This window comes from Chryseotalea sp., from assembly GCF_057350905.1.
This window is the reverse complement of the sequence record NZ_JBMRCF010000023.1, coordinates 57,672-140,183: the sequence shown is the minus strand read 5'-3', so window position 1 is coordinate 140,183 and position 82,512 is coordinate 57,672. Positions and strand designations below refer to the sequence as shown.

71 protein-coding genes and 3 tRNA genes (1 of these 74 cut by a window edge) are annotated in these 82,512 nt (G+C 40.2%); 32 read left to right on the top strand and 42 right to left on the bottom strand.

Annotated elements, in window-relative coordinates; all coding sequences use genetic code 11:
• Positions 1-67 precede the first annotated feature (67 nt).
• The 4 genes from ACO1XM_RS21065 (at position 68) to ACO1XM_RS21050 (ending at position 2,319) form a co-directional block, all read left to right on the top strand.
• Positions 68-140: transfer RNA gene (locus ACO1XM_RS21065), tRNA-Lys, on the top strand.
• Between the two features lie 368 nt (positions 141-508).
• Entirely contained in the window at positions 509-916 is a 408-nt protein-coding gene (locus tag ACO1XM_RS21060) for a hypothetical protein (protein ID WP_486232757.1), read from the top strand.
• Positions 917-1,016: 100 nt separating this feature from the next.
• Positions 1,017-1,598, top strand: coding sequence for a hypothetical protein (locus ACO1XM_RS21055; RefSeq protein ID WP_486232755.1), 582 nt, complete (start codon positions 1,017-1,019; stop codon positions 1,596-1,598).
• Complete coding sequence (locus ACO1XM_RS21050; RefSeq protein ID WP_486232753.1) at positions 1,570-2,319, top strand: hypothetical protein; 750 nt, start codon at positions 1,570-1,572, stop codon at positions 2,317-2,319. Before ACO1XM_RS21055 ends, ACO1XM_RS21050 begins: the two co-directional genes overlap by 29 nt.
• A gap of 1,097 nt (positions 2,320-3,416) precedes the next feature.
• Here the strand turns inward: ACO1XM_RS21050 and ACO1XM_RS21045 are convergent.
• On the bottom strand, positions 3,417-5,141 hold the full coding sequence (locus ACO1XM_RS21045) for a WYL domain-containing protein (protein ID WP_486232751.1): 1,725 nt from the start codon (positions 5,139-5,141) through the stop codon (positions 3,417-3,419).
• A gap of 98 nt (positions 5,142-5,239) precedes the next feature.
• Between ACO1XM_RS21045 and ACO1XM_RS21040 the strand changes: the two genes are divergently transcribed.
• The 8 genes from ACO1XM_RS21040 (at position 5,240) to ACO1XM_RS21005 (ending at position 12,015) form a co-directional block, all read left to right on the top strand.
• Entirely contained in the window at positions 5,240-6,766 is a 1,527-nt protein-coding gene (locus ACO1XM_RS21040) for a TROVE domain-containing protein (protein ID WP_486232749.1), read from the top strand.
• An 899-nt stretch (positions 6,767-7,665) separates the two neighbouring features.
• Positions 7,666-7,738: transfer RNA gene (locus ACO1XM_RS21035), tRNA-Pro, on the top strand.
• Positions 7,739-7,747: 9 nt separating this feature from the next.
• Positions 7,748-7,820: transfer RNA gene (locus ACO1XM_RS21030), tRNA-Arg, on the top strand.
• Between the two features lie 103 nt (positions 7,821-7,923).
• On the top strand, positions 7,924-8,277 hold the full coding sequence (locus tag ACO1XM_RS21025) for a hypothetical protein (protein ID WP_486232747.1): 354 nt from the start codon (positions 7,924-7,926) through the stop codon (positions 8,275-8,277).
• 24 nt (positions 8,278-8,301) lie between these two features.
• Positions 8,302-8,706, top strand: a complete 405-nt coding sequence (locus ACO1XM_RS21020) for a hypothetical protein (RefSeq protein ID WP_486232745.1) — start codon at positions 8,302-8,304, stop codon at positions 8,704-8,706.
• Between the two features lie 59 nt (positions 8,707-8,765).
• A complete protein-coding gene (locus ACO1XM_RS21015; protein WP_486232743.1) occupies positions 8,766-10,190 on the top strand; it encodes an RtcB family protein in 1,425 nt (474 codons plus the stop codon).
• A 20-nt stretch (positions 10,191-10,210) separates the two neighbouring features.
• Entirely contained in the window at positions 10,211-10,957 is a 747-nt protein-coding gene (locus ACO1XM_RS21010) for a nucleotidyltransferase domain-containing protein (RefSeq protein WP_486232741.1), read from the top strand.
• Positions 10,954-12,015, top strand: a complete 1,062-nt coding sequence (locus tag ACO1XM_RS21005; protein WP_486232739.1) for a DNA polymerase beta superfamily protein — start codon at positions 10,954-10,956, stop codon at positions 12,013-12,015. Before ACO1XM_RS21010 ends, ACO1XM_RS21005 begins: the two co-directional genes overlap by 4 nt.
• A 180-nt stretch (positions 12,016-12,195) precedes the next feature.
• Here the strand turns inward: ACO1XM_RS21005 and ACO1XM_RS21000 are convergent, their stop codons facing one another.
• The 4 genes from ACO1XM_RS21000 to ACO1XM_RS20985 form a co-directional block, all read right to left on the bottom strand.
• Entirely contained in the window at positions 12,196-12,639 is a 444-nt protein-coding gene (locus tag ACO1XM_RS21000; protein WP_486232737.1) for a DMT family transporter, read from the bottom strand.
• A 47-nt stretch (positions 12,640-12,686) separates the two neighbouring features.
• Complete coding sequence (locus tag ACO1XM_RS20995) at positions 12,687-13,568, bottom strand: radical SAM/SPASM domain-containing protein (protein ID WP_486232735.1); 882 nt, start codon at positions 13,566-13,568, stop codon at positions 12,687-12,689.
• 253 nt (positions 13,569-13,821) lie between these two features.
• Positions 13,822-14,064, bottom strand: coding sequence for a DUF1059 domain-containing protein (locus ACO1XM_RS20990; RefSeq protein WP_486232733.1), 243 nt, complete (start codon positions 14,062-14,064; stop codon positions 13,822-13,824).
• A gap of 79 nt (positions 14,065-14,143) precedes the next feature.
• On the bottom strand, positions 14,144-14,611 hold the full coding sequence (locus tag ACO1XM_RS20985) for a hypothetical protein (RefSeq protein WP_486232731.1): 468 nt from the start codon (positions 14,609-14,611) through the stop codon (positions 14,144-14,146).
• Between the two features lie 282 nt (positions 14,612-14,893).
• Between ACO1XM_RS20985 and ACO1XM_RS20980 the strand changes: the two genes are divergently transcribed.
• A complete protein-coding gene (locus tag ACO1XM_RS20980; RefSeq protein WP_486232729.1) occupies positions 14,894-15,091 on the top strand; it encodes a hypothetical protein in 198 nt (65 codons plus the stop codon).
• Positions 15,092-15,330: 239 nt separating this feature from the next.
• Here ACO1XM_RS20980 and ACO1XM_RS20975 read toward each other — a convergent pair whose 3' ends face one another.
• The 3 genes from ACO1XM_RS20975 to ACO1XM_RS20965 all read right to left on the bottom strand — a co-directional run bounded on the left by ACO1XM_RS20975 (position 15,331) and on the right by ACO1XM_RS20965 (position 17,493).
• Positions 15,331-16,281: an SMP-30/gluconolactonase/LRE family protein gene (locus ACO1XM_RS20975; RefSeq protein WP_486232727.1), complete on the bottom strand. Its 951-nt coding sequence runs from the start codon at positions 16,279-16,281 to the stop codon at positions 15,331-15,333.
• A gap of 292 nt (positions 16,282-16,573) precedes the next feature.
• Positions 16,574-17,053 carry a transcription elongation factor GreB gene (gene greB, locus ACO1XM_RS20970; RefSeq protein ID WP_486232725.1) on the bottom strand — a complete coding sequence of 160 codons (480 nt, stop codon included), beginning with the start codon at positions 17,051-17,053 and terminating at the stop codon, positions 16,574-16,576.
• A 98-nt stretch (positions 17,054-17,151) separates the two neighbouring features.
• Complete coding sequence (locus tag ACO1XM_RS20965) at positions 17,152-17,493, bottom strand: HopJ type III effector protein (RefSeq protein ID WP_486232723.1); 342 nt, start codon at positions 17,491-17,493, stop codon at positions 17,152-17,154.
• A 413-nt stretch (positions 17,494-17,906) separates the two neighbouring features.
• Here ACO1XM_RS20965 and ACO1XM_RS20960 point away from each other — a divergent pair, with 413 nt between their 5' ends.
• On the top strand, positions 17,907-18,119 hold the full coding sequence (locus tag ACO1XM_RS20960) for an RNA-binding S4 domain-containing protein (protein WP_486232721.1): 213 nt from the start codon (positions 17,907-17,909) through the stop codon (positions 18,117-18,119).
• 357 nt (positions 18,120-18,476) lie between these two features.
• Here ACO1XM_RS20960 and ACO1XM_RS20955 read toward each other — a convergent pair whose 3' ends face one another.
• Positions 18,477-19,742 (bottom strand): hypothetical protein, encoded by a 1,266-nt coding sequence (locus ACO1XM_RS20955; protein WP_486232719.1) that lies wholly within the window; start codon positions 19,740-19,742, stop codon positions 18,477-18,479.
• A gap of 473 nt (positions 19,743-20,215) precedes the next feature.
• Here ACO1XM_RS20955 and ACO1XM_RS20950 point away from each other — a divergent pair, with 473 nt between their 5' ends.
• Positions 20,216-21,052, top strand: coding sequence for a protein NO VEIN domain-containing protein (locus tag ACO1XM_RS20950; RefSeq protein ID WP_486232717.1), 837 nt, complete (start codon positions 20,216-20,218; stop codon positions 21,050-21,052).
• A 22-nt stretch (positions 21,053-21,074) separates the two neighbouring features.
• Here the strand turns inward: ACO1XM_RS20950 and ACO1XM_RS20945 are convergent, their stop codons facing one another.
• From ACO1XM_RS20945 to ACO1XM_RS20915, 7 genes are all read right to left on the bottom strand, one after another.
• On the bottom strand, positions 21,075-21,509 hold the full coding sequence (locus ACO1XM_RS20945) for a hypothetical protein (protein WP_486232715.1): 435 nt from the start codon (positions 21,507-21,509) through the stop codon (positions 21,075-21,077).
• 165 nt (positions 21,510-21,674) lie between these two features.
• The gene (locus ACO1XM_RS20940) at positions 21,675-22,757 is read right to left on the bottom strand and encodes a competence protein CoiA (RefSeq protein ID WP_486232713.1); all 1,083 of its coding nucleotides are present in this window, start codon (positions 22,755-22,757) and stop codon (positions 21,675-21,677) included.
• Between the two features lie 483 nt (positions 22,758-23,240).
• Complete coding sequence (locus tag ACO1XM_RS20935) at positions 23,241-23,825, bottom strand: hypothetical protein (RefSeq protein ID WP_486232711.1); 585 nt, start codon at positions 23,823-23,825, stop codon at positions 23,241-23,243.
• Between the two features lie 548 nt (positions 23,826-24,373).
• Positions 24,374-24,751 carry a barstar family protein gene (locus ACO1XM_RS20930; RefSeq protein ID WP_486232709.1) on the bottom strand — a complete coding sequence of 126 codons (378 nt, stop codon included), beginning with the start codon at positions 24,749-24,751 and terminating at the stop codon, positions 24,374-24,376.
• A gap of 89 nt (positions 24,752-24,840) precedes the next feature.
• Positions 24,841-25,356 (bottom strand): DUF5063 domain-containing protein, encoded by a 516-nt coding sequence (locus ACO1XM_RS20925; RefSeq protein ID WP_486232707.1) that lies wholly within the window; start codon positions 25,354-25,356, stop codon positions 24,841-24,843.
• A gap of 335 nt (positions 25,357-25,691) precedes the next feature.
• Positions 25,692-25,973: a hypothetical protein gene (locus ACO1XM_RS20920; RefSeq protein ID WP_486232705.1), complete on the bottom strand. Its 282-nt coding sequence runs from the start codon at positions 25,971-25,973 to the stop codon at positions 25,692-25,694.
• Between the two features lie 171 nt (positions 25,974-26,144).
• Entirely contained in the window at positions 26,145-26,657 is a 513-nt protein-coding gene (locus ACO1XM_RS20915; protein WP_486232703.1) for a nuclear transport factor 2 family protein, read from the bottom strand.
• Between the two features lie 432 nt (positions 26,658-27,089).
• On the opposite strand from ACO1XM_RS20915, the gene ACO1XM_RS20910 reads away from it, so the two are divergent.
• Positions 27,090-27,662, top strand: coding sequence for a transposase (locus ACO1XM_RS20910; protein ID WP_486232701.1), 573 nt, complete (start codon positions 27,090-27,092; stop codon positions 27,660-27,662).
• A gap of 556 nt (positions 27,663-28,218) precedes the next feature.
• Here ACO1XM_RS20910 and ACO1XM_RS20905 read toward each other — a convergent pair.
• Genes ACO1XM_RS20905 through ACO1XM_RS20895 form a run of 3 tightly spaced genes read right to left on the bottom strand, consistent with a single transcriptional unit; the run spans position 28,219 to position 30,010 of the window.
• Positions 28,219-28,635, bottom strand: coding sequence for a DUF1801 domain-containing protein (locus ACO1XM_RS20905; RefSeq protein WP_486232699.1), 417 nt, complete (start codon positions 28,633-28,635; stop codon positions 28,219-28,221).
• 16 nt (positions 28,636-28,651) lie between these two features.
• Entirely contained in the window at positions 28,652-29,074 is a 423-nt protein-coding gene (locus ACO1XM_RS20900; RefSeq protein ID WP_486232697.1) for a hypothetical protein, read from the bottom strand.
• A 30-nt stretch (positions 29,075-29,104) separates the two neighbouring features.
• The gene (locus tag ACO1XM_RS20895; protein WP_486232695.1) at positions 29,105-30,010 is read right to left on the bottom strand and encodes a helix-turn-helix domain-containing protein; all 906 of its coding nucleotides are present in this window, start codon (positions 30,008-30,010) and stop codon (positions 29,105-29,107) included.
• Positions 30,011-30,490: 480 nt separating this feature from the next.
• On the opposite strand from ACO1XM_RS20895, the gene ACO1XM_RS20890 reads away from it, so the two are divergent.
• From ACO1XM_RS20890 to arsB, 3 genes are all read left to right on the top strand, one after another.
• Positions 30,491-30,820 carry an ArsR/SmtB family transcription factor gene (locus ACO1XM_RS20890; RefSeq protein WP_486232693.1) on the top strand — a complete coding sequence of 110 codons (330 nt, stop codon included), beginning with the start codon at positions 30,491-30,493 and terminating at the stop codon, positions 30,818-30,820.
• A 68-nt stretch (positions 30,821-30,888) separates the two neighbouring features.
• Positions 30,889-31,530, top strand: coding sequence for a low molecular weight phosphatase family protein (locus tag ACO1XM_RS20885; protein ID WP_486232691.1), 642 nt, complete (start codon positions 30,889-30,891; stop codon positions 31,528-31,530).
• An 11-nt stretch (positions 31,531-31,541) separates the two neighbouring features.
• The gene (gene arsB, locus ACO1XM_RS20880; protein WP_486232689.1) at positions 31,542-32,582 is read left to right on the top strand and encodes an ACR3 family arsenite efflux transporter; all 1,041 of its coding nucleotides are present in this window, start codon (positions 31,542-31,544) and stop codon (positions 32,580-32,582) included.
• A 35-nt stretch (positions 32,583-32,617) separates the two neighbouring features.
• On the opposite strand, the gene ACO1XM_RS20875 is transcribed toward arsB, so the two are convergent.
• The 11 genes from ACO1XM_RS20875 to ACO1XM_RS20825 all read right to left on the bottom strand — a co-directional run bounded on the left by ACO1XM_RS20875 (position 32,618) and on the right by ACO1XM_RS20825 (position 41,918).
• The gene (locus tag ACO1XM_RS20875) at positions 32,618-32,974 is read right to left on the bottom strand and encodes a bleomycin resistance protein (protein WP_486232687.1); all 357 of its coding nucleotides are present in this window, start codon (positions 32,972-32,974) and stop codon (positions 32,618-32,620) included.
• 138 nt (positions 32,975-33,112) lie between these two features.
• The gene (locus ACO1XM_RS20870) at positions 33,113-33,754 is read right to left on the bottom strand and encodes a hypothetical protein (protein ID WP_486232685.1); all 642 of its coding nucleotides are present in this window, start codon (positions 33,752-33,754) and stop codon (positions 33,113-33,115) included.
• A gap of 77 nt (positions 33,755-33,831) precedes the next feature.
• Complete coding sequence (locus ACO1XM_RS20865) at positions 33,832-34,419, bottom strand: Crp/Fnr family transcriptional regulator (RefSeq protein ID WP_486232683.1); 588 nt, start codon at positions 34,417-34,419, stop codon at positions 33,832-33,834.
• 227 nt (positions 34,420-34,646) lie between these two features.
• The gene (locus ACO1XM_RS20860) at positions 34,647-35,243 is read right to left on the bottom strand and encodes a hypothetical protein (RefSeq protein WP_486232681.1); all 597 of its coding nucleotides are present in this window, start codon (positions 35,241-35,243) and stop codon (positions 34,647-34,649) included.
• 188 nt (positions 35,244-35,431) lie between these two features.
• Positions 35,432-36,466 carry an alpha/beta hydrolase gene (locus ACO1XM_RS20855; RefSeq protein WP_486232679.1) on the bottom strand — a complete coding sequence of 345 codons (1,035 nt, stop codon included), beginning with the start codon at positions 36,464-36,466 and terminating at the stop codon, positions 35,432-35,434.
• Positions 36,467-36,889: 423 nt separating this feature from the next.
• Positions 36,890-37,450: an SRPBCC family protein gene (locus ACO1XM_RS20850; protein ID WP_486232677.1), complete on the bottom strand. Its 561-nt coding sequence runs from the start codon at positions 37,448-37,450 to the stop codon at positions 36,890-36,892.
• 145 nt (positions 37,451-37,595) lie between these two features.
• Positions 37,596-38,384, bottom strand: coding sequence for a PhzF family phenazine biosynthesis protein (locus ACO1XM_RS20845; RefSeq protein WP_486232675.1), 789 nt, complete (start codon positions 38,382-38,384; stop codon positions 37,596-37,598).
• Positions 38,385-38,500: 116 nt separating this feature from the next.
• Entirely contained in the window at positions 38,501-39,058 is a 558-nt protein-coding gene (locus ACO1XM_RS20840) for a hypothetical protein (protein ID WP_486232673.1), read from the bottom strand.
• A gap of 108 nt (positions 39,059-39,166) precedes the next feature.
• Entirely contained in the window at positions 39,167-39,823 is a 657-nt protein-coding gene (locus ACO1XM_RS20835; protein WP_486232671.1) for a DinB family protein, read from the bottom strand.
• 272 nt (positions 39,824-40,095) lie between these two features.
• Positions 40,096-41,025, bottom strand: a complete 930-nt coding sequence (locus ACO1XM_RS20830) for an SMP-30/gluconolactonase/LRE family protein (protein WP_486232669.1) — start codon at positions 41,023-41,025, stop codon at positions 40,096-40,098.
• Positions 41,026-41,216: 191 nt separating this feature from the next.
• The gene (locus ACO1XM_RS20825) at positions 41,217-41,918 is read right to left on the bottom strand and encodes a gasdermin (protein WP_486232667.1); all 702 of its coding nucleotides are present in this window, start codon (positions 41,916-41,918) and stop codon (positions 41,217-41,219) included.
• A 649-nt stretch (positions 41,919-42,567) separates the two neighbouring features.
• Between ACO1XM_RS20825 and ACO1XM_RS20820 the strand changes: the two genes are divergently transcribed.
• The 4 genes from ACO1XM_RS20820 to ACO1XM_RS20805 all read left to right on the top strand — a co-directional run bounded on the left by ACO1XM_RS20820 (position 42,568) and on the right by ACO1XM_RS20805 (position 50,686).
• On the top strand, positions 42,568-48,768 hold the full coding sequence (locus ACO1XM_RS20820) for an alpha/beta fold hydrolase (protein ID WP_486232665.1): 6,201 nt from the start codon (positions 42,568-42,570) through the stop codon (positions 48,766-48,768).
• Between the two features lie 9 nt (positions 48,769-48,777).
• Positions 48,778-49,221 (top strand): lipocalin-like domain-containing protein, encoded by a 444-nt coding sequence (locus ACO1XM_RS20815; RefSeq protein WP_486232663.1) that lies wholly within the window; start codon positions 48,778-48,780, stop codon positions 49,219-49,221.
• 218 nt (positions 49,222-49,439) lie between these two features.
• Positions 49,440-49,826: a hypothetical protein gene (locus ACO1XM_RS20810; RefSeq protein ID WP_486232661.1), complete on the top strand. Its 387-nt coding sequence runs from the start codon at positions 49,440-49,442 to the stop codon at positions 49,824-49,826.
• A 185-nt stretch (positions 49,827-50,011) separates the two neighbouring features.
• The gene (locus ACO1XM_RS20805; RefSeq protein ID WP_486232659.1) at positions 50,012-50,686 is read left to right on the top strand and encodes a 4'-phosphopantetheinyl transferase family protein; all 675 of its coding nucleotides are present in this window, start codon (positions 50,012-50,014) and stop codon (positions 50,684-50,686) included.
• Here ACO1XM_RS20805 and ACO1XM_RS20800 read toward each other — a convergent pair.
• Complete coding sequence (locus ACO1XM_RS20800; RefSeq protein WP_486232657.1) at positions 50,679-51,347, bottom strand: hypothetical protein; 669 nt, start codon at positions 51,345-51,347, stop codon at positions 50,679-50,681. The two genes, ACO1XM_RS20805 and ACO1XM_RS20800, sit on opposite strands and share 8 nt — an antisense overlap.
• 165 nt (positions 51,348-51,512) lie before the next feature.
• Between ACO1XM_RS20800 and ACO1XM_RS20795 the strand changes: the two genes are divergently transcribed.
• On the top strand, positions 51,513-51,953 hold the full coding sequence (locus ACO1XM_RS20795; RefSeq protein WP_486232655.1) for a thioesterase family protein: 441 nt from the start codon (positions 51,513-51,515) through the stop codon (positions 51,951-51,953).
• A 12-nt stretch (positions 51,954-51,965) separates the two neighbouring features.
• Here the strand turns inward: ACO1XM_RS20795 and ACO1XM_RS20790 are convergent, their stop codons facing one another.
• The 3 genes from ACO1XM_RS20790 to ACO1XM_RS20780 form a co-directional block, all read right to left on the bottom strand.
• A complete protein-coding gene (locus ACO1XM_RS20790) occupies positions 51,966-54,578 on the bottom strand; it encodes an ABC transporter permease (RefSeq protein ID WP_486232653.1) in 2,613 nt (870 codons plus the stop codon).
• Positions 54,579-54,615: 37 nt separating this feature from the next.
• Positions 54,616-54,960 carry a PadR family transcriptional regulator gene (locus tag ACO1XM_RS20785; RefSeq protein ID WP_486232651.1) on the bottom strand — a complete coding sequence of 115 codons (345 nt, stop codon included), beginning with the start codon at positions 54,958-54,960 and terminating at the stop codon, positions 54,616-54,618.
• A gap of 349 nt (positions 54,961-55,309) precedes the next feature.
• A complete protein-coding gene (locus ACO1XM_RS20780) occupies positions 55,310-56,257 on the bottom strand; it encodes an OmpA family protein (protein ID WP_486232648.1) in 948 nt (315 codons plus the stop codon).
• A gap of 93 nt (positions 56,258-56,350) precedes the next feature.
• Between ACO1XM_RS20780 and ACO1XM_RS20775 the strand changes: the two genes are divergently transcribed.
• The 3 genes from ACO1XM_RS20775 (at position 56,351) to ACO1XM_RS20765 (ending at position 59,568) form a co-directional block, all read left to right on the top strand.
• Positions 56,351-57,427 carry a hypothetical protein gene (locus ACO1XM_RS20775; protein ID WP_486232646.1) on the top strand — a complete coding sequence of 359 codons (1,077 nt, stop codon included), beginning with the start codon at positions 56,351-56,353 and terminating at the stop codon, positions 57,425-57,427.
• Positions 57,428-57,504: 77 nt separating this feature from the next.
• Positions 57,505-58,362 carry an SDR family oxidoreductase gene (locus ACO1XM_RS20770; protein WP_486232644.1) on the top strand — a complete coding sequence of 286 codons (858 nt, stop codon included), beginning with the start codon at positions 57,505-57,507 and terminating at the stop codon, positions 58,360-58,362.
• A gap of 60 nt (positions 58,363-58,422) precedes the next feature.
• Positions 58,423-59,568 carry a cystathionine gamma-synthase gene (locus tag ACO1XM_RS20765; RefSeq protein ID WP_486232642.1) on the top strand — a complete coding sequence of 382 codons (1,146 nt, stop codon included), beginning with the start codon at positions 58,423-58,425 and terminating at the stop codon, positions 59,566-59,568.
• A gap of 121 nt (positions 59,569-59,689) precedes the next feature.
• Here the strand turns inward: ACO1XM_RS20765 and ACO1XM_RS20760 are convergent, their stop codons facing one another.
• The 7 genes from ACO1XM_RS20760 to ACO1XM_RS20730 form a co-directional block, all read right to left on the bottom strand.
• A complete protein-coding gene (locus ACO1XM_RS20760) occupies positions 59,690-60,001 on the bottom strand; it encodes a hypothetical protein (protein ID WP_486232640.1) in 312 nt (103 codons plus the stop codon).
• A gap of 601 nt (positions 60,002-60,602) precedes the next feature.
• Positions 60,603-63,641, bottom strand: a complete 3,039-nt coding sequence (locus ACO1XM_RS20755) for a CHAT domain-containing protein (RefSeq protein ID WP_486232638.1) — start codon at positions 63,639-63,641, stop codon at positions 60,603-60,605.
• A gap of 90 nt (positions 63,642-63,731) precedes the next feature.
• Entirely contained in the window at positions 63,732-71,420 is a 7,689-nt protein-coding gene (locus tag ACO1XM_RS20750) for an FG-GAP-like repeat-containing protein (RefSeq protein ID WP_486232636.1), read from the bottom strand.
• A gap of 8 nt (positions 71,421-71,428) precedes the next feature.
• Positions 71,429-71,890 carry a hypothetical protein gene (locus ACO1XM_RS20745; protein WP_486232634.1) on the bottom strand — a complete coding sequence of 154 codons (462 nt, stop codon included), beginning with the start codon at positions 71,888-71,890 and terminating at the stop codon, positions 71,429-71,431.
• A gap of 146 nt (positions 71,891-72,036) precedes the next feature.
• Entirely contained in the window at positions 72,037-74,442 is a 2,406-nt protein-coding gene (locus tag ACO1XM_RS20740; protein WP_486232632.1) for a T9SS type A sorting domain-containing protein, read from the bottom strand.
• A 191-nt stretch (positions 74,443-74,633) separates the two neighbouring features.
• Positions 74,634-76,130, bottom strand: coding sequence for a hypothetical protein (locus ACO1XM_RS20735; RefSeq protein WP_486232630.1), 1,497 nt, complete (start codon positions 76,128-76,130; stop codon positions 74,634-74,636).
• 124 nt (positions 76,131-76,254) lie between these two features.
• Positions 76,255-76,503, bottom strand: coding sequence for a response regulator transcription factor (locus ACO1XM_RS20730; RefSeq protein ID WP_486232628.1), 249 nt, complete (start codon positions 76,501-76,503; stop codon positions 76,255-76,257).
• 198 nt (positions 76,504-76,701) lie between these two features.
• Between ACO1XM_RS20730 and ACO1XM_RS20725 the strand changes: the two genes are divergently transcribed.
• Genes ACO1XM_RS20725 through ACO1XM_RS20715 form a run of 3 tightly spaced genes read left to right on the top strand, consistent with a single transcriptional unit; the run spans position 76,702 to position 78,281 of the window.
• Complete coding sequence (locus tag ACO1XM_RS20725) at positions 76,702-77,157, top strand: RNA polymerase sigma factor (RefSeq protein ID WP_486232626.1); 456 nt, start codon at positions 76,702-76,704, stop codon at positions 77,155-77,157.
• 13 nt (positions 77,158-77,170) lie between these two features.
• Positions 77,171-77,899 carry a tetratricopeptide repeat protein gene (locus tag ACO1XM_RS20720; RefSeq protein ID WP_486232624.1) on the top strand — a complete coding sequence of 243 codons (729 nt, stop codon included), beginning with the start codon at positions 77,171-77,173 and terminating at the stop codon, positions 77,897-77,899.
• Between the two features lie 10 nt (positions 77,900-77,909).
• Positions 77,910-78,281, top strand: a complete 372-nt coding sequence (locus ACO1XM_RS20715; RefSeq protein WP_486232622.1) for a hypothetical protein — start codon at positions 77,910-77,912, stop codon at positions 78,279-78,281.
• A 29-nt stretch (positions 78,282-78,310) separates the two neighbouring features.
• Here ACO1XM_RS20715 and ACO1XM_RS20710 read toward each other — a convergent pair whose 3' ends face one another.
• Complete coding sequence (locus ACO1XM_RS20710) at positions 78,311-81,202, bottom strand: CHAT domain-containing protein (RefSeq protein WP_486232620.1); 2,892 nt, start codon at positions 81,200-81,202, stop codon at positions 78,311-78,313.
• Between the two features lie 443 nt (positions 81,203-81,645).
• Between ACO1XM_RS20710 and ACO1XM_RS20705 the strand changes: the two genes are divergently transcribed.
• Positions 81,646-82,089: an Hsp20/alpha crystallin family protein gene (locus ACO1XM_RS20705; protein ID WP_486232618.1), complete on the top strand. Its 444-nt coding sequence runs from the start codon at positions 81,646-81,648 to the stop codon at positions 82,087-82,089.
• Between the two features lie 244 nt (positions 82,090-82,333).
• A protein-coding gene (locus ACO1XM_RS20700; protein WP_486232616.1) for a S1C family serine protease crosses the window boundary here: on the top strand, positions 82,334-82,512 show its beginning. The gene runs 1,255 nt beyond the window's last position; only the first 179 of its 1,434 coding nucleotides appear in the window; the start codon lies at positions 82,334-82,336; the stop codon falls past the right edge of the window.

Below are 82,512 nucleotides of genomic sequence, written 5' to 3'. Positions count from 1 at the left end.
ATAATGGCAAATTCGCTAGTCGAGAAAATGAAAGGTTGTCTTTACCAGAGGGCAATTTAAATTTTAAGATTCCGTAGCTCAGCTGGTAGAGCAATACACTTTTAATGTATGGGTCCTGGGTTCGAATCCCAGCGGGATCACAAGTAAAAGCAAAACAAAGCGCCCCTGAGAAGGGGCGTTTTTCGTTTTGGCAGGACTGCTCAAGTTTTTCACTTGAAGCAGGCCAGACAAAATGAAAAATGATGAGCGCAGCTAAGCACATTGTTTTGCTTTTGCAACTTTGATAAGCTGGTGATCACTGAAGGTAATCCCAGCGGGATCACAAGTAAAGCAAAACAAAGCGCCCTAGAGTAGGGCGTTTTTTTTGTTTTGAAGAAATTTCAGAGCAGGGGCCTAAATCGATTGGACAGGCCACTATGAGAATAGCAGCCCGAAGTTTATTTTTACTGCTAAACAAAAGAAGCTTAGGTTGAGATTTCAACTGAAATAAACAGATAACAAATGTTGTATGGCCAAGACATTACTTAGAGAGGTGTCTCATTTAGAAAAGTCTCAAAAGAAGTATTCCATTTTATACTCTGCATTTGTCTGGGCTGTTTTTTCGCTTGGCATTGGCCAACTTATTTTAGTGCTATTGGGCCCTTTGCTATTTCTTTTAGGATCGTTTTGTTTTTCAATCCTATTTTCCATTTTCCTGTTCCGGCAAAAAAGCAGCACTACTTCCCGACTTCAAATAACGAAACTGTATTTGTTGTGGGTGGTGGTTACACTTTGCCTTTCACTGCTTTACGCTTACTTTGTGTTTCTGAAATTTACATGGACGAATGCCCTGCTCTTTTGCATCGCTTCTGTAATTTCGTTACTTCTGCTTATCTTTTATTATCGTCCTCAGCCCAAGAAAGCCATTGTCATCTAACGGTATATATATTGTCGTTTCATCTCTCTTTGTTCTGGTAATAGGCTACGATGTTGTTGTTTGGCTAAATGACCGATCAATAGAATCGTCCGAAATCAGATTGAAACGTTCGCGAATAAGGGTTCAGACGACAGTGCTTATCCTCGGTATCGTACTAACTTTAGTCTCTGCTTTATTCCACGTTAATATTTTGAGTTATTCAAAACCCATCCCGTTTAAGTACATTGATAAATTAACACTCAAGGACTTTAAGGGATATCGCAAGCCATTTGAAACGTTGTATGGAGAAAAAGGATTTGCCTTTATAACGACCACCCTTGAGTATACCATACGCGAAAATCAAGTAGAGGTGAATGCACTATTTCATCCCTCTCGTTCCTACACTTATGACGACCGCTTTGACCGTTTGCTGTTGAAACACGAGCTGTATCACTTCCGGATTACAGAGGTCTTTGCCAGAAAATGTCGGATGGCACTCGCTCAGAAAGAGAAGCCGTCTGTGGAGAATATTGAAAAATGCTTAGCACAATTTAATCTCTATGAAAATGAGATGCAGCAACAATATGATCGGGAAAGCTTTCATGGTTATCTCATGAAAAATCAAGTTCGATGGGAAAAAAGAATAGATAGTTTATTAGTTTTAACAAAAGATTATGAAGAAACAATTATCACTTATCAGTAAAGCACACCTTTTGGCTTTTGTGTCAATCTTATTATTGACTGCCTGTACATCACGATTTCCTGTAGACAAACCTTATTGGACTGATGCAGACTATAGAGAGGTCTGGTTAGAATTATACAGCATGTCGAAAGACGAGGAACTACCACGTTTCTCGAATCCAGAAACGAGTGAAGTCATCAGAAAGATAATTACCCCCCAGAACTACGAAGTTGTTTTGGAGGATGCCGAGCTCGGGTTAAACTACCGTAGTGAGGTTTCTCAAAAGTTCTTTGACCACATAAGAAGTATAATTGATTTATATGGACAGATGGATGTTCAGGATAAATTTGTTTATGCTGAAGAGTTAGCCGAACTCCGAAACTTCTTTTTAGGCTTCCAGATCGTCTATTTCAAAATTGGCAATGAGAATATAGCAAATCAGTCAGATGATCGACAAACCATAAAACGGAATGAACAAACTATTATTAATAATTTTAATAGCTTTTTAGAAGATTTGAGACGTGAGAAAACATATGGTAATCATGCAGCAGTTTTAGGCAAGGGTGTCTCTACTCATTTTTCAAAACTCATCACGACATTTCCTACTGCAGATTATAGTGGAATGTTAGCGAAGGCAAAAGCCGTGCGAGAAAAGGTTCAAACACCTGAGATTCAACAGGCACTGTCGGAGCTTATTACAAAGATTGAATTGCTACAGAGCCAATCGACTACTACTCCTTAAAGAGTTAAAGGGATCGGTGGCACTAGTGTCCTTATTTCAGCGGGATCACACAAAACCTGAGTAGCAATACTCAGGTTTTTTTTATTTATAGTTTGATTTAATAAGAATGATGAGCGCAGCTAAGCACATTGTTTTGCTTTTGCAACTTTGTTAAGTTGGCAGGGCAAGGATGTCTAGTGGCACATCGTATTTTCATGTATTCAAAGAACGCAATGGGTAAGTGATTTTGAAGCTGAATAATCGGATAACAATTGCACTCCAACTTCTTCGCAAGATTTCACAAGCAGAGAATTTCTAATTAAGTTTTGGGAGGAAGTGAAGGAAAATCACTTTGAAGTCATTAGTAAGGCAGCACAAACTAAGCTCAAAAGGAAAGATCTTAGCGATAAGCATAGTTCAAAAGTCAAAAACTAAAAATTCTACTAAAAATTTTACGTTTCATGCCGTTCATAATGTTGTTTATATTTTTTTTGCGTATGCAACAATTCATACGAATCGATCCATTTGAATGACCTCCAACTTTTCAAATACAGCTCCATCGTGATGAAGGGTACTTGGATGATCAAAATAATTTTATCCCCAATTTCCATTCTTCTTTACTTTCTGACTGGCAGGGCTCACAAGATTTTTTACTGTCAGGACTTTCTCCTTAATTGATATTGAGTCTATTTACTCAACGCACTGAGTAAATTGTAAATGATATTCGAAAGGCTTTATATTCAACATCTTACAACAAGGATGAAGAGCCAAAGACCTGTTCGCAGTACAAGAGAAGCCTGGTTAGAGCAACAAAGGAAGACGGCCTGACTGCAGCTGAAAAACGCAGTTGCCAATCCTTACCGGCTAATTTCAGATACAACAAAAACGAGGGTTCCGTTTTGTGACCTGTATATCGTATGATCTGATAAACATCAAGGCTTCCTAAAAGGTATGCGTTGGTCGGAAACGAGCCTCTGGCAATATTTCAATCCACCTTTTAATCTCTTCACCATCAATATTGAAATAAAGCTATAGCGAGGAGATATGGCCCTGCAAAAAAAAGATTTAAAAATATTTCCTAGCTATGACAACACCTCCTGCGTCATAAGACAGAAAGGCTAGATAGTAATCTTCTCCGCCCACTCCAATCCATTGGGAAGATCAATTGTGTTAAACTCAAGATGTAGTACTCTCCTGTGTTTTTGACTTTTTGCTTTGGAGGAAGCATGGAGCAATAGTGGTTTCATAATGTGAATGCCGCAAATGTTTACATCACAAACAAATGGAATACTATTCTGCGTGATAAGCTGGATTTCTGCATTACTTAATTTCTTATTGTGAGACCCCGGCACAATTTTCAATGCACCATTTTCTTCGCCAGTATCATCGAGGTGAATTCTGATCGTGATCGTATCCTTTAAAATATCTTCCGGAGGACATACGCCATGCTCCCCCGATTTTCTTGTCCATCCTGAGAAACCTTCTGTCTCAATTTTATCTTTTACGTTGATCGTTATATCCTGGTGCCAGGTTACGTACCAATTTGCTTCAGGAGATTTGTCAAAGTAGATGGCTTTAGTAAGAAATAGGTTTCGGTTTAGCTTCCCTAAAATATTTAACAGGTTGGCATTAAAAATGAGTTTAGTAAGTGCTGGAATTTTTTGCAGCAAACTGCGTATGGCATGTGGCTCTTCATGGGGGTTCTCCTTTTGATAGTTATAAATAATGTTCTTTATGACATTGATCTCCTTTTTGCCAAACACATGATTAAGGATAACAAAACCCTTGTACTCAATCTTCTTCAGGATATTCTGAAGCGAAGTATTGTTTAGTTCATATTGGTAGAGATCCAGGGCATTTTCAAATTGCTCTTTAATCCTTTTTTTTAGACGTTCAGGGGCCATTACTTTAATCCGATCACCAAATCCAAGAATTTCTCTTTCGAGCTCAAAATTTAATTGAACATTGATAGAAAAGACCATGCCATTAGGTAACGTCTCCACAATTTGTTGACTGTGGTGCAATGGTTTGGTTACTATATATGGTGCTGTTTCGTTATCTGCGAAGATTACGACTTTATCGGCTGTGCTGTTCTGATTGACGGTAACACCAATTACATCATGAAAAAACTCACTGACATTGAAAGATTGAGGCGATACAAATTTTGCATCGGATTCCTGGATAGTGACAATTCTGTCTAGTGCCAGTGTCATTACTGGTGTGTTTCTTTTCTTGACACCCAGAACAAACCATCGATTACGATATTCCTTTAGATAGTAAGGATGAAATGTAAAACTATTTGCCGTCCTGGCTTTAAAAGATTGGTATTTTAACTCCAAAGCCTTTTTATTAATGATCGCTTTATATAGCGTTTCGATATGCTCTAGTCCTCTTAAGTTGTCATTTTTTTCAAAATCGATAACCGGTTCCTGTTTGGTTTTTGCAGAATAAATTTTATTTTCTAAACGCTGCACCATGCCACTCAATTCCTGGAAATGACTAAAGCCTTTGAATTGCCTGAGTATCTCCACTACCTCTGTCAATTTGTTAAGATCCTGATCAGTCAGTGGAATATTTGTGATGGAATACTCAGCATCTTCATAGGTATAGTATTTCTTTTCTAATACAACAATGGGCGCATTGTAGCCCAGCTTATCGCTACGCATCATCTGGATATCCATTTGAACTGAGCGTCTACTTACGCCTTTATCAATACCCTCATATTCATATAAGGCTTCAGAGCAAGCATCGATCAGATCCTCTAAAGTCCACCTACGATGTCTGTTTCTCAGGCAGTTATCTATAGTCCGAAAGCGGATAAGGGCGTTTCTATTAACTGGCATGGAAAAATATTTTCAAAAAATAACGAAAATTTTTTCACTGCGCAAAAAGACTGCGCAGTAGCCCCTCAATTTTGAATCATCAATTAAACGAAACAGTTATGAAGTTCAATGTATTTAGAAAAGCAAAAGTAAGGGCAAACTACGAAGGGGCTCCGACTTTTCCATTGGATAAGCGTACCGAGTTATATAGCTCAGTGGTAACGACTTCATTGAACGATAAGTTTTATGAAAACAGCAATGAGCGTCTGCAGCGAATTCAATCTTTGATTGCTCAAAACGATGCTACTTTCGTTGCTCAGCTGGCTATCTACGCAAGAACCAAGATGAATATGCGTAGCATACCATTGGTGCTGGCTGTTGAGTTGGCAAAAACAAAGGTGGGTAATGGATTGGTAAGTAAAGCGGTGAAGGGAGTGGTGCAACGTGCCGATGAGATCACCGAGTTGCTGGCATATTACCAATTGGCTAATGATAGAAAAGAGACGAAGAAGTTGAATAAACTTTCCAAGCAAATCCAGCGAGGACTGGCAGAATCATTCAACCGTTTTGATGAATACCAGTTCGCAAAGTACAACCGCGATGGAGAAATCAAATTGAAGGATGCATTATTCCTGGTTCACCCAAAGGCGATCAACGAAGAACAACAAATGTTGTTCACCAAGATTGCAAAAAATGAACTTCAAGTACCTTATACCTGGGAGACAGAGTTGTCTCTATTAGGCCAGAAAAGTTTTGCCAATGAGCAAGAGAAGCAGGCAGCTTTTCGAGCAAAGTGGGAAGAGCTGATCACAAGTGGAAAGTTGGGATACATGGCCGTGTTAAGAAACTTGCGTAATATGATTGAAGCGGAGGTTTCTGCTGAAGTGATGAAAGAAGTGTGCGTGCTGTTAGCTGATTACCATTCGGTGATGAAGTCAAAGCAATTGCCATTCCGATTTCTGGCCGCATACCGCGAGGTAAAGGCATTGCAGTCTGGTTTGGTGCCAATGGTTTTGGATGCGTTGGAAAACGCTGTGAAGCAAAGTGCGATGAACATACGTGGTTTTGATGCTAATACTTCGGTATTAATTGCCTGCGATGTTTCCGGATCTATGCAGAAAGCAATTTCTGCAAAGAGTAAGGTGTTGAACTACGACATTGGTTTAATGCTAGGAATGTTACTGCAATCACGTTGTGAAAATGTTCAGACAGGTATGTTTGGTGACACATGGAAAGTAATCAACATGTCCCGTAAGAACATTCTGGCTAACGTTCAGGAGTTCTACAGCCGAGAAGGGGAAGTTGGTTATGCAACGAATGGTTATCTGGTGCTGAAGGACTTGATCAGTCGTAAGAAAGTGGTTGATAAAATCATGATGTTTACTGACTGCCAGTTGTGGAACAACAATGTAATCGATAATGTGATGCAAAACAGCATTACATCCTTGTGGAAGCAGTACAAGATGATTGCACCACAGGCGCGATTGTACTTGTTCGACCTGGCAGGTTACGGACAAACTCCAATTGATGTACAGAAAGATGGGGTGTACTTAATTGCAGGATGGTCTGATAAAATCTTCGATGTACTATCTGCATTGGAGGAAGGTGCACATGCACTTTCTGAGATTGAAAAGATAGAATTGTAAATGATGCCCTCCCCTTCAGATGGAAGGGGAGGTTTTGAAAAGATCTTATAGCTTAAAAGGAAAAGCCTGCGGTAAAAGACAGATCGATCCGCAGCGTGTATGGATGATTCCGTTACTGCCACGCGCTATAACGGATAGAATTTGTGACGCAGGGCGCCACACCGAAATACTACTCTAAAGAAGTAAAGTAGGGAAGCGCATTTAGAGCCATACTGCCTGTGAGGGAATTTCGGTTCGAATCCGAATAAGATCGCAATATGTTCTTTGAAAAAGTATAGAATAAGGATGTCGTAGAGATGGGATACTTCGCACCTAAAAGGGGAGGAATCACATATCCGTCTAGTGCGGAAAAGTGTTCCGGGTTCGACTCCCGGCATGCAATGCCCCACTTCCCATTTCGCCTTTTACTCCTTATTAATTAATTATAGTAAATGCCGTAGTGTAGAGATACTTCGTTTGGTTGGAAGCCGAAAGGCGTAGCGGTTCGAATCCGTAAATGCTCTATGCGAATGTTGCTTTGCTATAATGAAAGGTGCCGTACATAAGAGTTACTTCAACCTGTCACGTTTAAAAGCCTCTTGTGGTCTTTTGCCCTTTCTTGATACTGTATACGAATTGATGCCGTAGATAAGAGATACTTCGATAACTTGTGTGTCGTGGGTTCAAATCCCATTCCGGCTTTTGCCGGATAGCTCAGTCTGGTAGAGCAACAAAAAACTTTTATCGTCTTTTGCTCATTTCGTTTTAAAATAAAATCAAGTGCCGTAGATCAGCGTTACTTCGACTGTGGATCGGGTGGACGCGGGTTCGAGCCCCGCCTTTGCGAGTAATCGCGTAGTAGCTCAGTTGGTTAGAGCGCCAATGTCGCTGTTCGTCTTTTGCCTTGATTCTTACTACAACAGGGTGTATATCAGTTGGTAGATTACCCGCCTTGGATGCGGGAGGTCGTTGGTTCAAATCCAGCTACCCTGACATTGAATTGGAGATATAGATTAAATTGAAAATCATCTGGCTACGAACCAGAAGACTAAGGGTTTGAATCCTTTTATCTCCACTGAATTTGCGGAAGTGAGGGAATACTGGTCTTATCCCGATGGCTGTCGGGAAGGTTTTAAGAGTTCGAATCTCTTCTTCGGTACTAATATTAACAATACGGAATGACTGAATCATTTGATGAAGATTTTTGTGTTTATATTGAATACTATCTTGGCGTTACCTTTCAAGCATCTGAGGATGAAAGGATAAAAAAGTTATGGTGTGATGGAGTGGCTATCCCTTCATCAAATCAGCTGGAAAAGAAGTTGATTTATGATAACAGAAAACTGATTACAAAAGCATGGATCGGAGTTGATGGACAAACTGAATTTGAGATGACGATTAAACTTGGAAAGAGCTCACTAAAAAGATTTGCTCAAGGGAAAAGTTTGAAGGATTGCATCCCAACAGTAAACAATTTTGATTGGATAATAATCAATTTGGAAAAGAAAAAGATAGAACTTCGGCTTTTATGAATTGACTAGTGACTTAATAATAGAATGGAGAACAATAAAATTCAGGATATCTTAAAAACAATGAAGGACAATGGTGGCCCCTCCTATTTTTCATTGAAAAAGAATGATCAACAAGAAAATCATGACATTTTCATTGATGCAAACAGGAATGGAATATTGGCATTTTGCGAAATCCTTCTACAGTCACTTGAAAGATCAGATCTTAATAATGAGTTTTTAAATGATATGCCTGATAATTTCCAGGCTGAGGACTCCGATGCATGGATCACCCATATCAAAGTGGCAAATGGAAACAGGACTCCAATTGTTGAGTCTGATGATTCCTTTATATCAAAATTTGGGTGTATTGCAGGACTTATAGCAATTGTGGCTATATTTTTAATAGGCCTGGTAAATTCTTTAGGCTGGATAGTAGAGCTGATAAAATAATTTGTAATAGAAAGAAAACTGCGCAAAAAGATTGCGTAGTCATGCTTCATCTTTGAAGCATGTTAATAATTAAAGAAATGAAACTCACTGGAACAGACCTCAAAAACATAGGCTTCCCTGAGGGAAAAGCCATTGGTATTGCCTTGACCATTTTAGAAAAAGAATATGCTCACCTGGATACCAATGAACAACACTTATTGTTGAAAGCGGTTATTGTAAGGCCTGCTGAATTTGCAACTGATGAAAAACTATCGCCATTGGTAAATGAATTACTTAAACCTGCCGATAACACTATTGCATTAAATGACAGCCCACAGCTTTATTCGATCTATGGCGCAGAAGCGATTGAACAAGGAGCATTTAACCAGATGGCTAATGCGATGAGGCTTCCGATAACCGTAGCTGGTGCATTGATGCCAGATGCACATCAGGGATATGGATTACCGATCGGTGGCGTATTGGCGACCAACAACGCTGTAATCCCTTATGGCGTTGGTGTGGATATTGGTTGTAGAATGTGTTTGTCCTTATTCGATCTTCCAACATCGATGCTCGATGAAAAGAAGGAAGAACTGAAGAAAATGCTCATCAACAATACGCAGTTTGGGACCGCTGTTTTCAAGCGACCCAAAGATCATGAGATCTTTCAGAGAAACGAATTTAATGAAATTAAGATTGTAAAAGAGCTAAAAGACAGGGCATGGAAACAGATTGGCACTTCCGGAGGTGGAAATCACTTTGTTGAATTCGGGATAGTGGAGATTGTCTCTCCGGTAAATGAATATAATGTCATTCCAGGAAAATACCTGGCTTTACTTTCTCATTCAGGTTCAAGAGGTTTAGGAGCAACCATTGCAGGTCATTATACTAAAATAGCAATGGAAATCACTAAGCTTCCCCAAGAAGCTAAACATCTCGCCTGGCTCGATCTGAATACAGAAGCAGGCCAAGAATATTGGATGGCAATGAACCTCGCTGGTGATTATGCATCAGCTTGTCATCACCAGATCCATGAAAGGATGGCTGTTGGTTTGAGAACAAATCCGATTGCGATGATCGAGAACCATCACAACTTTGCCTGGAAAGAAAAGGATGCTGAAGGCAATGAAGTGATTGTTCACCGGAAGGGAGCAACACCAGCTGGTAAAGGGGTTCTGGGTATCATTCCAGGATCGATGGCAACACCTGGGTTTATTGTGCGAGGGAAAGGACAAGCATCATCTATCAATTCAGCTTCACACGGTGCAGGCAGAACAATGTCTCGAACAAAAGCAAAAGAAACGATCGCACCTGCAACAGTAAATCAATTTTTGAAGGACGCTGGAGTTGAGTTGATTGGTTCAGGATTGGATGAAGCTCCGATGGCATACAAGAACATTCACCAGGTGATGGATGCGCAGAAAGAACTCGTAGAAGTATTGGGTTCATTCATGCCAAAGATTGTGAGAATGTGTGGTGATGAAAGATTTAAAGAAGTGGACTAGGTTAGTAAGTACCTACGATTATGGAAAAGATTATTCTAGATAAGTTAGTAGAAATTGAAAAGCAGAGCAGCGTGAAAATCCTCTACGCCTGTGAATCCGGCAGTCGTGCCTGGGGTTTTGCTTCGCCCGATAGCGATTATGATGTTCGCTTTATTTATGTTCACCCTATCGACTATTATTTAACTATAGACGAGCAACGTGACGTGATAGAATTACCCATCAATGATTTGTTAGACATTAACGGATGGGAATTACGCAAGGCGCTTCGCTTGCTGCGAAAGGCAAATGCACCATTGTATGAATGGCTTCAATCGCCCATTGTTTATCAGATGGAAGAAACGTTTTTAGCTGAGCTTCGTGAGCAGATGAACAACTATTTCTCATCCAGGGCCATGATGCATCATTACATCAGCATGACAAAGAATGTGCTGGATAATGATTTATCTAGCGTACAGGTGCGACTGAAGAAGTATTTCTATGCATTACGACCTGTGTTGGCAAGTCTCTGGATCGCCAAGCACAATGGAACTCCTCCCATGGAGTTTGGAATACTTCGAAAAATGCTTGATCCTGAGCTTGATAGTATTATCGATGACCTATTAATGCAGAAGGGAAAAGTAGACGAGAAGTTTTTAATCAATGTTATTCCTCAGCTTAACGATTGGATAAAAGTTCAAGTCGATTTTTGTGAAAAGAATGTTCCTGACCGAGGACCCAAATTAGATAGTATTTCATTGAACGAAATCTTCAGACGATACACTAAATGACATTGGAATATCTTCATAATAATAATAATCATCTTTTGCTTAAGTGCATAAGTGGAAGTCATGCTTATGGATTAAACTTACCGCATTCAGACACTGACATCAAGGGAGTATTTGTTTTACCTAAGCAAGATTTCTATGGTCTTAACTTCACTGACCAGGTAAATAATGAGACTAATGATATTATGTACTATGAGATCAGGAAATTCATTGATTTGCTATTGAAGAACAATCCCAATATTCTCGAACTATTAGCCACGCCTGAAGATTGTATTCTTTACAAGCATCCGGTAATGGATTGGGTCAAGCCAGAAATGTTTCTTTCGAAACTTTGTAATCAAAGCTTTGGTCAATATGCCTATGCCCAGATTAAGAAGGCACGAGGACTAAATAAAAAGATACTCAATCCGATTGATCAAAAACGAAAAACGATCATTGATTTCTGTTATGTTATTCAAGGTGCACAGTCGGTTCCTGCTTCAGTATGGCTAACAAAAAATAACTATCATCAAGAGGCTTGCGGATTGGTTCGCATTGATCACATGCGGGATATTTACGCATTGTTTTACGAGTCTGATACAACGTTTAAGTTTAAAGGCATTTATTCGGATGAGTCTGCAGACGAAGTTTCATTAAGTTCTGTTCCAGTAGGATTAAGCCCGAAGGCGATTTTGAGTTTCAACAAAGATGGATATTCCATTTACTGCAAAGAGTATAAGCAATATTGGGAGTGGGTGAATCAACGAAATGAAGAACGGTATGAAAATACTGTTAGTCACGGAAAAAATTACGATGCCAAAAACATGATGCATGTATTCCGTCTTCTAAATATGGCGCAGGAGATTGCAAAGGAGCATCGTTTAAACGTTAGACGGCCAGACAGGGATTTTTTACTTCGTATTCGTGCTGGTGAATTTATGTATGAGGAACTGGTAAAGCAGGCCGAGGAAAAAATCAAGGTAGTAGATGACTTATTCAGAAACTCAGATTTGCCAGAAGTGCCAGACTCAAAGATCAGCGAAGAACTTCTCATTAAGATTAGAGAAGCTTTTTATCGTTAATTAGTAAATTGTCGGAGAGGGATCAATTGAACACTTTAAAAATATGAAGGGATCGGTGGCACTAGTGTCCTTGTTACTATGGGATCACAAGTAAAGCAAAACAAAAAATAATGAATGTAGTACGGTGGGTTTGCTATTACAAACGCTGAATAAGCTCGTAATTCTAAATAACCTGAGTTTTTATTTCTTCTGAATAAGATAAACGCCACATATTAAAATCACAATACCCAATACGCGCCACCAGGTAATTGAATTGACTGGCATACCCAGAAGTCCGAAGTGATCAATAACAACAGCAGCCACAAACTGACCTGCCACAATAAATCCCAAGGCATTGGCGGCACCAATACGGGGAGCAGCGATTACAACTGCAGTAACATAAACGACACCAAGTAAACCACCTGTGAATTTCCACCAGGTAAACTCAAAGCCGGCAGGAAAAACAGGATCGACTTTAAAAAAGAAGAAATAGATGATAGCCAAGGCAACAGTTCCAATAGCAAAAGAGATTAAAGCTGTAAGCACTGGATTATTCGTATCGTTACGAAGCTGGGAATTTACTCCGGTTTGAATAGCCACAGCGATGCCTGCAAGTAATGACAAAAGATAGAAATAGTTCTTCATAGAGGAGTTGAATAGAATTTTTCTTGTATAGATGATATTTTATTTCGCTACTGAGAAAGCTTCTGCTTTTCGGATTTATCAAAGCGTGTAATAAAGGAGCAATGCTGACAAAAGTCTTCAACCAATACACCGTTTAAAAAACCATCTCTCATCTTCACAAATCTTTCGCTGGCGAGAATCTCCTGCAGCGATTGTTCTTTGACATTGCCTAAATTGATAACACCACTTTTATCCAGGCAGCATGGCACCACGGTACCATCAGCATGAATACCAATGTGATTGACTGTGCCATGGCAACGCCCGCGCGTACCTTGGTGTGGCAATGAAAAAGAAGGCCACTCAAAGCGTGAATCAAAGTGCAGGTAGAGTCGGTTCCAGATTCTTTTGGATTTGATAGCTCCCGTCTCAATGTTTCGGTTGATAGTTAAATTGAAGTGCTCTTCTATTTTTAAAAACACATCTTCATTATCAGCATCGTTGCTCTCCTGATTCCACAACCGGTAATTAATGTAGAGCTCAGGCCGCTGCGCATAAGCTGCCGTTGTAAATTCAAATAAGGGCATTAGATAAGGCGTAAGATCCCGCTCTGGAAAATTGTCCTTAAACGCCTGCAGCGAAAAATTGACTTGTCGTACAGCAGGAGAGGCGATGATGCGCTCCTTATGCCGGTTGATTAATATACCATTGGTGGTTAGGTCTATTTGTGTATGGTATCGCTCGCACACATCCAGTATTTCAGAAAACCTGGGGTGAGCCAGGGGCTCGCCTAACAAATGCAAGCATACAATTTCAGCCAGGGGCGCTACCTCTTTCAGTACAACCTCAAATTCAGATAAGTCCATTAACTTCTTGTCCTTGTCTACAACCGGACAAAAAGAACACTGCACATTGCAAATGTTGGATATTTCAAGATAGACTCTTTTGAACATGTTTATTTAACCTGAATGCTTTCTACCACTGAAATTCAATCTTAACCACAACAAAAGTAAATGATCCAATTTTGCTTTTAACTTCTCTACACCTTCTGCACTTATCAGGAGCATTTTCACCATAGGGCTCAATCGCTATACAAGTCTCCGGCTTTTACTAACACCAATCCATGCTCTCCATGAAGCCTGGTTTATGTTCATGCGAGTGTATAAAAGAAAAATTAATTATTGACACGAGCTGCCGATTACCGGATTAGCCTTTATCGTCAGGCAGACTGTTAAATGCATTTCGCTTTTCTTCCATCCAGGCAGCGGTAGCCTCAGGAGAGGTCATTCTGCTACGCATTTCATTCATGGCCGCCATATGCGCAGCATCACCTTGGGCCACCATTTCACGGGCATGCTTGCTTACCATCATGGCAATCTCATCAAATGAGTTCGCCTGAAATGTATGATCACATGCTCCTCCCAATTGTTTGCAAGTCATTGCTTTCATAGAAACAGATTTTGTGATAAAGGTAAGAAAAGATTCGTTGACCTGGATTTTTGTGCATACCGTGTTTAAGGCGCTGTATCTATTTTCGTTTCATAAAGAAGGGCCGTGAATAGCCAATGAGACTGGCGCTGAGGCTATCTACAGCCATTGATTCGCCTGCTCTGAAAAACTGTATGGTATTTTGTTTTGAACTGAAGCGCACGCTGTCCCCTTTTGCAATCAGATCCCCTTTAGACATGACAAAGTTAATGGAGTCACCCGACCGATGGAAGATCATGTATAGCATATCGTGATCTACAAAAAAACGTTTAAGGCTATCTTCGCGATCTACCTGTGGATTACCCGCTGTTATCCGGCACCAATATTTACCGGTGTGTTTGTTAAACATGTGCACGCTATCAACCTGTGCCGAAAATTCATAGCGCAATGCTTTGGCAAACCAGTGCCGCTCATCTTCCTTATTCGCTCGCTCACTAAAAAGCAAGCGAAGAACAAGTAGCAGGCTGATTAAGCCCACACTTCCTACAACCAGCAAGATTCTTTTCATTACATGAAATTAATGGTCATTGTTTTCTAAAGATCTAATTTACATCCTCCGAAGGTAAAATCGTTACCATCTATTAAGTTCATTTGCACAGGTGGAGCAATACAGGCACTCTACCTGAATTTTAATGCGAAATAGCTGTGAAGATATAATTGCCGCAGACCTCTCAACCTGATTACTGAAGTAAAATCAATGTTTCTGCTCAGGTTATCAAATTTCAATTACAATTAATGCTTAAGTTCGCAGCGGGATTAAGAAGTATCAGCAGCCCCTAAAAACACATCCATGACAGAAAGAGAATTGAGAAAACTGGAAGCCACCATTAGAGGCAAAATGGAAGATATCAAAGCGCAGCGTGTCTCCCTGAAAGACTCTGGCATTGGTGGGCTCATGAACTCATTGAAGAAAGTAGATGAAGCCCTTTACGAAAAAATACTGCCAGAATACAAGAAGATGGCTGCGAGTGCGAATATGTTTAAGTGAGCTGTGAGCTTGATAGTGTTAAAGTTAGCTATGAGCTACTGGCTGCGAGCTGCTGGCTAAAAGTGCTAAATTGTTAAGGTGTGAAAGTGTTAGCGTGTTAAGGTGGCAGTCGGGAAAGTTGTTTTAAGCTTGTCCATCCCTTGTTACGCGGAGCATAAAACAGCGGACGATTTTCTCTTCAAAATCAGTTTTCTTTCATAGACACTGCCTATACAAGGATATTCGGTAGGGTGATATTGCTAAGGCTGGAGTTTCCTGCGTTTAATAATTACATCTTGCAGACTGTCTAACGATCTAATCCTTTTGTTGGTGTAATCAACGCCAGATCTGATTTGCGAATTTGCGATATAATAGTACCATCCGTTTTCTCCGATTTCCCCGGTGGTAGAACTGTTTAAATTATGGTCATCAATAATTTGTTGGCCTATAATTGAATCCAAAGAAGGATCAAGATAAAAGCGTCTGATCAAAGAACCTTGATGCGCAATCAGGCTGTTATCAAAGAAAGCTAATCCGTCAATTGCTTGAGGTCTGGTGGTGAATTCACTTTGCAGTATTCCATAGTTTTTAGTTGCTACATCTATTTTAAGTAATCCTTCTGTGCTAGACACAAAAAGTGTTTTGTTGTCCTGAGATAGGGTGATTCCATTTAGAAAGGTGAATCCATCCGGTCTTAAAAACTCCTCAATTTCTTGAAATCCATACTTAAGAATGAAGATTTTGTTGGTGATGGATTCTGTGATGTACACATCACCGTTTTCGGCAACGGTGAGATCGTTAAAGCCGATATCTTCGTTAGCAATAGTATTGACCTGATAAATTCCATTTAATTTTTTACTTGTTAGATCATAGCAATAAAGTCTTGACTGCCAACGATCATCTAAAATTGCCGGGGCTGTGGGGATTGATTTCCCTTTTGTACTGATCACCCACAGCTTGTTTCTTTTACCATCAACCTCCATCCCAAACGTACTCCACAGATCATCCGCAGCCGTTTCAACAAAATCGTAAAACCTGCCACTTTGTTCGATGGCAACAATTTTCCTTTTATACATACTGCTGATGAAAAGCCGATGGCTCCCGGAGTCATAAGCGGTCCCTTCCGGAATTAAGTCCCGTTCTGTTAGCAGGGCCAGTGTATCGGATACTGAAGATGCTGTCTTTTTATCTTGGGAAACCGTACAGCTCATACAAAGCACTAAAAGAAGAGGGCTATAAAATTTGCATACCATCATTCAGTCAATTAAAATATACATTCTTTTATGAGCATAAGGTATAGCCGTGTTCAGCATACTCGACTACTAATCTCTTAATTCCAGGGATGACAGTCTCCGTGTATAAACAGAAAGGCCATATACGTCAACAGAAAGTCTAAAACCGCTAATCAGCAAGTTTGCATCAAGGACCTTAGCGCCATACGTTTCCAGCGCTTAAAGGGAAAATTATTTTTTGCTCTTACTAAAATCTACTGTTTGTCAATGCTCACTCCGTTTTCTGATATTCAATTTTAGTGATGCGCCACACAAAGGCACCGGCTCCTGTTTTCACGGTGGCTTCCTCGCCTACGGTTTTATTCAGCAAGGCCATGGCCATGGGGGAGTCTACAGAAATATAATCTTTGGTGTTGATGATCTCCTCAGCACCTACAATGCGAAAACGTATTTTCCTGCCTTTATCATTTTCAATTTCTACCCAGGCTCCGAACATTACTTTGCCTTCCTGAAAGGGAGAATAATGCACAACTTTCAAATCATCGATGCACTTGCGCAGGTAGCGTATGCGGCCGTCAATTTCCCTCAGTCTTTTTTTGTTGTAGTGGTAATCAGCATTTTCAGACCGGTCGCCCAAGCTGGCTGCCCACGATACCTTTTGCGTGGTTTCGGGTCGCTCCACACGCCACAGATGATCGAGTTCTGCTTTTACTTTCTCCAGGCCTTCGGGCGTGATTAACATTGTTTTCATACTTGTTTCTTTAGGCAAGATCCTTTAGGAGTGATGCCAATAAAATGCAAAATTGTTTTTAATACAAAACGCAAAGTGTTCTGCACTTCATACACGTGTTACTTTGTTATGAGGGCCTGTCCTTCAAAAACTACACCTGTCCAGCCGTGTACCATAAACTGCCGGATGTTCTGGTGGTCAGTGCCTTGTGGAGTTTTTAGCACAGCCTGGTAATGTTCTGCAAACAAGGCGAGGGTATCTGCTTCGTTTAGTTTGTTTAATTGTGCGAAGGTAAACACCTTGGCGCTACCCTGGTTCTGCGTGGCTTCATTGTATGCCGCTCCGTTTTTAAATGCGGTGGGCGTGTGCTGGTAATGTTGTTCTATAAAGGCAATTACTTCTTTAAAAGAAATCGATCCATCCTTTACTTGCTTCAACAGGGTGGCTACTTGCTCTTTCATACAGACTATTTTGCACAAAAGTAGTTAACTCGCAGCAAAGTTTGGTAGCGTGGCAGATGATTGGTTGTTCGGTTTTCGTTGTTCCTTGTTGGTTGTTCGTTGTTGGTGATTCGGGTTGCCTAACTTGCTCTATTGAGTGCAAGCGTCTCGAACATCGTCTATGAAGGACTGGTGCACAATCAAGCCTTTAATTCTCCTTCACTCGCACAAGCTGCTGACTTGTGCTTAATTTTCTATAAGAGTTACCCACTTCTGCTTTTAGCTACTTTTGCTCATGGCTTGTAATCGTTTGGGCGGTTGTGGTAAGCATTTGTATTCAACTTTCAAATAGCCGACCTTTAGGGACGTTTAGCGTATAGGCCAAGGCATACGTTGAATTGATATTTGATAGCGCACGTTTTATATTGAAAACAATGGAAAATTTTACACTCAAAGAAGGCGAGGAGTACATCGAACTTAAAAACCTGATCAAACTACTCGGTTGGGTTGACTCCGGCAGCGAGGCCCACGCGCGTATTGATAACCAGGAAATTAAAGTGAATGGCGCCATTGAAACGCAGCGCAGAAAAAAAATAAGAAGGGGAGATGTGGTGATGGCTGATGGGCAACAGGTGACGGTGAAATGAGATAGCCAATTCATGCTTTCTGTCTTACTAAACTAATTTTATGAATCACAGTCGCGGATATTATTCCACCCCTTACGATAGTACACAAGGAGTTCCTGATGTGGTATTCATTATTTTTTGGATAATTATCCTCTTATTTGCAATTCGGCTTGCGTGGGAGTTTCGCGACAAGATATTTAAGCGGAAGTAAGGGAACGTGACTTTACCCCTCGCATCGTTTGCTCAAAGACAGTACAAAAATCTGGCTGAAATGAAATTCAGCTATGGAACTATATCTTTTAGTCGTATCATTCTCAAACGAGAGACGATACTTGACAAGAAATTTCCTTTTCGACATGGTGTTAAAAGTAGTGTTGATTATTTTAAGACATCCAGCGTTTTCTCATAAAAGAACTTACTTGATGACTTTCTAAATTTGTTAAGCTCGAACGAGGCAATAAAATTCCTATCCTCGAAAGCAGAAAGTGGTATTAGGTAAAGGTTTTTTGGTTCGGAGGCTTCTCCATACAAACCAAGTGCTATATAAACATCTGTTTTCTTTTCATGATGGTAGTTCCTATAATTATCTAATTTATAGGATTCTATTTCGAAACGATTGTTAAGTAGTTTTGATCTAAATTTGCATTCAACAGCTAAGGTCTTTCTGAAATCGCGGTGATTAAATTCATAAATCAAATCAGGGTGCTTGTTTGATTCTGGTGACTTTCCTTTGTGATAGACGTCTGCATTCCATTGAAGTAGTTTGAAGTATTTAGGATCAAACTGATCATTAATGTAGCCTTCAAAATCGTTACCTTTTTTCTTGATTACTTCATTGTAGTTATCGCTCCCTTCCCGCATGCTGCCATTGTCAAACAACTTATCAGGACTTTTCTTATCGTCTGTTCTTGCAAAGCGCCTTTGTGCCGAATAGACATGTTGTTGACTAACAGTTTTTCCACGGGATGATGCGTTTTGTCGATTGTATATGATGTTTGTTTTCGTTTCTCTCTTGCGTTCCTTAAACTTTTCGTAGATAAGATACAATGCTAGTATACAGGCTATGACTATTAACACCCACATAAGGATAGAAAGCATTTTTCGAAGATTCCTCGAGGAGGCCATGCTTTCACTTGTGTCTGTTTCCGCGAAACTCACCATTTCCAGTTCTTCCACTTTATACTTAGGTCCCAACTCAAGTGTGTACTTAAGTTTTGCATCTGTTTGGAGATCGCTTTCACCCACAATTTGGTATGCATTATCCTTTACTTCCAATAAGAGATAGGATTTATACTGCTTAGCCTTTGAGCCGATAGTGACTTCCTTTGTGAATTCGCATTTAGTTATGCCTGATTGGTAGACCGTGTTAGTCAAATCGGTAATAATCTTTTGACTAAATGATTTTCCTGAATTTAATCTGTCGAACTTAATTTGGATACACTCGCTTTGAGAAAGTTCTTTTGTATAGAACAGTACACTTGGTGCATAAAGCCTTTTGAAAACCTCTTTATCCTTGGTGTTGTGTGCTTCTGACCATTGCTCTACGGTAAGCTTAATTAAATCTAAATCGATTTTTTGCTTTTGAGCGCCTACTTTAGTAGCAGATGATACAATGAGTAATATGCTGAAAAGTGTGTGGTGCATGCTTATTTAATTGACTTCCTTTGGTGGATTACGATTTGATTGTCTAAACACAAAAATGTTTTAACAGTATTAAAATTTACTAATGGCCAAACGATTTATCTACTTGTTACAGCAACAAAACACAGTACAATTACAGTCCACGGTATGCTTGTTGCAAATGAAGATGATGGGAGTCGTTTAGTAAGTTCCTCCAAAAAGAACCAAACACTACTCGTGCTTAAGAATTTAGCCATAGAAATATTAATTAACAATAATCTGTTAACAGACAGTATTGAAAAGCTTTGGCGACTCCCAGTGGGCTAAAGGACGAGAATCCTCCCTTCGTTTGGTCGAACACTAGGAGGTGGAGCAAGGAGTCGTTACTAAAGTAAAAGATTTTAAGCAAAAGACCAAGAGCTTGACAAAACCGGTTTTATCAATTCAAGGGATTGATCTTCACGGAGGATTTTTTGTATGTTGCAGTAACATAAAAAATGATGTCGGAAGACTGGACACGAGAAGAAGTTGAGATGCTGGTAACAGAATACTTCGAAATGTTAGCGAAGGAACAGGCTGGTATTGCCTATAATAAAGCAGAAACGCGTAGGAGAATACTTCCCATGCTGAAAAACAGAACTGACGGCTCTCTTGAATTTAAAAATAGAAATATCAGTGCCGTACTTGCTAGAATTGGCCAGCCTTATATTCGTGGCTACTTACCTGCCTATAATTATCAGAAAATACTGCTCGAAGATGTGGTGTTCTCGCACATACTACGAAAGCCAGAAGTAGAAAACATTTTCAAACTTTTTGCAGAAACTGCGCCTACACCTAAGTCCTTGATTTTCGAAAGCATGGTAGAAGAGATGCCAACGAAGGAAAGCGTATTGCAAGAACCAGAGCTAGTCTACAAGAGTCCGATCAAGGTAAATTATATTGAAATAGAACAAGCAAACCAAGCCATTGGCAAGACCGGGGAAAGTATTGCTTTGGAGTATGAGCGTTGGCGCTTAATCCAGCAAGGCAAAGAAAACCTAGCCGATAAAATTGAGTGGGTCTCTCAATCTCGAGGTGATGGATTAGGTTTTGATATTCTTTCGAAGAATACAAATGGTACTGATCGATACATAGAAGTAAAGGCTACTAAACTAACCAAGGAAGCTCCATTCTATTTTTCTGCGTTAGAGTATGATTTCTCTAAACGTAACAGTTCGAACTTTTTTCTTTATCGCGTATTTAACTTAAAGACTGAACCCAAATTATTTATCGCTAGTGGCAGGTATGATACCTTCTGTAATACAAGACCCACACAGTTTAAGGCCACCTTTTGACTAAAAGAGGCTGTCGCTTTTATTAAACTCCAAAGAAAACATCAATAATAATTTGAATTGTCTGGAGTAGTACAGCCAGACCTGCCAGAATTGCACTGATCCAAATTGCTTGAGTAGCTGTCTGCTGGGCTTTTCTTGCAGATTCTCTAGTTTCACGTAGTTCCACAAAATCATAATAACTCTGAAATCCTCCATGGGTTAGAATGGCTTTGTTATTGTCGTGCGGCTTCAGTTGATCAGGATCGTTATAGAATATGTTACTTGTTCGTAAAGAGTTTGAAATCTCGTGGTGATAAAATGTTTTATAAAACCAGATATGAAAATACTTTTCGTGATGAGTTTGCAAAAAAACATCCATTGTTTTTAGGTGATCAATTAGCTCATTATAACTAACGCCCTCGTCCAAATTTTTTACTCCAAATTCGAGAGATTGTATATAAATATTTTTGTCAATCATAATAAGTGTTTGTTAAGAGGCAATTGACTAAGTGTTTACATTTCTAACGCTGCGGATTCTTGAGCCCTCAAGTTGTTTTCTTAAACAAAGAATCGAACGAAGATGAATATTTATAGTTTACACATTTCGGCACCATTACAGAAACATTTTGTTGTCGAATGTTTTTTATTCACAAAACTCACTGTTGTCTGAATGACACCAATGATTTCCTTCTTGTTTAATTGCTCCCAGGTTCACTACCCTTTTAAAAGTCCTTTTATTCGTGTCGTTAAATGCATCCATTTTCACTGGCCGCAGGAACCAGTCACCAAATATCGAGTCACAATAATAACACCCAAATGATAGATAGCTGTCGTGTACTGTCTTGCTGTATCTCCTCTTTATCTGTCCTATTTTTATATCTTTCCCTTCGTCAGATTTCATTATCTCGTTAACTGCGGCAATAATTTTAGGGTTTTTATCTAAATCATCACTGTCCCACATTCCACCCATAATATACATGTCTTGATTACATATTGATTTTAGGTGTTGATCAACTGTATAGCAATGTTGAAGTTTTTTGCATTTCCAACATGATGTGTCAAATATTAAAATTTCAACTTCTTGTTTTGGTTGGAGTCTGTAGTTTTCACAAAATTTGATTTTTCTTTTAAGCAGCCGGCTTACAAAATCCTTTAGTGGTAGTGTCTGATTTGTGAAGTTAACAGAAATGTCGCCTTCGTTGTCCTTTTGTATTTTAAACGATGGAGTGTCGTTCACAGCTATCATTGATTCATCATAACGTCTTAGTTCTTTAGGCGGGGTTCTGAAAAACCAACAGCCTCTTACATTTGACTCTTTGTATCTCTGTTGTCGAAATTTAGTTTCTTCTAATGTTTGTTTGCTCCATTGAACCTCAAATGCTATACGCATCCCGTTCTTTATTGCTAATACGTCAGCACGCCAATCATTTTCTGAAAATTCAGGTATTGCTTTCCATTCATTTTCTTGACAAGCTCTTATTATTTCAATTTTTGATTTAAGATGTTCGGGTGATTCAGGTTTCCAATCACATGAATTGTCGGACTTGGCATGAACAAAATGTTTAAGTCCTTTAGTACTTGTTCTTAGAAAACCTGTCTGATTACAACACGGAAGATTCAACGAAGTATTGTCGTTTTTAATCTTACTCTTTAATTGCGTCCATTGGTCATCAGTCTGGTTAATGGAAATAATCTCTTGTCCGTTTAAAAATGCTCGTAGGGGCATTCTGTTACTCTTTTATTCAATTGTCCAAAAAAAGAATTGTCGCCAACTACTGGCTATATTCATTTTTTACATTTTCTTTTTAAAGCTGCACACAGCAAGCCCAGTAAGTAAATATAAAAAATTATTTATCACTACTATACTTTTGGCAGCTTTTATAATGAATTTTCTAATCTTATCGTCCCCTGCGGGAGACGATACTTGACATGGGAGGATCAATAAACTTTACTTCCCCAACACCAGCTTTACATACACCACCCGCGCCTGCTCCTCTACGGAGGCTGCGGATTTATCGATGAGTGCTGCGTGTTCATTCATCACAGCATAATAGAAATCAAAGATTTCGTTGGTGTTATCGTTGAGGTCTAGGCAGGTGAGGATGGCTTCATCCAGGTGGGGCTGGTAAAATTCATAGAAACTTCATAAATTATTTTCAACAAAAATTTAAATTCTTAATTGTGTAATAGCCACTTTTATTAGTTGTAGCTACTTTACTAGGTATTTTCCTACTCGCCCAAACTTAATTTTGTCCAAGAGTTCGTAATTATATGAGTACATAGTTGTATTTATTGGATCAATCATGTCTTGAACCTTCTGGAATTCAATTTGCGATTTACTATCAGCGCGAATTAGTGAGTCAATCTTACCGCTGACAAATCTAAACTTGTCATGTATTTGTAGCTCAAATTCTTGCCTTGAAGCATTGCCGAAATATCTATCTATCAATGATAGTCTTTTGTTAAGATTTAAATTCCAATTATAAAGCATCTCGTCATAATGGAGAAATCTCTTTTCAGTTTCCATTTTTGACTTTTTCCCAGTGTAAGCCCAAATCAATCTTCTTGTTAAATAGCTTCTAGAGTCCATAAGAGAACTAATCTCGTCAAATACTTTTTGAGCGCTCTCAATTTCTTCTCTCTTTGTCGTTTCTTCATGTTGGTGAGCCCATAGTCTATCCTGAATCGTCCAGCTAATAAATCCACCAATAACACCTGTTAAAACAAATCCAATTAGAAGAAGAATTAGGTCATTCCACTTACCAAATAATTTTTTATCATTTCTCTTATTCATTCTTCTTGTTTAATAGTAATGGAAGCTAACGTTTTAGCTATGGGCATTAGCGTCTCAAAGGGCGCTATTGCTTATAGGTTTAGAATTGGATTTTTTTTTGTTCCCAGTGGGCTGCAGAAAATCCTTCCTTCGTTTGGTCGAACGCTAGAAGGTGGGGCAAGGAATCATTACTAAAGTAGCATTTTCAATTATTCAAACAAAATGGCTTTCCAAATTTTTTCCGAAAGTGGTCAGCTTATTTCCCGGTAACTTCTTTACTTTTCCGCATCATGTTCGAAAGGACGATGCGCAGGCATTTGGTTTCAATAGGATTATAATCGTATCGTCACCTTACGGGAGACGATACTTGACAGGGGAGGATGAGTAGACTTTGCTTCACCCTCGCCCAAGCATCGTCTCCGAAGGGACGATGCTTTAGCAATACCTAAATTGGTTTTCTAATCGCATCGTTCTCTCACGAGAGGCGATACTTGAAAAAAGTAGTTTGTGTGGACTTGGCAAACTATTACCCAGAATGGCTTGTAGCTATTGTTGAAAGTCTTGCCACATTACATCAATTTTATTTTAAATCCGTGCCCTTTAAAAATATCAATCAGCATACTGAAGTACATATCCGTCTTTCTGTTAAGAATACTTGATAGCCTCTCATGATTCTTAATGGTCAGCATTGTCTCCGGTAATACTTCGAGGTCTACAAAACAATCGTCTAGTCCGTCAAGGTCTTGCCCAAAATATCCTTTATCCCCAAAGAATAATTGTCCAAGTAAACAATATAAATCAACTGATTCATTTATTTCACTCCCATCAATTGTTAAGTACTTATTTGGTATTCTTCCTTTCGGAAGTCCTGTAGTAACCAGACACGCAAGCAACCACTCTTTTCTCTCATCAATCGCTAAAGTTCTCCAATCAATCGATTCCCCCAATTTCCATTTGTTAATTATATCTTTACTGGTCAAAGTTCTCATTTGTTCCATTCTTCTGTTGCAACTTCATTGTCCAGGCAGTATTTTTTTTAACTCAATCCTAATTGAAAATGAATGGTCTTTAGTGCGCTAATTGCATGTCGTCCCCAATGTTTCTCAAAGCCAAATTTGAAATTCCAAACAGAATCTTCTTTACTCGCGGCTGTCCCGAGGTCGAAGATCAGTAGTCCATATTTTATGTCTTTATAAATATCACCGATGTCGTCAACCAAGTCACCACATACGGCCTCAGTGTCCTTGTCGTTCGTTGGGTCAAATACCTCCCAGTAATAACGATTCTCTCCAATCTTGTTCAAAATTGAGTTTAAGATTTTTTCGAATTCGTCTTTTGATAATTTCTCATCGAATTCTTCTTCGTGGTCCAAAGTTGTCCATGGGAGTGTAGTCGCTTTTTGATAAAGGTCTAAGAGAAAACCTTGAAGTTTCTTTAAGAATTCTTTGTTGGTCGTGTCCGTTGTCTCAATAAAATGACAATAGCCTCTAGCTGTTAGTAAGAAGTCCTTGGTTTCTTTTAATTCTATTACTTTATCAATTGAAATATCCATTATCCAAAAAATATGGCCACCAACAACTGGCTATATTCATTTTATATATTCTCTTTTCTAAAGCTGAACATAGCAAGCCCTATGGGTAAATATAGAAAATAATTTATTTCCTCTGCGCTCTTGGTAATTTGAGCGATAGATTTCAACAGTTTTCTAATCGTATCGTCCCCTGCGGGAGACGATACTGGACAGGGGAGGATGAACACACTTTACTTCGCCCTCACCCAAGCATCGTCTCCGAAGGGACGATGCTTAAGCAATACCAGAAAAATAGGTTTTCTAATCGTATCGTTCCCTGCGGGAGACGATACTCGACAGGGGAGGATCAATAAACTTTACTTCCCCAACACCAGCTTCACATACACCACCCGCGCCTGTTCTACTACAGAGGCTGCGGATTTATCGATGAGTGCTGCGTGTTCATTCATGACAGCATAGTAGAAATCAAAGATTTCGTTGCTGTTATCGTTGAGGCCGAGGCAGGTGAGGATGGCTTCATCCAGGTGGGGTTGGTACCAGGAGTCGTCCAGGCCGAGGTCCTGTAAGGTGTTGAAGAATTTTCGGCTTTTGAGTTCTTCGCCAATTAAGAACAGAACGTGGTTTTCGGTCACCGCCATGCCTTGTGAACCGGAAGTATTTTGGAGTATCATATTAGTAGCGTCTATTACCTGTTGTGATAGACGAAAGTACTTCAATAAAATATTTGATGTGTTGGTTTATAAACCCACAGAATTTCAACTATCAAATTGTAACTTACTCCGTTGTGTTTGGATCAAACACCTTATTATTTATTCCTCAGTTTCAATTTTTGTTGTATGCCCAAGTATACAGCGCCACTCATTATTTTCTTGGCGGTACACAAAAGTCGAGCGGCAATAATTTTCGTAAGGCACTCCCTCATAAATAAATTTATCGAGTACCCTGAAGGTAATAACGGCACTCTTATCCAATACCCGCACGTCTACACTATCCATTTCCTGAGAAATCCAGCGGGATGAATCGTTACCCAGAGAAGCATTATTGCCCAGGTATTTTTCGCGGCTTAGCAATTCTCCATAGATATTGATGTAGTAAAAGTCCTTACTCAGGATGGCGCCTAAGGTGGTAGTGTCTGAGTTCACCACGGCCGCAGAACGTTTTTTAGCCAGAGCAATAATATCGGATTTTATTTGTTCCTGGTTTTTTTTCTCTGGTGCGCAGGCCCCTGCCCACAGAAACACCAACAGGAGTATGATATATTTTTCGGTATGCCTGGTTTTCAGGATTACTTTTCTGTTGCTTATTGTGTCTGTTGTGTTCATGGCTTTTTGTTTTTTCGTCCAGGCATCGTCTCCGAAGGGACGAAACAGTATAAATATCTGAATAAATTTTCTAATCGTATCGTCCCCTCATGGGAGACAATACTTGACAGGGGATTATAGATGCGGTCGCTCGTCCAAGCATCGTCTCCGAAGGGACGATGCTTGATCAATACCTGTATAGACTTTCTATTCGTATCGTCCCCTGCGGGAGACGATACTTGACAAGGGATTATAGATGCACTCGCCCGCCCAAGCATCGTCTCCGAAGGGACGATGCTGGATCAATATCTCAATAGACTCGCTATTCGTATCGTCCCCTGCGAGAAGCGTACTTGACAGGGGTATGGATGTCTCCAAATAATTTTTGAACTTGTCATCTTATCATAATGTGGTTTGAGTAAATAGCTTCGCATTAAAAAGAACACTCATTCAATGTCAGTTAAGCTAACACAAACCGAGACCGATCTAACCTACTTCTGCTCATTTACATGCCTTGATTGGATTTCACTGTTTGAAATAACCGATACGTATGATGAAATCTACAAATGGTTTAATCTTCTAACAAGGAATAATCATCAGATTCTTGGTTTCGTTATTATGCCAAATCATCTTCATCTTTTAATACACATTACACATTCTGATAAATCTATTAATACTATCCTTGCTAATGGCAAACGATTTCTTGCTTATGAAATAGTTAAGCGTTTAAGGGAACAGAAAAATGACAGTATCTTAAAGAAATTAAATGCAAGCGTTACCGTGAATGAGCAGGTACGGCAAAAGAAGCATAGAGTATTTCAGCCATCCTCAGACATTAAAGCATGCTACTTCGAAAAATTCCTTACGGAAAAATTGGATTACATCCATTATAATCCTGTAAGGGGTAAATGGAAACTCGTTGATGACTTTGCTCAATATCCTCATTCGAGTGCTTCATTTTATTACTGCAACAGAGTGCATCCTTACATTACAATTACACATTATAAGGATGCCGGGACACAGTAGAATTTCATATCGTCCCCTCACGGAAGACGATACTTGACATGGGGTTATAAATGCACACGCTCGTCCAAGCATCGCCTCCGAAGGGACGATGCGAAAGTAATATTTATCAGTAGTTTTTTTAATCGTATCGTCCCCTGCGGGAGACAATACTTGACAGGGGATTATAGATGCGGTCGCTCGTCCAAGCATCGTCTCCGAAGGGACTATGCTTGATCAATACCTGTATAGACTCTCTATTCGTATCGTCCCCTAACGGGATACGATACTTGGCATGGGATTATTGATGCGTACGCCCGTCCAAGCATCGTCTCCGAAGGGACGATGCTTGATCAATACCTGTATAGACTCTATACTCGTATCGTCCCCTAACGGGAGACGATACTTGGCATGGGATTATTGATGCGTACGCCCGCCCAGGCATCGTCTCCGAAGGGACGATGCTTATCGATATCTTCCTTGGTTTTCTAAATTATATCATACCCTAAAGGGATACGATACTCAACAAAGTTGGATGCTGGTTTTACAAATTAAAAAGTAATCCGGTTAAGGCATTATTTCATTTGTACATTTTCTTCATGTGAAGAAAAGAATTCAAAATCATTTTCTTTAAAACATTTTTATCGACATCCTCTAACTTTTGTATGTAGATACAACTTTTGCCAACCTTGTGTTTTCCAAAATCTTTGAGTAGTGCTTCCTTTGCTTCAAAATTTGTCGCCAGGTATAAAGAAATGGCACTGGCACGCGATGAAAACGCAACAAGTGGTGCATCACCCTCATGTCCACTTTCATATTTGTAATGATAACTGCCAAAACCAACAATGGCAGTACCCCACATTTTAGGTTTCAGGCCTGTTTCTTTCGAAATGATGGAAATGATTTCGATGCAATCTTTCTTTCGCTTTTCATTTGATATAGCATCCACATATTCGTCAACACTATAATCTGTTTCTGTCGTTTTATTTTTCGCCATGCGTTTGAAGTTTTGCTTAACTATTATTTTTAGATTTTTTCATTCCACTTTTTGCTCCGTAAAATGATCCTGCCATTTTTGACCCAAACGAAAGAATAAATACCCAACTGTGTTGCAGCCAATTTACTTCATAGGGCAATAGCATCAAAAGGTCAAAGAAGATATACACGAGGGGGAGACCAAAAGCTATTTGCCGGAATTTTTGGTTGTTCTTAGCAGTCAGGTATCGTGCAATAACAAAAAAAACAGGCACCCCGAAAATAATGGATATAAAAGGAGCGGATGTTTTTGCATGGGCTTCATATACAGATTGCGCCTGGCCAGGATTAAAAAGCAAGGAGTAAATAAAAACTTCCAAAAAAGAGAGTGCAATTAAGAGTATGTGGGTCAATAGCGCCCATCCTGTAATTTTCAACCAAAATATAATTTCCTTTTTCATATTAAATGAATAAATATTGTTTCGATAAAATTAGCCATGGTCCGAAGCAATAAATTGTAAAAATGTTTCCCTCTCTAAAGGAATAAAATTGGGGGTGCTTTTTATTTGAGCATATTGTTGACAGAGTCTTTTGAATTTCAAGGGAGTTATTCCAGATCGAACTTTAAAATCATTTATAAAATGTGATTGATCGTAATAAGGATGAAGTAAAGAAAGGGTTTCTTCACTGTTATTTGCAATGGTAGCCAGGGTATTGTTAAATCGTATAATACCCTGTATATTCTTTACAGAACCTCCAAAAAAGGTTTGCGAGTCCCTACTCAGCGTTTTGCGGGTAGTTCCTAAAATGCTGCAAATTTCATTCACCGAGTGTTTTTTAATTGCATTGTTTAACCATAAAACTTTATCGAGGTTGGGAAAATTATTTCCGGCAATCAAGCTTGTAAAATATTTCTCTATTAACAGAAATCCGGAACGGATATCAGCGCATTCCAGAAGTTGTTCTCTGAGGTAAACTATTTCTCGTGAACTCCAATGCTCCCATCCTACGGCCAGCTCATTTGTTTCAAAGGCGGGGAGTTTGGCAATAAAAGGTAACATGCCAGCTTTTAATCCAATCACAAACATTTTTGTTGAACCCTGACTTTCAATCATCATTGGGATTTCCTGCTTACCATTTATCCAGATAGTATCTGTATTTAGTTTTCTGTCGGATGACTTTCCATACACCCGGGATACCTCAAAATTAGTTCCCAGGTTAATGATGATCGTTTGATACATGCGCTGGAAAGAGATACCAGTGCCAATACCATTTAAGTAGACGATGCTATCGACAAAATTTTTGAGGACGCCTTCAGGGTAGTAGATTTGAAATCTAGTGTTAAGCATTTCCTCCCCTTGCTCTTTTCTACCAGTACGGTTGGATTGTACTTTCATCTACAATAGAATTATAGTATTCAAATCTATTCTAAAATTTGAATCTATCGCAGTCCCAATGAGGTGCTTTTTATTACTCAATGAGGCTAAGGTCTCATTTTAGCTCCAAATTTGACACTTGTTCATCATCTCTCTATTTTTTGGTGGAAAGGGAGCATGTAAGGTTTCTGGTATCGTCCCCTTCGGGAGACGATACTTGACATGGGATTATAAATGCACACGCTCGCCCTAGCATCGTCTCCGAAGGGACGATGCTTGATCAATACCTGTATTGACTCTTTATTCGTATCGTCCCCTGCGGGAGACGATACTTGGCATGAGATTATAGGTGCACGCGCTCGTCCAAGAATCGTCTCCGAAGGGACGATGCTTAATCGATATCCTTCAATAGATTCTAAGTGTATCTTCGCCTGGCGGAAGACGATACTTGACATGCATATTAAATTTGTAAAAATTATCCTTATAACGTAATATTGCGTTATGGGAATAACCAAATCGGAACTGTTCAAAAAGCGCCAAAATAAGATGGCTACCTTGGCCAAGGCGTTTGATCATCCGGCCAGGGTAGCTATTCTGGAACATTTACTGGCGCACCAAACCTGTATCTGCAATGATTTAGTTGATGTACTCCCCCTTTCTCAATCTACGATCACCCAACACTTAAAAGAATTAAAAAACATCGGCATCATTAAAGGAGAAGTAGAAGGCCCCAAGGTAAACTACTGCATTGACGAAAAAGTATGGGAAGAAGCGAAAGACATTTTCATCAATATGTTTACGCGCTATGTAAAGGAGAATAATTGCTGTTAATATTTTTTTGCTTACTCATAACGTAATATTACGATAATACATTATAGAAAAATTCAAAGACCAACCTTATGTCAACAACCAACACCGCAACATTGCTACCTTCACTCACACCAACGGTAGAAAAGCTTATTCGAGAGTTTGATTCAATTCCTGCCGAGCGTAAAGCCTTACTGCAACAGCTGGTTCAATTTGTTGAGAAAAAAATAGAGGCAGGTCTGCCTGTTCACTTAAATTTTATATGCACGCATAATTCGCGCAGAAGTCATTTATCACAATTATGGGCACAGGCAGCAGCGCACTATTATCATGTACCCCATGTATTTTGCTACTCGGGTGGCACAGAAGCCACTGCTTTTAACCCGCGTGCAGTAAAGGCCATGCAGGATGCAGGCTTCGCTATTACCATGAAGCAAGGCGGTGAAAACCCAAGGTATGAAGTGCGTTTTGCTGAAGATGCAGCACCTGTTATTGCTTTTTCTAAAAAGTACGATGATCCTTTCAATCACAACCAGGACTTCGCAGCCATTATGACTTGCTCCCATGCCGATGAAAATTGTCCTTTGGTATTAGGCGCCTCGGGCAGGGTGGCCCTAACGTATAACGACCCTAAGGAATTCGATGACACACCATTAGAAGCTGCCAAGTATGCTGAGCGGGTGCATGAAATTGGAAGAGAACTATTATTTGCTTTTTCACAGGTTAACGCATAACACATTAGGAAATGAGTAATCAAAAGCAACTCGGATTTTTAGACCGTTATCTTACCCTTTGGATTTTCCTGGCGATGCTGCTCGGTGTGGCACTCGGCAATTTTTTACCGGTAGAAGAACTGATGCAACCCTTTCAATACGGAACCACCAATGTATTAATTGCAGCAGGTTTAATTATCATGATGTTTCCGCCCTTGGCGAGGGTACGTTATGAGCACTTGGGCAAGGTATTTAAAAATGTAAAAGTCATCAGCCTTTCGCTGTTCCTCAATTGGATTATCGGACCGGTGCTGATGTTTCTTTTGTCTATCCTTTTTTTAAGTGATAAGCCTGAGTACATGATCGGACTGATCTTGATCGGACTGGCACGGTGTATTGCCATGGTGCTCGTCTGGAACGACCTGGCCAAAGGCGATAAGGAATATGCAGCCGGACTGGTGGCACTCAATAGTATTTTTCAGGTTTTGTTTTACAGTGTGTTCGCCTGGTTGTTCATTACTGTGCTGCCACCTTACTTCGGTATGGAAGGCACCGTGGTTGATGTAAGCATGATGGATGTGGCGGAAAGTGTGTTTCTATATCTTGGTATTCCCTTCATTGCGGGATTTTTGGTTCGTTACTTTTTCAAGAAAACAAAGGGTGAAGCATGGTATGTACAACACGTAATACCTGCAATAAGTCCGCTTACCTTGATTGCCTTGTTATTTACGATCGTGATCATGTTCAGTTTTAAGGGTAAGATGATCATCGATATTCCATTGGATGTAGTGCGCATAGCCATACCCTTGGTCATTTATTTCATGATCATGTTTGTACTCAGCTTTGTGCTGTCGAAAAAATTAGGCGCCAATTATGAAGAGAATGCTTCTATCTCGTTTACGGCAACCGGCAACAATTTTGAACTGGCCATAGCCGTAGCGGTGGGCGTATTTGGCATTAGTTCGGGGCAGGCTTTTGCAGGGGTGATTGGCCCACTCATTGAAGTGCCTGCATTGATTTTACTTGTCAACCTTGCTTTTTGGTTTAAGAAGAAAATGTACACTCCACAGTAAGTGTATTGTAAAAATGTTTTTGTAACACAATACAATCAAATCGACTCGCCAAAAGTAAGCAGGTTGTGGTCCGGATCGAGCAATGAAAATTCTTTTTGCCCCCAGGCCTTGCGTTGCAGATGTCCTGCCGGATGTATGCTTACTTTTTTATCGAGCAAGGCTTGATACAAGCCATCGATATTCTGCGTGCGGATGTATACCTGACCATAATTTTCTTTCGGGTCGAGTGCTTTAAATTCAAAAAAATGAATTTGTAGATTGTCCTTCTCTACCATAAGATAGCCATCATAGTCCTTGTCGCCAAACACCGTAAAACCGAGTTGTTTGACGTAGTAGTTTTTAGTAGTGCTTTTGTCGCGCATGGGCAACTTGGGGTGTATGGCTGTTAGCATATTTTTCAAAAGAGTTACTGCTTGTTTTTAATGCACTTCACTGCTTGGGTTGTAAAGTACATTTTGATTTACTAATGTATTTTAAAAATTTCAAACAGAAGTAAGTATTATTTTTTAACCTGTAAAATGCTTACCTCACTATTGTTTTATGGTGTTTTTAATTAATAGCGTATAGGCAACCAGTACAATCCAACCTACAAGTGCAAACACTACGATTCTAAAACCAAACAGGCCTACTAAATTATAACCATTTAAAGCAGAAATAACGCCAACAGTAATGATGGCAAAGCCAGAGTATCCAATCCATGTAAGCGCTTGGATTTGTTTGATGATTAACGCAGACCAAATGAAGATGGATAAAGCAAGCCCGCTCATCAGAACATAGTCCATGGCGATGTTGATATTACTACCATACTTTAAAATTGTTTTAATAATGGCAGGATCAATGTCTTCGTTTGTAATGCTGCTCAGGAATAGGGGCAAAGTAAGGCCATTAATGGTGCCCGCAATCATTGCAGCAAATAACGCAAAACAGGAAATGCAGAAAGCCAGCAACGAAACTTTACTTTTACTTGATAAAGCGTGAGAGAGTCCCCAGAAACCGAAAAGTGTAAAGGGCATACTCATAAGCGCCAAGCCGTGCGACACCATAATTATATATTTCATTTTTAAAAGGTGCTCTACATTGCCTCCGACAGGATGCAAGAGCATGGTTACGACCATTAAGAAAGCACCGATAGCCAGGCTGATGCCTGCCAGGTTCTTAAATTCTTTTTCCATTTTTTAATGGGTTTGTATCTCTTACAAAAATGGTGCTTTTGGTAGTTACAAACACTTGATTGAAATCAAGAAATGGATCAGGACTGTGCCCTCACCCGACTTAATGTTTCAGGAGTAATTTTGAGATAGGATGCTATGTATTTCAATGGAAAGGCCTGCAGTAATTGTGGTTTATACTGCATCACATGCTGATATTTTTCTAATGGCGTCAGGTTTTTATCAATGTAGCTTAATCGAAATGAGGCTACATGCAGTATTTTACCGAGTTGAAAGAAGACAGGTGATGTTGCGATCAGTGTATGCAGGGCGTGTACACTTAACACCAACACTTCGCAGTCGACATAGGCTTTAATGGTTTCATTCGCTGGTTTTTGAAAAGTAAAACTTGCCTGATGTACCATGCAATCATTCTCTGTATAGAGTTCAATAATACTTTCCTCTGTTTCATTTACACTATATTGGTAGCAGGCTCCCTTTATTAGAAATGACACGGAATCACAAATTTGACCTCTTTCGAGTAAGGACTCTTGCTTTTTTATAGTCTTTTGCTGGCAATGCTCAAATATCAGATCTCTTTCATGAGATGAAAAGGTACCAATATTTTCAAGAGATTTAGTCAAGGCTTGTTTTGAGTCGACTGTTTGATTATTGGCTGTAGGTGGCATTTGCAGATACGATTGGAATGGCGCGTATTACTAAGACGCATTATTGCCTTTGTTAGTTACGCTCGCCTTTTTGATGTTGTGTGTAAGACATGTGTGCTTGGTGCACCAACAAGGAGCTGGCTTTTCATCTTGATAATATTTTATGCTTAAATGTGCTATTCATTTGGCAGAACTTGTCGCTGATCGCTTTTGCTTTGCAATAGGCCACACCAACAATAACTTCGTAGTTAAATTCTAACCGCAACACCAGCATTGACATGAAGTGCTTGTAAGTATTCTCCATTGATATGGAAGCTACTGCCAGCGTGTTTACCTGAGTTGTAGTCAGCCTGTATGAGCAGGGACCAGTGTTTTGTAAAATGATGTCTTAAGGCCATGCCGGCAGCAAAATTAGTAAAGCTCAGGCGTGCAACAGATTGTTTAGCGTCAACAATAATTGGATCATTTGGATCCGTGATGAAGTATCGGATTTCTTCTGTTACCCAGAACAGACCGGATGCGATTTTTAAATCCAGGCAGGTACGCTCAGTCATAGGTATGGAATACATGGGGCCTATCAAAATGGCACCATAGCCAATCTTACTGTCCTGCTCAAAACGATGTGAGGCTCCCATCCATTTCAGTGCGATGCCAAAATTATTTTTGAAAGAATAGCCTGCATTGATGAGATTAAGATTAACTCCGACACGTCCTTCAGAATCGTTACTGTTAAGCAACAGGGAGGTGCCAAGACTTATACCAATATAAGCACGCTTTTCCTGTTCTTGCCCTTGAAGTGTTAGAACAGTCCAGCAGCTAATGAGTAGACAAAGGGAGAATTTCATGTAAGTAAAAATAAGATAAATATTTTTAGAATCTAATGCTGAGGCGTGCAAGGTTTGTGTGGTGCACAGGCAAGCTGAAGACTGTTAGCCACTCATTCATTTTTGCTGAAATCACACATTACAATTGACGATACTATGATGACAGCGTTCTCCTCTTTATCTAAGCTATCCAAGTTATTTTTTTAAACTTACATACTTAAAATTCGCTTACAGAACTGCGTCCAGGTTTCGTTGCTCGGATGGGCATAGAGTACTGGATTTTTACCATAGTAAGTAACATTCTCTAAACCAACAGCATCAGCCCTTTGTTTTAATTCTCTCGCATGAAAAGCATGATGTGAAGATATTTCCGGTGCTGAATAGGGGTGTACTACATCTCTCAGTGTGTTATCAATCCAAATGGCCGGGTCATCAGCGGTTAGCAGTGCTAACATATCTACTTCTGCTCTGTAGGCATCAATGGCAGCTGATTCATATTCGGCATTTGATGCAACACCATATATTTTTGAAATATTACCAGTTTCATTGGCAAGTATTTCGGCCCAGGTGAGGTTATAGTCAATGAAGACATCGTTTACCCATCTGTCTTCGATGTTATAACTTGCTTGTGGTTCTCTGGCAACTACACCTTTTACTCTGGTTGATTCTCTTAATACAGGATCACTGCTTTGGTTATCTGCCATGTCGTTGTTAAAGGCTATCCATAAAGAAGTGCCGCCACCAGCAGAATTACCGGCAAGAATAATTTTATTTTTATCGATGTTAAAATCATTGGCGTTATGTCTGATGTATTGTAAAGCTCTTTTAACATCTGACATTGGTTTTTTTATCCCATCCCTTTCTCCTGTTGGGCTTAAAAGCGTATAGCGTATGGTTGCGAAAGCAATATTGTTTTGTAGCAGAAACCTGATGTCTGCAGGGAAGTCCCAAGCTCCACCCTGTTGGGTAGCATAGACAAAATCCTTGTCTCCACTGGAGAAGCCACCCCCATGCGTGTATATTACCAAGCCTGTTGGGGTACTTGAATCGGGTAACCAAATGTCGAACTGGGTTCTTTGTTTGCTGTCATAGGCAATATTGCTCGAAAATTTAGCAGCTATTCCATTTAATGGGAATGGAGATTCAGAAAATACTAAATCAGATGTTTTATCTATCGAATCTTCTTTATCGCAGGCCGTGCTAATAAGAAAAAGTACAGAAAGTAAAATCAAGCGAATTTTCATCTTAATTCAGGTTTGGTCTTTAAATTTAACAATATAATCCTCCAAGAGTTTTGGAAGATCTGATTGAGGGAACTCCTGATAAGTCTTTTTTATCTTGAAACATTAATTTACCAGCTCAATTGGCTACAACGCCTTATTCTTATTGATATTGCGCATGAGTCTTGGATGCACCATGCATATGCAAGCAGAAGGCTTTACAACTCAATATTAATTTAATAGCATAATCATGTTACCTGTATTCTTTGCCCTTGTTAGTATTGCGCTTAAGGTTTGTGTGCGGGATCCACCAACAAGCTGACAATTTTAAACCTCGATGATATTATAACTTAACTGTACTATTCATTTGGTAGAACTTGTTGGTGAGCTTTCCTGCTTTGCAACGCACAACACAAACAAGGGCAGAGTTTAGCTAGATTTAACCTTTTATTGTTGCTCAATATAGTTTTTGAGTTCCAGGTTCATTTTCCTAAATCCTTCTGGTGCCGTTTTCATCATTGGAAGCTGTCTGAATATTTGTGATAAGATCCCTCTGTATTCTTCTCTATTTGTAAGCAGCGTTTTTCCATTGCCAAGTTTTTTCAGTTCAAAAAAATGCTCCCCATCAAAAATTCTAGGAAGTCCGGTTTTTGCAATCCAAGCAAATTGTTCCATCTCTTGCCAGTGAGATATATCAGGTTTAAACTCGTATGGTTCTGCGCCTGCTGCTGAAAGTTTCAGATGAAGTCTTCCGCCTGGTTGAACGGTTCCACCTAAAAATGTTAATTGTGTGTTCCATTTTTTATAATTCTCAAAATCAATTACAGCCGCCCAAACTTTGTCATTTGATGCATTGATTTCAATGTCATCACGAATTTCAAAACTTGTTCTACTTAGCACAATTACTAAAACTATTAAAACTAAAATAATCCACATAAGCCCTTTTATTTTTTTGGTAACTTTGTTAGTTGTCTTCGTTAACTGAGCCTTTATAGTCTCACTGTTCAAGATTCCCTATGTAGATTGATTGGCTTTTTGTTACTTTCTATTTCACCGTGATCAACCCTATCGGCAGACTTCTTTGATAACGAAGATAAAAGTTTATTTGGATAAGGTTTCACACCATTACAGAAACATTTTATCCGCAATTCCTTTATTCTATCCAAAAATTTCCGATGGAATATGTTTTTGCTTGCCCGCTAATAATAACGCGGTCTCCTCTGTCTTCGCAATACAATTTTCCCATGCGTTCTGATAATTGTTGTGCATAAAGTTCTTTTTTGTTAAGTCTTTTTGCCCAGAATGGAATTAAAGAACAGTGCGCAGAACCAGTTACAGGGTCTTCAATGATGGATGCCTGTGGCGTAAAAAATCTTGAAACAAAATCACAGTGATCCCCCATTGCTGTTACAATTACGCCTCCAGGGTCAAGGTTTATCTGGTCAAAAAACTGTCGGTCAATTTTTATATTTCTGATGGCTGTTTCATTTTCAAACACCAAAAAATAGTCTCGCGCTTTTAAAACTTCTCGTGGTTGAATATTTAAAGATTTTGAAATGGCAAGTGGTAAATTGGTGGCAACGGGCATTCTTGCCGGGAAGTCCATTTTAAACAAGCCATCTTCAGCTTTAACAATTAAATCTCCGCTCATTGTTTCAAAGATAAATTCATCCTTTTTATAGCCCAGTATTGTCTTTAGGCAGTGTGCAGTGGCAAGCGTGGCATGTCCGCATAAATCCATTTCAATCTCAGGTGTAAACCAACGCAAATGAATTTTCTCTCCTTTGTCCACAAAAAAGGCTGTTTCTGCAACCGCGTTCTCTTTTGCTATTTTCAACAAGATGTCGTCTGATAACCAGTTGTCAAGTGGCACCACACAAGCTGGATTCCCACCAAAAATTTTATCTGTAAATGCATCAATTTGATAAAGATTTAATTTCATGGTAATGGCTTCTAAACTTTAGACTATCGTTAGTCTATTGATTCTTTGAGCTTTTGATAATTTCATTTTAAAAAATATACTTCAATCTTTCAAAGAATATGCTTGTAGGGCATATCCTATTCGGCTCCTAATAAGTCGGCAATGACATTCTCAACTCTGTTAAGTTGCGCAAGCAGTAATAAGGTAGGTATTATCGTAATAACCAGAAAAAAAATAGTCAAATCCTTTAGTCTCTCCCAATCACCTTCACTTATAAACCGAGCTGCCAACAGTATGGGGAATGAATAAGTCATAAAAAAAATCAACGAATAAAACCAGCCTAATCTAAACTTTACATCAATCATGGTTTTTCCCTCGTCAGCAGATACTTTTCCATGAATGAAAATGTCAAAAAAGTTGCCATCAAAAAACCTAAAGGGAAGAATGGATGGATTAGTCTGAATAATTTTAAAAGTACCCTCACCACTATCTATTTTCCCTACCCATGGCTTATGGGTGTCCACAGTTAGGTTGCCTACCATCGGATTTGTAGGGGGATCAACTCTCTCCACATCTATTCGAACACGTGTGAATACGTCTTGATAACTATTCTTGCTTTCGTAAGTTCTCTTGCGAACTGTCATATGTTGGCCTGTGTTCTTATTGGTATTGTCTATCAGATTTGTGTGCTTCATGTACCAGCAAGCTAATGGTTTTGCAGCAAGCTGATGTTACGTAGTTAATTGTACTTTCATTTGATAAAACTTGTTGATTACTTTGCCCACGTAACAGCGCATTAGCCTTTAGTCGTTTCCAGGCTTAGCACCCGGTAGTCTGCTTTTAATCCATTTTATTTGCCCATTGTGATTGGATTCATGTTCGCAAACATGAAACCATTTACAATAATTGTTTGTCGGCATATTTTGAAATCCTGCAGGATCTATTTTTGATAGCCATGCATCGTCTCTTTTTTTAAACTCATTGGCTGTTATTAAACGAGTCTCATTTAATATGTTTAAATAATAATCGAGGCTATTTCCTTTAATGTACTTCCTGCCTTTTTCTCCTAAGCGCATGGCCGCATCCCAATTTATTTTTCCATCACCTTTAAAATCAATATCCCATTCAAAAGTCTTTATCTGATATTGTCTTTCAGTTGCAGCTAAATGAAGTAACATGGCACCAATGGTATTTGCATTGGGGTCATGTAAATAGTCCAACTCCTCCTTTTTCATGTTTTCAACGCCTAGCATAATTACATTTCTCATCCATGTCATCATGGACAATAGTGTCCCAGCTTGTGGTGAGTATCCTTCCTTAGGTCCGATAAGATGAATACCTTCCGTTACAGCAGCTGTTTGAGAAAACCCGAACGCAGGCATAATGCCTAATCCGGTAATTCCTGTTGCAAGAGAAGCGCTTGTTTTGATAAAGTTTCTTCGATCGACTTTTGATTTCATGGGTTCAAACTTTTGAAGTGAGTATTTTCTTACAGCGTACACTAGGAATCACAGATCACGCACGCTCTTGTTGGTGTTGCGTGTAAGGTTTGTGTGCTTGACGAACCAAAAAGGAAATTACTTTTTACCTTGATAATATTTTATACTTAAATGTACTATTCATTTGCCAGAACTTGTTGATGAGTTTTTCCGCTTTACAACGCGCAACACCAACAAGGCTCCATGAGTAAATATAGTATATTTTCTTTTTTGTAAATAGCTTTCATCCTTTGCTATTTCAACTTCATGCGCATAATCTTCACATCATCCAATGCTGCTTCATTGGTAATAATGCCCTTGTCGTAATGGTTTAAATGGCTGTTGGCTATGAAATAAAAATAATCACCGACCATGGCACCAGTAGTGGGTACGTTGAAGGAGGCATGCTCCGACAACAATACCGCTGCCTTGCTGATGGCGGTACGCTCAGCATTTACATAGTAGCGATTGATACAGGCAGGAAAGGTTACATTTTGTATGCCGATGAGGGAATTGTCTTCGTAATACAAACCGTCAATGCCTACAATATAGTATTCGCCAAAAGGCAAAGGCGTAATACTTTTAGTCACTACATCCACCAAATTAAAACCATTGCCTGCACTAACAACCAAGGTGTTGCTATTCGGTAATGCAGTAATACCATTGGCATAATACAACTGATCTGATTTTACCAAAAGTTCTGGCTTCTCTTTAGCAGGGTCTATGGTAAACACAGCCCTGAATTCTGAATCGGTTAAATAGACTTGTCCGTTTAGGATAACTAAATCATTAAATAAATGTATTTCATCTTTCACCTGGTAGGTAAATTGTTTGATGAGTTTACCTGTTTTCAAATTGTACTGATGTACGGATGATTTTCCTCCTTTAATGGATTCACCTTCGTTGTTGCAGACCCACAACTCTTGCCTGGCCACATCGATGCGCAAACCCACTACCTGCCCCATGTCATCCTGGCGTGTGCGCACAAAGTCGCTTACTTCACCTTTTGCCGTAATCTTTACAATTTTATTTTTATGAATGCTGCCAACATAAAAACTACCATCCACGGGATTGTAGGCAAGGCCTTCTGGTATAAAATCTTTTTCTGGAATGGTAAAGGCGAGTTCGGGTGCTTGTGCTACTGCAAATAGGGGGAGGGTTAAGAGTAAAATGATCAGTCTCATACAGGTTTGGTTTTATTAACCTGATTAACGGAACGATGCGATAAAAGTTGATTTAAATAATGTGCTTTCTATTGCCCCTGCCTTGATGTGGCCTATGCACAAATAAAGAGAAAACAATACGTAGGCGCCTGACTTGTTTCTGTTTACACAACCAGATGCCAGACGCCTGCATGTAATTGCCAGGATAATTTCTAGAAGAGATTCATTGTATCCGTAACAAGTTTAAGATTTTTAAAGGTACCCCTGTCGAAGTCAATTCTATTGGCTTTAACCGCTATCGGAAATGGCGTAACACTGTCGGACACCATTTTTAATTTTTGTGTAGTGTTTATAGTAAAATCGAGTTTGCCATCAGCGGCAGTGTTCAACTTAGCAATAAGATCAACATCAAGATTAAAATCAGTTTCTATTTCTACCGTCAGATTTTTAGCAAAAACGGCACCCGTGATAATCAGAATGTTGTTGCGATTGGCATTTTTTAACAAAACAGGATTGGGATGTTTGAAATCTGCCGTGGCCAGGTAATTGGTAATCTCACCGACAGGGATCACTTTTGTTACAGCATTATCATAACTTATCGTTACTTTTTTACCAGACTTAATTTTTGCCGATATGTCAAAGGCTCCGAGTCCGATTGATTTTAAAATCTCTTCTAAGAGAGAAATACCAATATTAAATCCGTACTCATCATTTTTTGTTGTACTTACACTCAGTGCAGGATCTTCCACAATGTTCAATGGAACCGGACTTGAAAAGGCATGACTTATATCAGAATAATATAAGTCAGCTTCATTGAAGGCTTGCTTTAGCCAAAGCTGAAGGGGTTTATGATTGCGCACAGGGCCTCCAATCATATCATAACCTGCTTCTCTTAAATACTTGGTGAGTTTCATTTCTTTTTGTTTTGAATCTCCTACTCATATGGCTTTTCGGTTTCGCCTCGTTTTTAATATGGTTCCTGAACTCCATCATTTTATGTCACGCTATCTTGTAGCACTGTTATTCGAATCACATGGTAAATATATATAGTGTCTGTGATAAAAATTCCTGGCGCTTTATTACAACGTTAAAGAAGTGTCTACCTGCTTTGTGGTAGTGAAGCGAAACACAAATTGTTTTTTGAAATGCTTTGACATAGTTATTTCAATTCCGAACACCTTAATTTTAAGGTATAAAATTTTATATTTTTTTTCGTGCACTTGTACTTTTTGCAAACATCCTAGGTATTACTACTCATTTTTTTAGTCAACTGATCTTTAAATAGTACAGCGATCTCCATCTTTTATCGTGCATCAATGTAATGTTGCTGCATAAAACGTAAAGTATTTTCTAACGAAAGAAAGCAGCACGCATACGTGTGCAAGGCCATATTTGATTTAACAGTCGAAGCACGGATAGTACCGACTAACAACGGTAGGCTATGGTTTTCAGCTAATCTTTCATAACATGCAGGTAAAGGCAGTGCGTAAGGTTTCGATAGCAATTGAGAAAATCATATCCAATCACTTTGATAGATTTGATTAACATCAAAACTCGTTAGCCATGAATGCCCCCAACGCCCCCGCCAACAAAGAACCCATTGCAATCATCGGTATGTCCTGTCGTTTCCCGCAAGCGAAAGATCTGGCAGCATTCTGGGACATGCTGGTGAACGGCAAAAGTGCCATCACTGAAATACCACAAACACGTTGGGACATAGAAGCTTATTACGATGCAGATCTGACAGCCGCCAATAAAACAAATCAACGGCATGGTGGCTTACTCACTGACATTCACGATTTTGATCCACTCTTTTTTAATATATCACCTGCCGAGGCAACCGAGATGAGTCCTTCGCAGAAATTAATGTTGGAACTTACCTGGGAGGCGATTGAAAATTCAGGAATGCCTTTCAAGCGTGCCTTGGGAACTAAGGCTGGCGTTTATGTGGGCAATATCTGGAATGACTTCGAACATTACCGCAAACATAAAAATGCAACAGTCACTTCGCATTCAGCCGTAGGCCAGTCATCTAACATTATTGCCAACCGTGTGTCCTTTAGTTTTGGTTTTAGCGGACCCAGCCTGGTGGTCGATACAGGTTGTTCTTCATCACTGGTTGCTTTGCACATTGCTTGTCAGGCCTTGTGGGACAATAGTATAAGCATGGCGGTAACAGGAGGCATCAATCACATTGTGGATCCTGATCAATATATTTTGCTTTCTAAATTTGGAGGCCTGTCATCAAAAGGTAAGTGCAGTACTTTTGATAGTGAAGCAGATGGTTTTGTAAGAAGTGAAGGCGCAGGTGTACTGTTGCTGAAAACATTATCGAAAGCACAACAAGATGGCGATCACATTTACGCGCTCATACGCGGATCGGCCATGAATAACAATGGTTACAACGTAAACCTACCGGCTACTAGTGTAAACGGACAAAAGCAGGTATTGCATGATGCTTACGAGCACAGTGGCATCCATCCTAAGGATGTGCATTATGTAGAAGCACATGGAACGGGTACTAAACTGGGAGACCCTACAGAATCAAAAGCACTCGGAGAATTTTTTGGTGCAGCACGTAACAACAAACTGCATGTTGGTTCTGTAAAAACGAATGTCGGTCATTTGGAGGCAGCCGCAGGGATAGCAGGCTTGTTAAAAGTTGTGCTGGCCATGAACAACAAACTCCTTCCTTCTAATTTAAATTTCAACACACCCAATCCCGCCATTGCTTTTGATGCCTTAAAGCTACAAGTGCAGGCAGGCAATACACAATGGCCGGCACAAGAAGGTGAAACACTGAAAGCAGGCGTCAACTCATTTGGCTGGGGTGGTACCAATGCGCATACTGTATTGGAAGAGTATCGTAACGAACAAGAAGGTTCGGTATTCTGGAAAAAACACTTGCGCTATAGTCTTCCCTTATCTGCAAAATCGCCTGCAGCACTTCATGCTTATGTGAAGGCTTATGGTGAGCTGTTTAAAAATTTGAATGCGCAGGAAATTGAAAAAGCATGTGTGGCAACGGCCATCAGTAAACCTTCCTTCGATTATCGTACGATGTTGTCGGCAACATCGAAAGAGGAATTACTGCAGGCATTGGAGCTTGCGGCCGAAGATGCACTGACCTCAGTACCTCAGAAACTGCGCAATGATAAAAATAAACTTGTCATGGTCTTTCCAGGACAAGGATCGCAATGGTTGGGCATGGGGCAGGACTTACTTATTAAAGAGCCCATCTTTAAAGAAGCGATTGAAGCCTGCGACAAAGCTTTTCAACCTTATGTTGATTGGTCGCTGCTGGAACAACTCATGGCTACGGGTGAGACAAGCCGACTCAACGAAATCAATGTTATTCAACCCATGCTTTTTGCTGTACAGGTTGCCTTGGCAGAGCTTTGGATCTCCTGGGGCATTCGCCCCGATGCGCTGGTTGGTCACAGCATGGGTGAAGTAGCAGCTGCCCATATTTCGGGGGCACTTAGTTTAGCAGATGCGGCTGCTATAATTTGTACACGCAGTTTGCTTATGCGTACTGTCAGTGGTAAGGGAGGAGCCATGGTGGTTACCGAATTATCATTAAGCGATGCAGAAAAAATCGTGGCACTATATCCCAAGTTATCAGTAGCCGTCAGCAATAGTCCGAAGTCTACTGTGCTGGCGGGCGATCAGCAGAGTGTTACTGAAGTAATAGCCTTACTCGAAAAGCAAGAACTTTTTTGTCGTCAGGTAAAAGTGGACGTAGCCTCACACAGTCAGCAGATGGATCCACTCAAAGAAGCGCTGCGTGAAGCCTTGCAATCGGTGAGTCCCAATGCCATTACTACACCACTCTTCTCTACTGTGCGTATGAAGTTTATGGAGGGTGCAGAGATGGACAAGGATTATTGGGTAGATAATTTGCGCGGCACTGTGCAGTTCTCCTATGCTATGCAGCAATTGATGGATGCTGACCATACCGTATTTATTGAAGTAAGTGCTCATCCGGTATTGACCAACGCCATTCAGGAATGCGCACAAGGTTCAAAGACGGAGCTTGTAATTGCACCTTCTTTATTGCGCGACAAACCTGAACATGCCACCTTGTACAAAAACCTGGCAGACTTGTTTATTGCAGGATTTGACATACCCTGGGAAAAATTCTACGACACATCACGCGCACCCCATATTAATTTACCCAGCTATCCCTTTCAGCGGGAGCGTTATGAAATTGAAGATCACGCTGCAGAAAATAGCCGTCACCGCATAAATGCAAAACATCCTTTACTCGGTGAGGCAATAACATTGGCTGGCCATGATCACACCTCTTTCTGGGAGAGTCAGTTGAGTGTCGAACAATTTCCCTACCTCAAAGATCATCAGGTGAACGATACCATTGTGGTACCCGGGGTAACCTATGTTGAAATGATTTTAGAAGCCGCAGCTGAACTATATAGTCATGGTGTACCGGTAATTTCAAATTTGAAGTTTTTAAAATCCATTCAGTTGGAAAAAGAACCAGTAGGGGTTCAGTTGAAAATAAATCATACAGAACACGGTCAGGATACTTTTCAGTTTTATCAAAAGGCATCAGCAGCTGGAAAAATTAACTGGATATTGCTGGCAGAGGGAATGCTGACCTCAAAACCCAAGCATTTAGTACAGGCTACTAAAACACCCGTGGTTACAGAAGCGCAGGAAATACTGACAGGTGTTGAGTATTATCAGCAGCTGCGGGCATTGGGCTTGCAGTATGGGGATTATTTTCAGGGCATCAAACAGATTCTGAAAACAAAGGAGCCGCTCAATGAAGTGCACTTTATCATTGAAGCAGATGAACGCCTGAAAAAATCTAAAAGTCAGTACAAACTTCATCCAGCCATCATTGATAGTTTGGTGCAACCTTTATTTTATGATGTAATCAGTAAAATTGAGGGAGAAACAAATAGAACCACACTGTTGTCAGAAATTGAGGAGATCACCTTTGCCGAAGCGTGGAATTTTGAAGGACTGCTAAGGGGTGTAGCCATTGTTTATCCTTGCACAGAAGATTTGCAACACGGCCTCTTGCATGCAGAAGCAGACATTGCTATTTACAATGAAGCGGATCAGTTAGTGCTGAAAATTAAATCTGCGAAAGCAAAAATTATCGACAGTAGCCTGATAGAAAAACAAAGAGATAAATTGAATAAGTGGTTATACAAAATTAACTGGCTGAAAAAAGAACATTCAATAAACGAAGAAATTGAAAAAATTAGACATGAAAAAAGCTGGATCGTTTTTGGTGATCCGTATGGTATAAGCGAAATACTGATCGATAAGATGCTGCAGGCTGGCATGCAAACAATTCTTGTTTCTCCGGCAGAGCGCTATGATAAAATTAATTTACAGCAATACGCCATCAACTATGCACTCGAGAGCGATTACGAAATGTTGATGAACGATATTTTCTCTACGCGCTCAGGAAAAATTGAAGGCATCATTCATGCTGCAAGTATCAGTTATAACTGGAGTGACCCTCCGCTTACTGCCGATAGTGTAGAAGCTCAACAGGTATTTGGCAGTATCAGTTTTATGTATTTACATCAGCGCCTGAGTGCACTCAAACTTTTTGAAATACCCAGGCTGGTGATCGTAACCAATGGCATACAAACCGTGGGCATAGAAAAGGATATTGCACAACCTGTACACAGTCCGTTATGGGGTATGGCCAAAGTAATGTTCAACGAACTCACCCAGTACAATTGCCGGTACCTGGATCTTAGTTCGAATCCATCCCTCGAAGAATTTGAACAACTGATCCAGCACATCAGCTATCCATTATCATTTGAAAATGAAATTGCCCTGCGCGGTAAGGATACTTATGTGCCCCGCCTGGAAGTACATCATCAGGAAGAGTATGATTATAAAGAGAAGAAAAAACAATTTTCAGCCGATGGTACTTACCTGATTACCGGCTTTAAAGGCTTGGGCTTTCACTTTATCGAGTGGATGATCAGGCAGGGCGCTCGTCATTTCGCCTTGGTAAGCAGAACAGGCGAAGCACCTGAAGATGTATTGATTAAAATTACGAAGTATACCGCACAAGGTTGTATGTTCAACATTTTCCGAGCTGACACCGGAAATTACGATGAACTTAAAACGGTGCTGGGCCTTATCGACAATTGCATGCCCTCACTGAAAGGGGTGGTACATGCGGCAGGTGTAATCGAGGCCAAGACACTGACTGATCTGGATCAGCAGGGATTTTTGCGAATACTCAATCCGAAAGTTAAAGGTGCCTGGAATCTGCACTTGCTCACATTAAATAAATCGCTGGATTGCTTCATCATGTTTTCATCCGCATCAACACTGATTGGCTTAAGCGGACAAGGCAGTTACGTTGCTGCGAATGCATTTTTAGATACACTTGCACAAAGTCGCAAGAGCATGGGGCTGCCGGGTATGAGTATTAACTGGGGTGTGATCAAAGATGTGGGCATGGTTTCCAACGAGGCTGATTTGGAAAAATATGCGCGGGCTGAAGGATTTGAACCAGTAGCCATGCGTGATGCATTGGAAGTATTTAACGCCATTTACGATAGCGAGCACACACAAATCGGCATTGTTAAATTGCATGCAGAGTCCATGGCTACGTACTATTCATCCTTGGCGAAGACGCAATATTTTAAAGGACTCTTAAAGTCAGACAACAATCAGCAGGCACAAGAGAAAAAATTCAGTGCCTTGTACAATGAACTGCATTCAGATGAGGAACGCTCCATTGCCCTGGAAGAATTGGTGATGCAGCATGTAGCCACCATTGTAAAAACGGCAGTTTCCAGAATAAATCCGGCCATGACTTTTAAAGGCCTGGGAATTGATTCATTAATGGCCATACAACTCAGAAACCTACTGGAGAAAAGTCTGCATTTGAAATTATCGGTGGCCATGTTCTGGTCACATCCAAGTATTACTGAATATGCAGACTACCTGCTTGCACAGTTGGAGAGTAATCGCACAAACATACTTGCTGTACCATCGATCAAAAAAGAAACACAGTGGTTTGTACGCCAAGCTGTTAATCATGAAGCAGCCGCACGTTTATTCTTTTTCCATGATGCAGGTGGCGATACTTCCTTGTTTTCATCAATGACCCAGGCTTTAAGCAAAGTGTTTGATATTGTGAGTGTGGAACTCCCTGGCAGAGGCCATCGATTACAAGAGGCCATGTATACCCATGTGCACACGCTGATAGAGGATTTGATTCCGGCCATGACGCCTTTATTAGACAGACCTTATTTTGTGTTTGGTCATAGCATGGGTGGATTAATGGCTTTTGAATTGACAAAGGCATTGGAAGAGAAAAAATTACCACTCCCGGTAAAATTATTTGTGTCCTCAACGCCCGGTCTTGCCACCTACAGTAAAAGAGAAGTAGATTATACTTTGTCAGATGCAGACTTGTATGAAATGTTTCCTTACCTGAATCCTGCTATGCATGACGACAAAGAGTGGCATAAACTGCTCATGAAAATGTTACGTGCCGATCTTCAGTTACTGGCAAATTATCAATACAGTAAGAAATCACCTTTAACGGTTCCTATCGTGGCCATCTATGGACAAAATGACGAACGTGTAAGTAGCGAACAGGCAGCATACTGGAGAGAAGAAACTTCGCAGGATTTTAAGTTGATACAACGCCCCGGTGCACACCGTTATATTGTAAACGACACGCACTTCCTGAGCATCATGCTGATTGATGAATTTAACCTGGTTGATATTCCTGTTAAATCGATACACTAACACTAACGCATGACTGAGTTTATTAAAAATAAAATGATTGGCACCTGGCATTTGGTGAGTTGGGTTTACCACGATGCCACTGGAAAGGAAATTGATTACTTCGGTAAAGATGCCAAGGGTATTTTAATGTATGATTCCTATGGTAATATGAATGCACAACTTATGCGCGGCAATCGTACATTATTTGCTTCTCAGGATATTAATGGTGGTACGCCATTGGAAACGAAGGTAGCGTTCGACTCTTATATCGCTTACTTCGGTAAATATGAGGAACCAAGCCCTGGGGAAATTATACATAAGGTGCAAGGCAGTCTTTTTCCAAACTGGTTTGGAAATCATCAGCTTCGTTTCGCCACGCTTACCGAAAAACACCTCATCCTGAGTACACCTCCTGTACCGGTTAGTGGGGGAGAAATTATTTTTAAGGTTACCTGGGAGCGTGTAACGCAATGAGCGACATCAATTGAATGGATAGTAGTGTCTTGCATAAGATATTTGAATATGAAATTTAAACAAGAAGGATAGACCGAAGCATTTTGCTTTAATGATCTTACGAATCAACTTATTATGAAAGTACCTTAATTTTAAGGTGCACTTTGCTTATGTTTTTTTTGTAGATAGCAGTTCATGAATAATGAAGACACTCGTTCACTCTAAATTTTTTAAATACTATGCAATCGCTCCACAAAGCAAAAAACATCGAAATTACTTATGATGCAGTAACAAAAATTATGATCTGTAATTGGATTGGATTTCAAAACAAAGAATCCATCATGAGCTCAGGTGCTATCATTCTCGACTTAGTAAAAAAGAAAGGGATAACAAAAGTGTTAAATGATAACACACACGTGACAGGTCCATGGCAGGAAGCGGCAGAGTGGACAGCCAAAGAATGGTTCCCGGCTATGATCGAGGCAGGACTAAAACATTTTGCATGGATTTTCTCTTCTAACATCTTTGCAGAGATGTCAGCTAAAAAGGCTATGCCCGCTTCTGATGTGATCAAATCATTTGGCTCGTATCGTGAAGCCAGCGATTGGTTAATGAAGCAATCGTAATAAAGTATAACGGCTGCAGGCGCTTGTCGCCTGTAGCGTTCTCGTTGTGTTCAGGCTGGGCGATAAAGATTATGTGTCCTCATAGTGCATAATTTCTTTATTGCTTCAGCTTGACTTTTTTGTCATTGTAAACTACAGGTGACAATATTTATAGGCTGAAGACTAGTGAAACTGTTTCGTTGTTCATGAATAAAGCGCCACAGCAGACCATTCAGATTATTGTAGCCTCACTGAAAAACCTTTCAGAGAGCACAATTGTTGCATTACAAGAGAAAAAAAGAACTTCAGCGCTTGATCAGCAGCATCACTTTGCTTTTTGGAAAGACCAGCTAAGAGCTGCAACGGGGATAGTGCTAACCGAACACCTTTTGCACAGTGTAGGTATCAATGACCAAAGCCTGCGCACCATCCAACGAAACAATTTTGGTAAACCTTTTCTGCCAAATCATAACCTTGATTTTAATGTGTCGCATAGCGGAGATTATGTTGTAGCGGTTTGTTCACCATGCAAGCATGTTGGTATTGATATTGAACAAAACAGAGCAATAGACATTACAGCTTACGAAAGCATCTTTCACCCGGAAGAATGGGCTGTACTAAAAGAGTCGCCCAACATGTTCTTTACCTTATGGACGAAGAAAGAAAGTTTATTAAAAGCAAAGGGTACAGGTTTTCTGGTTGATCTAATGAAGATAAACATTTTTGACACGCAAACCTGGCCTGACGGAATCATTTCTAACCCCTTTTTTTATCAGGTTGATGTTCCTGAATATACTTGTTTTGTAAGTAGCAGCTTCCCCAGCGATCAGATTGAAGTAAGTTATTGTGGTACTGAACATGAGTTACTTTCAATTACCTGACTAAAATGTCATATAATTTTTTAGGGATGATGACGTAAGCAGCATAGTGTTCATTTTCTTCGGCATCACTCTTTAATAAATAGCGGTTGCCCCTTGATTCAACAATCGGGAAATTGAGAAATTGCTGAAGTTCAATTTTGTAATCTCTGAACGACTCTTTGACTTGTTTATCAAAGTTTGTTTTTAATGAGTCTGTCTTATCACAATCCAGTTGATAACCACCCTTTTCGATGCACCATTTTTGCGTTTCCTGGCAATATCCTGAATTATCGATACGGGTATATCCAACGATTGTATCACTTCTCATCAAGAACTCTAATTCAACTTGTTGACTTTCGAAAGCCCAATGATAATTGAGACGTACAATTTCAACTGCATAATTGAAATGCCATACAGCATTCATTCCGCCCTCCTCTTGATCAGTATCAATGGAAATGTAGTTTGAGGAGTCTGTATTTTGGAGTATCAATTCATCAAGACTATCATAAGAGGCATCTATTTCATATACAAAATCTCCCAATTCTCGAGTACTGAATTGATGTATGTCATTCGGATAAAGTAATTCCTGATTCGATGTGTCAGCGAGTTTTGAATGAATGGTATCTATTGCTGTCCCCTTCCCGGCATCGTTCATTTTTCTTTTTGTACATGAAAGAAGCATACACAGAATAGTAATTGAAAGATATATGTGAATCATAATTTTCTTTACGTGAAAGACTAAATGTAGTTTAAATCTCAGTTGACTAATGTTGTGCCTGCTCTAATGATATCAAAAATGGATTCATCGCAATATGATTATATTGCAAATTAAACATACGCTTCTTTCATGGCACGACTGGAACTTACACTCCCCACGCAATTTATCTATTCGACTGAATTGGTAGTTCGAGTAAATGACCTTAATTACGGAGCCCATGTCGGCAACGATAATATGCTGGTGCTGATGCAACAAGCCAGGGTAAACTTTTATAGAGAAAATGGCTTTAAAGACGAAGTTAGTTTTGATGGAAGTGTCGGGCAGGTAATCAGCGATGCACTGGTCATTTACAAAACCGAGGCCTTTTTAGGAGATACACTATCAATACAACTGGCTATTGCAGATATTAATAAATATGGTTTTGATATGCTCTACCTGATTCTGAATAAACATACCGGCAAAGAAGTAGCCCGTGGAAAAACAGGTATTGTGTGTTTTGATTATGATAAACGAAAAATCGCTCCGATACCGGAACGACTTTTCTCACTGATTTCAACAAAAGGTAATTAACCAACGAACCGACTATTCGCTTTTTAAACTGTCAACCGGATTGATGACCGCAGCTTTTAATGAACGATACCCTACTGTAGCCAGTACAATGGTTGATATAATGCACAACTCCAATGCATACATCCATAAATCAATCTCAATCCTATAAGTATAATTTGATAACCAGTTCGACATGACAACCCAGGCAATGGGAGCGGCCAGTAAAAAGGCAATCAGCACAAGGTAAGAAAACTCTTTTCCAAAAATTGTAAGTATTTGTGCAACACTACTACCCAACACTTTCCTGATACCTATTTCTTTTGTTTTTTGAACTGCAAGGAATGATACTAAGCCATATAAGCCCATACAGCCAATCAGTAAGGCAATAAAGGCGAATACCTGAACCATTGTTAGCATGCGTTGTTCTTGCTGATAGAAAGAAGCAATCTGATCGTCCAGAAAGTTGTAGGAGTAAATGAGTTCGGGATAAGTAGCAGACCAGGTATTTTCCAATGAGGCTAAAGTATTACCAACATCACTCATTTTTATTTTAACAGCGAGCACATTATACATTTGTAGAGAGCTGGCAATAAACAAGGGTTGAATATCAGATTGAAATGATCGATCGTGGAAGTCTTTGATTACACCTACCACTGGGCCATTCAACGAACCGCCATTCACCGAAAGCTGTCTTCCAAGAATTTCTTCGGCAGAAGCCAGACCAAGCTTTGTAATTGTTTTTTCGTTCACGAGAAATTCCCGTACTGTATCTGAGGGCGTCAGGTTTCTACCAGCCACAATTTCTAAACCAAAGGTTGATACATAGTTTTCGTCTGCACCTTTATAGCTTATTGAAAAACTTTCAGCTTCACTGCGATTGTCAAAGCGAAGGGAAGTAGTCCACATATCATCAGAGGCAGGTGCAGCAAAGCAAAGAGAAACATTTTCAACATTGGGGAGAGCTAAAAATTGAGACCTTAACGTTCGCAGTCTTTCATCGTTTGAACCGGCAGGGATCATTACAGTGGCATCATGTGCGAAGCCCATATTGGTATTAGAGAAATACCTCATTTGCTGCATCATAACAATTAAACCAATCAGTAAAATTTGCGAAATAGTAAATTGAACAATTATAAGTCCGCGTCTGATACTAAAACTGCCGCCTTGTTGTCCGGTCAACCTGCCTTTTAATGCTGCTACGGGTTTAAAGCGAGAGAGCATTATACCCGGATACGCACCCGACAGCAAGGTTACAACAAGGATGAGCGCAACCAGGAATAGTAGAAATTTTGCATTAATAAAAAGATCCAGCGAGATCCTTGTTTCAAACAAGGTATTGAGGTATGGTAAAATGAGATAGGCTGTAGAAAAAGCAAGCAAGGCAGCCGATAGAACAATCACCCCTGTTTCAATTGTAAATTGCCAGAATAATTGCGTGCGCGCACTCCCTAACACTTTGCGAACCCCAACTTCTTTTGCTCTGGTAATGGCTTGTGCCGTAGCGAGGTTGATGAAGTTGAGACATGCAGTGAAAACCAGGAGTAGACCAATCGCAGACAATACCCAGAGTGTAGACATGTCTGTTTGTCCTCCATACCGTGCATTGAAGTGAACATCCTTAAGTGGTTGAAGTTTATAGTGGTGAACGTTTTTGCTTTTAGCCCTGTACTTCTTCACATAATCAGGTAGTACTGCCTCTACGGCTTGCGGGCTCACCCCAGGCTGAAGTCGCACAAAAGTTTGTATGCTGGATGATATACCACCCCAGGCGTCATCAGCAGCATACCATGTGCTGTACTGATTTATGGTGTTGTATGAAAAATAAATTTCAGAGCGGAAATCTGTATGCGCTGGAATATCTTTCAATACACCGTTAATTGTGAAATCAATTCTATTTTCAAAACGAAATGTTTTTCCTAAAGCGGATTCATTACCAAAATATTTTTTGGCTAAGCGCTCCGTAATAATGGCTGTATTGGCCTCGGTCAAAGCCTTATTAGAATTGCCTGCTATGAGTGGGAAGTTGAAAATGTCAAAAAATTCAGATTCAACAAAAGACACTTCTTCACTGAACTTTTGCATAGCACTACCCTCACCAACCGTAATGAGCTGGTTATCTATTGTGCACAGACGTGCTACCTTCTCACCAAAGGTATAATCATCGCGAAAGGCTTTTCCGAATGCGGGTGGTACACTTCGGTCATAGTCGATCTGATCGCGGTGTTCTTCTGTAACAAAACGGTAAATGCGATCTGTGTCTGCATGAAAAGTATCAAAGTCGAGATGATGACTGATCAAGGAAAAAATAAGGAGCGCACATGAGATGCCCAGGGCCAGCCCTGCGATATTGATAGAAGCATAGACTTTTTTTCTGGCCATATTTCGCCAGGCTGTTTTGATATAACTTTTGTACATGTCTGTATTCATAGCATAATGTTGAAGTTCTATTGATTTGATTATTCCCGGTCGGAAGAGTAGGAGCACATCTTTGGCAAACTTCAGGTCTGCTTTATGCTTACCTTCTTCCTTAACACGTTCCTGGTATAATTCAAGCAGATCACCTTCTATGCTGTTGCGTAAATCAGGTGTACAAAACCAGCGAAAGAAGCGGTGAAATAATTTTGGAGGGCTCGATGATTTTTTCATTCTGTAATTGAATTATACCTAAAGAATTAAATGACAATTAAATGCCGACTGCTTTGGTATTCCAGGCAACTTTAGGGATAGCGCTCCATAACTCATCCCGTGTTTGTTTGGTATATTCCATGGCTTTTTTACCATAGGCGGTAATGGTAAAATATTTTTTGGGCCGCCCTGCTCTGTCTTCTGTAGCTTCCCCTTCACGTGATTTGAGATAACCCTTGTCTTCAAGTCTTTTTAAGGCCGTTTGTAAAGCACCAACACTAACCGAGCGTTTTAATCTTCCTTCAATTTCTTTTTTTATAGAAACGCCATACGCTTCATTGTAGAGTACACCCACCGTTAACATCACCACCTCTTCAAACTCGCCTAACTGATACTTTTTCATGTTTGCAGAATTCTTTCCTAATTGTAGTATTAATAATCATGCCATTTCTTAAAGCATTATAATTTGGAATTATTGAAGGATTGCGCCTGCCTTACCTGTTCACCAGCGGACATGTTTGAGCGAAATGGGGCAGCGGAGGGGTGGCTAGTTTAGCTTAAAAATTGGAGGCTTGGAAACGGTGAAAATGTAATGCAATCACGATACAGCACGGACTTGCATTGCCAGGTTTATGTTTGACATTGTCTATCTACTGGTTTCTGATAACTGTTTTTGTCAAGGCTTATGTATAATACAATAAAAAAACGCGAAGACTTTGCTTCGCGTTTCTGTAGTCATATCAATAAATATCTTAATTACTTTCCAACAACTTAAACAACTCATCTAAGTCGGGGGTAATAATAATTTCTGTGCGTCTGTTCTTTTGTTTGTTTTGTGGTGTATCGTTTGTTAATAGGGGAGAGAACTCACCCTTACCTGCCGCTACAATGTGATTTGGAGCAACGCCTCCCTTAACCAGAATTTTTGTAATGGAGGTAGCACGCATTACACTTAAATCCCAGTTGTCTTGCATGTAAGGAGATTTTTTTGAAATCGGTACATTGTCTGTATGACCTTCAACCATAATGTTTATATCCTTCTGATCCTTGAGTGCCTTTGCCAGTTGTTGTAAAGCGCCCACACCCTTTTGATCTACTTCAATACTGCCTGAACCAAAGAGAAGTTGTTCAGCCAGCGAAACATACACTTTGCCGTTTTTTACTTTTACCGTCAGGTCATTTTCCTTAAAGTTCAACAGCGCATTTGTAATGCGCGATTTTAGATCCTGAACAGCCTTGTCTTTATTAGCCAGTACCTGTTCAAGTTCTGTTACCTTTTTTTCACGCTCAGCCAGACTGGTACTTAAGGAATCATTCTCTCTTCTGGTTTTGTCCAGGTTTTGCTGAATGGCCAATAACTGTTGTTGCTGTTGCGTTAAATCGCGATTCATCCGCCCGCTGTTATTGAGCAGGTTTTTATATAAATCATTAAGCTGCGCATGTTCCGCCTCCAGGCCTGTTAACTTTTTTTGGTTATTTCTCAAGCTACTACCCAAGTTGGTTGTATCTGACTTGAGTTGATTAAAATGCTGATTTAACTGCGAAAAATCTGCCGAAAGTGAATCCAAAGCAGCTGTTTTTTCGTTTAAATCAGCCTCAGTCCTTACTTTTTGGGCCAGCATGTCGTCAAACTTCTTTTTAGAAACAATACAGCTACTGAATAAAAGCGCTGTTGCAAAAAATAAAAAATAGTTTTTCATATGTTCAATGTGGTTACTTCGTTATTACTTTCAAAATTAAGGACAATTCAGTTCAAAACTTCTAAAACCTAATTTTCTTTAAAAATCAATTTTATGTTTAAACAAAGCCTCCGATTATCAACAATTCTTTTTTCCGGACTCCTTCTATTTACGGCCTGCGAAAAAGATGAAACTGAAAGTTTATCTGCAACTGATGCCAAGGAAGCATTGTTATCAGTTGATGCAGAATTATCTGCCGAACTTGAAAACTTCTCAAATGCTGAAGGATTCAAAGCACTTGAAACACTCTCAGCCTTAACCAATAGCGGCTCTATCTTTACAACAGCACGTGTAAAGGAAGCCAGAAAAAACCCCAATACCTACGTGCGCAAGGCGATTGCTAATTTTCAACACATGATTAGCGAGCCAAGTGCAGCAAGTCGCACAGAAGGCGATGAGCCTTTCAACTATGCTGAGCATAAAGGTGTGTACACATGGAGTCCGCAACTGCAGGATTTCCAACTAACCGGACAATCTTCTATTATTGAAATACGCTTCCCGACAGAAGGCAGCACTACCAATAATGCCGTTTTCAGATTAACAGATTACGAAGAAGTTTCTACACCGCTGGGTGACGAACTTTATAGTGCCACAGTTATTGAAGCAACGCTTGATATTAACAATGTAAAACAAGCTTCATTAAGTGCTGAAGTAAGCTACAAAAATGATGGTACTGACGACCCAAACTTTGCTGATATTTCATACTTCGTTAATCCCTACACACTTGATATTGACCTGGATGATACCAAAGCCTCTGTATCCAGTTTCTCTCAATACTTAAGCAAAGGTGACGACAAGCTAATCGGCTGGGATTTAACGGCTACTTATCAGGGTGCAAAAATTGAAACTAACATTGCTAAGTTAGAGGGTAATGTACAGTTAGGTTCTGTAATCTTTAATGTTGTGATTACACCTCCCCAGGATCCAAATGCCGCTGGTGATTATAACGACTTCATTAAAATTTCAGTAAGTGTGGATGGTAAAGGGGCTGGCCAGATTGTTTGGGTAACAGCGGCTGGTGACACTGAGCCTACGCCTTACGTTCAGTTTAATGATGGAACAAAACAAGCTTTGAGCGAAATATTTGATTCACTCGGTGCATCCTTAGATGAACTGGCTGATCTTGGATAAGACAAAACATTTAAAAGTGAAAAGGAGCCTCCGGGCTCCTTTTTTATTTTTTACCTTTCGGGTCAAAATATTCGCATATGGAAGGCATGTTAAAACCCGGAAGTTTAAAGGATAAGACGATTATCATTACAGGTGGCGGAACCGGTCTGGGGCGTTCGATTGGTAAGTATTGTCTGGAACTGGGCGCTAACCTTGTTATTACTTCACGTAAAAAAGAAGTCATTGACAAAACCGCAACAGAGCTTATGCAGGAAACCGGTGGAAAGGTATTGGCCGTTCCTGCTGATGTACGCAAATACGAGGAAATCGAAAATGTGCTGAAAGAAGCGGATAAAACATTCGGACAAATTCATGCCGTGCTTAATAATGCGGCAGGCAATTTCATTAGTCCTACAGAACGTTTGTCGCATAGGGCCTTCGATATTATTGTAGATATAGTATTGAAGGGCACCTACTACACAACCTTAGCGGCTGGTAAAAACTGGATCAATAAAAAACAAGGCGGTATTTTTCTGAATATTGTCACTACCTACGCCTGGACAGGCTCCGGCTATGTAGTACCCTCCGCTTGTAGTAAAGCAGGCGTGCTGGCACTCACCAGATCGCTGGCACAAGAGTGGGCAAAGTACAATATCCGAAGCAATGCCATAGCACCGGGGCCCTTTCCTACCGAAGGTGCCTGGAGTCGTTTATTACCGGGCGATCTTGTAAAGAAATTTGATCCGGCACAACGTGTACCACTCAAGCGTGTAGGTGAACACCAGGAGTTAGCCAACCTGGCGGCTTATTTACTCTCAGATTATTCTGCTTATGTGAATGGGGAGGTAATCACCATTGATGGCGGTGAGTGGTTGCGCAGCGGTGGAGAATTCAGCCACCTGGAAGATATACCCGAAAGTATGTGGGATATGATTGAGAAAAACAGAGGCAAGTAGCACTTTAACTATATTGCAAAAAATTTGAATGGTTTAACAAAATACTGATAATACTCTACTATGAAATTCGCTACAAAAGCAGTTCACGCGGGCGTTGCCCCCGACCCATCAACAGGTGCTATTATGACACCGATATTTCAAACGTCCACGTATGTACAGGAAGGCCCGGCACAACATAAGGGCTATGCGTATGCACGGGGTGCTAACCCAACCCGCAACAGCTTACAAAAAAGTATTGCAGCATTAGAAGATGGAAAATTTGCTTTGTGTTTCTCCTCTGGTATGGGCGCGACCGATGCCGTAGTTAAATTATTGAAGCCCGGTGATGAAGTAATTACCAGCAACGATTTGTATGGTGGCACCTACAGAATGTTTACTAAAATTTATGAAAAGTTTGGTATCAAATTTCATTTCATTGATTTAACCAACAGTGCCAACATTCAACCTTTGGTGAATGCCAACACCAAATTGTTGTGGGTAGAAACGCCTACCAATCCTTTAATGAATATTGTTGACATTAAAGCCTGTGCTGCCATTGCTAAAAAGCATAACCTGTTATTGGCAGTTGATAATACTTTCGCTTCACCCTATTTGCAAAGTCCACTTGCCTTGGGTGCCGACATTGTTATGCACTCCGTAACCAAATACCTGGGCGGACACTCAGATGTAATTATGGGTGCCCTGGTTGTGAATGATGAAAAACTTTATCAGGAGCTGGCATTCATTCATAATTCCTGTGGTGCAGTACCGGGCCCTCAGGATTCATTTTTAGTATTGCGCGGTATTAAAACCTTGCATTTGCGCATGGAGCGCCACTGTATCAATGGTAAAAAAGTGGCAGAATTTTTAAAAGCACATCCAAAAGTAGGCCGCGTATATTGGCCAGGTTTTACGGATCATCCCAACCACGCCATTGCGAAAAGTCAGATGAGAGATTTTGGTGGTATGCTGTCTTTTACTTTAAAGGACGATAGTATTGAGAAGGCACATACCCTGATGAAGAGTTTTGAACTTTTTGCCTTGGCAGAATCCCTGGGAGGTGTTGAATCACTGATTAACCACCCGGCTTCTATGACCCATGCCAGCATTCCGAAAGAAGAAAGATTAAAAAGTGGTCTGGTTGATTCATTGATGCGCCTGAGCATTGGTGTTGAAGATGCCGATGATTTGATTAGCGATTTAGAACAAGCGCTGAAAAAAGTATAGTTTATATATAGAAGCTTTCCATTTTTCTCAGCGTTTCCAAAGAGACGCTGAGAAGATGGTAAAACATGAAAGAGATCCTCAAATCACATTTGCTCCCCATAATACTAATAAAGAATTTTTCTTATCCCTTTCGTTCAACAGGATTATGCTTTGCTCTGCGGATGGCATGATTTGCTCTATGTTGTTTGCGATGTAATTCTCTCCGTTCTCTTACAGTAACCACACCATCAGCTTTAGCCATGCATTCAGTTCTGCGGATGTTACGCTGTTGCTTATTGAGGAGCGCAGCTTCGCCTCTTGTTAAATTGCCATCCATGCGGCCTTCAGCAATTCTTGCTCTTTGTGCTTTTTGTCGTGCATTTACACTGGATTGTGCCTGTACCGCAGCTATTGTAATCAATAACATGGAGGCAATCATGAATATCTTTTTCATAACCTTTTTTAGTGCTTTGACATGCACAAGGATGAAAGGTTTAATGCGTATTTAATATTTATTCCTTTTTCAGCTTTTTAAACTGATAAAAATTAACCTGTGGTTGGTGTTTTCACCGATTACAATCCTTACTGTCAAATTTTGTAACGACTTGAAAATAGAGGAAATGTGAAGGAGGATGCGGTTCAGTGAAAACACCGACCGCAGGTGAATCAAAAAATGCCAGTCGTCTCTTTGCTAAAATCAGACCAGATCTATCACAGATTAGGCATAATTTCTCAGTGTCCACTGCTTCGCTTGTTCTTGCGCCAGGGTGACACTGAGAAGGTGGAATGTTGTCCATTTATCAAATTTGAATTTCCTATGCTTCATTGCAGCATGCTCAGACAAGGCATTATGCTATCTTCGGTCTGGCAGGGAATGTGCGCATGCCTTCGCTGAAGCTTTAGCGCAAGCAGGGATAGCATACAGCCTTGAATGAGCATGCGAGGCCCAGCGGCCTGATAGCGAAAACTCGTTTGTTGCAATTTACTCTGGTAATCTAAAAATAATCATGCATTTTTTATCAACGAATTAACTCATCAGCAAATCAGCACATCAATTATTTTCCCACCATAATAAAAGCACCCCAGTAAAAAGGTTTGCTGAATTTTTGTTTCAGCTGTTGCTGCGCCAGACGAAAAGCCTCGTGTTGAGTTTTACCACCCAACATCTCTTTATAGAAAAGCGACATAAGTTCTTGTGTGGCTTCATCATCCACACTCCACAAACTCATCACAATATTTTTAGTTCCTGCCAAGCGGAAAGCCCTTTGTAAACCATAAACACCTTCGCCATTTTTTACTTGCCCCAAACCTGTCTCACAAGCCGAAAGCACAACCAGGTCCGTATCATCTAAATTTAAGTTCATGGCCTCATAGGCTGTAAGAATACCATCATCACCCGCTTCATTAACAGCATCACCTGTTAAAAGAAAATTTTCAGCACCAGCCAAAATTAATCCTGCTTTTAATAATGGGTTGGCGACATATTGTGTTTGACTAAGCTCAGTAGCGGGTGCTTCATCTTCTAAAAAATATCCATGTGTAGCAATGTGCAATACGCGTGGATTGTTTACTTCTTTAATAACATGTTCAGCCGCCTGTGACTCCATGAAAACATTAGGTTTCTCATTGAACAGTGCCGCGATCTCATTTATTTCTTTTTCAGTTCCAGGCAATACAGAAATGCCATCTTCCTCGCCACGCATGTAGCGGAGTAAGCCGCCCCTGAAACCACGTGTTATACCACCCCTGGTAAGACTTCTTGAAGCACCTCTTGTTTCGGCAACTTTTTTACTGCCGCCTTCTTCAAGATTAAATTGCGGGAAGCCAAGCAACACCGGTGTCTGACCTACACGTTTATCAATCCTGTTATCAGCCAGCTCGCGTGTGTTGTTGAGGAGGTGTATATCGAATTCGTCCAGAATATATTTTTGTGTAAAGGGATTACGGATGCTGTTAAGGTTGATTTGATTGTAAACACCTTCTGATGATAAGTATACTTTCTGAATTTTATTTTTTTGAAGATAATCGGCCAACGACTCAAAATAGTTTTTATATGAATAAGTATCTTCTTGTTGAAAACGAATACTGTTGCGGTAAAAATTCATGAACTTGGTTTCAAGCTCATTGCCATTATTTAACAATATAATATCTGGTTGATTTTTTGTTTGTGCGCTAACAATCAGGAAAGCGTAACGTATTTCATTTGTGAAAGCACCTCCGTTTTCAGGATTGTAATTTGTATAACGAATTACTTCTACAGCCGCTTCGCCTGGTTTTAATGCTTTTTGAACATCCAGCCAACTGTATTTTTTTCTGATGTATTGCGAAGCAAAAGCAGCAGATTTTCTGGTGAGTTCTTTTTCATAAGCATTTGCCACGTTCACCAGCGAATCGATCGATTGAGATTCGTCACGCTGGCCGTAAAGTTTGGCTATTTGCTCTTTGATGGCCTGCCATTCTTCAAACTGTGTCATCAGGCTTACATCATTCATGCTTTTTATCCCTTGTTTCACTTTTTCCGTTGAAAGCATGATCACTGCCTTGGTATTAATCTGATGATCGTACACCTCGGCTAGCACATTTGGAATCTCTTCTTTGCTCTGCACAGCAAAGGCATTGAATTTATCGAAAGAAGGACGAATTTTATTATAATAGAATTTAGCTTTTTCTTCTTCTGTCAGTACAGGGAAAGTAACATCAATTTGGTTGTAGTAGTTGTTAAAAACTTCTCCGAAGGTTTGTTGTGCTTCTTTGTTTTGTTTTTGTAACCATTGGTACTCAGCAATTTTTTGACTGCTTTCCGCGTAGCGTTGGTGGTTCTTGCCTAAACTTGTTGCAATTACAGAAGCAGCTGTTTTTAATTGTTTTATACCAACGCTCCCCTTACCGGCTTTCCAGTTGGCCATACCCAGGTTAAAAAGTGCCCATGCATAGTCCGGATCCTTTTCACCAAGTTTACTTTTAAACACGTTAGCCGATTGCTCTAATAAGGGAATTGCTTTTTCTACCTGCCCCGCGGATTGGTAAACTCGTGCTAATAAGGTTTGTGTTCTGGTGTAGGTTAATGACTTGGTGCCACCATTTGCCTTTTGAATGGCGAGTGTCTTTAATAGATTTTTCTCAGCCTCCTTGTATTTAGCCGCATCTGTTTGTATCAGCGCTAGGTTAGAAAGTGTAATCGCATAGTAGGGATGAGCAGTACCCAGGGTTGCACTGTCCATTACTTTTATTTCAGTGAAAATTTTCTCAGCTTTTTCCAATTGCCCCAGACTACGGTAAACCAAGGCCTGATCGTTTTGGGCAGACATGTAGGTTTCTTCTTCGGGCTTCAGCAGATCAAGCGCCTGATCAAAAGTCTCTTCTGCTTCAGGGTACTTTCCTTGCCTTACATAATGTGTGCCTGTAATCACCAGGGCATCTAAGTACTCAGGTGAGTTAAGACCAAATTGTTTTTCAATAATCGGTGATATTTCACTGAGTGTTTTACTTGCCTTTGTGTACAGTCCTTTATAAGAATATAAATCACCCAGTTTTAATTGTAGCAAAGCATAATTGGCAGAGCCCTTTTCCTGTTGCTTCGCACTGGACTCTAACAAGGCCTGTGCATCTTTTAATTTATCAACATCCCGTAAAACTGAAGCAGTGCTAAGAACAGTCTGTACATATACATCACTGGTAATTCCATAGTGCTTCTTGTCATTTTCCAGCAGCTGATAAGCCAGTGAAGCTGCTTTTTCATTATTGCCAGTTTCAAAATAAAGACCCACCAGGTTAGATAGCACATTGCTGTAATCTTCGCTGTTTTGCAGGCCCAGATTTTCCCTTACGGCTTTTTCTTTTTCAAAAAGTGAAATCGCTTTTTCATTTTTACCCAGCAGGTTATTGGCTAATGCCACATAGTAATAAGCATTGGCAACCAGTGTATCGTTGCGCTGTAAGGCAAAATCTGCAAGCGCCTTTTCCATTTTAACACAGGCTTCATAGTTTTCACTATTAAAATTATTTTCTATGTCGAGATAGAATTTTGGGATTTCCTGACTGTAAGCAGTAATCCCGATAAGCAGTAGCACTAAAAAGGTAGGCAGGCATTTCATGTTGTTACATTTTATAGCTTATAAAAATACAAATGGAAAATGCTACATCCCCGACTTGTGTACACCAGGTATGCAGCATGAAATATTAAATTAATGTTGAACAGCAATACGCAATACCTTTACTGTATTGCCTTTATCCTTAATCTTTAGCAGGTAAATGCCCGTTGGCAAAGTTCTTACATCCAGCTGTGCTTCCTGTGCATGCGCAGCTTGTTTGTTGATGAGTGCGCCATTCGCATCTGACAATTCAATTTTTCTGTTTGTTGATGTATTATCAAAATGAATATTCACCATGGTGTGTGCCGGATTAGGATATACATCTGCTTTGTAGTCAGCGCCTTCCAGTCCGGTGATAATCAATTGTCGTACGGTAATTCTTCCTTCTGCTACTGTTGCCTCTACTTCTACAACTTCATCCAATGGACTGGTTCCAATCGGAATATCTACAAAGGATGTTTCATCCATGGGGAAACCTGGGTATTGAATGTTAATCCTGTAGACACCTGGTGGTAATCCGGAGATATCAAATTCTCCGTCATCGTTGGTAAATACGTAGGCTACGAGTATAAAAACGTCTTTACCTCTTCCAGTTCCCTGCGATCTTCGCGCAGTAACCCCTGCACCTTTAATCCTGGAAGTCTTCTCAGTTCGTTCACCAGTACCGTCATCTTCCTGGACAATACCCTTGATAACACCATCTTCCACCAGTGGTTCAGTAGGCTTCAGTTGTGAAAGTATGTCGAGGTCTGTTATTGAGTTTTCCACAAACAAGGTGTCAGCTTCTTCCCAGAAAATAGTACTGCTATAATAGGTGGGCAAGGCACGTTCCTGCCCTGTTACCAAAGTGTCTGCAAAACCTACAATCTGATAATCGTCAAGTACGATATTGTCAAAAAGATAAGTGCCGTCAGTATTGACATCAATATTCCTGAGGGTATCATAACCATTGCTGGAAGTGATTCTGAAGAGGAGCAACTTACCGGCAGTAGCGGGTACGTTGCTTGCCATCAGCAAGCGCCCCGACAAATCAGCTGTGGCCAAAACATTTACAGGAACTGTTTTTAGTGTAAGGCCTGTTACAATGCTGTTGGTTAACTCTACTGAATACGCACCCATGTTATTTCTGCCGATGTTCTCGATGAAGAGCGTATCACGTGTAGCGTCTACAATATTTTCCGCGTTACGTTTCCACTGATAGCTATTGGCAGTGCCACCTATGGTTGTTTCTAAAATGTAGTCATCACCTGATGCCACGAGTATTGAATCTGGAAATGCCACGATGTCTTTTTGATCTGCATAAGTAATTCCAGGCACATCTACATTGTATTCAAGCGAACCAAAATCCAGGTTGTTGCGTGAAACATCGACCGCAGTAATATCTGTAAGTATACTAAGGTCTGGTATGGCTTGCAGGTTATTGCCGGCCAGGTTAATGCTAAGCAGGTCGTCTAGTATTAAGGCCTCTGATGGAATAGATCCTGTCAAATTATTATCTGGCAGGTTGATGCCTGTAATTTTATCATTGGTTACTGTTACGCCAAACCATGTGCTGACATTACCACTCAGCCAGTTGGTGCGGTTAATCCAGTTAGGTCCGTCTGTAGCCAGATAAAAATCGCGGAGGGCTAATGAATCAGCTGACAAAACACCACCTTGAATATCGTAGGTAAGGAAAGCAAAATCTTCCTCATTGCTGGTCGGGGAAAGCGTAAACACTCCGGGGCCTGGTTCAATATCAACGGCCTTATTGTCTTCTCCATAAAAGATTACACTGGCTAATTCATTCTGACTGTTTAATTGTGAAATCAAGCCAGCAGAGTTAGGAATGGTTGCGCCCCAGATAAATCCGCCAGTCGAAGATAGTTTCGTAATGAAAGAAGAGGTCTTACTATAAAATTCATACTTAGCTGTTGAAGGATCCAGATCAAGTGTTCCTTCGAAACCACCTGTGATCAGTAAATTGCCGTCTTCCAGCACACTTAACGATACGGGATAAGCTTCATTAGAAGACTCAAAAGCAAAAGCATTAATGAATGCGCCATCTAAATTATAAACGGCTACATAACCGTTGTCAACATTGTTGGCTGTTGGTAAAGTGCCACTGCCCGATGTTCCGGTAAAACCAGGTGTGCCTTCATAGCTTCCAGGTATGTACAGCCTGTTGTTGGTTTCATCAATGGTAATATTTCTGAAGTCAGATCCATACAGATTGGTATTAAGCACTGTCCATACGGACGTTCCGTCTGGTGCATATTTACTAATGGCCATTTGTGACGAACCACCTGAGCTACTGATTTCGTAAGTGAGATAAATATGATTAGACTCATCGATGGCGAGTGACATCGGGTACTGATAAAGATTCGGATCACCGATTGACACCGACCATATATAATCTCCGTTGTTATTGTATTTAGCCAGGTAGGTAATTACACCAGCACCGCCATTGGTGATGAATGCAGTGCCCGCACCCGGATCAACATCAACATCTCCATTGCCTATGCTTCCGCTGATGATGATATTTCCAGCTTGATCAACGTCTACTGCTTCTATTTCAGGATAATCGCTCGTGTTGCTGATTAATTGTTTTGCCCAAAGGAAATTTCCAGCCGGACTGTATTTGGCAAAATAGGGATCGCCATTCAAGCTATTGCTTGTGAGTGAGCTTACGCCAGCAGTCGGGTCTACATCATATGTACCAGTAACAAGACCACCAATGATTATATTGTTAGTACCATCGGCTGCCATAGATTCATGGTTAACCCTGTTCCCATTGTCATTGGCAAATGGATACACCCATACCAATGCACCTGTTGCCGAGTATTTGGCAATAAACTGATCATCATTGGCGGCAGAAACAGAATTTAAAACTTGAACTCCTGCTCCCGGATCGAAATCAACGCTACCAAGGAAGAAACCAGATACCAGCATGTTATCTGCGTTATCAAGATTATAATCTTCCAATGAAGCAAAGCTTGCTGCATTTTGTGTTGCCACTTTGTATGCCGCGATCAACTCCATGTCAGTATCACTGTTCGGATTTGGCGGTTCGGTAATAACCAATAATTGGTCGGCAGTCTGGTTAAGTAACAGCTGACGATAACCACTTGGCCACTCCACCGTAATGCTATCGACAGCAGTAGCACTACCCGTACCAAAGTGTGCGAGCAAACTATTTTGATTGGCAAAACCATTGGAGGTGATCACCTGCTGATGTCTCCAAAATCCATCGGCTTTAACAGCGATGCGTGCACCAATAGCCGTACGGTTAGTTGTTGATCCGACAAGTTTGATTTTTAACCAGTGATTAGCGTTACCCGTATTACGGTAAAGACCATTGGTGGAGCCAGGATTAAAAGTAGCGGAGACGGCATCAAGAAAACCATCGTTATTATAATCACCTAAAGCAATACCTGCAAAAGTGTTGCTGTTTTTAAAAGTCTGATTGGTTTCGCGGGTAAAGGTTCCGTCACCATTATTCATAAATACGGCCCATCCGTTAGGTGCTAAGGTATTTTGATCTGTAATAAGATCGACATACCCATCATTGTTTAAATCACCAAAGGCTGAACCTCTTCCGCCTCTTACTAATTCACTAAATCGATTCGAAGCTGGTTCTTCAGTGAAGTATCCATTGCCATCATTAATAAAGAAAGCATTTTCTCCAGCGCCACCTGTCAGCACAACATAGATATCGTAGTCGCCATCGTTGTCGATGTCGGCTACTGAAGCACCTCGGGCAGCACCTGTAAATACTGGAAAGGTAAAGCCTTCGTAAAATTCATTGCCATTACTCGCATTAAATAAACGCAATGTATTGGCATTAGAATTGGGAGAAGGGATCAGATAATCAAGTTGCATATCGTTGTCAGCGTGGAAGGTGATATTATTCCACTGACCATTGTCATTTATATTATTCTCAACACGCGTAAATACATCATTACCATCGTTTCTGAAAAACACTTCATTAAACTGGGTATTTGAAATACTGATGTCAAGATCCCCATCAAGATCAAAATCGATCCATGTACCTGCCACACCATCGGTGGGTAAATTTATTTTGGTGAAAGTGCTGTTGCCGTTGTTTTTGTAAATCTGTACCTGGTTATCAGTTAATGCTGCTGCAAAACCAAAATCGGGTACAAATAAATCAAGGTTGCCATCGTTGTTATAATCACCCCAGGTTCCACTTCTGCCATCGGCAAAACCAATAGCGTTGGTTCTTGTAAAAGTTCCATTCCCGTTATTGCGATACAGGGCGCCTGATAATGAATCGCTGATACCTAAAGTATACACATCCTCAAAGCCATCATTATCGAAATCTCCCCATACACCCCCATACATGCTGGCATTGTTTCCATCTGCGGTAAGGTTGCCAGCATTTTGCCAGGTGAAAATACTTTCTGCTACTACTGTTACCTGTGCGGGACTTGTTGCCAGGGTTAGGGAAGGAACCAGACTGTTTGTAATGGTCAGTGTCCATGTTCCGGCATTCGCTGCCTGCACGGAAGGAATCAATACCGTATTTGTAATCTCAGCAGGTTGGATTACATTGTTTAATCTCCATGTGTATGTATTGGCACTTCCCCCAACAGTGTAAGTAAGGTTGAGTACATTGCCGGGAACCAATGAGATGTTTTGCGGCAGACCAATCGGATTTTGTGGTGTATAGTTAGAAGAAATACCAAGCTTTAATAAGTTAGGTTCAATCGCATCAAATTGTAAATTGTTATTCCTGACTTGAAAAGTACTGAGTGATGTAGTGCCTGAGAAATCTGGTAATGTACTTAACCTGTTATTGCTCAACACAAGAAAATTCAGATTTGCTTTAGCTGTTAATGATGCCGGTATGGATTCTATGTCGTTAAAGTCTAATGCGATATTAGTAAGTAAGGGGATGTCACTGATCTGTGATGGAATATTGCCTGTGATACCACAATAAGACAAATAGAGTGCTGTAAGATTTGGAAGACTTAATAGTTCTGTGGGGAAAGCACCCAATGTAAGGTTGCTGCCACTGAGCCACAGTGTGCCAAGATTTGTTAAAGTCGATATACCGGCAGGGAGTGTGCCTGTGAGATCATTCTGGCTTAGGTTTAAAAAGTTTAAATTGCTTAAGTTGATCAATGATGCTGGAATACTGCCGCTTAGTTTATTACGACTGATGGTAGTTTGACGACCTGTAAGAAGATTGCCGCCTAAATCCAATCTTGTTAAAAGTGAAAGACTACCCAACTCAGTGGGGATGCTTCCGGTTAACTGACAGTTTTGTAATTCGAGTACAGTCAGGCTTGCCATATTTCCAAGCTGTGGTGGAATGTTAGTAACCAAGGGATTGTTATTCAGAATTAAAACCGATAGACTAGGTAATGTTGTAAGCGCGATTGGAATTGCTCCTGACAGTTGGTTGTTTAATAATCTTAATTCCAGCAATGTTGAAATATTACCAAGTGTTGCTGGAATATTGCCCGTCAGTTGATTGGTGCCAAGATTTAATGATTTTAAATTCGGTAAGGCCCCCAGCTCTTGAGGAATGGATCCACTGAAACTGTTATTGGCCAGGTTAATCATTTGTAAGCTCGTCAATCTGCTGATGTCAGGCGCTATTAGTCCTGTCAATTGGTTGTTGTTAAGTATGAGTGTGTCAAGTGCTGAAAGATTGCTGAAGGAAAGTGGTAATGCACCCTGCATTAAATTATTGGGTAGCGAAATATTAGTCACTCTATTGCCGCTAAGCTTAACACCATACCAGGTATCTAAATTTCCACTGAGCCAGTTGGTTCTATTTGTCCATCCGCTTCCATTAGTCGCATTATATAAGGCCACTAAACTTAATGAATCAGTCAATCTGGACTCTACAATATCTGCTGTGGCACTATTACCAACCAATGGATTTGTTGTGAGGTAATTGATGCCACCGGTATTTTGTGTGTAGCTAAAAACACTATAGTGATAGTTAACATCTGCAGCAAGGTTGTTATCTGTAAAAGAGGTAACAGCACCTGCTGAAACTACAAAACCATCGCCAATGAAAGCGCCAACATTGTAAGTGAATCCATCTTTCGGAACTGCAGTGCTTGCGGCATTAGCTCTTCTCAACACAAGGTAACCGTCTGCCCCGGCTGCAGGTGTAAAAGAAACATCCAGGCTTGAAGTAGTTTGCCCAGGAAAATTTAGTGCAGTGGCTTGCGCACCAGGCAATGTGGAGAGCAGGGTGTAGCTGGCCAGATAAGCATTCTGTTGCCCGCTGTTGTTTACTAAAATACTGGCATCACTTGTTGGATCAAAGTCAGTGTTTTGAATAAAATTACCAACGATAGAAAACCGTGCGCCCTGCCCATTAACAAGTCCTGCAGTTTCAGCAGCGGCCGTTACACCATAATTAAATCCCTCTAACAGATTGCCATTGTCATTCAGTAATACTAGGTAAGCATCGCTGGCATTGTCAGGCCCCGCATTGGTAAGCAGTTTTGTACCAGCCCCCGGATCAACATCCATCGATAAACTACTAAAGGTACCGCAGACAGCGAGCGTATTATTTTGAAGCGCGATAATTGATGAAGCCTGATCTGCCCTGTTACCACCCCAGCTTCTTGCCCATTCTAAACCACCGCCACTATTGTATTTGGCAACAAAGGCATCGTTCATGCCATTGCTCACCATGTTTTGAACGCCAGCACCTGCATCAAAGTCGGCTGTTTGATTGAAGTTACCTGTGATATAAATATTAGAGCCGGCATCAAGTGTTACATCAACTGCATTGTCAAAGTCGATACCACCCATGGTAATATTCCAGACTAAATTTCCATTCAAATCAAACTTGCTCAACCAGATGTCACTCGATCCGACAGGGCTTTTTGAAAGCGTATTAGTACCTGGATCCATGTCTGCTGTAGTTTGGAAACTTCCGGTGGCTACAAAACCTCCGGCATCTAACGCAATGCTGGTAACAAAAATATTGGGTAATGCATAAGCCCATTGTAATGTTGACAAGTCGTCATATTTAGCAATGAAACGATCCTGCGCACTGCTGACAGCACTGAGGTAAAATTCTCCTGCACCAAAATCGAAATCCATGGTTTGTGCAAAGTAGCCGTACATATAAGCATCGTTGTTACTGGCTACTGCAATTTTCATAATGCCGTCATTACCCGCACCACCTGCGCTGGAAGCAGATTCGAAAGCACCGGTAGTAGCATCGAACTTTGCGTAAAAAGCATCAGAGCCACCGGCTGACCCCAATGAAAAATCGGAAACTCCAGGATCAAAATTAACGCTATTGAAAAAATATCCGCCTACAAGTATTTTGCCACTGGGTGTAAGCGCCAGGGCATTGGCCGTTTTATCACCGGGCCCTGTGATGGCCTTTACATACACCAATGCGCCAGAAGCATCGTATTTTGCAAAAAATACATCGGCAATACTAGGAGATTGACTGACCAATTGTACAGTGGCAGCACCCGGATCAAAATCGGAAGTGCCACGAAAGAAACCTGCGATGTATGTATTGCCGTTGGCATCAACCAGCGACTCCTGAATTTGATAAGCAGGGAAAGTCCCCACAATAACACGAACAGGTTGCTGTACACGTTGCAAGGCATAAGGTAATTCTTGTGCTTGCAAGGTGAACGCAAACAAAGTCAATGCAATAAAAGGTAATCCATATTTAAACATAGTAGGCAGGATTAAGTGAATTTTCCAGAATAGAAAGGAACGTACAAATCGCTTTGGCGATTCAACAGGTTTATAAAGATGAGCAGTCGCTACAGCGACCTGCTCCACACAGGTCATTATTTATTGAATGTGAAAGTATGCAAGCCTGCCAGAGATTTGTCTCTTCCATCCTCATAAGTAGTCTCATCCCACTGCAGAGTAAACTTTACAGAATTGGCGGAGATGGCGATGATGTTTACTTCCAGGTTATCGTTTCTTCTGAATTTTGTACCGCTATCATCTACAAAAGCCCAGGTGCCGGCTCTTTCCCATACGGGTGTAGTGCCGGTAGTTGTATAGCCTGTACTTGTAAAAGTTATACTAAAGTTTTGAAACAACTCACTAATGTCGATCGTACTTACTCCTTCGCCCAATATTACTCCGCCAGTGGCCGGTAAATTCCAGGTTCCGTTTCCTGCAGTTAGTATTTCTGTTCTTAATTCTGCTTCTGTCGGTTTAGGCCCTGGATCATCTTTACAGCCAAGGGTAAAAAGAAGTAATAGTGTGAAAAGCGAGAGGTATTTTAATGATGTTTTCATAAAGCCAATATTTCAATCTAAAATACTGCAAAATGGGGCACTGAACAATACCCGTTTTCTTGTATTATTATTGATTAACTGAAATTGTAGTGTCGTAAAATAGAAATCCCGCAGATTACATTGATCTACGGGATTTTATTTGTCAGTTACTGTATAACTACCCTGACTATTTTTTTAAGTGCTAGGCCTTCCTTAATCTGAAGCAGGTAAGTACCACTGGGCAAATCGCTTACATTGAGTTCATTTTGCTTTTCCGGTGCCGCTTGTTGTTTAAGTCTGCTGCCGTTTAAATCAATTAAAATCATTTCTCTATTCGGTAAAGCATTCTCAAATGCTATTTGCAGCGTTTCAACGGCTGGATTAGGGAAAATGCTTGCTTTAAATTCATCGGCTTCAAATATGCCAGTTACAATGCGTTCGCGTACGGTGATCTTACCATCAAAAACAGTGGCTGAAACTTGCACTTCAGCGTTGAGTCCGGAGCCGATTGTAAAATCAATAAAAGAAGTTGAATCCATTGGATTTCCAGGATACTGAATGTTAAGACGATAGTTGCCTTGCGGTAAATTGGAGAAACTAAAAAGTCCATCGTCATCTGTGCTTGTATAACCCACTAAAATATAGATTACATCTTTACCACGACCCGTGCCTTGCGACCTGCGTGCCGTGACACCAGCACCTTTTATCCTGCTTGTTTTTTCGGTACGTGTGCCTGTTCCATCATCTTCCTCCAGAAAACCACCAAGTAAACCATCACCTACTGAAGTGCCAGGTTTAGCACTGGCAATAATATCCAAGCCACCAATACTGTTGTTTAACACCACAGCATCGGCTTCTTCCCAAAAAATGGTATTGCCATTGTAAGTAGGAATAGATTGTGTGTGTATCTGCTCATTGGGTTTAGCCAATAAAATGTAATCAGCCAAAATCACATTATTGAAAACATAATTGCCATTGGTATTGATGGCATTAACCTGAGTAGTATCATACGCCCCACTTTCCGTAATGCGGAATAATTCAACTACACCGCTACTGGCAGCTTCATTGGCATTGACGAGCATCCTTCCGTTGATGGAAGCAACAGCAAGGATGTCAACCGGAATGGTTTTTAAAGTGAGATTGGGTACGAGCGCATTGGTGATGTCTGCTTCATAACGCCCCATGTTAGTTCTGTTGATGGCACTTAAAGGCAAATTACCATTAAGACTTTCATCAACCAGGTTATTGTTACGTTTAAAAGAATAGTTATTCTGAGTACCACCAACCGTAGCTGCTAAAACATAATCCTCACCAACGTTGACTAAAACCGTATCGCCCAAGTTAAGGTTAATTGGTTTTTGATTGGCGTAATTGATAATGGCACCGAGACCAACGTTAGGTTCAAGTGATGCAAAATCAAGATTGTTATTAGAAACATTTAAACTGCTTAGGGCAGTAAGTGCAGAGAAATCTGGAATAGCGTTAATGTTATTGTCTGCCACATTTACATTGGTTAAACTAAGTATGTCTGCGATTTCTGCAGGCATACTTCCTGTAATGTTAGCAGCATTCAGGTTAATAGCGGTGATAGAATTTCCTGTTTGTGTTACACCCTGCCAGGTATTGACATTACCACTTAGCCAGTTTGTATCTTTTGTCCATGCGGTTGCACCTGTATTGTTGTAGAAGCTTACAAGGGCCAGGGAGTCTGTTTCAAAATTACCACCAAAGCCGGCTGCAATGGTAAACAATCCTCTTAAGCCTTTTGAGTAACTGGTAAGTGTACTGTTACCACTGTTACTACTCAGGCTGCGTTTGCCCATGCCTTCAAAGCGATTGCCTGAAACAGCGCGTGCAGCTACAGCAACAGCAGGAGAAGCAAGCACATTATCCGGAAACTGAAATTGAATGTAAGAAGCCGTGTCTGTTTGAGTGGAGGCATTGATGCGCCAGGCCACAGGAAAATTATTCAGCAATGAATCCACACCAGCACCGGCAGTGTAACCAGCCGGAAATGTTTCCACAGCGGCTGTAACTTTAGGCTCAGCGCCACTAACTTGTGTAAGTGTTACCGGAAATGCATTAATGCCATTGCCGACCGGAAAATATTTATTGCCATTACCTAAATGTGTAAGGTAACCTGAAACATAACTTGTATTACTGGCATTAACCAAAGCTCCGTTGTCAACAAGTAAGGTGTCTGCATTGGTAAGGATGATACCATTTTCTAACAGCAATGAATCGGTTACCAGTACATTGCTGATTAAAGCTGCACTGCCAATGCCACGCTTGGCTAAGCTTGTTACTGCCTGATTGTTATGATTAAAACTATGGTTGACGTCATAATCGAGTATTACTTTTCCACTTCCGGCCTGATAAGTGCCCTGGTTTATCCAATTATCTTTTAAAATTAAAATGCCGTTGTTGGTAAATACACCGGTATTTACCCAATCGCCATTGGTTGAAATTGTTGTGTTGCTGACAAGGTCAATGCCATTATTGTTAACAATGAATTGTGCTTTGAGTGAAAATGTTGTAACCAGTACAATAATGACTAATGAAATTCTTTTCATAATAAAGTCAGATATAATGGATTGAGTTCTTTTTTTAACTGTAAACAATCAATACCTATTTACATATTTAATTCAACCGGGAGTACCAAAAGTATAAACCATAGAAGCTACAATCAATTTTATGTTCTTTCCAGCGAAATGGTTTTAAGTAATGATTAAAACCATTTTGAGCTAAGAAGAATACACAAAAATTAAGGAGCCACATATGCAAAGAACCGTAAGGCCCCAGCCATGTAGATGCCAACAATACCTTGATTGGACGGTATAGTAAGTGAATCTATAGTTGCATTATTTGTTCCATCACCATTATAAAGATATATCACGTCACCCTCTGCAAAAGCAACACCGCCACTAAAAGTAAATACAGCTGATGCATCTTCAATAAAATAAGCGATTGCTCTCGAGGTTATTAATGTATTTGTACTAGCATTTAAGGTTGCAGTTGAAACTTTCATTCCTCCCTGGAAAATCGCAAAAGCATTTCCATTAGCAGAATTTATTGCTCCTAAAGCAGATCCTCCTGATGCATTAGTAAGTGCAAAGAGAGTTGAGGCATTATTTAAAGGTTCTTGATTCTGGAAATTACCCGCACTCCCTGTACCGTCACCACCTAATTTCTGAGCATAAATGGCATCGGTTGTTCCAATAGCTCGAGCATATAAAGCGAAACCTGTTCCATTATTTAATGCACTTATAGTGTTACCGGTGCCATTTGTTTCTGCCAGAATTGCTGGAGAGCTATTTAGGGGATTATTAACAGTAAGAAAAGCTGCATTACCAAGACCGCTTGTAAAACCACGCAAAGCGGCATTTGGATTACTGGCATTGCCAATCTGAAATTGGCCAGCACGCCCAACCGGACCTAAATTATTACCAAAAATAGCGGGACCATTTCCATTAGTCTCACCATATAATGCAGAATAATTATTAGCAGAATTATTAATCCTAAATGCACCAGCTGCATCACCGGTACCTACATGCTCTCCATAAACAGCAGCAGAAGCAAATTTAGATCCGGCCGATCGGCCAAATACACCAAAACCATTGCCTACATTATTGCCATGTACAGCAGATCCAGTAGAGTCTCCGTTGCTTTGTGCATACAAGGCGTGATTACGATTACCGGGATTGTTAAGTGAAAAGGCACCCGCACGACCATTGAGGGCATTAGTTGTTACCCCCACAGCATCGTTATTGTTGGCAGGATTGCTTACTACGAAATCTGCGGCACCGTTGGTGGCCGAGTTAGTACGGGCAAACAATGCGCTAAAGCCTGAGTTAGGATTAATATTTTCAAAGTGTGCAACGCCAAAATTGCCGGCATCTGTACTGTTATAAACAATGCGTAAAGCATTGCCATTAGGAGGTAAGGTGCTCAAGGTATCGACTAAGGGGAATTGTAATTTGGCAGAACTCTGCCAGGCTGCCCCATCCCAGATGAACAGTCCTTTCAAATCATTATCATACAGTAGAAGACCTGCATCTGCAGCATTCAGGATACTACCCATAGCCAACCGTTGTGCTGTGCTTAGTCTGGGCATAATGGCACCCTGGTTGCCCGTTGGCGATTCTACATGAAGCGCTGCATTCGGATTGGGTGTGCTGGTGCCCACGCCAAGCGATTTATTTTGCGCGTAAGCTAAACTTGAGATGGTTAGTAGCAGGGCAGAGAGAATAACTCTGTTCATAGATTTGTATGTTAGGTAAGATTAAAGCCTCAAGGCCACAATATATTGAACCGTAGCAGATAGCACAAGTTAAGTTTAACGCTTAAAAGCAAAATACCATAATCATGGTATTTGCAGTAATGCGCTAGTACGACTGCTCATTATTAAAATAAAGTGGCACATTTAGTTTGTTTGCCGGAATTAGACCAACCGTAGTGGCCACAGTTACAGCACGAATGGTACTGTTTTCATTGAGTTTGCGCAAAATATTTTTACGGTGCGTTTGTATGGTGTGAAAGCTCACCCCTAATTCGTTTGCAATACTTTTGGAGCTCATGCCCTGAGCCATTAATCGTAGAATTTCCTGTTCGCGGTGTGTTATAAGCGTCTTCATAAAGATTAGGGTTTGTTTCCTTTTTATGAAGCTTTTTCAAAAAGGTACCCTTTTGTGGGTAGAATAATTTTATTTTCATATTATTGAAGTATAAGGGTTACTTACGCCACATTACGACATCAATTTTTGAGCCCACAGTTTTCAGATATAGTTGACCAAATTAAAAAAGAAGGTAACCGCGCGTTAACTGACCTTTACGTGCATTACAGAACGGAGTTTATTCAATGGCTTTGCGGAAGAATGGGGTGCGACAATGAACTGGCGAAAGATATCTACCAGCAAACTATTTTGATTTTTTACGAAAATATTCAAAACGGAAAATTAACGATCCTTACAAGTCAGGTGAAAACGTACTTGTTCAGTATCGGCAGAAATAAATATTATGAGACGGTGCGGGAGCGAAGAAAAAGCGATGACTTTAAGCCGGAGGACATTGATGACGAGAGCCTGCCAGAAGAACTGCTTCAAAAAGTAGAAGCCAGTCTTGAACAACTGGGCGAACCTTGTCGTAGTCTTTTAATAGAATATTATTACCATAAAAGAAGCATGGAGCAATTAGTGGTCATGTTTGATTATAAAAATGCGGATTCGGCAAAGAACCAGAAATATAAATGCCTGGAACGTTTGCGGAAGCTGATGAAAGAAAGCCAATAATGGAGTGTTTAGTATGCAAGAGAATTTAGACATAGTAGATCGTTACCTGGAGGGAAATCTCTCTGAGCAGGAACGCACTGCTTTTGAAGAAAGGCTCCTGCATGATGATTCACTTCGGCAGCAAGTGGCTGATATGAAGTTGCTGCGCGCGGGCATTATTCAAGCATCACGTAAACTTGCATTGAAAGATTTAAAGAACCTGGAAAGTACTTTGCCTCCAGTTAGTAAAAATGGTCTTAGCCTTTGGTACAATACCTGGTTACAGGCGGCAGCTGTGCTTTTGATCGGACTTGTCACTTACGCCTTATGGCCAAGTGCTGTCAGTGAACAGGAACTTTTTGCTAGCCATTTCGAGGTGTATCCGAACATCATTATGCCAACCGTTCGGGGTGAAATGCCCAACGACAGTACGCTCAAAGCACTTGCTTTCAGGGCTTACGATCAAAAACAATATGAGGAGGCTGCTTTATTGTTTAATCGTATAGATCACAAGGATGTAGATATCTCATTTTATCTCGGCAATTGTTACCTGGCCATTAACCAGGCAGAAAAGGCTTTACCACTTTTCGAAAAAGTACTAAATGAATACGAAGTATTTGATGAACAGGCAGAGTGGTACATAGCCGTGAGTTATTTGAAGTTGGAAAATAGAGAGAAGGCAAGTGAGGCTTTGAAGAAGGTAGTGTTGCGAGGGAGTTCGTATAAATCAAAAGCTCAACTGATTTTGGAGAAACTTAATTAAACCCTATACCATGAAAACAAACTTATTACCAAAACTAATGCTGATAGCAATGCTGTTGGTTGTTGCGTGCTCACAGAAGAAAGATGACGTTCAGGAAAAAGATTTTGTAAATCATATTGCAGGTCATATCATAGATCCGCCTGGGAAAAATAATATGCATGGCCACCAAAAAATGGCATTGATTGAAATTGATGAAGTTGATGGTACTGGTGGACCCAGCGTAGGTTCAAAAATCAGAGGTATCAATTCACGACATATTAAACTCGACCCAGGACAAAAGGTTTATTTTTTATTAGCCTTTAATCCGGACGAATCCGATAGTAGTGCTGTTAAGTATTTTGCTTATGATATTTGCACAGATCCCGGAAGAAAATGTCATTAATTAATCTTTTCTTTTAGAAGATTAATTCTTCACTTGCGTTGATTGAATATTAAAAAAATCAATGTTAAAAAAACCAATGATGCGCAGATAATCCAAACATACATACGATTATCTTTCTCTAAAACGACAGTACCATCATTTCCGATAAATACCAAGCCAGCCCAGTAAGCTGGGTGGCTTGTGTAATTATCCGAAGATTGTAAATATTGTTGTTTGGCTAATCTCAGTCCCTCGTTTAAGGTTTTTCCTTCATTCAGGTTTTGATAGAAACCCTCAAAAACTTTCAGTGAAGCCTGATCATTGAGTTTCCACAAACTTTGCATAACAGCTTGTGTACCTGAAGAAAGGAAGCCACGTGCAATACTAAATACGCCTTCACTCACTTCATACATTCCGACTCCACTTTCACAGGTACTGAGTACAACTAATGAAGCAGGTATATGATAACGATAAAGCTCATAGGTGTATAATTTCTTGCTTTCTGTATTACTATATGGAAATTGTAAATATGAGGTATAGCGATTAGTCGTATCAGCCATACCGTGAACTGCTAAATGAATAATAGATGCCTGCTTGGCATGTTCAAGGAAGTTTTCTTTAGTACAGGACTGCTGACTAAAAAATTCACCACCTGAAAAATTAGCAAGTAACTCAATTTCAGATTCAGAATTACTTAACGATAAGAGATCATTAGCATGCACACCATAAGCCATGGCAAGTGCTTCACCAGTCTGTGGCATAGGTTTATGAGTTTTTATTAATGATGCCAATGACAAAGCATACGATATTTTACAGGAATGAAGCAGATAATCGAGCTCTTTGTAACCTTTCTCCCTGCCAGTATACGTTTTCAATAAGGCATCGAAAGGTACCTTGAGCAAAACGTTGTCTGCAACAACAATGACGTCTTCAGCAAGGCCTGTTCTTAATACAGGTTCAAGTAATGTAGTAAACAATTTATGACTTAACAGAGCGTAGTCCTTATGCTGAAGTGATGGATTTTCCAATTGAAACATTAGGGAATCAATATCTGATTTGATTGCATGACTTTTAGCAAGATTGAAAAATTCACTACCTGCACTATCTATTCTAAGTGCATATACAGCCTCATCACTCCAGGTATAATCTATAATCGTTTTGTTGTTTTCCGCGCAATAGACTTTCATATCTTTAAGTGTGGGAATAGAATCAATTTTAGCATTGGCGTAAGCCGGAAATTCAAAATTCAACTGTTTGTAGTAGTCAGCGCGCACGCGGTCAAGACTATCAATCTTTTTTGTCAGGCTTTCCTTTTCGTTTGTTGTCAGATTTAACGCAACCTGCCAGTAAGCTGACTCCTGTTTTAAGTGTCTTAGTTTTGCTACAGCCTCTTCAGGAAGATAAACTTCCTCTACACTTTGCTTATTCAAGCGGCTCAGCATTAATTGAGATTTTGTCCCCACTATGTAGTCGTACACAACTTCAACATGTGCTGCTGGATTTTGTGTATAATATTGATACAGCACGTCAATACCAGATACCAGATTTGGCCACATGTGACTAATATTAATTAGCTGTGAGTTTTCATGTGCAAATTGCGCTGCGTTTAATTTAAGCACATGGTTAGCCAGTTTATAGCATGTAACGCTTAAATGGAGGTAGTTATAATCTGGATCTGATTCGAATTTTTCTTTTAATAAAGCCCCCTTCAGACAAAGCATTTCGACAGAATTGGTACGGTCAATAAAATCCTGCAAACCGGGATTAATAGTGTAGGATTGATCAAATTCAGGTCTTGAAATTTCAGCAAGGGCTTTTTGAATATAAAAAAGACTGCTATCGGTTTTCTTTATTTCTTTTAACAGGGAAGCGTAGCGATAATAGGCATACCCTTTATCAGCTGAGGGTGACAAATAATACTGATCACGATAACATTTAACTTTTCTATAGTAGTATAAGGACGAGTCATAATGACCTGTAATCCGATGAAGATGGGCAAGGTTCATATGTACATCAGAATAGTTTTCAATTCCATCGGCAGCGAGCACCTTGAGGGCAGTATTGTAAGTGTTCAGTGCGTTTGAATATTGTTTAGTTTGCTGTTGTGCAAAAGCTTTATTACTTAAAATGGTAGCCAATGTCTTACTTGTTGAGCCAGTACTTTCAAAAAGAATAGAAGAATCATAGTATGTAATAGCCATTTGATATTTCTCTAAGGAAGAATAGGTATTTGCCAGAACACTATAGGCTAAACGGCTTAGCGATGAATCCGACTCAGGTAAAGCATGAATCGCAGATAGCATTAAATGTGCATAATTAATGCTCATATCAAAATCTGATTTTAACCGTGCAGTAGCTGCAAGCCTGTAAAAAAGTATTGGGTGATAGACAGACTTTTGATAAAGTGATTCAAGAAGTATCCGCGCCTGAAGTAAATACTTTTCTGCATTGTTGTAGTCATTTCGTCCAAACCTGTACAATGAACCCAGTATTAGGTAATAACGCATTTTAATTGACTGATCACCACTCCTGATCAGGTACTTACTACTCTCAAGCTTAGAAATACCTTCTTCATACGCCTGAGTATTGTAGGCGTATTCAGCCTTCAAAACAGTAAGCGTTAATTGGTGTGACGAATCATTTATATTTAATTGTTCTGCTAAAAGCCGTGCACGGTCAATAAATTCCTTAGCAGTTAGATTTTCCTTTAATAATAAGTTAACCTCTGCCAATGCAAAAACAGAAGACAGCAATGCCATAGAATCTTTCTCTTGAGAAAGTGCTGCTAAATAAGCTAACTCAGCTTCTTTAAAAAGCCCTGAAACTTTCAACGAATCTGCAGCCGACAAAAATACCGATTGCAGTGATTGAATGTCCTGCTTATTGGTGCATGACAGCAGGCCCGCTGATATAAAGAGACAAAAACAAAATGCGCTCAACATTGAGTTTGCTCCTTTACATGTTATCATGAGTCTACACCATGTGTATTTCATCTGCTAATGAATCTTGTTTTTTAAAAATAAATGATTTATGTGTGATGACTACTATTATTAAACTCAGTCTGTTTTTATGCTCTTCATTTAACAGATCATACCTCTCTGAACAGATGATTTCTAACCTGTTCTTTCAGGCTGCTATCTGCCGCCAGCGCTATATGGTTAAGTCTCCAGGGCAGCATCTGCAGAATGATAATGGTCCTTCAAAACGTAGAAACCGATATACAGAATGACACAAATATGTTAAACTTTAATTTAAATAAGCCAAAATGACATTATTTATACCCCTCTATTCCATATAATAAGCCAAAATGTCCTAAAAATCACCCCGGCACAAATTTTCCTGATAAGCTTTCCAAAAGGATTTTAAAACTTAAACAATAAAAATTATGAGCCTTATCAAGTATAACTCCGTGGTAAACGATTTTGTACCAACCTCATTTGGTCATGTAATCGATCGTTTCTTTAATGAATCTGTTGCACGCACTGGCGGTTCTACTGCTTACTCCTTTGTGCCTAAGGTAGATGTATTCGAAGATGAAAAAGCTTTTGAAGTACAGGTTGCCGTACCTGGCATGAACAAGGAAGACTTCAAGATCGATATCAACGAAGACCGCCTGACCATTAGTGGTGAGCGTAAATACAGCAAGGAGAAAAAGGAAAATAACTTCCGTTCCATCGAAACAAGCTACGGCTCGTTTAGCAGAACATTTACCTTGCCCGATAACATCGATGTAAACAAAATCGAAGCGGCATACACCAATGGTATTTTGGAATTAACATTGCCAAAAGACGAAAAGAAAATACTGAAGACAAGTATTCGTGTAAAGTAAGAACGCACAAAGAGCACTCCAGTGCTTTACTTCCGTCAAACGAGTGTTGACACAATAGTAGACGGCAAGATTTAGGGTGTATCGGCACAAAGCCGATACGGGTTGAGGAGCGATCCTGGTGGTGCGGGATCAGAGAAGGCATTCGAAAGAATGCCTTTCTTTTTTTAACTAACCTTCATTTAGAACGTTATATCAAAATAAGGTTAGCTAATTAGTCTTACCTTTCTAGTATAAACGAATAAGTATGAAACGGTATCTGTTTGTGGCTGTAATATTGGTGGCGGCATGTGTGGGTGGAATTGTGGGCTCCATTTATACCGCGCGTTTCATTGACACTTCTGTCAGTACTTATAATTCCATCGAAGAAAGACAAAACAGCATACTCACCAACTACAAAACAGACACCAGCTATCAGGTGCCTCC

Excerpts from the sequence above, each read along its gene's own strand:
- ACO1XM_RS21060 (WP_486232757.1), top strand. The coding sequence starts at position 509 with ATGGCCAAGACATTACTTAGAGAGGTGTCTCATTTAGAAAAGTCTCAA.
- ACO1XM_RS21050 (WP_486232753.1), top strand. The coding sequence starts at position 1,570 with ATGAAGAAACAATTATCACTTATCAGTAAAGCACACCTTTTGGCTTTT.
- ACO1XM_RS21045 (WP_486232751.1), bottom strand. The coding sequence starts at position 5,141 with ATGCCAGTTAATAGAAACGCCCTTATCCGCTTTCGGACTATAGATAAC.
- ACO1XM_RS21040 (WP_486232749.1), top strand. The coding sequence starts at position 5,240 with ATGAAGTTCAATGTATTTAGAAAAGCAAAAGTAAGGGCAAACTACGAA.
- ACO1XM_RS21025 (WP_486232747.1), top strand. The coding sequence starts at position 7,924 with ATGACTGAATCATTTGATGAAGATTTTTGTGTTTATATTGAATACTAT.
- ACO1XM_RS21020 (WP_486232745.1), top strand. The coding sequence starts at position 8,302 with ATGGAGAACAATAAAATTCAGGATATCTTAAAAACAATGAAGGACAAT.
- ACO1XM_RS21015 (WP_486232743.1), top strand. The coding sequence starts at position 8,766 with ATGTTAATAATTAAAGAAATGAAACTCACTGGAACAGACCTCAAAAAC.
- ACO1XM_RS21010 (WP_486232741.1), top strand. The coding sequence starts at position 10,211 with ATGGAAAAGATTATTCTAGATAAGTTAGTAGAAATTGAAAAGCAGAGC.
- ACO1XM_RS21005 (WP_486232739.1), top strand. The coding sequence starts at position 10,954 with ATGACATTGGAATATCTTCATAATAATAATAATCATCTTTTGCTTAAG.
- ACO1XM_RS21000 (WP_486232737.1), bottom strand. The coding sequence starts at position 12,639 with ATGAAGAACTATTTCTATCTTTTGTCATTACTTGCAGGCATCGCTGTG.
- ACO1XM_RS20995 (WP_486232735.1), bottom strand. The coding sequence starts at position 13,568 with ATGTTCAAAAGAGTCTATCTTGAAATATCCAACATTTGCAATGTGCAG.
- ACO1XM_RS20990 (WP_486232733.1), bottom strand. The coding sequence starts at position 14,064 with ATGAAAGCAATGACTTGCAAACAATTGGGAGGAGCATGTGATCATACA.
- ACO1XM_RS20985 (WP_486232731.1), bottom strand. The coding sequence starts at position 14,611 with ATGAAAAGAATCTTGCTGGTTGTAGGAAGTGTGGGCTTAATCAGCCTG.
- ACO1XM_RS20980 (WP_486232729.1), top strand. The coding sequence starts at position 14,894 with ATGACAGAAAGAGAATTGAGAAAACTGGAAGCCACCATTAGAGGCAAA.
- ACO1XM_RS20975 (WP_486232727.1), bottom strand. The coding sequence starts at position 16,281 with ATGAGCTGTACGGTTTCCCAAGATAAAAAGACAGCATCTTCAGTATCC.
- greB (WP_486232725.1), bottom strand. The coding sequence starts at position 17,053 with ATGAAAACAATGTTAATCACGCCCGAAGGCCTGGAGAAAGTAAAAGCA.
- ACO1XM_RS20965 (WP_486232723.1), bottom strand. The coding sequence starts at position 17,493 with ATGAAAGAGCAAGTAGCCACCCTGTTGAAGCAAGTAAAGGATGGATCG.
- ACO1XM_RS20960 (WP_486232721.1), top strand. The coding sequence starts at position 17,907 with ATGGAAAATTTTACACTCAAAGAAGGCGAGGAGTACATCGAACTTAAA.
- ACO1XM_RS20955 (WP_486232719.1), bottom strand. The coding sequence starts at position 19,742 with ATGCACCACACACTTTTCAGCATATTACTCATTGTATCATCTGCTACT.
- ACO1XM_RS20950 (WP_486232717.1), top strand. The coding sequence starts at position 20,216 with ATGATGTCGGAAGACTGGACACGAGAAGAAGTTGAGATGCTGGTAACA.
- ACO1XM_RS20945 (WP_486232715.1), bottom strand. The coding sequence starts at position 21,509 with ATGATTGACAAAAATATTTATATACAATCTCTCGAATTTGGAGTAAAA.
- ACO1XM_RS20940 (WP_486232713.1), bottom strand. The coding sequence starts at position 22,757 with ATGCCCCTACGAGCATTTTTAAACGGACAAGAGATTATTTCCATTAAC.
- ACO1XM_RS20935 (WP_486232711.1), bottom strand. The coding sequence starts at position 23,825 with ATGAATAAGAGAAATGATAAAAAATTATTTGGTAAGTGGAATGACCTA.
- ACO1XM_RS20925 (WP_486232707.1), bottom strand. The coding sequence starts at position 25,356 with ATGGATATTTCAATTGATAAAGTAATAGAATTAAAAGAAACCAAGGAC.
- ACO1XM_RS20920 (WP_486232705.1), bottom strand. The coding sequence starts at position 25,973 with ATGGCGGTGACCGAAAACCACGTTCTGTTCTTAATTGGCGAAGAACTC.
- ACO1XM_RS20915 (WP_486232703.1), bottom strand. The coding sequence starts at position 26,657 with ATGAACACAACAGACACAATAAGCAACAGAAAAGTAATCCTGAAAACC.
- ACO1XM_RS20910 (WP_486232701.1), top strand. The coding sequence starts at position 27,090 with ATGTCAGTTAAGCTAACACAAACCGAGACCGATCTAACCTACTTCTGC.
- ACO1XM_RS20905 (WP_486232699.1), bottom strand. The coding sequence starts at position 28,635 with ATGGCGAAAAATAAAACGACAGAAACAGATTATAGTGTTGACGAATAT.
- ACO1XM_RS20900 (WP_486232697.1), bottom strand. The coding sequence starts at position 29,074 with ATGAAAAAGGAAATTATATTTTGGTTGAAAATTACAGGATGGGCGCTA.
- ACO1XM_RS20895 (WP_486232695.1), bottom strand. The coding sequence starts at position 30,010 with ATGAAAGTACAATCCAACCGTACTGGTAGAAAAGAGCAAGGGGAGGAA.
- ACO1XM_RS20890 (WP_486232693.1), top strand. The coding sequence starts at position 30,491 with ATGGGAATAACCAAATCGGAACTGTTCAAAAAGCGCCAAAATAAGATG.
- ACO1XM_RS20885 (WP_486232691.1), top strand. The coding sequence starts at position 30,889 with ATGTCAACAACCAACACCGCAACATTGCTACCTTCACTCACACCAACG.
- arsB (WP_486232689.1), top strand. The coding sequence starts at position 31,542 with ATGAGTAATCAAAAGCAACTCGGATTTTTAGACCGTTATCTTACCCTT.
- ACO1XM_RS20875 (WP_486232687.1), bottom strand. The coding sequence starts at position 32,974 with ATGCTAACAGCCATACACCCCAAGTTGCCCATGCGCGACAAAAGCACT.
- ACO1XM_RS20870 (WP_486232685.1), bottom strand. The coding sequence starts at position 33,754 with ATGGAAAAAGAATTTAAGAACCTGGCAGGCATCAGCCTGGCTATCGGT.
- ACO1XM_RS20865 (WP_486232683.1), bottom strand. The coding sequence starts at position 34,419 with ATGCCACCTACAGCCAATAATCAAACAGTCGACTCAAAACAAGCCTTG.
- ACO1XM_RS20860 (WP_486232681.1), bottom strand. The coding sequence starts at position 35,243 with ATGAAATTCTCCCTTTGTCTACTCATTAGCTGCTGGACTGTTCTAACA.
- ACO1XM_RS20855 (WP_486232679.1), bottom strand. The coding sequence starts at position 36,466 with ATGAAAATTCGCTTGATTTTACTTTCTGTACTTTTTCTTATTAGCACG.
- ACO1XM_RS20845 (WP_486232675.1), bottom strand. The coding sequence starts at position 38,384 with ATGAAATTAAATCTTTATCAAATTGATGCATTTACAGATAAAATTTTT.
- ACO1XM_RS20840 (WP_486232673.1), bottom strand. The coding sequence starts at position 39,058 with ATGAAGCACACAAATCTGATAGACAATACCAATAAGAACACAGGCCAA.
- ACO1XM_RS20835 (WP_486232671.1), bottom strand. The coding sequence starts at position 39,823 with ATGAAATCAAAAGTCGATCGAAGAAACTTTATCAAAACAAGCGCTTCT.
- ACO1XM_RS20830 (WP_486232669.1), bottom strand. The coding sequence starts at position 41,025 with ATGAGACTGATCATTTTACTCTTAACCCTCCCCCTATTTGCAGTAGCA.
- ACO1XM_RS20825 (WP_486232667.1), bottom strand. The coding sequence starts at position 41,918 with ATGAAACTCACCAAGTATTTAAGAGAAGCAGGTTATGATATGATTGGA.
- ACO1XM_RS20820 (WP_486232665.1), top strand. The coding sequence starts at position 42,568 with ATGAATGCCCCCAACGCCCCCGCCAACAAAGAACCCATTGCAATCATC.
- ACO1XM_RS20815 (WP_486232663.1), top strand. The coding sequence starts at position 48,778 with ATGACTGAGTTTATTAAAAATAAAATGATTGGCACCTGGCATTTGGTG.
- ACO1XM_RS20810 (WP_486232661.1), top strand. The coding sequence starts at position 49,440 with ATGCAATCGCTCCACAAAGCAAAAAACATCGAAATTACTTATGATGCA.
- ACO1XM_RS20805 (WP_486232659.1), top strand. The coding sequence starts at position 50,012 with ATGAATAAAGCGCCACAGCAGACCATTCAGATTATTGTAGCCTCACTG.
- ACO1XM_RS20800 (WP_486232657.1), bottom strand. The coding sequence starts at position 51,347 with ATGCTTCTTTCATGTACAAAAAGAAAAATGAACGATGCCGGGAAGGGG.
- ACO1XM_RS20795 (WP_486232655.1), top strand. The coding sequence starts at position 51,513 with ATGGCACGACTGGAACTTACACTCCCCACGCAATTTATCTATTCGACT.
- ACO1XM_RS20790 (WP_486232653.1), bottom strand. The coding sequence starts at position 54,578 with ATGAAAAAATCATCGAGCCCTCCAAAATTATTTCACCGCTTCTTTCGC.
- ACO1XM_RS20785 (WP_486232651.1), bottom strand. The coding sequence starts at position 54,960 with ATGAAAAAGTATCAGTTAGGCGAGTTTGAAGAGGTGGTGATGTTAACG.
- ACO1XM_RS20780 (WP_486232648.1), bottom strand. The coding sequence starts at position 56,257 with ATGAAAAACTATTTTTTATTTTTTGCAACAGCGCTTTTATTCAGTAGC.
- ACO1XM_RS20775 (WP_486232646.1), top strand. The coding sequence starts at position 56,351 with ATGTTTAAACAAAGCCTCCGATTATCAACAATTCTTTTTTCCGGACTC.
- ACO1XM_RS20770 (WP_486232644.1), top strand. The coding sequence starts at position 57,505 with ATGGAAGGCATGTTAAAACCCGGAAGTTTAAAGGATAAGACGATTATC.
- ACO1XM_RS20765 (WP_486232642.1), top strand. The coding sequence starts at position 58,423 with ATGAAATTCGCTACAAAAGCAGTTCACGCGGGCGTTGCCCCCGACCCA.
- ACO1XM_RS20760 (WP_486232640.1), bottom strand. The coding sequence starts at position 60,001 with ATGAAAAAGATATTCATGATTGCCTCCATGTTATTGATTACAATAGCT.
- ACO1XM_RS20755 (WP_486232638.1), bottom strand. The coding sequence starts at position 63,641 with ATGAAATGCCTGCCTACCTTTTTAGTGCTACTGCTTATCGGGATTACT.
- ACO1XM_RS20745 (WP_486232634.1), bottom strand. The coding sequence starts at position 71,890 with ATGAAAACATCATTAAAATACCTCTCGCTTTTCACACTATTACTTCTT.
- ACO1XM_RS20740 (WP_486232632.1), bottom strand. The coding sequence starts at position 74,442 with ATGAAAAGAATTTCATTAGTCATTATTGTACTGGTTACAACATTTTCA.
- ACO1XM_RS20735 (WP_486232630.1), bottom strand. The coding sequence starts at position 76,130 with ATGAACAGAGTTATTCTCTCTGCCCTGCTACTAACCATCTCAAGTTTA.
- ACO1XM_RS20730 (WP_486232628.1), bottom strand. The coding sequence starts at position 76,503 with ATGAAGACGCTTATAACACACCGCGAACAGGAAATTCTACGATTAATG.
- ACO1XM_RS20720 (WP_486232624.1), top strand. The coding sequence starts at position 77,171 with ATGCAAGAGAATTTAGACATAGTAGATCGTTACCTGGAGGGAAATCTC.
- ACO1XM_RS20715 (WP_486232622.1), top strand. The coding sequence starts at position 77,910 with ATGAAAACAAACTTATTACCAAAACTAATGCTGATAGCAATGCTGTTG.
- ACO1XM_RS20710 (WP_486232620.1), bottom strand. The coding sequence starts at position 81,202 with ATGTTGAGCGCATTTTGTTTTTGTCTCTTTATATCAGCGGGCCTGCTG.
- ACO1XM_RS20705 (WP_486232618.1), top strand. The coding sequence starts at position 81,646 with ATGAGCCTTATCAAGTATAACTCCGTGGTAAACGATTTTGTACCAACC.